We start from the raw sequence: 115,343 nt of genomic DNA, 5'->3' as shown, positions 1-115,343 counted from the left end.
CCGGCGTGCCCGCGGCGATGCTGACGAAGGTGGTCCTGCCGTCGCCGAAGCGCTTGTAGGCGGCGGTGACGTCGCGGATCACCTGCGGCTTGACGGCGATGACGACGAGGTCGGGCTCTGCGTCGGCGGGGATCCCGTTCGCGTCCGCGGCGACACTGCAACCGAGGTGCTCGGCGCGCTTGCGCAATTCGGCATTGGGCTCGACCACGAACACGGCTTGCGGGGCAAGCTTGCCGGATTTCAGCCAGCCCGCAAGCATGGCGTAACCCATATTGCCGCAACCGGCGAGAACAAGCCTGATCGTCATTGAGAGCCCTCCGAGACAAGGGTTCTCCTTAGACGCTAGCGGGCAGACGGGAAAGCCCCTCAAGGGGTGCTGGATCAGGCCAGCCGGTCAAGGTCGCCGGCGCACCGCGATCGGCCGCAGCGACACTTGCCGCAGGCCAAGCGCGCCGAGCACGAAGAACAGCCAGACCGGGTCGCCGCGGTGGAAGAAGAAGCTTTCGAGGAAAGCGTTCAGCGCCGTGAACAGCACCACCATCATGAAGAAGTCACCGAGATAGATGTTCTCCTTGCGCGGCGGGATGCGCATGTAGTCGCGCAGCGGCGCGATCAGGAAAGTGCAGACGGCAACGCACAGCGCCGGGATGCCCATCAGCACCGCAATGTCGAGATAGCCGTCATGGCCATGCACGATGGTCCGGATGTCCCAGGCCCGGTCGAAGGGCTGGTCCTGGCTGAGCAGCAGCGGCGTGCCCCAGAAGCTTTCATAGCCGTAGCCGGTCCAGGGCTTCTTCGCCAGCATCTCGCCGGAGAACTCCCACAGCGTCGTGCGCCCGGTATAGGTGAGGTCGGGGAAATAGATGGCCGCCAGTTCCTTCACCGGCGGGATGAAGACGATGCCTAAGGTGCCGATGGCCGTCGCAATGATCGCCAGTGCAAACAGGACCGGCGTGCCGAACCGCATGCCGATCAGGCCCGGCAGCACGACGATCAGGATCGAGAACGGCACCAGGCCGGCCGTCGTCTTGGATCCGGTGTGCAGCATGAAGATCATCGCCGCGCCGAAGATCGCCACGCCCCAGAATTTCTGGCCGCGCCGGAAGAGATAGAGGCCGGCGAAGCTGAAGCAGGCCATGATTGGTCCGGCAATGTTCTTGTGGGCGAACACACCACGCCACAGGCCGGCATGTTCGGGCTCCTGCGAATCGGCCGTATGCAGGGCCTCATGCGGAAAGACGATGAGGCCGATATAGGACAGGCCGATAACGACGATCGCGCAGAATATGATGACTTTCGAAAAACTGTCGCCGTCGCGCGGCAGCACCAGGACCGTCGCTATCGTCAGAACGCCAAGCAGCGTGAAGAAGGCCGCGCGCATGGCCGAGGACGGGTCGGTCGCGTTGATGACCGAAAGCATGAAAAAGCCGAACATCAGGATCCAGGACGGGCTGAGCAGCGAGCGCACCATCTTGGGGTCGGCGAACGTCAGCAGTGAGAAGATCGAAATGGCGCCGAGCGAACTGAAGCCGAGCTGGTTGACGATGTCGCCGCCGTCGCCGGTCAGTTCCGCGCCTGCCGGCTGAAACGGCCGGAACGACACGATGATGACGGCAAACAACAGCGCGGCAATCGCCGTCGCCACACTGTTGCGGGTGACGATGCCGCCCAGCAGCAGCTCGTCAGTTCTTCTCAGGCTGCCTGTATTGCTCATTGGCGTATCCGAATTCGGCAAGCACGCGGCCGAGCGAGACATAGACGGGGTAAAGCGCCGTCGACAGCGATCCTGTCCGCGCCAATTTGATTGCGCCGCGCACGGGCGAGGCTATCAGCAGCGCCAGGCTTTTTGCAAACACCTTGGCGCCGGCGAATGGCGTGCCGGCGCGCTTCTTCTTTTCGACCAGCGTCGAGATTACACCGTTGCGTAAGGATCGGGCGCGGATCCAGTCAGCCTCGACGCGCCGGGCCGGAACGCCTTCGCGCACCTTTGCCTCGGCGCACCAGCCAAGCACGAAACCTTTCCGCGCAGACCGGCTGAGAAAGTCGGAATCGCCGCCGCCCATGAAGTTGAACCGCAGGTCGAGGAAGGGTGGCCCCATGATGGTGAGCACATTGCGCCCGACCAGAAGGTTGCCCGAGGAATAGAGTGCAGCCACGCGCCCGGTCTGGCGATAGGGCGGCGCAAACACCGGGTGCTCGGCCCATTTGGCGTGAGCAGGATCGGTAAACACCGGCACTTGCGGGCCACCGACAATGTCGGCGCCAAGCGTCTCCGCCGTCCTGCACATGCGCTCCAGCCAGTCCGCGTCGGCGATCTCGTCATCGTCGATGACCAGCAAATGGCGGAAATCCGGAAAATGCAGGATCGCCGTCTGCCAGCCAGCATTGTAGGCACTGCAATTGCCCCGCTCATGCGCGATGATGACCATGCCCTTCATATCGTCGCGTTCGAACAGCGGCACGGCCGCCTGGGCGCCCTCACGCGCCTCGGCCTCGTTTTCGATGACGATGACGGCGAAGCGCCGGCTGGTTTGCTGTGCCTTGAGCGACGCCAGCGTTTCGAGCAGCAGTTGCGGCCGCTTGAAGGTCGGCAGCGTGACGACGGCTTCCATCGTCTCTGCGGCGAGCCCCGGAGAGCGTCCCGCAATCGATACCGAACCGTCCGATGGCAAAGGGATCATCCGCTCCAGCCGCATGTTTTGAATCTGGCTTTCGATAACACCGCGACGATAACGTTTCGTTAATCACCTTTCGCAGCGGCGCCTGCCGGTCCGCGCCTTTCAGCCGTTGCGTTGCGTGATTTAATCAAGGGTTCACCCAGCTTTGCTAGTGGCTGACGCCTGGATAGGTGAGATGCATCTGCTGTTCGCCACATCGATCGTGCCCGACGGCGCTCTCGCTTCGGGCTATGAGATCGCCAATGCTGCGATCATCGCCGCCTTGCGGCGCGCCGGCGTGCGCGTCACCGTCATCGGCTTCATCTGGCCGGGCAAGGCGCCCAGCGACCCCGAAAACACCATCGTGCTCGGCGCCGTCGACGTGCGCACGGAAAGCGCCTCGGCGCGGCAGAAGCTCGCCTGGCTTGGCAAGGCGGTGCTGTCAGGGCTCACCTTCGCTTCCGTGAAGCTGCGCGCGGTTTCCGACAGCGAAGTCCGTGCCGCGATCGAGCGCGCCGGTCCCTTCGACGGCTATGTCCTGAATTCGGTGCAGTTCGCCGGCGCCTTTGAAAAACTGTTCGCCGACCGTCCCTCGATTTTCGTCGCCCACAATGTCGAACATGGTTCGGCCAAAGAGAATGCGGCAGCAGCAAACAGTCGCTTCCAGCGCCTGCTGTTTGCCCGCGAGGCCAGGCTGCTCAAGACCATGGAGGAGCGGCTCTGCCGCCGGGCTCGCTTCGTCTTCACGCTGGCCGAGGAAGACCGCGCCGCACTCGGCGTTGCCAGCGACGACCGCTCGGCGGTGCTGCCGCTGGTGACCACTGCCACGGCGCCAAAGCCGGTCAAGCCGCGCCGCATCGATTGCGACGCGGCGCTGATCGGCACTTGGACCTGGCAGCCGAACCGCATCGGCCTCGACTGGTTCCTGGAAAAAGTCGTGCCGCATCTTCGCCGGAGCTTTCGCATCAGGGTCGCCGGCAACATGCCGTCGGATATCACCTCTGCCCATCCCGGTGTCGAATTTGTCGGCCGCGTGTCCGACGCCCAGAATTTCGTGCGCGGCGCCGCCGTCATTCCACTGATCAGCACCGCGGGCAGCGGCGTTCAGCTCAAGACCATCGAAACCTTCGAGCTCGGCCTGCCGTCGGTCGCCACCAGCCGTTCGCTGCGCGGCATCGATCATCGCCCGGCAAATTGCTTCGTCACCGACGATCCGGCCGCCTTCGCCGGCGCGCTGGAGGCAGCGGCGGCCGATGTCAAGGATGTCGATGGCAGCGCCTTTCACCGCCGGCAGATCAAGGCACTGGATGCCGCCATCAGGCTCGGCCTGGAAAAGCTCGGGTCGGTGGGGGAGGAGGTGTTTGCATGAACATGCACACCGCCCGCGCCGCCTTCGGGCTCGATACGCTGAAGACGATCCTTGGCATTTCGGTCCTTGCCATCGGCTGGGATGACGCGATCGCGCTGCTCGCTCGTCTGATTGCCGAGCGGCGCTTCACCAAGGTCAGTTTTCTCAACGCTCACAACGCCAACATCGCCTCTACCGATCCGGTCTTTGCCGAGGCGCTCGACGATTTCCTCATCCTGCCTGACGGCGTTGGCGTCGATCTGGCGGCAAAGCTGCTCTACGGCGCGCCGTTCCCGGACAATCTCAACGGCACTGATCTCATTCCGGCCTTTCTGCAGGCATCGGCGAGGCCGCTGACCGTCGGGTTGCTTGGCGCCACCCGCGCCAACGCCGAGGCGGCGTCGGTCAGGCTAGCCGCTCTGGCGGTGCAGCACGAATTCGTCGTCATCCATGACGGCTATTTCTCCCCCGCCGAAGAGCAGGCGATCGTCGATCGCATCGAGGCATTGCGGCCCGACGTGCTGCTTGTGGCCATGGGCGTGCCGCGCCAGGAATTGTGGATCGCCCGTCATATCGATGCCCGCCACTGCACGCTGCCGATCGCCGTCGGCGCGCTGCTCGATTTTCTCTCCGGCACGGTGCCGCGGGCGCCTCTGTGGATGCGCCAGCTGAGGCTCGAATGGTTGTTCCGTCTGTGCATCGAGCCCGGCCGGCTGTGGCGCCGCTACGTCGTCGGCAATCCGGTGTTCCTGCTGCGTGTCGTCAGGCAGAAATTCTCGCGTCGGCCCGAGCCCGCCGGAGAGTTGCGGTGAACAGCCGCGTCGTGCCGAGCCCTGCAGCCGAGACCGGTGCCCTGCCGCAAACGCCGACGGCGGCGGTGGTGACCGCCAGCTATGCGCCGGATTTCGAACGCTGCCGCCTGTTGTGCGAGACCCTCGACCGCCAGGTCTCCGGCTTGGCGCATCATTACATTCTGGTCGAGCACCGCGACGTGGCGCTGTTTCGCCAGTTGGAAAACGACCGCCGCAGCGTTGTCGACGAGCGCGACCTGCTGCCGCGCTGGCTGCGTGTGTTCGACGATCCGATGAGCCTCTTTCGCCGTCGCATCTGGCTCAGTTTCAAGACCCAGCCGCTGCGCGGCTGGCATGTGCAGCAGCTGCGCCGCATCGCCATCGCTGCGCATGCTGGAGAAGACGTGCTGGTCTTCTGCGATTCCGACGTCGCCTTCCTCAAGCCATTCGATCTGAGCGCCTTCTGGCGCGACGGCAAGGTGCGGCTGTTCCGGCGCGACGGCGTGCTGTCGAGCGACGGTCACGACGAGCATCGCATCTGGTCGCGCAATGCGGCCTCGGCGATTGGTATCGATGCATCCGAGGTTTCGAACCACGACTATATTTCGACGCTGATCGCCTGGCGCCGTCAGACCGTGACGGCGATGTGCGCCGAGATCGAGAAGGTGCACGCGCGCGGCTGGGTCGAGGTCATCGCTTCAGTGCGCCGGTTCTCCGAATGCATGATCTATGGCCGCTATGTCGACGATGTGCTGGGGGGCGCCGGCCATTTCCACGGCTCGGAGGAATTCTGCCGCGTGCATTGGACCGGGGAGGCGCTGTCGGATGACGAATTCCGCAGCTTCGTCGCCGCCATGGCACCGGGGCAGGTGGCGATCGGCATGCAATCCTTCATCGGCACCGATATCGGCCGCATCCGCCGCCTGATCGGATTGGCTTAGATTGCCTTGGCGGGCTTGCGCAGCGCCGAATAGGTCAGCAGCGCCGAGGCGAGATAGAGCAGCAGGAAGACGACATTGAGCGATACGACAAGCCTGGGCGTGTCGGCAATCGTGGTCAGCACATAGGTCAACAGCACCGCCTTCAGCCCCGCCAGCAGGCCGAGGTTGAGCGCCCTGAGCGCGGTCTGGCCGCGCGCGAACAGCAGCTCGGCCTGGTATTCGACCAAGTTGCGCAGTCCCGGCACGCCGATTGCCAATGCCACCAAGGGCGCCGCCTCGGCGACATTCCGGCCAAGTGCATTGGGGAAGAAATGCAGCACGATGCCGAGTGCGGCCAGCGCCAATGTCGATACCAGGAACACGCCGGCTTCGATACCGCTCTTGACCCGCAGTCGCGACAACAGCTCCGGCGACCGCATCATCTTCTGCACCAGCATCATCGAGAAGGTGCGGATCGGTATTGCCGTCAGGTCGACCAGCCGCATGATGATGGCATAGATGCCGGCCAGATGCGGCCCGCCGATCGCCAGCACGAGCAGCTTGTCGAATTCCGACTGCAGGTAGAACAGCACTTCGGCTCCTGCAACATAGATCGAATCGGCAAGCCGCCTGAGATAGAGCTCGGTGCGCAGCCTCAGCCGCTGGCGTGGATAATAGAAGCCGAAGGCCAGCAGCAGCGAGGCGGCGTTGGCGCCGATGTAGAACAACGACCAGATCCAGACGCTGTGCTGCCCCGACAGCATGAACAGCACGGCGCCCAGCGCACGGAACGCCGTGGTCACGATCGACAGCACCGCGGCGCGGCCGAATTTGCCGAGCCCGTTGTTGACGATCAGCACCACCTCGACCGGCCGCCACAAAAGCGCTTCGGCAAAGGCGATTGCGGCAAAGACGGCCAGAGGCACGGTGCTGGCGAAGAAGATCAGGTAGACGCCCCACGAGGCGGCCGCCAGCAGCGGCAAGGACACGGCGCCAAGCAAAAGGAAGCCGGCGGTGAAGGTGCCGATCAGATTGGGGCGGATGGTGGCTGTGCGGTAAAGCGCCGAGATGAAGCCGAAGGCGAGGATGCGCGACAGCATGACGCCGGCCGCCGAGGCGGTGGCGAACATGCCGAACTCGGCAATCGACAGCGTGTTGGCAAGTGCAATGAAATAGGCGAGCGAGAACACCAGCCGCCCGCCGGCGCCGCTGATCGCTGAAAGATAGTCGCGAACCAGCCCCCGTCTTTCGGCAAGGAAGGTGCCGATGCGGGCGAGTGTCCGCCTTTGCGGTATGTCGCTGGCCTGCGTCATATCGAGGAAAGCCGTAAGCCGGAAAGCTTAACGTGCGGTTCTGACGCCATTTTACAGATCCCGGCAATGCGTGGCGAAGCGAGAAACTTCACTTGCAGACTTCGGAAATTAACCTTTTGTTTCCCATGCCTGTTTAGCGTGACTTAACGATTGGCCGACCGCCGCTCCCGCGCCGTCGAAGGTAAAGTTTCGAGACAATGGTCGACAGGGAAAACCGTGAAGACTGGAGGCGCGAGCGCTCCCTCCTGGCGCTCGGCAAAGCCGTGCGCGGCGATGAGGCGGCGGATGCGTCGGCGGTCTCCATCGGTGACCGGGCCGATCCGTCATGGCGCGAGGATGCCGCCACGCGTCACCGCATAGCCCGCTCGCAACGCGAGGCGCGGTCGAATCCGGCGCCAACGTCACCGCCCGAGCCGCCGCAGTTCCAGGCCGACGGCGAACCCGTTTCGGCCGCCAGCGCGCGTGAGGAGCCTGTTTCCGGCCGGCGTCAGGAGCCTCGCTCCCGCGCGGCCTATGAGCCCCGCTCTTTCCACGAGCAGCAACCGGACCGCGACGACGATGACGGGCAGGAATGGAAGCCGCTGATCGATCCGCTCCAGGTCGTCCGCGGCATTAGTCGTTCCAAGTTGCTGATCGTCTCGACGACGATATTGGGCACAGTGCTCGGCGTCGCCGTCGCCGTTTCGACACCGAAGAAATACGAAGCCACCACACAGATGGTCATCGAGCCAGGCGACCTGAAGCTTTCCGACAACGATCTCACCCAACCGGTCGGGCAGCCCGATGCGGCGCTGGCTGTTGTCGAAACCCGCATCAAGATGGTGACATCCGGCAAGGTCCTCGACAAGGTCGTGGCCGATCTCAATCTCGTCGACGATCCGGAGTTCAACGGACAGGGCTCTGGCGGCCTTGGCGTCCTGTCACTCATTCGCTCGATACTGTCGCGCCAGGATGGCCTTGGCGACGGCGGTGAAGTGCGCCGCCAGGCGCTGGCGGTCGGCAATCTGGCCAAGAGCCTGTCGGTTGAGCGCAGCGGCAAGAGCTTTGTCGTTTCCATCAGCGCCACCACTCAAAGCGCCGACAAATCGGCGGAGATAGCCAATAGGACCAGGGACGTTTTCCAGCAGGAGGCGGCCCAATACCAGTTCGGGATGGCCGGGCGCGCGACGGACCAGCTGACGGCCAAGCTCGATGACCTGCGCAAGAATGTCGAGACGGCGGAGCGCAAGGTCGAGGATTTCAGGGCCACGCATGATCTCGTTGACGCGCAGGGCCATCTGATCAGCGACGACCAGATGCTGAAGCTCAACGAGCAGCTCTCAGTCACCCGGGCCCGCACGCTGGAACTCAATGCCCGGGCGGCGTCGGCGCGTTCGCTGGACGTCAATTCAGTCATCAACGGCACCTTGCCGGAAGAAATCAATTCCAACACGATGAGCGAACTGCGCGCGCAATATGCAGTTTTGAAGCAGGAGGCCGACCGCGCCGCCGTGCGTCTGGGACCGCGTCATCCCGAATACCAAGCGCTCAGTGCCCAGCTCGACGGCTCGCGCGAGCGCATCGCAGGCGAACTGCGCCGCATCGGCTCGTCGCTGCAGGTCGATTTGAAGCGCTCGGTCCAGCTTGAGCAGGATCTCGCTTCCCGCCTGGCTCAGGCAAAGGTCCAGAGCGGCGACGTCAACAGCGATCTGGTCAGCCTGCGCGAACTGGAGCGCGATGCCACCGCCAAACGCTCCGTCTACGAACAGTACCTTCTGCGCGCCAAGGAGACCGGCGAACAGCAAAACATCAACACCACCAACATCAATCTGATGACCCCCGCGCAACCGCCGCTCGAACCCGACGGACCGTCGCGGGCTGTAATAGCGCTGGCCGGCCTGCTGCTCGGGCTTGCTTCGGGCATCGGTGTCGGCGCCATGCGCGGCGCCTTTGCCAGCCTGCGCGGCGCTGCCAATTCGCGTTCGCGCGGCAGAATGGACGAGCGCCGCCCTCCGGTCGAGGACAAGGTCTATCGCGCGCCGCTGCCTGTGGCGCCGCCACCGGCAGCACCTCCGGTGTTGCCGACCGCGGCCGCTCCCGCCCGGAGCCCAGGTCTGTTCGACGGACTGTTCTCGGCGATGCGCAAAGCCGCGCCGGGTAGCGGGACGTCAGGCGAACCCGTCGAGACCTACCGCGCCCAACCAGCCGCCGAATATACAAGGCCGGTACAGGAGCCTGTGGGCTATCGCCAGCCGGACTTCCGGAACGAGGTTCCGCACGCCAATTCCCCTGCGCAGCAGCCTGGCTACGCGCGGCCTCGTCAGCCGGCTGACTATGCCTATTCGCAGGCTCAGCCGATGCCCGCGGCGTCCGGGCCGTGGTCTTCTCCGCAGCCCGCTGGGGCGGCGCCGGAAGACCAGCAGGCGCAAATCGACGATATCCGCGCCAGCCTGCGCGAATTTCGCGAAGCGGTGCGCGAACTCACCGAAAGCCGTTCGCACCGCCGCTATTTCTGAGCAATTCCAGGAAAAGTGTGAAACGGTTTTCCCGGGAAAAGCGCGTAGCGCGCTTTCCCTTGGGAATTGCGTCAAAACAAGAAATAGAGCGGTTCAGCCTTTCCGTGAAAGGATGAGTCGCTCTGAGCCCGTCAGCGCAGAATAAAAGCTGCCGGTTTCGAGTTTACGGCATGTGACGGCGCTTTGACGGGATTGCTTAGGCCAAATTTCGTGACAATGCCGCGCAGCATGGCGCCCAAAAAGCGCTGCCGTCGGGCTTTACCCGAATGGGCGGAACGTTTGGAACAACGACATGCACGAAGCAACGTTCAAGGCGCGCGCCGCGCCTTGGCTGGAATGATGTCGAGGATGGTTCATGGCCGAAGTGATTGACGGAAAGATCGTCGCCGCAGACGTGGTTCAGAAGGTCAAGGCCTTGACCGAGGACCTGGTCGCCAAGGGAAAGGCCCAGCCCGGCTTAGCGGTGGTCATCGTCGGCGAGGATCCGGCAAGCCAGGTCTATGTCGCGTCGAAGTCGCGCACCGCCAAGGAATGCGGCTTTCATTCGCTGCAGCACACACTGCCGGCCGACACGTCCGAAGCGGCACTGCTGAAGATCATCGGCGAACTCAACGCCGATCCGGCCATCAACGGCATTCTGGTGCAGCTGCCGCTTCCCGCCCATATCGATGCCGGCAAGATCATCCAGGCCATCGCACCGCAAAAGGATGTCGACGGCTTTCATTTCATCAATGTCGGCAAGCTCGGCACCGGCGAACTCGAAACAGCCTTCGTGCCCTGCACGCCGGCCGGCTCCATGCTTTTGATCGAACGCGTGCGCGGCAAGGATCTTTCCGGCCTCAACGCGGTCGTCGTCGGCCGCTCCAACATCGTCGGCAAGCCGATGGCAAATCTGTTGCTTGCCGCCAACTGCACCGTCACCATCGCCCACAGCCGCACCAAGGATCTGCCGGCGCTGGCCCGCACAGCCGACATTCTGATTGCCGCCGTCGGCCGGCCCGAAATGATCAAGGGCGACTGGGTCAAGCCGGGCGCCACCGTGATCGATGTCGGGATCAACCGCATTGCCGCACCCGAGAAGGGCGAAGGCAAAACCCGCCTCGTGGGCGATGTAGCCTATGCCGAAGCGGCCAAGGCCGCCGGCGCCATCACCCCCGTGCCGGGCGGTGTCGGACCGATGACCATTGCCATGCTGATGGCCAATACGTTAGCCTCAGCCTACCTTGCGGCCGGCTTGAAGCGGCCTTCCTTCTGACCCAGAAAGCAGCTTCTTTGCCGAACCTTACTATACCCTCTGAACGGCCGGATGATCCCGTTCAAGGGGGCCGGCAATTCGCGTTCCTGCTGGTCGACAAGTTTTCGATGTTTTCGTTGGCAGCGGCGATCGATACCTTCCGCTCGGCCAACCGCCTGCTCGGCCGCGATTTCTATGGTTGGACCACGGTCTCGGCCGACGGCGATCCCGTCATGGCCTCCAATGGCCTGCCGCTCAAGATCGACTATGCCGTCGCCGATTTGCCGCCGGTCGATATCCTATTCGTGTCGGTGGGCCTGTCGGTCGAGTTCCCCGGCAAGAGCAAGGTGCTGGCGGCGCTGCGCAGCTGGGGCCGGCGCGGCAATGCGCTCGGCGCGCTGTCGGTGGGCTCTTATCTCCTCGCCGAAGCCGGTCAGCTCGAAGGCTATCGCTGCACCATCCATTGGGAAAACCGCGCCGGCTTCGTCGAGCGCTTTCCCGACATCAATTGCACCGGCAACGTCTTCGAGATCGACCGCAAGCGCTACACCTGCGCCGGCGGCACCACCTCGATCGACCTGATGCTGGAGATCGTGCGTGGCGACTTCGGCTCGAACCTCGCCAACGGCGTTGCCAACCAGTTCCAGCATGAGCGCATCCGCTCCGCCGGCGACCGCCAGCGCGTCGGGCCGGAGCGCGACCTGACCGGCAAGTCGGAGAAGCTAAGGCGCATCGTCGAACTGATGGCCGACCATCTCGACGAGCCGCTATCAGCCGTGCAGCTTGCTAAATCGGCGGGCCTGTCGGTGCGCCAGGTCGAGCGCTTGTTCCTGCGCCATTTGAGCGTCACGCCCGGTCGTTACTACATGCGGCTCAGGCTTGAGCGGGCGCGCGAACTGCTGCGCCAGACCAACATGCCGATCCTCGACGTGGCCATTGCCACCGGCTTTACCTCGCACTCCTATTTCGCGCAGAGCTATCGGCTGCAGTTCGGCCGTCCGCCTTCCGAAGAGCGGCGCACCACCTACTGATTTCGTGCTACCAGCTCTGCCGGTGCCGATCCTGTTACACTGCAACCGTTAGAAGCATGATCCCAAAAAGTGGGTGCCGGTTTTTGGAAAAGATCGTGCTGCAACAAAGGGTTAGATCATGATGAGATTTCATCCAAATCTCATCATGATCTAGTAACCCGCTCCAGGCTTGTGTCCGGACGCGCTGTCAAATAGCTTCCGGCGCGGATCAGAGGGCGGCCTCAAGGAGATTTCGATGGCGGGACTTTTGCGGAGCGTCGCTGCGGCGCTGCTCCTTTTGTCGATGACTTCGCTCGGCTTTGCCGCCAATAGGGTTATCATCATTCTTGACGCTTCAGGCTCGATGTGGGCCCAGATCGACGGCAAGCCGAAGCTCGAGATCGCGCGCGAATCGCTGAGGACCGTACTGCAGTCGGTCCCGGGCGACGACGAGATCGGCTTAATGGCCTATGGCCACCGCGAAAAGGGCAGCTGCGACGACATCGAGCTGATCGTGCCGCCGCAAGCCGGCTCGGCTAGCGCCATTTCGGCCGCTGCCGACAGCCTGAAATTCCTCGGCAAGACGCCGCTGACCGCAGCCGTCAAGCAGGCGGCCGAAGCTCTGAAATACACCGAGGGCAAGGCGACCGTGGTTCTCATCACCGATGGGCTTGAAACCTGCGAAGGTGACCCGTGCGCGCTGGGCAAGGAACTGGAGGCCTCAGGCGTCGATTTCACCGTCGACGTCGTCGGCTTCGGCCTGACCGCTGACGAGGGCAAGCAGATCGCCTGCCTTGCCGACAACACCGGCGGCAAATATATCCAGGCCTCGGACGAGAAGGCGCTGCAGGAAGCACTGGTCGAAACCGTCGCCGCGCCGGCTCCGGCGCCGGCACCCGAACCCGCTCCGGCGCCTGCCCCTGAACCGGCAAAGCCCGAATTCAATTTCATCCCGAGCGTGGTCATGGCGGAAGGCGGCGATCCGATCACCGACGGCAATGCCTGGGAGGTCTACAAGGCCAAGCCCGATGGCACGCGCGGCGAGGCCGTCACCACCCAGTACAACAACTACGAGGCCAATCTCGAGCCGGGCGACTATGTCGTCGTCGCGCGCGCCGACGAAGCTCGGGCGGAACAGAAGGTCAAGATCCAGGCGGGCCAGGTCTACAAGCCGCTCTTCACCTTGAACGCCGGCACCATGCTCATCCATCCGAAGCCAAGCCAGGGCGCCGAGATCAGTGACGAAGCCCATGTCGACTTCGCCTTCCCGGGCGGCAGCACCACCCACTATGGCGACACCAGGATCATCGTGCCGGCTGGTGAGCAGAAGGTGACGGTTGCGATCGGCAGCGGCTCGGTGACCGAGACCATCCAGCTCGCCGCCGGGCAGACTGTGGAAAAGGACATAGTCGTCGGCGTCGGCCATGCCGCCGTCAACGCCTACTACACCGCAGGCGGCGACAAGGCTGACTCCTCGGGCATCAGCGTCCAGATCGTCAAGGCCAAGAAAAAGATCGACGGCTCGCGTGACGATGTCGCTCACTCCTATGGGCCCGACAGCAAGTTCTGGCTGCCGCCGGACGACTATGTCGCGGTCACCTCGCTTGAGCTCGCAACCGTCGAGCAGCCTTTCAGCGTCAAGGTTGGCGACGTCAAGGACGTCAAGGTGACGCTCGATGCCGGCGTGCTGGTGATGTCGGCGCCGGGCGCCTATTCGATCGAGGTGCTGTCGTCGAAGAAGGATATCCAGGGCAACCGCAAGGCGCTCGGCCTGAACTATGGCGACACCTGGCAGCAGACTATCCCAGCCGGCGACTATGTCGTCCTCCGCCACATGTCCGATCAAGGCCATGACAAGGAAATGCCGGTGACGGTCAAGGCCGGCGAACGGAGCGAGATTACGGTTCAGCCGTAATCGCCATCCATCCCTCACCAAAGGGCGGCCTCAAACCGAGCTCGAGCCGCCCTTTTTACAAAATAGGCAATGATGCCTCAAGCCGTGCCGAAAGCACTGGCGCCGTGGTCGGCGCGGCCGACCAACTGGCGGAAACCAGCGAACAGCTCGCGGCCGAAACCGAACTCGTTGCCGATGAGATCGATGTCGGCCGTGCGGCGCAGCGCGAGCTCGGGCCCCGGCACCAGCACTTCCAGCGTGCCGGCATCGGCGTCGAGCCGGATGATGTCGCCGTCATGGATCCTGGCGATCGGCCCTTCCTCGACCGCTTCCGGCGTTACATGGATCGCCGCCGGCACCTTGCCGGAAGCGCCAGACATGCGCCCGTCCGTGACCAGCGCGACGCGCTGGCCACGATCCTGCAGGATGCCGAGCACGGTGGTCAGCTTGTGCAGTTCCGGCATGCCGTTTGCCTTCGGGCCCTGGAAGCGGATGACGGCGATGAAGTCGCCGGTCAGCGTGCCGGCCTTGAAGGCTTCGTTCAGTCCCTGCTGGCTGTCGAACACCTTGGCCGGCGCCTCGATGACGCGGCGTTCCGGCTTCACGGCGGACGTCTTGATGACGGCGTGGCCGAGATTGCCGGCGAGCACCTTCAGGCCGCCGGTCGGCTGGAAGGCTTTCTTGAACGGCGCCAGCACCTTCTCGTCGCCGCTCTGCAGCGGCGAGGCTTCACGCACGACGCCGCCATCTTCGCCGAGCCGGGCCTCGACCGCATAGGGCCTCAGGCCTTCGCCCCATACCGTCTGCACATCCTCATGCAGGATGCCTTCGTCGAGCAATTCGCGGATCAGGAAGCCAAGCCCGCCGGCGGCGTGGAAATGGTTCACGTCGGCAAGCCCGTTCGGATAGACGCGCGCGAGAAGCGGCACCGCTTCCGACAGGTCGGAAATGTCCTGCCAGGTCAGCGTGATGCCGGCCGCCGCGGCCATGGCGATGAGATGGATGGTGTGGTTGGTAGAGCCGCCGGTGGCGTGCAGGCCGACGACGCCATTGACGAAAGAGCGCTCGTCGATCATGCGGCCGACCGGCGTGTAGGCGTTGCCGAGCGCGGTGATCTCCAGGGCTCGCCTGGTCGCCTCGCGCGTCAGCGCGTCGCGCAGCGGCGTGCCTGGATTGACGAAGGACGCGCCGGGCGTATGCAGGCCCATGATCTCCATCAGCATCTGGTTGGAATTGGCGGTGCCATAGAAGGTGCAGGTGCCCGGCCCGTGATAGGATTTAGACTCCGCTTCGAGCAGTTCTGCGCGTCCGGCCTTGCCCTCGGCATAGAGCTGGCGAACCTTGGCCTTCTCGTCGTTGGGCAGGCCCGTCGTCATCGGCCCGGCCGGCACGAACACCGCCGGCAGATGGCCGAAGGTGAGAGCCGCGATCACAAGCCCCGGTACGATCTTGTCGCAGACGCCGAGATAGACGGCGGCGTCGAACATGTTGTGCGACAGGCCGATCGCCGCGGACATGGCGATCACGTCGCGCGAAAACAGCGAGAGCTCCATGCCGGGCTGTCCCTGGGTCACGCCATCGCACATGGCGGGCACGCCGCCGGCCACTTGCGCGATGCCGCCAACTTCCTTCGCGGCTTCCTTGATCAGCGCCGGGAAGGTTTCGAAGGGCTGATGCGCCGACAGCATGTCATTGTAGGAGGTAATGATGCCGAGGTTCGGCACCTTGTCGGCGCCGAGCGCCAGCTTTTCAGACGGGCTGCAGACGGCAAAGCCATGCGCGAGGTTGCCGCAAGACAGAACCCCCCGGTTGGCGGCGCGGCTGGAGGCCTCGGCGATGCGGCCGAGATAGCGCTCGCGGCCGGCTTTCGAGCGTTGGCGGATGCGTTCCGTGATGGCTTGGATGTCGCGTCTGGCTGTCATGGTCGGTCCTTTCGAGCCCCGGAAGAACGTCCTCCACCGTCTGCCGGGACTGCTTTGCGTGAAATCAGGGTGCCCAGAACACCTCTACCGGGATGGGTGCCGCTTCGAGCACTTTGCGGATGGGCTTTTTCGCACCCGGTCCCATCGCACCGTCGAAGGCGGTGCGCTTGTCCTCGCCTTCTATATGCAGCGCGATGAAGCCGGCGTCGACGATCCGCGCCAGCGGCAGCGTCAACCGGGGTTCGCCGGCGCTTGCCGCGTGAACCGGCAGCACGATCCTTGATGAGGCCGGGTCGAGCAAATCGCCGAGATTCTTGGCGTCGGGAAAGAACGAGGCGGTGTGGCCGTCGCCGCCCATGCCGAGCACGACGACATCGAGGGGCCAGGGCAGAGCCTTCAGCGCCGCATCGTCGGCCGCCGCGGCGGTCTCGATGCTTGCCGCCTCATGGTAGAGCGGCACGAAGTGCGCGGCAGCCGCCTTGTTCTGCAGCAGGTTGGCCGCGACCAGCCCCGCATTCGAGCGCGGCGAGGAGGCCGGCACGAACCGTTCGTCGACCAGCGTCACCGTCACCTTGTTCCAGGCGATCGGAATGGCCGAAAGTGCTGCAAAGAACTTTGCCGGCGTGGTGCCGCCGGAAACGGCAAGCAGGGCCGTGCCGCGCTCGTCGATGGCCTTGGTCAGGCGCGCCGCGACATTGCCGGCAAGGGCTGCCGCCAGATCCTGGCGCCCGGCAAAGCCGTTCCAGTTATAGACGGGCTCGCTCAATTGCTTTCGTGCCATGTCCGCCCGTCGCGTTCGATCAGCGCAATCGAGGCCGAGGGACCCCATGTGCCGGCCGTATAGCCTTGCGCCTCCTGCCTGGCGCTTTCCCAGGCGTTCTGGATCGGGTCGATCCACTTCCATGCCGCCTCGACTTCGTCGCGGCGCATGAACAGCGTCTGGTTGCCGCGGATAACATCCATGATCAGCCGTTCATAGGCGTCCGGCGCGCGACCGTCGAAAGATGTTGCAAAGCTCATGTCGAGCGGGATCTGGCGCAGCCGCATGCCGCCCGGGCCTGGATCCTTGATCATGATGAACTGCTTGACGCCTTCGTCGGGCTGCAGCCGGATCACCAGTTGGTTGGCTGAGATCGGCCCGGCGCTGTCGCCGAAGATCGAATGCGGGATCGGCTTGAACTCGATGACGATTTCCGAAACGCGGGTCGCCAGCCTTTTGCCGGTCCGGAGATAGAACGGCACGCCGGCCCAGCGCCAATTGCCGATCTCGGCCTTGATGGCGACGAAAGTCTCGGTGGAGCTGTCTTTGCCGAGTTCCTCGACATAGCCTTTCACCGCGCCGCCTGCAGAGGCGCCGGCGCGGTATTGGCCGCGCACGGTGTGCTTGGGTGCCTCATTGCCGTTGATGCGCTTCAGCGCCCGCAGCACCTTCAGCTTCTCGTCGCGCACGGCATCGGCATCCATCGACGATGGCGCTTCCATGGCAACCAGGCAGAGCAGCTGCAGCATGTGGTTCTGCACCATGTCGCGCAGCGCGCCGGCCTTGTCGTAGTAGGTGACGCGGTCTTCAAGACCGACGGTCTCGGCCACCGTGATCTGCACATGGTCGATATGGGCAGAATTCCAAAGCGGCTCATAGAGCGCGTTGGCAAAGCGCAGCGCCATCAGATTCTGCACCGTCTCCTTTCCGAGATAGTGGTCGATGCGGAAGATCTGGCTTTCGTGGAAGTCGTCTCCAACCACGTCGTTGAGCTTGCGCGCCGAATCGAGGTCGCGGCCGATCGGCTTCTCCAGCACGATGCGCGAATTCGGCGTGATGAGATTGTGGGCTTTCAGCTGGTGCGAGATGTCGCCGAACAGCGCCGGCGCAACCGCCAGATAGAAAGCGCGAATGCGGTCGCTTTCGCCGATCGCCTTTTTCAGCTTGTCGAAGCCGGCACCCGTCGTCGCGTCGGCCGATACGTAGGACAGCCGGGCAAGAAATGTCTTGAGTTCCTCGGCGTCGATGTCGGCCGGCTTAACATGCTGGGAAATCGCCTGCTTGGCGAAAGCCTGGAATTCCTCGTCGCTCATCTTGGAGCGCGAGGTGCCGATGATGCGGGTCGGCTCGGAAAACTGGTGGTCGCGCTGGCGGTGGTAGAGCGAGGGCAGCAGCTTGCGTTCCGACAGGTCGCCGGTGCCACCGAAAATGATGAAGTCGAAAGGCTCGACGGGAATGATCTGGCTGGTCATGGTCTGTCCGCTTTGACGCCGCTCGCTGTGACGCGGCAGGATATAATCTAATCGATTTAAATTATCCAGTGCCATGGTGTCACATCAAGGACAAATCACTGCATATTGATTCGGTCCAAATGTGCCTTGACACTGGCTGCCACCCGGAGGCCTTTCGTCAAGCGATGGTCCCGGGGCTTTCGCGCCTGCAACATAAAGCGGGAATGTGACGAAAGCTAATGCGTGTCGCCCAGAAGTGCGAAGCGGTTCTGGGAGACAGACACGCATCAAACAAAAAGGAAAATGCGCTTGCGAGGTGGGTCTTCAATGAGCGGAAAAAGCATGCGTCTGGAAAACAAGGTTGCCGTCATCACGGGTGCTGCGTCAGGTTTCGGCGAAGGCATGGCCAGGCGCTTTGCCGAAGAGGGCGCCAAGGTCGTCGTCGCCGACCTCAACGCCAAGGGCGCGAAGCGCGTTGCAGCAGAGATCGGCCAGGCCGCGATCTGGACCCAGACCGACGTTTCGCAGCGTTCCGAATTCGACGAGATGGTCCATGCCGCAGAAAGCGCCTTCGGCCGCATCGATATCATGGTCAACAATGCCGGCTACACCCATCGCAATGGCGACATGCTCGAGGTCGACGAGGCGACCTTCGACCTGATCACTTCAGTCAACATGAAGGCGATCTATCACGCCGCACTTGCCGTGGTGCCGATCATGGAGCGGCAGGGCGGCGGCGTCATCCTGACCACGGCTTCGACCGCCGGTTTGCGGCCGCGTCCGGGGCTCACCTGGTACAATGCCTCGAAGGGCTGGGCGATCACCGCGACCAAGTCGATGGCGGTCGAACTCGCGCCCAAGAACATCCGCGTGAACTGCCTTTGCCCGGTCGCCGGCGAGACCGGCATGCTGGAGAAATTCATGGGCACTGACACGCCCGAGATCCGCGAGAAATTCCGTGCCTCGATACCGCTCGGCCGTCTGTCGACGCCGCTCGATATCGCCAACGCTGCGCTTTGGCTTGCGTCGGACGAAGCCGCCTTCATCACCGGTGTGGCGCTGGAGGTCGACGGCGGCCGCTGCATTTGAGCAATTCGGGAAGTACCTCGCTGTTCGCAATGCATGGCAGGCAGAGCCACATCGGCAAGAGTTCGCATCGGTGCGCCGGCCAGCCGAGGAACGAACAGTTGACGTCGTCACGCCGGACCCCCGTTTGACTTCTCGATCCCCCGAAAGGCATAACGGGATCGTGGATAGTGTTGGCGGGTGATGAAGATCAGGCAGCAGAAAAGTCGCTACGATCTGGGATGGCGGCTGCGGCTTTACCTGGCCACGCGTGCGCGGGCGCGAAGCAAGGCAATTTTCATCGGCATTACCGGAAGCTCCGGCAAGACCACGGCGGGAAGCCTGCTTGGACACATCCTGGCCGGTCATGGTTCGGTCCATACACAGGTTCTGGCCAACACGATGAAACTGTTGGTCTCGACGCTATCCAGGCGAATGGGAAAGGGCGGCAAAACCGACTACGTCGTCTTCGAGGCTGCTGCATTCGGCCCGGATACAATGAAGCCCATGGCCGAATTGCTTCGCCCCAACGTGGCTGTTGTCACAATGGTCCGGCTGGAGCATCGGGCCAGTTTCAAGACTGTGGAAAACGTCGCTCGAGAAAAGAGCGCCCTGGTCGCGGCGCTGGAGCCGGGCGGCTTCGCGATGCTCAATGCCGATGACCCTCTTGTGATGGGCATGGCCTCGGCGAGCGACTGCCGTTCCGTCACATTCGGCACATCGGAGCAGGCGGATTATCGCGTCAGCGATATCGAGGCCGCCTATCCCAAGCCGTTGCGGTTCTCGCTCCACTGGCGCGGCGGTGTGCTCCATATCGAGACGTCGTTCCCCGGCGAGCATTTCTGGCTGCCGACTTCAGCGGCGGTGGCAGCTGCTCTTGAGCTGGGCGTGCCTGCGCAGATGGTCAAGGACAGAACCGCGACGTTCCAGCCTCTGGAAAATCGCGGCCAGGTGCTCGTCCCCGCGGGCGGCCCTCACTTCATCGTGGATGCCGCAAAGGCGCCCTGGCATTCGCTGAGCCTTGCCTTCGACATGATAGCCGGATCGACATTCGGGCGAAAACGCATCGTTCTTGGCCAGCTATCGGATTTTTCCGGCTCGAATAACAGATATGCCCAAGCCTACAGCAGCGCGCGCGAGATTGCAGACCAGGTGATTTATGCCGGCGATCATGCCCATCGCTCCAAGGCGAACCAGGCAGATCGCGACAGCGGCCGCTTCATCGAATTGCGCACGGCCAGGGAAGTGTCGGACTACATCGCCCAAACCGCGCAGCCTGACGAGTTGATCCTGCTCAAGAGCTCGTCCAATCTGCACCTCGAGCGTGTCGCACTTGCCTGGACCCACGACGTCCAGTGCTGGGTTTCGGTATGCGGCAAAACCGAGGGATGCGAGCAATGCGGCCTCTATGAAGTGCCGTTTGAGCAGCACCGTGAGTTTGTGGCGCAGAGAAAATCGAAGCGCCGCAAGCACAGACTGCTGCGGCTCCTCGGTCGCTAGAATCTTTGGCTCAAGCACGCCAGCGCCCGTTTGACTCTGGAACTTGGCACGACGCATATTAGGCTGGGCTAAAAGCTGGCGGGGTGTGAAACTGGAATTGCTGAAAATTCGCAAGGACTTGGGCTGGGCGCTGCGACGGCTGCAGGCGCGCTGGGTGCGGGCGCGTAACAAGGCGACGTTCATCGGCATTACCGGCAGCTCCGGCAAATCCACATCCACCAGCCTGCTTGCACACATACTGGCCGCCCAAGGCAAGGTGCATCTACAGGCCCAGGCCAATACAATGCCTGCGCTCATCCGAACGCTTTACAAGCGCCTGAGGAAGGCCGGCAAAGTCGATTACGTCGTTTTCGAAGCCGGCGCTTCCGACTTCGGCACGATCAGCGCCATGGCGCAGATGCTGAAGCCGAGCGTAGCGGTGGTTACGATGATCCGCCTGGAGCATTTCGGCAAGTTCAGGACTCTGGAAGCTGTGGCGGCAGAGAAGCGGGCGCTGGTCGGGGCACTCCAACCTGATGGACTTGCGGTTCTCAATTGCGATGACCCACTGGTGATCGGTATGGCGTCTGGCGCGAAATGCCGGATTGCGACCTTCGGCCAGTCCGGCGAGGCAGACTACCGCGTGAGTGACGTGCATGCCGCGTATCCGGAATTGCTGCGGTTCACCCTTCATTGGCGCGGTGGCAGCCTGAATATTCAAGCTCCTTTTCCCGGCGAGCAATTCTGGCTGCCGACTGCAGCGGCCATGGCCGCCGCCTTGGAACTTGGCGTCCCGCCAGAGCAAGTCGTAGCGAGAACAGCATCGTTTGCACCACTGCCCAACCGCTCTACGGTGCAAGAGGTATCCGCGGGTCCGAAATTCCTGGTCGATACGGCCAAAGCGCCCTGGCATTCGCTCAACATTGCTCTGGAGATGATTGCAAAGGCCAAGGCCGCTCGCAAGCGCATTGTGCTTGGGCAGATATCCGACTACGCCGGCTCGTCGAGGAAATACGGCAGTGCGTACAAGATCGCTCGCGAAATCGCTGATGAGGTCATCTACACGGGCGGCAATGCGCATCGCTCGCGCGCCAGCCAGGCCGACCGCGACAGCGGCCGGTTCATTGAGCTTCGCAGTCCCAAGGAAGTTTCGGATCACATCAAACAGACGGCAGTCCCAGGAGAACTGATTCTGCTGAAAAGTTCGTCCAACCTTCATCTGGAAAGGATCGCGCTCGCCTGGACGCACGATGTGAAATGCTGGACCCCGCTATGCGGCAGGTCAGAAAGCTGCCAAATGTGCGGCCTCTATGAGGTGCCGTTCGAGGAACACCGGGATTTCCTGGCGAAGCGCAAACTTGCTCGCAGGAGACACCGTTTTAGGTGGTTGCTCGGCGGCTGACCAGATCTGGCGGCTTGTGTCTCAATCCCCGGTCTTGATGTAGCTCTTGTAGATCCAGCCGCGCTTGCCGTTGTAGACGATCTGGCACCATTTCTTGCAACTCATCACCTGCACCGACGACTTGGCGGGCACGGTCCCCATGGCGGCGGCGTTTTTCTGCGGACCGCTGCGCATTGTCACCGCCCTGAGGATGCGTCCGGTGCCGACGGCAGCAGCCACCTTCTGTGGCTTGGCCTTGGCCTGGGTATCGTCCGTTGCGGCGGAAGATTGCTCGTCTGGAAGTTGCGGTTTTGGCATCGGTATGGCGGCGGTCTCGGCGTCGTCGTCATTGGCGGGAGCAGCGACCTTTGACAGCTGCGTCGTGGCGTCGCTCTGCGCCGCCGGTTCTTCGAATGCCGCGGCATCGGACGGTTTGGCGGCAGCCTGCTCGGCAGGCGCCTGATCGGATGGCGTCGCGGCAGGGTCGCTGTTGGATTGCGCCGCAGTCCAGCGCGGATCGTTGGCCGACAGCGGCGGCATGGCAGCCCCACCGGCAGCGACCGTCGATGAAACCGCGTCGCCCTTGCGCGCGGCTTGTGGCGCCGCTACCGCGGTAGCCGTCGCCGCGACCGGGGCAATCTTGGTCGTCTTGACCGGAAAAGTCGGAACGTTCTGCTGTGTGCTGGCGATCGCTTGCCGGTCGTTGGCCGGCAATGCCAGCCAAAGCGCTATGCCCGCCACACCAAGCAGCGCTGCGGTGCCGACCGCGGCGATCACCAGATGCGAATTCGTGCGCACCCCCTGCCAGAAGGAGGGCCGCATGTCATAACCGAATTGCATGGCGAAGCGCCGACGTTCCGGCGCGCCGAAACTGAAGGGCTCGTTCACTCTTGCCACCTCCAAAAGATGAGCCGGTGTTCTTTCGATCGGCGCCGGCAGCCCGGCATTCGATCGGCATCGGTCCCAACAACAAAGCGGGCAGGCCCGCAGAAATCCCCGTTCAATCGCCCAGAACCGGCATCCTTTGCCCTTGATTGTGGCATCAGTGCGCCCTCAGGGGAATTGTGCGCTCTTGTTGAGGATTCTGCAACGTCTCGCTGCGGCAACCAACAGCTCAATAGAATCAGCTCAGTACCAGCCACGGCTGATATGAGATACTTTCCCTATATTCGGTCCCTCAGGGCAAACCAGTTCAGTGCCAAGAACAATAATGGCGTTCTAAATCGCCGGCCGCCGGGAAAAGCCGGGATGTTCAGGTCCTCGATCAGCTTCAGTCTGTCGCGGTTGCCGGCGACGGTCTGGGCATAGAGCTTGCCGAAGAAGTTCGACAGCATCACGCCGTGGCCGGAATAGCCTCCGGCCGAGATCACATTGGGCATCACCTCGCGCACGAACGGTTTCCTGGGCATGGTGATGCCGACATAGCCGCCCCAGCCATGGGTGATCTCGACATCGCTCAGTTCCGGATAAAGCTCGGCTATCTGCCGGCGGATATGGACATGGATGTCCTTCGGATCGTTGACGCCATAGACCTCGCGCCCGCCGAACAGCAGCCTTCCATCCCTGGATTTGCGGAAATAACGCACGACGAAACGCGAATCGTCGACCGCCTCGCCGCCCGGCAGCACTTTCGAATCGACGCCCAGCGGCACCGTCGCGCCGATGAAGGAACCGATGGGCATGATGTGCGCGGCACTCACCGGCTCGAGCGTGCCGCCATAGGCATTTACACCGATCAGGCATTTCTGGGCGGTGATGGTTCCTCTCGAAGTCGTCACCCTGACCTTGCCGCCGCTGGAGGTAACACCGGTCGATAGTGTCTGCTCGAACAGGTGCGCGCCGGCCGCTGCCGCGACCTTTGCCGTGCCGATCACCAGCTTCATCGGGTGGATGTGTCCGGTGCCGGTGTCGCGGGTGCCGCCGAAATAGCGTGTGGAGCCCAGCCGTTCGGCCGTTTCCCTGGCATCCATGAAGGCGATGTGCGGATAATTGAAGCGGCCGGCCATGATCTCGGCATGTGCCTTGTAGTCGTCGAGATAACGCGGCTTGTGCGCCACGGACAACTGGCCCGGCATATAGTCGATGTCGATCTGGTTGACGGCGGCGAATTCGAGCAGGTGCGCTTTCGCCTCTTCAGCAAGGTCGAACAGCGCCTTGGCGCGGGAGAAGCCGTAGTCGGCCTCCATCTCTTCGGCCCAGGCGCGCTGGCCCGTGCCGAGCTGGCCGCCATTGCGCCCTGAAGCGCCGTCGCCGAAGCGATGCGCTTCGATCAGAACGACGTCGGCTCCCGCCTTGGCCAAATGAGCGGCCGCCGACAGCCCTGTGAAGCCACCGCCGACGACGACGACGTCGCAGCTGCGGTCGCCGTCCAGGGCAGGGTACTCAGCGCGTGGTCCGGCTGTGTCTTCGTACCAGGAGCGACCGGGGGAGATAGGTGATTGGTAAGGCATGGGGACACCAGCCAATGGTGAATGGTGAATGGTGAATGGCTGCGAGACGCACGTCGTCTGCGCTCATCCATCCAATATGAAACTACTCAGCATTCACTATTCACCATTCACACGACGAAGTCGCCGCTCACACGTTGAGCAACAGATACTCCCGCTCCCACGGGCTGATCACTTCCATGAAGGTCTCGAACTCCGCCCGCTTGATCGCTGCATAGGTTGCGGCAAAGGACTTGCCCAAAAGGGCGCACAGCTCCTCGTCGCCCTCGAACAGGTCGACGGCTTCGAGCAGGCCGCGCGGCAGGTCGATCTCATCGGCGTTTGCGGTGGTCAGCACCGGAGGCTCGGCCTTGATCTTGTTGGTGATGCCGATCAGCCCGCAGGCAAGTGAGGCCGCCAGCGCCAGATAGGGGTTGGCGTCGGAAGACGGGATGCGGTTTTCGACACGCCGCGCCGCCGGATCCGAGCGCGGCACGCGGAACGCCGTGGTGCGGTTGTCATAGCCCCATTTGTTGTTGACCGGCGCCGAGGCCGACTGCGTCAGCCGGCGGTAGGAATTGACGTAAGGGGCAAACATCACCAGCGCGTTCGGCACATGCTTCTGCATGCCGCCGATAAAATGGAAGAAGTCGTCGGTTTCCGAGCCGTCCTTCGCTGAAAAGATATTCAGCCCGGTCTTCTTGTCGATGATCGACTGGTGGATGTGCATGGCAGAACCTGGCTGGCCCTGGATCGGCTTGGCCATGAAGGTGGCATAGATCTCATGCTTCAGCGCTGCCTCGCGGATGGTACGTTTGAACATGAACACCTGGTCGGCGAGCTCGACCGGATCGCCGTGACGCAGATTGATCTCGAGCTGGCCGGCGCCTTCCTCGTGGATCAGCGTGTCGATCTCCAGGCCCTGGCTTTCGGAGAAATGGTAGATGTCGTCGATCAGTTCGTCGAACTCGTTGACGCCGGCGATCGAATAGCCGGCGCCGCCGCCGATTGCCCGTCCGGAACGTCCGACGGGTGGGGTCAGCGGATAATCCGGGTCGGGGTTCTTGCGCACCAGATAGAATTCGATCTCGGGCGCCACCACCGGCTTCAGCCCGCGCTTGTCATAGGCTGCTACCACGCGCTTCAGGACGTTGCGCGGCGTGAACTCGACCGAACGGCCATCCTGATGGACGAGGTCGCAGATGACGGCGGCCGTCGGGTCTTCTTCCCACGGCACCACGGTCAACGTCGACAGATCCGGCATCAGCTTCAGGTCGCCATCATCCTCCGGATAGTGGAAACCGTTGCCGTCCTCGGGATAGCCGCCCGAAATCGTCGTCATGAACACTGCCGATGGCAGCGCCAGCGAGGTGTTGGAAGTGAATTTCTTCGACGGCATCATCTTGCCGCGCGCGACGCCAGCCTGATCAGGCGTGATGCATTCTATGTCTTCGATGCCGCGCCATTCCAGCCAAGCGCTGACTTCCTTCCAGTTCTTCACGCCGCGTTGATTTTTCACGAAGGCAGGCGTTCGGACGCGTCCTCCGCGGGTCGACGGACGGACTTCCTTTTTCGCAGGCGGCATCATTCACCAGTTTGGGTTGCAATTATCACAGTATAGCTGTTGCCGGTGATGGAAGGGAAGGGGAGCTGCCTGTCTTCGCCTTCCTGGTTGAAAATCGCGCCACGCAGATTAGGGTCAACCTCCCGCAGATCGAGCAGCAGAAGACATCGTATGCCAGGCAAATTGACCACGATCGGCTTCGACGCCGACGATACCCTATGGCAGAACGAACAGTTGTTCCGCCTGACCGAGAAGCATTTCGCAACCCTGCTCGCCGACCATGGCGAGGCCGAGCACATCTCGGCACGGCTGCTGGAGGCCGAGAAGCGCAACCTTGCCGTCTACGGCTTCGGCATCAAGGGCTTTACCTTGTCGATGATCGAGACGGCGATAGAAGTGACCGAGGGCCGTGTGCCGGCCTCGACGATCGCCGAAATCCTTGCCGCCGGCCGCGACATGCTCGGCCATCCTGTCGAGGCGCTGCCGCATGCGCGCGAGACAGTCGAAAAGCTCGCCGGCGCCTACCATCTGGTGCTGATCACCAAGGGCGATCTGTTCGACCAGGAGCGCAAGCTGGCGGCGTCCGGCCTTGGCGACCTGTTCGATGCCGTCGAGATCGTCAGCGACAAGAGCGCCGCCACCTATGCCAGGATCTTTGGCCGTCACGGCAGCCCGCAGACCAGCATGATGGTCGGCAATTCGCTCAAGTCGGACGTGGTGCCGGCCATCGAGGCCGGGAGCTGGGGTGTGTACGTCCCGCACGAACTGACCTGGGTGCTCGAACATGTCGAACCGCCGGTGGCAGCACCGCGCTTCCGCCAGATTGTCGATCTTGGCGAACTGCCGGCTTTGATCGAGAGCATCGGCAAGGAAGGCTGACCGCCCCGCACGCGTTCGGGCGGATTGCGATCAGCCGCGCCCGAGACTGATCAGCCGGTCGACCACCGGCTGCAGCCTTTCGGTGGTGATCGGCTTGGTTACCACCACATCGACCACGCTCGACAGGCCCAGGCTGTCGGGCGTGCCGGTCTTGGTTGAAAGCAGGATCACCTTGGGGAGCGACCGCCCAGATGTCCGCCGCAAGGCGTCGATGGCCGCCATCAGCGCGCGGCAGTCCTCGTTGTCGGGGCCGCCATCGAGAACGACGGCGCCCGGAATGAGGGTTCGCAATGTCTTGGCCGCCATTTCGGGCGACTCGGAGATCGGCTTCAGTCCGGACTTCTCGACGATCTTCGACACCACCACCCGGTTGATCGGCGATTTTCCAACGACCAGCACGTGGGAGAAATCCGTCGATATCTCGGAGTTCGCGTCCCTGCTTGACGAATTCAGATGTTTGGCGGTGTCGGTCTCGCGGTTCACAGGGCACATGGGCGGGGCGGGCACTCGGCGCTGCTTCAATGCAGGGTTGAAATCCGAGAGCCAATTGGCGTGAGATCGCCCGCCATGTCAAGCTGAAATGACGGACCTGCGAAATATAGCCGGAAATATTAAACCCCGGAGACAAGTTCTGTTTTCGAACTGTAGTTAAGTTCACGCTCAAAAGCGAAAGTCACCCGCGCTGAAAACTCGCGGGTGACGTTGAAGTCGGCCAGTGAGCGGCGGGGCCCATAGGTTCCACAAGCACAAAGCTTCCGTAAGGGAAGATCAGCCGTGACTCTTCTGCGTGACGATCACCGGGATCAGCAGGTCGCCCCAATTGCCGTCGCCGCCATGATGCCGGGCCGAGCGCACCAGTTCCACCGAGACGCCGGCCTCGACTGCCTTCATCACCGATTGATTGAGCCTGTGCAGGTCGTTGGCCAGCATGCGGATGGTCGCCTGTTGGTCGACACTCATCGTTGTGGACTGCTCTTCTGCACGTTCCTTGACGCGGCTTATGGATGCCATTTTCTTCTCCCTTGCCCTTCGGGCGTTTCCTCTGTTGGTTATGTCGATCGGTTCATTCCGCTGCCGGCTTGAACTGGACGTGCTCGGTCGATTCATGCATGGCGGTGGTCGACGACTGGCCGCCGCTGATTGCCATCGACACGGCGTCGAAATAGCCGGTGCCGACCTCGCGCTGGTGCTTGGTCGCGGTGTAGCCGTGGACTTCGGCCGCGAACTCGGCTTCCTGCAACTCGGAATAGGCCGCCATCTGCCGCGCCTTGTAGCCGCGGGCCAGCTCGAACATGCCGAAATTGAGCTGGTGGAACCCGGCCAATGTGATGAACTGGAACTTGTAGCCCATGGCGCCGAGCTCGCGCTGGAACTTGGCGATCGTCGCGTCGTCGAGGTTCTTCTTCCAGTTGAACGACGGCGAGCAATTATAGGCGAGCAGCTTGCCCGGATGATGCCTGCGCACGCCTTCGGCGAATTTCTTGGCCTGCGCCAGATCGGGCTTGGATGTTTCGCACCAGATCAGGTCGGCATGCGGCGCATAGGCAACGGCGCGCGCGATGCACGGTTCGATGCCGTTCCTGACCTGGTAGAAGCCTTCAACCGTGCGGCCGGCATCGTAGTCGACGAAAGGCTGGTCGCGCTCGTCAATGTCGGAGGTCAGAAGCTTTGCCGCTTCCGCATCGGTGCGTGCCACGACTAGCGTCGGCGTGCCCATCACGTCGGCCGCCAGACGCGCCGCGTTGAGGTTGCGGATATGCGCGGCGGTCGGGATCAGCACTTTGCCGCCGAGATGGCCGCACTTCTTCTCAGAGGCCAGCTGGTCCTCATAGTGGACGCCGGCAGCGCCCGCCTCGATGAACGCCTTCATGATCTCGAAGGCGTTGAGCGGTCCGCCGAAGCCGGCCTCGGCATCGGCGACGATCGGCGCGAACCAGGTTTCGACCGACAGGCCGTTGCCTTCCGAGGTCTCGATCTGATCGGCGCGCTGCAGCGTGCGGTTGATGCGCTTGACCAGTTCGGGCGCCGCATTGGCGGGATAGAGCGACTGGTCCGGATACATGGCCGACGCGGTGTTGGCGTCGGCGGCGACCTGCCAGCCCGAGAGATAGATTGCCTTCAGCCCGGCACGCACCTGCTGCATCGCCTGGTTGCCCGACATGGCGCCGAGTGCATTGACGAAGTCTTCCTCGTGGATGAGCTTCCACAGCCGGTTGGCGCCCATTTCGGCAAGACTCTGGCGTATCTGGACCGACCCGCGCAGCCGCTTCACATCGTCCGGCGAATAGGCTCGTTCGATGCCGTCGAAGCGGCCTTCGGGCGCGGATGGGACAAGATTGTAAAAATCAGTCATTGGTCACTCCAGATCAATCGATGCCAGTGTCTTGAAACGCCGCGCCCCTGGGATGGTGTGCGTCGTCTGTGTGTGACATCATTTACATTGCGCCGTGACGAGAGCGAGGAAAACCGCCATTTCCGGTAGAAAATAAGAGAAAACCTGTGTTGTGTTTGACTGCTTGCCGCTGTAAATCTGTCATGATTGTAAAAAGATAGTGCGCCGTTCATCGCTCGCAAGTCGTGTAAATTCCTGTCAAGGAAAGCCGGTGGCCGACCAGAAGATATTCGCCGGGCCGCGCATCCGCCGCATCCGCATCGCCAAAGGCCTGACCCAGACGGCGATGGCCGAGGGGCTCGGCATCTCGCCGTCCTATCTCAACCTGATCGAGCGCAACCAGCGGCCGCTGACGGTGCAACTGATCCTGAAGCTGGCCTCTGTCTACAAGGTCGACCCGCATGAATTGCAGGGTGAGGCGAGAGGGTCGATCTCGGCCTTGAAGGAAGTGTTCGGCGACCCGCTGCTTGCCGGTGAGCTGCCGGGCGACCAGGAACTGATCGAACTGGCCGAGGCAGCCCCCAACGCATCGGCTGCGATGATAAAACTGTTTCGCGCTTACCGCGAGCAGGCCGAGCGGCTGTCCGATCTCAACGAGCTTCTGGCGCGCGAGGGCCGCGCCACGGCGCTGTCCGGTGCGCGGCTGCCGATCGACGAAGTGCACGAGATTTTCGAGCGCCGGCCGAACCATTTTGCAGCACTGGAGGAAGAGGCCGAGGCCTTCACCTCGATGCTCGACCCCGGCGACGATCTGTTCGGCGCGCTGAAGGCGTGGCTGAAGCGCGAGTATGGCATCGTCGTCAAGGTTCTGCCGGTCGCCACCATGCCGAACTGGCGCCGCCGTTATGACCGTCATTCGCAGCGTCTTTTTCTATCGGAGCGGCTGTCGCCGTTCGACCAGTTGCGCGAAGTCGCCATGGAGGCCTGCCTGATCCGCATGACGGTCGCGATCGCCGGCGAAATTCAGGCGCTGAAGCTCGGTACGGACGAAGCCCGCCGGCTCGCCCGCTTCGAGTTCGGCCGCTACGCCGCCCATGCCTTGATGATGCCCTATCAGGCCTTTCATGCCGCCGCCGTGCGGGCTCGTTACGACATCGATGTGCTGCGCTCGCGTTTCGGCGTCTCCTTCGAACAGGCGGCGAACCGCCTGACCATGCTGCAGCGTCCTGGCTTGTCCGGAGTGCCGTTCTTCATGCTCGAGGTCGACAATGCCGGCAACCGCTTCCGCAAGGCCGGCGGCCAGGGCTTTCCGCAAAGCCGCTTTGGCGGCGGCTGCCCGAAACTGCCGGTCCATGCCGCTTTCGCTTCGCCTGGCCAGATCCTGGTCGAGGCGGTGGAAATGCCCGACGGCGCCGAGTTCCTCTGCATCGCACGCACGCTCGAGGGGCCGCAGGGTTCGTTCTCCGAGCGCCCGCGCCGCACCGCGCTGCTGTTGGGCTGCGATATCGGCTTTCGCGACGAGATCGTCTATGGCGCCGGGCTGCCGGCAAAGGCCGGACAGGGCGCCGCCACGCCGGTCGGTCCCGCTTGCCGGCTGTGCGAACGCATCGGCTGCCTCGCCCGCGCCGAGCCGCCGGTGACCCGTCCGCTGGGCCTGGACGAGATGGCGACGGGCCTGAGCGCCTTCGATTTCCAGTGATGCTTCTCGGGCAGGAGGTCGCGGAAGACCGCAGCTGTTTGCGCTAAGCAATAGAGCGCGGCCCGAACCATCGCCGAACCAAATATTGATTAAGCATCGGCGCTGCGCTATCGAAGGTGAGCTGCAGGGCAGCCAAGGGGGGACGGCTTATGAACAGGAAAGCTTTGTGGCTTGGCGTGGCGCTTGCCCTTTTGGCGGGGCCTGTTCTGGCAGAAAAATCCTCGGAATTCTTCAAGGACTATCAACAGTATAGTGACGACGGCAAGGCGTTCCTGGACAAGATCGATCCAAAGACCGGCGCGGTCGACCTTCCCGAAGGCATCCATCTCGATCTCAAGGACAAGTTCTATTTTCTGGGCAAGAAGGACGCGACGTCCGTCCTGACCGAGGCCTGGGGCAATCCGGCTGATACCGCGTCCGAAGCAATCGGCATGATCTTCCCGGCCAAGTACGAGCCCATCGCCGGCAACGGTTGGGGCATCGAATTGCGCTATGAAAAGATCGGCCATGTCGATGACGCCGACGCCGCATCCATCGACTACACCGAATTGCTGAGCAGCATGCAGGCGGACACATTGTCGGCCAACGATCAGCGGGTGAAGGACGGCTTTCCCCCGATCAAGCTGATCGGCTGGGCCTCGCCGCCGGTCTATGATTTCGTCCACAAGCGGCTGCACTGGGCCAAGGAACTGCAGTTCGGAGACGATACCGTCCACACGCTCAATTACGACGTCCGTTTCCTCGGCCGGGAAGGCGTCTTCGTGATGAGCTACATCGCTACGGTCGAACAATTGCCGGAGATCAAGCAGAGCCTGGACGAAGTGCTGGGCGTGGCGGACTTCAACACCGGCAAGAAATACACCGATTTTCTGCCAGGCACCGACACGGTCGCCGCGGTTGGCATTGGCGGCCTCATCGCCGGAAAACTCGCGGCAAAGGCCGGCCTGATTGCAGTCGCGCTCATCGCCCTGAAAAAGTTCGGCATTCTGCTGCTGGTACCGTTGGCCGGTCTCTGGCGCTTTATCCGCGGCAACAAGGGCATGTCCTAGAAACGGCGGTGTTTGCCCGTATGGCTGCCGGTTGGCGGTGCGCCAAAGGGAATGCCGGGCTGGGTCACGTCCGGCGGTAGCCTATGCGCTAGGCGAATACGGCACGTTTCTGTCGTCCATTGTGCATCATGCCACCCCGAGATAGCCGACAGTCGCACCCCATGACCGATACCGCATCTTCTCCAATCGCCGCACCGCCGATCGTCTCGCCGCGCGAAGAGCGGGTCGGCTTGCTGCTGGTGTTCCTGTCGGCGCTGATGTGGAGCTTTGGCGGCACCATCGCCCGCTTCATCGACACCGCTGACAGTTGGACGGTGGTGTTCTGGCGCTCGCTGTGGGCGGCTGTGTTCCTGATTTGCTTCATGGCCTGGCGCGACGGCTGGCGCGGCATGTTGCGGCTGTTTCGCGACATGGGCCTGCCCGGCCTTGCCGTGGCCGTCTGTTTCGCCACGGCGTCGACGTGCTTCGTTGTCGCGCTCGCCTACACCACCGTTGCCAATATCCTGTTGATGCAGGCCGGTGTGCCGCTGCTGGCGGCATTGCTTGCCTGGGTGCTGTTTCGCGAACGCGTCGCCGTCGCGACCTGGGTGGCGATCGCCGCCGTCATCGCCGGCGTCGCCATCATGGTGTCGGAATCGCTCGACGGCGCCGTATCGCCCATCGGCGACGGGCTGTCGCTGCTGATCGCCGTCATGTTCTCGATTGCCACCGTCATCACCCGGCGCTTCGCCCATGTGCGCATGACGCCGGCGACGTGCCTCGGCACGATGCTGGCAGCGGCTTTCGCCGCATCGCAAGCCACGCAGTTTGCCACGTCGACCCACGACATGGCTTTCCTGTTTGCCTTCGGCGTTATCAATCTCGGCCTGGGCCTTGCCTTCTTCGCCACCGGCGCGAGGCTGGTTCCGGCGGCGATCGCAGCACTCCTCGGCACGTTCGAGCCGATCATCGGACCGATCTGGGTCTGGCTCGTTCATGGCGAGGTGCCCTCGGTGCGCACCATCATCGGCGGCGCGGTGGTGGTCGCCGCGCTGCTCGTCCATATCGCGCTTGAATTCAAGCGCCAGGCGAGGCCTGCACGGCCGGGGACCACTGGCCTGCCATCCCCTAATTGACCCGCCTTTCCCTTGGTTGAGCCCGTCTTCCCTAATTACGCCCGTCTTTCCCCAATTAGCGAAGCCGCACGCCCCTATTGACCGAGCTTCCCCGCGCGGGCCATTGACAACCTTGCTGCGGCACGGGCAGGCTGGGGCACGGCAACAACAAGACAGGCTTATCTTGCCAAGTGTCCCCGCCGGTCGGACCAAGACCGGACCACAGCGTCGTATCCCTGCCAGCGCCGCGGCGAAAGCCTCTGACGGCGTCACCGCGCCCGCCATGCGGGCACACAGAGCCATCATCTGCCGCTCGTCGAACCGCCCGGACGGCGCTGGCAGTTCATGCTTGTGGCTGCCCGGAAAGCTCAATACTCTGAAGCAAATGCCCAATCGCGCTCGAACAGCGACGACTTGGCGAAGGAACACTCATCAAAGGAGAACAGCATGATCCGCAAAGCGCTCTGGCTTTCGGCAACCTCGGCATTTCTGACGCTTTTCGCCGTTGGCGGCCATGCCGAGAATCGCGTCGTCAACGTCTTCAACTGGTCGGATTACATCGACAGTTCGATCATTGACGACTTCACTAAGGAGACCGGCATCAAGGTCGTCTACGACACCTTCGATTCCAATGAAATCCTCGAAACCAAGCTGCTTGCCGGCGGCAGCGGCTATGACGTCGTCGTGCCCAGCGGCAACTTCCTGGCCCGCCAGATCCAGGCCGGCGTGTTCCAGAAGCTCGACAAGTCGAAGCTGCCCAACATTTCCAACATGTGGGACACGGTTTCGGAGCGCACCGCCAAATACGATCCGGGCAACGAATATTCGATCAACTACATGTGGGGCACGGTCGGCATCGGCTACAACATCAAGAAGGTGAAGGCTGCACTCGGCACCGACAAGATCGACAGCTGGGATGTGTTCTTCAATCCCGACAGCCTGGCCAAGCTGAAGGACTGCGGCGTCTATGTGCTGGACTCGCCGGCCGACATCATCCCGGCGGCGCTCAAATATCTCGGCCTCGATCCGAACAGCACCTCACCTGACGACATCGCCAAGGCCGAGGAGACGTTGCTGAAGGTGCGGCCGTATATCCGCAAATTCCATTCGTCCGAATACATCAACGCGCTCGCCAACGGCGATATCTGTTTGGCGGTCGGCTGGTCGGGTGACGTCTTCCAGGCACGCAACCGCGCGGTCGAGGCCAAGCAAGGCGTCGAGATCGGCTATTCCGTGCCCAAGGAAGGCGCCCAGATGTGGTTCGACCAGATGGCGATTCCCGCCGATGCGCCGCATGCCGCCGAGGCACTCGAATTTCTCAACTACATGATGAAGCCGGAAGTGATCGCCAAGTCGTCCAACTATGTGCTGTACGCCAACGGCAACAAGGCTTCGCAGCAGTTCGTCGACAAGGCGCTGCTGGATGATCCGGCGGTCTATCCGGACGCCGAGACCTTGAAAAAGCTCTATACGGTCCAGCCCTACGATCCCAAGACCCAGCGCCTGATCACGCGCAGCTGGACCAAGATCGTCACCGGCCAGTAAGCAATGCGACATGGTCCCGGCAGTCATCTGCCGGGACCATTCTTCTCTGGGGCAAGAAGCAAAAAAAACAGGACGGAGTGGGACATGAAATCGCTTGGCAGCATCCGCAGGGATTTCGCGCCATGGAACGACCCGAACGCCAAGCCATATATCCAATTCGAGAATGTCACCAAGAAGTTCGGTGACTTCACCGCCGTCAACAATCTGTCGCTGACCATTTTCGAGCGCGAGTTCTTCGCCCTGCTCGGCGCGTCGGGCTGCGGAAAGTCGACGTTGCTGCGGATGCTTGCCGGCTTCGAGGAGCCCACCGCCGGCCGTATCCTTCTCGACGGCCAGGATTTGCGCGGCATCCCGCCCTATCGCCGCCCGGTCAACATGATGTTCCAGTCCTATGCGCTGTTCCCGCATATGACGGTGGAAAAGAACATTGCCTTCGGCCTCAAGCAGGAAGGCATGCCGGGACCGGATATCGAAAAGCGCGTCGCCGAGATGCTGAAGCTGGTCAAGCTCGAGCAGTTCGCCAAGCGCAAGCCGCACCAGCTCTCCGGCGGGCAGCGCCAGCGCGTCGCACTCGCCCGCTCGGTCGCCAAGCGGCCGAAAGTGCTGCTGCTCGACGAACCGCTCGGCGCGCTCGACAAGAAGCTGCGCGAGGAAACGCAGTTCGAGCTGATGGACCTGCAGCAAAATCTCGGGCTCACTTTCGTCGTCGTCACCCACGACCAGGAAGAGGCGATGACCATGGCCGACCGCATCGCCATCATCGACAAGGGCGAGGTGATGCAGGTGGCGACGCCGGCGGAAGTCTATGAAGCCCCCAGTTCGCGCTTCGTTGCCCACTTCGTCGGCAATGTGAACATGTTCGAGGGCAAGGTCGCCGAGCGTGCGGCAAACACCACGCGCATCACCGGCGCGACAGGGGCCCAGATCGTCGTCGAAAACAGCACCGATACAAAGGCCGGTTCCGACATCGTCTTCGCCATCAGGCCGGAGAAGATCAAGGTGTCGTCGACGAAACCGGCCGACGCCGTCAATGCGCTTGAGGGCGAGGTCTACGACGTTGCCTATCTCGGCGACATGACCGTCTACCACATCCGGCTGGATGACGGGCAGATCATCAGGGCAAGCGCGCTCAACGCGGCGCGAGTCACCGAGGACCCGCTGACCTGGAACGACCGCGCCTGGGTCTCCTTCCGGCCGGATGCCGGCGTCGTGCTGACACGGTAGGGGGCGGCCATGTCCAACATTGCACTCACCGACGCCGGTCCATCGGCCGCGGCCAAACCGTTCCTGATGCGGCTCGGTGCCGGCTTTGTCAGCCGGCTCGTCATCATCGTGCCTTATCTCTGGCTGCTGTTCTTCTTCTTCATCCCGTTCATCATCGTCTTCAAGATTTCGCTGTCGCAGTCGGCGATCGCCATGCCGCCCTACACGCCGGCGCTCGATTTCAGGGACGGCATGTCCGGGTTCTTTGTCCGCTTCCGCGAACTCAGCGTCGACAATTATGTCTGGCTAACGCAGGACGCGCTTTACTTCAAAGCCTACGTGACCAGTGTTATCATCGCTGCTGTCTCGACGATCCTGACCTTGCTCGTCGGCTTCCCGATCGCCTACGGCATGGCCCGCGCGCCGGCGACGATCCGTCCGACCTTGCTGATGCTGGTTATCCTGCCGTTCTGGACGTCGTTCCTGATCCGCGTCTATGCCTGGATCGGCATCCTCAAGCCCGAGGGTCTGCTCAATCAGCTGCTGTTGTCGCTGCACATCATCAATCAGCCACTGATCATCCTCAACACTTACACGGCGATCTTCATCGGCATCGTCTATTCCTACCTGCCATTCATGGTGCTGCCGCTCTATTCGTCGCTGGAAAAGATGGATTACTCGCTGATCGAGGCGGCAAAGGATCTCGGCTGCCCGCCGACATCAGCCTTCTGGAAGATCACGTTCCCGCTGTCGCTGCCCGGGGTCATCGCCGGCTGCCTGCTGGTGTTCATTCCAGCGGTTGGCGAGTTCGTCATTCCCGATCTGCTCGGCGGCTCGCAGACGCTGATGATCGGCAAGACCTTGTGGAATGAATTCTTCGCCAACCGTGACTGGCCGGTGTCGTCGGCCGTCGCCGTCATCCTGCTGCTGCTCCTGATCGTGCCGATCATGCTCTTCCAGCAGGCCCAGGCACGCGCCCAGGAGCAGGACAAATGAACGCCACCTGGAGCCGCTTCAACGTCACCTCGGTCGTGCTGGGCTTTGCCTTTCTCTATCTGCCGATCGTGCTGCTCATCGTCTTCTCCTTCAACGAGTCGAAGCTGGTCACCGTCTGGGGCGGCTTCTCGACCAAATGGTATGCCTCGCTGTTCCACAATCAGGGGCTGATGGACGCCACCTGGGTGACCGCGCGTGTGGGTGTCATCTCCGCCACTGTGGCAACCGTGCTCGGCACGCTGGCAGCACTGACCTTGACCCGCTACACCCGCTTCCGCGGCCGCATCCTGTTTTCCGGCATGGTGTTTGCGCCGCTGGTCATGCCGGAAGTCATCACCGGCCTGTCGCTGTTGCTGCTGTTCGTTGCCGTCGGTCTCGACCGTGGCTTCCTGACCGTGACGCTTGCTCACATCACCTTGACCATGTGCTTCGTGGCTGTCGTCGTGCAGTCGCGCCTGGTGTCGTTCGATCGTTCGCTGGAAGAAGCTGCCTTGGACCTCGGCGCAACGCCGGTAAAGACCTTCTTTCAGATCACGCTGCCGGTGATCATGCCGGCCATCGTCTCCGGCTGGATGCTGGCCTTCACCTTGTCGCTTGACGATCTGGTGATCGCCTCCTTCACCTCCGGGCCTGGCGCCACCACGCTGCCGATGAAGATCTACAGCCAGGTGCGTCTCGGCGTGACGCCGGAAATCAACGCCGCCTGCACCATCCTGATCGCCGTCGTGGCGGTAGGCGTCATCATCGCTTCGGTCGCCAACAAGCGGCGTGAGGTGCAGCGCCAGCTCGACGAACAGGCCGCGCAGCGCGGTTGATTGCGTCAAACGAGGGATAGGGCGGTCCCGGTAAGGGTCCGCCTATTCGCCTGAGACGCCGCGGCTGATCGGCGAGATGAACGGCGTGCTCCAGGTGCCGCCGACGAAGAATGACGACTGGTTGGATCCCTGCTGGCCATTGACCGGTGCCGCTGCCGGGTCGGCCTGGGTGACACCCCCCGAAAGCGCCAGCCCGCGTCCGCCGTAAGAGGCGATGCCGGACAGCCAGACCTTGTATTTCGCCGAATTGGCCTCGGCCTTGTCCAGCCTTGCCACACCCTTCGAGATGGTGGCCTTGAGCTCGGCGCCGTCCATCGGCAGTGTCCCGTCCGAGACGTCGTCGAGCGCGAAGAAGCCGCCCTGTTCCGTGTGCTTCAGAAATGCCGGCAAATTGAGCCCGCTCAGCGCGCCCGGCCCGAACGTCGCAGAGACCGAGCCGTCCGCGTTCTCGAAGATCGAGTCCCAGGATTTGCCCGGCCCTTTGAGAATGACCGAGACAGTGCCGGTGCTGGCCGGCACCAGCCGCGTCATTCCGGCCGCGGTGCCGAAAGCGGCGCCGTCAATGTCGGAGGCGAGCAGCCGGATCTCGACCTGCGAGCCCTCCGGTTTGCGGTCGAAACGCAGGCTACTTTGCACGTTGCCGCCAAAGGCCGACGCATCGGAGATATCGAAGACGGCAAGCCCGTTCTTCACCTGCGCCGTAGCGGCGACGTCGGCAAGCTGGATTGCGCCGGCCGAGGCATGTGCCGCTGACAGCCTCAGATCGAGATTGATCCGGTCGGCGAAGCTGGTGTCGATTTCGCCGGGACCGGTCTCGCCGGTCGGCGCCAGCGGCGTGAAGGCCGAAAACAGCGACCTGAGGTCGAGCGTATCGAAGGCGAGTGTGCCTGATATCACCGGCAAGGCGTCGCCGAACGAAAAATCCAGCGCCCCCATTCCCGGGTTGTTGTCGAGCGTCACCGCGGTGTTTTCGAATTTGACGCGGCCGGCGGTCGCCGTGATCTTGCTCGAAATCGAGACCGAACCGATCGCCGTACCAGGAGCAATGCCGGCCTGCGACCATTCCAGCACGCGCCGCAGCGAGGGCGCGGCGAATTTCGCCTGGCCATCGAAATAGGCGTTTTGCGACATGCTGGCCGTGCCGTCGAACGAGAAGCTGGCCGGCGCTGCCTTGAACGAAAACGTGACCGGTGCGGCGCCGCCGGCAAACAGCACCAGCGGCTTGGGCGAGGCGGCATCGACGGTGACGCTCTCGCCGCGCCAGATTCCGGTCGCCGACAAGGTCGCGTTGCTGTTCATCGCTGCCCAGCTCGCCTGGCCGGACAGGCTGGTCAGCAATTCGACGTCCTTGCCGCCGACGGAGGCGACCATACGGCCGTCCCTGAATTCCACGGTGCCGAACGGATCGGCGGGCAGCTTGCTCAGATCCGGCTTCGTCGGATCGGCGTTGACCACGCCGCGCGCCGTGTCGATGGAGCGGGTGATGCGTCCGCCCGTTGGTATGGCGGGCAGGAATATGCCGTTTGCGGCGCGCTGGACCCGGATCGTCGGCCGCACCAGCCGCGCCGTTGAAAACACCACATCGCCCTGCAGCGCCGCCATGGCCGAAAGGTCGACCTCGACCCGTTCGGCCTCGATCACCGGCGGCGCGTCGGTCTCGGTCCACTGCGACAGCGTGACGTCGCTCAATATGGCGCGGAACTTCGGCCACACCTCGATGCGCGGCGAACCGGCGATGGTGACCCTGAATCCGCTCCACGCGCTCATCTCCCAGGCAATGCGATCGCGCACGATCCGGGTCGAGGCAATCAGCGGCAGAGCGGCGACGACCAGCGCGATGACGAGCACGGCAACGCCGATCGCCCATATTCCGCGCCGGATCAAAGGTGATGGCATATTGCCCCGGTTGCTTTTCATTCCGATAAAAATCGCCTGACGGGTGTAACCGCCAGTTGTCACCACGCCTTCCAGTCGTCACTACGACTTAGGGCTGAGGCATTTCAAGTCTTTATGGCCCGGCGATGGCAATTGCGCACACATGGCCGAGTTTAGCGGAACAAAATCTTGCTCTGCCGCACGGTGGTAGGCATAAGCGATGCAGCTTCAGCCTGCTACGAGGCGCGGCGTTTTTGGGACAGCGGCGCTTGTAAAGCTGAGGCTAGTGCATGTCGCCCGGAAGAGTGCAGCGGTTCCGGGACAACGACGTGCATCAAAACAAAAGCATATCTATCTTGCGACGCGACGGGCTTCAAGGAGGATCGATCATGGCTGCCGAAGCACCGCTCTGGACTCCGACGCAAGAGCAGATCGACGCAGCACCACTGACCGCGTTCATGAAGGCAGCAGCGGCCAAAAGCGGCACATCCTTCACCTCCTACGCCGAACTGCACCGCTGGTCGGTCGAGGATCGCGAAGGCTTCTGGAGCCTGCTGTGGGACTTTTGCGGCATTGTCGGCGACAAGGGGACCGATGGGACGGTGCTCGTCGATGGCGACAAGATGCCCGGCGCATCGTTCTTTCCCGAAGCGACACTGAACTTCGCCGAGAACCTGCTGAAGAAGACCGGTTCCGGTGACGCGATCGTCTTTCGCGGCGAGGGCAAGATCGAGCGGCGGCTGTCGTGGAACGAACTGCACCAGCTGACTTCGCGCTTTCAGCAGCTTTTCCTGTCGCTCAAGGTAAAAAAGGGCGACCGCATCGCGGCGATGATGCCCAACATGCCGGAAACCGTCGCCGCCATGCTGGCGGCCGCCTCCATCGGCGCGGTCTGGTCGTCCTGTTCCCCCGATTTCGGCGAGCAGGGCGTGCTCGACCGTTTCGGCCAGATCGAGCCGGTCATATTCATTGCGCCGGACGGCTATTGGTACAATGGCAAGGCAATCGAGGTAGCCGACAAGATCGCTGCCGTTGCGGCGAAGCTCGAAACCGTCCGCAAGGTCCTGATCGTCGACTATCTCGGTACCTCGCGCGATATCGCAGCGATCATCGACAAGGCCGTGGCGCTCGAAGAGGCGCTGTTACCCTTTACCGCCAAAGCGGTCACGTTCGAGCGGCTGCCGTTCGCGCATCCGCTCTACATCCTGTTCTCGTCAGGTACCACCGGCATTCCCAAATGCATCGTCCATTCGGCCGGCGGCACGCTGGTCCAGCATGTCAAGGAACACCGGCTGCATGCCGGACTCATCGAAGGCGACCGCTTCTTCTACTTCACCACCTGCGGCTGGATGATGTGGAACTGGCTGGTGTCGGGCCTGGCCTCGGGCGCCACGCTGCTGCTCTATGACGGCTCGCCCTTCCACCCCGACGGCAATGTGCTGTTCAGCTTCGCAGATGCCGAGAAGATGACCTTTTTCGGCACCTCGGCCAAATTCATCGATTCCGTACGCAAGGCCGGGCTCAAGCCGATCCGCAGCCATGATCTGTCGTCCGTGCGGGCGATTTCCTCCACCGGCTCACCGCTGTCGCCGGAGGACTTCCGCTTCGTCTATGACGGCATCAAGAAGGACGTGCATCTGGCCTCGGTTTCCGGCGGCACCGACATCGTCTCCTGTTTCGTGCTCGGCGTACCGACGCAACCGGTCTGGACCGGCGAGATCCAGGGTCCCGGCCTCGGCCTTGCCGTCGATGTATGGGACGATGACGGCAAGCCGATCCGCGAGCAAAAGGGTGAGCTGGTTTGCACCAAGGCGTTTCCGTCGATGCCGATCGGCTTCTGGAACGATCCTGAGGGCAAGAAATACCAGGCCGCCTATTTCGAGCGCTTCGACAATGTTTGGTGCCACGGCGACTTCGCCGAATGGACCGCGCATGGCGGCATGATCATCCACGGCCGTTCCGACGCGACGCTCAATCCGGGCGGTGTGCGCATCGGCACGGCGGAGATCTACAATCAGGTCGAACAGATGCCGGAGATCCTCGAGGCGCTGTGCATCGGTCAGGATTTCGACAATGACGTCCGCGTCGTGCTGTTCGTGCGGCTGGCCGCCGGCGTGACGCTGGACGAGGATCTGGAAAAGCGCATTCGTTCCAAGATCCGCAGCGGCGCCAGCCCGCGCCACGTGCCGGCAAGGATCGTCGCCGTCAGCGACATTCCGCGCACCAAATCGGGCAAGATCACCGAGCTTGCAGTGCGCGACGTGGTGCATGGCCGCGCCATCAAGAACAAGGAAGCGTTGGCCAATCCAGAGGCGCTGGAGCTGTTCAGGAACCTGCCGCAGCTGGCTGAGTGACGCGGCCGGGATGGTTAACCAGATATGTCGGTCGAATTTACCTAGATTTCATGAGTGGTACACATTCGTAAATTTTTTGGACGGCCGGTAAGGAGTTGTTAAGGCCCGGCGTCGATAGTCGCACGTAACTTGAGGGAGAAATCCCGTTCCTCGTCCCCTGAGGATCAGATTCGCTCAAGCCCCGTTGTGACAGCAAATCCCATTTAAGGCGTCCTGTTGGACGCCTTTTCTTTGTCCGGGCTTCTCGCCCGGGAATGGCCGGCCCTATTCGGCCAGCACCCGCGTCGACGGGAAGGCGACCTCGACCAGCGTCCCTTCGCCCGGCGTCGAGGTGATGGTGAAGCGGGCGCGGTTGGCTTCCACCATCGCCTTGGTCAGCGGCAGGCCGAGACCGGTGCCGTCGCCACGCCCGCGCTTCAGCGCATTGATCTGCTTGAATGGCTTCAGCGCCTGCTCGATCTCGGCATGGCTCATGCCAATGCCGGTATCGCGCACCCGCATGACAACGTCGCCGGAGGTTTCATAGGCGGTCGACACGATCACCTGTCCGCCGGCTTGCGTATAGCGAATGGCGTTGGACAGGATGTTGAGCGCGATCTGGCGTACGCTTCTGAGGTCGGCGACCACTTCGGGCAGTCGCGAGGCGAAGCTGGAGCGAATGATGACACGCTCGCGGTTGGCCTGCGGCTGCATCATCGCCACCGTCTCCGCCAGCGTATCGTTGAGCGACACCGCCTCGTAGTCCATTTCCTGCTGGCCGGCCTCGATCTTCGAAATGTCGAGGAGGTCATTGACGAGATCGAGCACATGGTTGCCCGAGCGGTTGATGTCTCTGAGATAGTCGCGGTAGCGGTCATTGGCTACCGGGCCGAACTTCTCGTCCACCATCAGCTCGGAAAAGCCGATAATGGCGTTGAGCGGCGTGCGGATCTCGTGGCTGATGCGGGCGAGGAAATCGGTCTTCTGCGAGGAGGCGCGCTCGGCCACCGCGCGCGCCTGGGTCAGATCCTCTTCGGCCCGCTTCCACTGCGTGATGTCGCGCACCACGGCGCAGAAGCCGCTGTCATTGGGCAGCCTGCCGATGGTCATGAACAGCGGGATGAAGCGCCCTTGCGCCTCGCGCCCGATCACCTCGCGGCCATCGTTCATCACACTCGCCACGCCGGGCTCGGACAGGCCGTTCAGATAGTCGCGCGCCGCGCGCTGGCTTTCGATGGCAAACAGCGAGGCGAACGGTTTACCGGTGACGTCGTCGCTGTCGAAGCCGAACAGCGCCTCGGCCGGCCGGCTGATCGAGCGGATGTCGCCGTCGCGGCCGATCAACACCACACCATCGGTCGCGGTGTCGATGATGGTGCGCATCTCGGCAATGCGCGCTTTGAGTTCGGAGACATCGGGCTGCGTCTGCTCGTCGGCTGCGAGATGCGCAACCATCGGCGGCTCGTTGTCGCCGGTACGTCGCACCACCAGCATCAGCGCCTTGCCGGCGCGCCACGGCACCGAACGCAAAATGGCTTCGATCGGAAATTCCTGGCCCTCGCGCGTCTTCAGTTTGAGTGTGTGGTCGCTTTCGCCGGCCATTTCTGAATAGGGATCGGCAAACAGCGCGTCGAGCCCGCCGGCGTCGCTCAGGTCCTCAAGCGTGTCATAGCCGGTCAGGCCGAGGAATTCCTCATTGGCGTAATGAAGCTCGTCGCCCGAATGGATGAGCAGCGGCACCGGCAGCTTGCCGAGGATCGACGTGTCAGGGGCCTTGTGTTCATCTCCGGCCGAGAATGCCGAAGGCATGAACCCCTCAAGCTTGAGCGGCGGCACTTTCAGGCGCTGTGGTTCTGCCGGCACTGTGTCCGCATCGCCGGCCTTGTCCCCGTCTTCCACGGCGGAATCGGTCGCCTCGTCGGACGGCGCCCAATCCTCATTGTCCTCGGCATCGCGGAAGTCGGCCGACGTCATGCTGTCGTCTTCACCGGCATTGGCCGGCGTCTCGGCAACAACCGGCTGTGGCTCTGCGGCCTCGACGATCTCTTGGGCTTGCGTATCATCCGGTTCGGAAGCCGGCGCAAGTTCGTCGTTGGACGACGTTGCTTCCGTACTGTCTTCGGTGACGGAGCCTGGTTCGGGATCGGCATAGTCGAGCAGGGAGCGCGACACTGTCGGCGCCTTCGCCTCGCTTGCTTCGCTGTCCGCAAGGCCGTCGTCCGGCTGCTCGCCGTCAAGCCGCGTCAGGTCCTTTTCGTCCTCGGCATCGCTTTCCGGCGGTTCGGCCTCAGCCGTTTCGCTTTCGGGTGCGGCTGCCGATGGTTCAGCCACGGCAGCCGGGCCGGCTTCGTCCGGACTCGAGACCTCGGCGGGTTGTCGGGCTGGCGCGGCTGTTTCAGGCTGGTCCGCCTCGACATGATCCGGCTTGGGCTCATCTGCCTTGGCCTGGTCTGGCGTTACCTGATCCGGATTGGCCGGTTCGGCCTGCTTGGCAGTCTCCGGCTGCTCCGGCGGGGGATTGTCCTTCTTCAGCCGCTCGCCGATTTCGCGGAAAGCGCTGCGCTCCAGCGTCGACAGGCCCCTCTCGCTTGTCGGCTGCTTGTCGTTGGCGGGCTGCCGATGCTCGGCCAGCCGGATGACCTTGTCGGCAAAACGACGTTCCTGCTTCGGCACGATGGTCAGTGCCGGCACTTCGCCCTCGAACGGATCGGCCGCCTTGGGAGCTTCCGCCACGGGCTGTTCCGGGGCCGGCTCGGCTGCTGCCGGTGGCGCGCCATTGGGGACCAGCGCCATGCCGATTGCTTCCGGATCGACCACCGCATCGCCGGCGCGGGCGACGCCGAAACCACGAAAACCTTCGAAGGCGCGGCTGCGGCCATAGACAGGCAGTGCTGCCAGATCGACCGGTATCTTCAGGTCGGAGCCGGCAACCGGCCACAGTACCGAGCGGCCCGACCAGGTGTCGCGCCGTTCAAGCAGGCCCGCGATCTCGCCCGAGGCGTCGAGGCCGAAAATTGTCGCGACGTCCTTGAAGCGGCGGCCGATCACGTCGGCGGCGGCTTTGCCGACAATGTCGCCGAATTCCGGCGACAGCGCGCTGAACTTGCCGTCGGCGTCGGTGCGCCAGACGAAGCGCAGCGGCGGCGCCGAGCGGTCGACCTCACGTTTGGCGGGAGGCGTAGCCGGTGGGGCTGCGTCAGACGGCAGGGCGGGCGCAGCGGCACTGCTGTCCAACTGCGCACTCTCGGCCGGGGAAACAGAGTCCGGCTCGGCCTGCGCCGGGCTGTCCGGCTCGCCCGCCTGCGGCTCTTCGCCGGCATGGAAGTACCAATGATCATGTTGCGCCGGCGCGCTGTCATTCGCCGCCTGCTCGCGGCCGGTCGTCTGCTCGCGATGGTCCGCCTTTGTATCGGTTGACGCCGAAGCATCATGCTCGGTGGCAGCCGGACCTGTCTCCCCGACATCAGGCGCGGCCGCGAGTGGGGCGCCCTGATTCCCGCTTGCGGTGGGGTGGTCAGCCACCGCATCCACCGTTACCGCGTTCTCCGCGGCGGCTTGCGCCGGGCCATCGTCGACCTGCGCTGCAGCAGGTTCGGCATCCAGCTCGCCGACAGGATTTTCCTCACCGAGCTGATCCTCGTCGATGACCACCAGCAGATGCCTGGACTCGGTCAGGCGCGCGAAGCCGGCCGGATAGGACGTGGCGCCGCCGGGGACCAGCCGCTTGACGATGCGGTCGTCCTGGCTCGCCACGTCGGCGACAAGCGCGGCCAGCGTCTCAGGCCGGATGGCGAGCGCGCCAAAGCCATCCGAAGCCGCCTCGACAGTGCCGGCGGCGTCGACAAAGGCGATGAAATGGCCGTCTTCGGTAAAGCCGCTGATGGCGCGGGCCGCAATGTCGGCAGCACTGCGCGAGCCGGCCTGCGCTGCCGGCACCACCAGCATGATGGCGCTTTCGCCGTCCGGCATAGTCACCGCACTGGCCAGGAAGCCGACGGCGCGGCTGGTGATGCCGGTCGCCAGCCGTACCGTAATGGCGCGGTCGCTGCCGATCTGCGGGAAGCCCGCGGTCGCCATGATCTGGCGCCTGGCGATCAGCGGCAGCTGAGCCGAGGCGCCGATGATGGCCTCGATATCGGGATAGCCGAACACCGCAGCGCCCGGGCCGTTGGCCCAGATCACCTGTTCGAGGTCGGCCGACAGAATCGCGATCGCGTCGCCGGCGGCGAAGCGCTGGCGAACCGCATCAAGCACGGCGACATCGAGGAAAGAGTAGTTCTCGGAAGGCATGCGCTTGGCGGACCCTTTCGGTGTAACCTCTTGGCGAACCCCTCTTGGCGAACCTACAAGGCGGGCAATTTGCAGTTAACGCTTTGTTAATAAAAGCCCGCGCGGCGAAGGTCCACAAGCCATGGCGGGAAGCAGGTGGAATCTCTGGCCACTTGGTTAACAGCTCTCGGAATGTCCCTGGATAACCTCTTGGGTGACGCATGGGAAGAAATTTATGGTGCACTGCAACAAAGATGTTGCATCGCACAAAAAAACCGCTATATTGCCATCATACATGAACGAGACGGCTTTTTGTCAAAGCCGCTACCCCGAAAGGATGGAAAATGACCAAGGCCAAGACCGCTGAGACCATCGAAAACGTCGAATTCCCGAGCTTCGACGCTTCCAAGGCAACCGACCAGATCCGCGCTTTCGCCGAAAAGGGCGTCGAGCAGTCGAAGGAAGCCTACTCCAAGCTGAAGACCGGCGCCGAAGAGACCCAGAAAGTCCTGGAATCGACCTTCGAGACTGCCAAGACCGTTTCCAGCGACCTGTCGCTCAAGACCATCGCCGCTCTGCGCGCCAATGCCGAAGCCGGCTTCTCGCATCTCGAGGCCCTCATCGGCGCCAAGTCGCTGTCGGAAGTGGTCGAACTGCAGACCGCCTTCCTGCGCAAGCGCGTCGAGACCACCGTCGAGCAGGCCAAGGACTTCCAGGCTGTTGCTTCGAAGGCTGCCGAAGACGTCTCCAAGCCGGTCAAGACCGCTTTCGAGAAGGCCCTGAAGGACATCAAGGCCGCCTAATAATTGCGCACAACTCTGCGATGCATCAAAACGTCGCATTTCGTCAGACAAATAGGTGTGCGATAGAGTTGTTCAAATGAATACCCGGCGAGTGGAACCTCCTCCCTCTGCTCTCCGGGGTGACCAGCCAGCACCTCCTCCCGCTGGCTCGTAACAGGAAAAGGCCGGCACCTCCTCCCGCCGGCCTTTTTCTTTTGCCGAAGAAACGGGCGTCTGTTGGCAGACCGGCTTTGCCTTATCAAAGGCCTTGAATTAGTCTCTGATAGACCGTATTGGACGCATCGCCGAACGACAGAGCGGATCTCGGAGAATGAATTTTCACCACGATTCTGGCTCAGGCGAACGTGCCGTTGTAGCTCAGATGGTTAGAGCGCCGGATTGTGGATCCGGAGGTCGCTGGTTCGATCCCAGCCAACGGTACCATTAACCTTCCCGATAAGTGTTTGAATCACTGGAAAACTTTGGCGAACGCTTCGTCCTGGTTGCGCTTTGATGCTGGGCGAAAATCCACACGGGGCGCGCGCCCGATACCGCCAAGCGATCAAGCGCGCCGAATCGCTGGGGTTCGTTTATCGGCCGCTTGCCGAGATTCCGGTCGCCGAGCCGCTCGACACGATCCTGCAGAGGGTCGAGCGCACGATCGGAGCACCCGCCACATCACCATCGGTAAGTCAGCGATCTGCGCCTGGGCGGCGGAAACGCCAAACGCTTGCAGTAGCTTAAGGCACAGATACTCGTTCTCGACGCTGTTGGAGAGATCGATGCCGTTCGGCAGCCGGCCGATCTGCGGCTTCAGGAGATGGGTGGTCGCCGCCGTCCCGATGGGTTGAACCAGCCTCCGTCCTTGCTCACGCTCAGCTAAAGCGTGTCACGATTAATTAGCCTCGTATCCGGCAACCTTGAAGAAGTTTCTGCATTCAGCTGGCTCGAACAGGTGGCAGATATCGCCGAGTGCTTGGCAGAGTGCGTCTTGTTCACAAGCGAGGCGAAACGCGGAAATGGCGCGCTGCCTCGCGGTGACCATGCCCCTCATCGACATACGCACAACGCGCTGACGCAACTCAAGCGGTAGCGGCTTGCCCATCGCGGTCTCCTTTCAACCGCAATGAATCACGAAGGCGTCGTAGCGTTTGGTCGGGGATGATGGTTTGAAAAGCCCAGCCGAGTCGATTGGATGCATCGTCCGTTTTTCACAGGATGGACAACGCCTGGGATCAGTTTTACGAGTCAGCCCAACCAGCGGAGATGTTCGCGTCCCCAAATGAACAAGATGGACACCCAAAACAGCAAGGGCGGCGACGAGCGCTCGACCGCCACCAGCCTTCTGCGGCTCGGCATACGGTTGAAACTCTCCCGGCAGACGCGTGGACTGACCTTGAAGGCGCTAGCTGCCGCCGCGAACTGCTCTGAAAGCCTGCTTTCCAAGGTCGAGAACGGCAAGGTCTCGCCCTCGCTTCCCATGCTGCACCGGCTTGTCGAGGTGCTTGGCACTAACATTGGCTGGATGTTCGAGGAATCCGATGGTGAGGAAGGCATCGTCTTTCGGGCTGGATCGCGGCCGTTGATCGCGCTCGATCCGCTTCGGCGCGGCGAAGGCATTTCGCTCGAGCGCGTCATTCCGTATTCGCCCGGCCATCTCCTGCAGTGCAACATCCATCACATCGAGGCGGGAGGTGAGAGCGCCGGCCCGATCCAGCACGCTGGCGAGGAAGTCGGCTACCTCCTGGAAGGTGCGATCGAATTGATGGTCGGCGAAAAGACGTTTCGCCTGTCGGCCGGCGATTCCTTCGTCTTCAATTCCGAACTGCCGCACTGGTACCGCAATGTCGGCGACGAACGCGCCAGCATTTTCTGGGTCAACACGCCGGCGACATTCTGATCGGGCGAGCCCCTCATTTCTCTTCGTTGATGCTAATTCAAGTCACTTGACAAGGAATCAAGTATCTTGAATTATGGCTGTGCGCTCAGGCGCCAGGTGAGCCCGATCAAGGGCCTTTTCCGCAAAACCAAGGGGAACCGGAATGCGTCTTACCAAGATCCTTTCAGGCTGCGCCGCAGCCATCGCCATGACCCTCGCCCTCGGCTCTGCTTCCGCCATGGCCGAGACCTATGCGCTGGTGACCATCAACCAGCAGGCCCTGTTCTTCAACCAGATCAATGACGGCGCAACGGCTGCCGCAAAGGCTGCCGGCGTGGACCTCGTCATCTTCAACGCCAACAATGTACCAAGCGCGCAGAACGACGCCATCGAGAACTACATCACCCAGAAGGTCGACGGCATCATTCTCGTCGCCATCGATGTCAACGGTGTGAAGCCGGCCATCACCGCGGCCAAAGCCGCCGGCATTCCGGTCATCGCCATTGACGCGCAGATCCCAAATGGCGACAACGTCGCCTTCGTCGGCGTTGACAACACCAAGGCAGGCGAGGATATCGGCAAGTTCTACGCCGAATACGTGAAGACTAAGCTGAGCGGCACCGCCAAGATCGGCGTCGTTGGCGCGCTCAATTCGTTTATCCAGAACCAGCGCCTCGACGGCTTCAAGAAGGCTGTCACCGACAGCGGCCAGAAGGTCACCTTCCTCGACACGGTCGACGGCCAGAACGTCCAGGACGTCGCCCTGTCCGCCTCCGAAAACCTGATGACCGCCAATCCTGACATGACGACGCTTTACGCGACCGGCGAGCCGGCTCTGCTCGGCGCGGTTTCCGCCGTCTCCAGCCAGGCCCGTACGGGCGACGTCAAGGTGTTCGGCTGGGACCTGACCAAGTCGGCGGTGCAGGGTCTCGAAGAGGGCTGGGTGGTCGCTGTCGTCCAGCAGGATCCGGCCGGTGAAGGCAAGGCTGCCATCGAAGCTTTCGTCAAGCTCAAGAAGGGCGAGAAGATCGACCCGATCATCAACGTTCCGATCACCATCGTGACCAAGGAAAATGTCGGCCAGTTCAAGGACATGTTCAAGTAGTATCCTCCCCGGACCGCTGGGCTGCGCATTGACCCGAGGGTTGCCTGCGCAGCCCGGCGACCGATTGAACATGTCGCGCCCAGAGAATTGGAACCATGATGAGCGATGGCGAGACCTACCGCGTCAGGATGACCGGTATTTCCAAACGGTACGGCCCTATCCAGACGCTGGACGATGTCTCGCTGAACCTGAAGCCTGGCGAAGTGCTCGGCCTGGTCGGCGACAATGGCGCCGGCAAATCCACCTTGAGCAAGGTGCTGTCCGGTGCGGTCATTCCTGATGCCGGCACCATCGAGATCGATGGCAAGGCGGTGTCTTTCTCGTCGCCGGCCGATGCCCGCGCCGCACGGGTGGAGATGGTCTACCAGGACCTTTCGCTCTGCGACACGGTGGATGTGGCGGGCAATCTCTTCCTCGGCCGCGAACCGCGTCGCCGCGTTCTCGGCGTTCCCTTTCTCGACAACAAGCGCATGCATGGCGAGACGCGCCAGATGCTCGACCGGCTCGGCATCGTCATTGCCGATACCAAGCTCAAGGTCGAAAACCTCTCCGGCGGCCAGCGCCAGTCGATCGCCATCGGCCGCGCCGCTTCTTTCGACCCCTCGGTGCTGATCATGGACGAGCCGACGGCCGCCCTTGCGGTGGCGGAAGTCGAGGCGGTTCTGGAACTCATCCGCGCCGTCAGCGCCCGTGGTGTCAGCGTCATCCTCATCACCCATCGCCTGCAGGACCTGTTCCTGGTCTGCGATCGTATCCAGGTCATGTACGAAGGCCGCAATGTCGCCGAGCGCAAGATCGGCGAGACCAGCATCGAGGAGGTCGTCAACCTGATCGTCGGCCGCAAATTCACCGCGCGCTCGGCCCGCGCAAGCCGCGATGAGGGGGTCCAACCATGAACGTTACCTCCGCCGGTGTTGGCGCCTCGCCCAAACGCGCTCACAACAGCACGTGGAAGAATGTGGCGTTAGCCAATGGCAGCGTCGTCTCGATTGCGCTGTTCTTCATCGTCGTCTGCGTGGTCTTCTCGCTGATCACCGGTTCCTTCCTGACGACGCCCAATCTGCTCAACATCGCGCGCCAGTCGGCGCCGCTGCTGATCGTTGCGGCCGCGATGACCTTCGTCATCACCACCGGCGGCATCGACCTCTCGGTCGGCTCCGTGCTGGCGCTGACGGCAACGCTGTCGGCGGTTTTCCTGCAGGCCGACCTGCCATGGCCTCTGGTCGTCATCGCCATGCTGGCGCTTGGTGCTGCGATCGGCGCCTTGCACGGCTTCTTCATCGCCTACGAGCGGATACCGCCCTTCATCGTCACCCTTGCCGGGCTCTCCGTCATCCGCGGCGTGGCGTTGCTGATCACCGGCGGCTATTCGATCCCGGTCGAACCGACCAGCTTCTTCGTCAACATCGGCAGGGCCTGGTTTCTCGGCGTGCCGGTACCGGCGCTGCTCGCCCTTGTCGTGCTGATCATTGCCTATCTCGCCTTCAACCAGACGCCGTTCGGCCGCTATGTCACCGGCATCGGCGCCAATACAGAGGCCGTGCGCCGAGCCGGTGTCGATACGCGCTTCATGACGCTCTTCGTCTACATCCTGTCGGGCATGGCGGCGGCGGTGGCCGGCATCATCCTCGCCGCCCGGCTCGGTTCCGGCTCGTCGAATGCCGGCCAGGGTTTCGAGCTCGATGTCATCGCCGCCGTGGTGCTTGGCGGCACCAGTCTGTTCGGCGGGCGCGGTACGATCATCGGCACTGTGCTCGGCGCGTTGACCGTCGCGGTCATCGGCAACGGCTTGATCCTTGCGCATATGTCGCCCTTCCTGACGCCGATCGTTACCGGCACGATCATCCTCGTTGCCATCTGGCTGAATTTCCGGCTGTTCAAGGGCGCAACGCGGAGCCGCTGACATGGATCATCTGTTCGACGACAAGCCAAGGGAACGGGCACCGATCGGTGTTCGCTCCGGCACGGTGATGACCGTTACCGGCCCGGTTGCGATTGCCGATATGGGCGTGACGCTGATGCATGAACACATACTGCTCGATGGCGCGACGTCGTGGAAATGCCCTTGCCATCCCGACGAGAAGAAGATCGGCGAGCAGCCGGTCAGCATGGAGATCATCGGCGAGTTGCGGATGAACCCCTACATGAACCGCGACAACGTCTCGCTCGACGACAGCGACCTAGCCCTTTCGGAGTTGGCGAAATACCGGGCGCTCGGCGGCCATACCGTGGTGGATGCGACCAACATTGGCATTGGCCGCGATCCGGTGAAGCTGGCGCGCATCGCCCGCGCCTCTGGATTGCGGATCGTCATGGGGACGGGCTTTTACCTGCAGCACACCCATCCCGTCTGGCTGAAAGCGATGGACGTTGACGACGTCACCGAATTCCTCGTCAATGATGTCGGCGGCGGGTCGGCGCAGCCCGAAATCATTGCCGGCATTATCGGTGAGGTTGGCGTCAGCAAGGATTTTACCGACGAGGAGCGCAAGTCGCTGCGGGCCTCCGCCCGTGCGGCCAAGATGACCGGCGTGCCGCTGACGATTCATCTGCCCGGCTGGGAGCGGCTGGCGCATGATGTGCTTGACGTGGTCGAGGCAGAAGGCGCCGATCTCCGGCATACGGTGCTTTGCCACATGAACCCCAGCCACAACGATCTTGCCTACCAGCAAAGCCTCGCCGCGCGTGGCGCCTTCCTGGAATACGACATGATCGGCATGGATTTCTATTATGCCGACCAGGATGCGCAGTCGCCGTCCGACGAGCAGAATGCGCGGGCGATCCGCTCGCTGATCGATATGGGACTGCTCGACAGGATTCTGCTGTCGCAGGACGTCTTTCTCAAGATCATGCTGACCCGCTTCGGCGGTTTCGGCTACGGCTTCATCCTCAAGCATTTCGTGCCGAGACTGAAACGCCATGGTGTCGAGCAGTCGGCAATCGACACGATGCTCATCGACAATCCAAAGACTGTGTTCGCCGAGGGCCTCTGAGCCGCGGCTCCAAAACAAGATAGGGAGACTACATGTCCAGGAAGAAGGTTCTTCTCGCAGGCGAGTCCTGGGTCTCGACCGCGACCCACATCAAAGGCTTCGATCAGTTTCCCACCGTGACCTATCACACCGGTGCCGATGAGTTGCTGGCCGCGCTGAAGGACAGCCTGTTCGACGTCACCTTCATGCCGGCGCATGAGGCACAGCGGAATTTCCCGCAGACCATGGAAGCGCTTTCGGCCTACGACGCGGTCGTGCTCTCCGATCTTGGAGCCAACACGCTGCTGCTTCACCCCGATACCTGGATCCACTCCAAACCGACGCCGAACCGGCTGCGCCTGTTGCGCGACTATGTCGGCAATGGCGGCGGCCTGTTGATGTTCGGCGGCTATTACAGCTTCCAAGGCATCAATGGCGGCGCGCGCTATCACAAGACGCCGGTTGAGGACGTTTTGCCGGTCATCTGCCTGCCGGTGGACGACCGTGTCGAGGTTCCAGAAGGCTATGCGCCGGTCGTCGTCGGCCCGCAGACCCATCCGATCCTCAAGGGCCTCGGCAAGGATTGGCCGATCCTGCTTGGCTTCAACGAGGTCTCGGTCAAGGACGGCGCGGAAGTTCTCGCCACCGTCTCTTCCGACTACCGTTCGCTGCCGCTGCTGGCGACCGGCAAATATGGCCAAGGCCGCACCGTCGCCTGGACGTCGGATGTCGGCCCGCACTGGCTGCCGCCGGGCTTCATCGCCTGGAATGGCTACAAGACGTTGTTCGAACAGATGCTAGGCTGGGCAACGGCCAGGGATTAGCCATGCGCGTCCATGTCGTCGGTAATGTTTGCGTCGATACAACGTTTCGGTTGGACCGGTTTCCGGCGGCAGGCGAAACGCTGAACGCATCGGAACATGCTGACGGACTTGGCGGCAAGGGTGCGAACCAGGCGCTGGCCGCGGCGCGCACCGGAGCCGATGTTCGCTTCCGTGCCGCGATCGGCAACGATCCCGCCGGAGCCTGGATCACAGAGCAGTTGAGCCGCGATCTCGATGCCAGCCATCTGGCGGTACTGCCACTGCCCAGCGATCGGTCGACGATCATGGTCGATGCGCGCGGCGAAAACCTCATCGTCACCGGAGCCAGTTGCGCCGCCGCGTACAATCCTATGGCCGACAGCGGTTTTACCCGATCGATCGCACGCGGCGATATCGTAGTATTTCAGGGCAATCTGGGTCCGGATATCACGGCCACTTGCCTGAAGGTGGCGCGCGGCGCGGGAGCGATGACGATCTTCAATCCGAGCCCGCTTGCGGCCGACCACACACCGGGCTTGAGCGACGTCAGCGTCGTCATCGCCAACGCGGGCGAAGCGGCGCAACTGACCGGGGCTGGCGACCCTGCCATGGCGGCCCGCGACTTGATCCGTCAGGGCGCCGGCGCTGCCATCGTGACGCTTGGCGCACTCGGCTGCCTGGTCGCCGATGGCGAAGGACGGATCGACCGGATCGCGGCACCCAGCGTGGCCGTGCTAGACACCAGCGGCGCGGGCGACGTCTTTTGCGGTTGCCTCGCTGGTTGCCTTGCGGCCGGCATGGAGCTCCCCGCGGCAGCGCGGATTGCGGTCCGCGCGGCCGCTGTCTCGGTCGGACGCGCCGGCACGCTTGAGTCCTGCCCCGACAGACGGGAAATGAAAGTGCTTATGGAAACGACGGAAGCGAAAACCGCATGACAAATTCCCCTAACTCCAAACCCATTGGCCAGGTCGCGGATGATGTGCTGCAGTCGATCTTCGGCAGGAGCAAGGTGGTGATCGGCGTTGTTCACCTTGCACCCTTGCCGGGTGCGCCGCGCTACGATGGCGAGGCGGTCGAGGCCATATATCAACGCGGCCTCGACGGTGCGAAAGCCTATCTGCATGGCGGTTGCGACGGCGTGATCGTCGAAAACCACGGCGACGTGCCTTTTGCCAAGCCGGATGACATTGGGCCGGAGACTTCAGCCTATATGTCCGTCGTCTCCGACCGCATCCGCCGCGAACTCGGCCGGCCGATCGGCATCAATGTGCTTGCCAATGCCTCCATTCCCGCGCTTTCGATCGCCAGTGCCTCCGGTGCTTCCTTCGTGCGCGTCAATCAATGGGCCAACGCCTATGTCGCCAACGAGGGCTTTATCGAAGGCGAAGCGGCGCGCGCCATGCGTTTCCGCGCTAGGCTTCGAGCCAACGGTATCCGCATCTTCGCCGACGCGCATGTCAAGCATGGCGCCCACGCGATCGTCGGCGACCGGCCGATCGAGGAGCAGGTCAAGGACCTCGTGTTCTTCGATGCCGACGCGGTGATCGCCACCGGCCAGCGCACTGGCCACGCCGCCGACCTCAGCTACATCAGGATGATCAAGGACGCCGCCGGACTGCCGATGCTTGTCGGCAGCGGGGTGACACCCGACAACGCCAACGATATCTTGGACATCGTCGACGGCGTCATTGTCGCCAGCTCGCTGAAACATGATGGAGTGTGGTGGAATCAGGTCGATCCGCAACGGGTGAAGGCCTTCATCCGCGGCCTCAAGCGGTGACTTTAGTGCCGGAGATCGACGGCGAGCGGCTGCTGGGCCGGCTCGATGCCTTCGCCCGGATCGGCGCGACGCCAGCCGGTGGCGTAAACCGACAGGCGTTCAGCATCGAGGATCGCGGCGCCCGGCGCCTGTTGGCGGAATTGGCGCTCGCGCGCGGCTTCGCGGTTTTCCAGGACGCCATGGCAAACCTTTTCATCCGCCGCGAGGGCACGGATGCCACCCTGCCGCCGCTGCTTATCGGCAGCCACCTCGACAGCCAGCCGACCGGCGGGCGCTTCGATGGAGCGCTCGGTACGCTTTCCGCCTTCGAGGCGCTCGAAGCGCTGGAGGACGCGAGGGCCGAGACTCGGATGCCGATCGAGGTCGTCGCCTGGGCCAATGAAGAGGGCAGCCGGTTTACGCCGGGTGTCATGGGCTCCATGGCCTTCACCGGAGCCGACATTTGCGCATGGCGGTCCATAGTCGGCAGCGACGGTGCGTCCCTCGCAGAGGAGGTCGGGGCAACGATCTCCGCCTTGCCAGAGGCAACCCTTCGCCCCCTCGGCATGCCGATATCCGGCTACATCGAGCTGCATATCGAACAGGGACCATCGCTGGAAAAGGAGCGGTTGCCGATCGGTATCGTCACAGCCGTGCAAGGTACGCGCTGGCTGGAGGTCTGCATTGAGGGCGCCGCCGGTCACGCCGGCACAACCGGCCTCCCCTACCGTAGGGATCCGATGGTCGCGGCCGTTGCCGCGATTCACAGGCTCCAGACGACGATCATGCCGTTCGACAGCAGGGCAAGGCTGACGGTGGGCCGGGTGACCGCCCAGCCGGGATCGATCAACGCCATACCGCAGTCTGTGGTCTTCGCCGTCGATATCAGGCATCCGCGGGTAGAGCGGCTCGATGCCATCGAAGCAGAACTGCGCCAGGGGTGCGCGGCGGAGGCAGAAGCTCAGCATTGCACGGTAACGATCAGTCGGTCGTTCGACATGCCGGGGGCGGCATTCTCTCCCGATATGGTCAAAACCGTCGAGGAGGCCGCCAATAGCCTAAAGCTGCCGCACAAACAGATGATCTCGGGTGCATTCCATGACGCGCTGTTCCTCGCCCGGGTGGCGCCTGCCGTGANCCGGGATCGATCAACGCCATACCGCAGTCTGTGGTCTTCGCCGTCGATATCAGGCATCCGCGGGTAGAGCGGCTCGATGCCATCGAAGCAGAACTGCGCCAGGTGTGCGCGGCGGAGGCAGAAGCTCAGCATTGCACGGTAACGATCAGTCGGTCGTTCGACATGCCGGGGCGGCATTCTCTGCCGATATGGTCAAAACCGTCGAGGAGGCCGCCAATACCCTACAGCTGCCGCACAAACAGATGATCTCGGGTGCATTCCATGACGCGCTGTTCCTCGCCCGGGTGGCGCCTGCCGTGATGATCTTTGTGCCGTGCCGTGACGGGCTGAGCCACAACGAGGCGGAATATGTGGAGCCTGCCCACGCGGTTACCGGCGCGCGGGTTCTGCTTCAAGCGGCCACCGTCGCCGCCTCTTAGGCAGCGACGGTGGCACAGGCGTGCTGGCGTGAAGAGGCAACCCGTGGGACTTCCTGGTGCCCGTCCGTCATTTCGTGACGTCGGCGAGCTGCAACGGGTGGTCAAGGCCGCCGAGCTGCGGCGGATTGATCGCGGACTTACGATCGGCCCACATTCAACACCTGACCCAGCAGAAAAGCCCACCAGATTCCTGGGCCGTCATTGACGCCGTGGGTGATATAGGCGGTGACGAATCTGCTAGGCTATCGCCTCGGCCACCGGCAGGAAATCCCCACGCCCGCCATAGAGCTTGCCCGTGTCGATCGCGAGCAACTGGCGCCGTCCAGCCGTCCAGCGCTGCTGGACGTTGTCGCACTCGAGGCGTCCACAAGGATGCGTGTGTCCCAACTGTCGCTGCGGCTAATCCTAAAGCCAATGTCGCGCACCATGGAAAGAGACAATCCCGATTGGGCACCCAGAAACTGGTGATGCCGCCGGCAAGGGAAGCCGCTTCGTAGTATTGCGCGACGGCGACGCCAGGCATCATGGCAACGAACCTTATTGCCCAAAGGCATCGGCGCTTTCAAAAATGTCGATAGATGACTGCGAGCCGTTTTGATCCTTCCCGGCCATCGCCAGATGGACGTTGCTACCGCACATTAGCAGAACCGGATTTTTCTCGCCAAAGGCGAAAAATCGAAACGTCGTTCCTTATCTCTATAGATTTTGTCGAATATCGTCTGCCCCGGTTTGGAAATGACCGATGCGCATGCAGGGTCTGGGAGATTGATGAGTTGGCAAGGCTATCGGTTCTCGGAATATCCGGCGGCGTAAGCACGCCATCGCGCACAACCGCGGTGGTGAACGCGCTGGTCAAGGACGTGGCGCTGCGCGTCCCGGCAGACACGGGCCTGATCGAAATCACCGAGGCGGCGCCTTCGCTTTTCGTCGGGCTGTCCCGTGGCGCCCTCGGCGCGTCCGGCGAAGCAATCATCCAGCGCGTCGAGAAGGCCGATCTGCTCGTGGTCGGAACGCCTGTCTATCGGGCTTCCTACACCGGCGCCCTCAAGCACCTGTTCGACCTCGTCGACTATCGCGCGCTCGCCGGCAAGACCGTGCTTCTCGCGGCGACAGGCGGAAGTCCATACCATGGCCTGGTTCTCGAACATCAGTTGCGGCCATTATTCGGCTTTTTCGGCGCCGTCACCGTACCGACCGGCGTCTATGGGGCGCCCGACGATTTCATCGGCGCCGAAATCGTCGGCGAGGCGATACGCGAACGCATTTCACGGGCCGCATCCGAAGCGGTTTCACTGCTCAATTCCAACCATACAAATGCCGCCGCCGCAGCGCGCGTCGGCTGAGCCAACCAAAAGGGAACAACGACATGACGTCTCATTCCGACGGCCTGAAATTCGCCTACTGGGTTCCGAACGTCTCCGGCGGCCTGGTCATCTCCAACATCGAGCAGCGGACCGGTTGGGACATCGACTATAACCGCAAGCTCGCCCAGATCGCAGAGGCCAACGGCTTCGACTACGCACTGAGCCAGATCCGCTTCACCGCCGGCTACGGCGCCGACAACCAGCACGAATCCGTGTCGTTCAGCCACGCACTGCTGGCCGCCACCACGACGCTGAAAGTGATTGCCGCCGTCTTGCCCGGTCCATGGAACCCGGCGCTGGCGGCCAAGCAGATCGCCACCATCAACCACCTGACCAATGGCCGCGTGGCCGTCAATGTTGTCAGCGGCTGGTTCCGTGGCGAGTTCGCCGCCATCGGCGAGCTGTGGCTCGACCACGACGAGCGCTACCGCCGCTCGGAGGAGTTCATCCGCGCGTTGCGCGGCATCTGGACCGAGGACAATTTCACGCTGAAGGGCGACTTCTATCGCTTCACCAACTACTCGATGAAGCCGAAGCCGATCGATCCGCAGCCCGAGATCTTCCAGGGCGGCTCGTCGCGCGCCGCGCGTGACATGGCTTCGCGGGTGTCCGACTGGTATTTCACCAACGGCAACACGCCCGAAGAGATCAGGAAGCAGGTCGACGATATCAAGGCCAAGGCGAAGGCGAATGGCCACAAGGTGAAGATCGGCGTCAACGCCTTTGCCATTGCTCGCGAAACCGAGGCGGAAGCACGCGCCGTGCTGGACGAGATCGTCGCCAAGGCCAATCCCGAAGCGGTGCAGGGCTTTGCCGACCAGGTCAAGAATGCCGGCAAGGCCTCGCCGGAAGGCGAGGGCAACTGGGCGAAGTCGTCCCTCGAGGATCTCGTGCAGTACAATGACGGCTTCCGCAGCAATCTCATCGGCACGCCGGAACAGATCGCCGAACGCATCCTCAAGCTGAAGGATGCCGGCGCCGATCTGATCCTGCTCGGCTTCCTGCATTTCCAGGAAGAGGTCGAGTTCTTCGGCAAGCGCATCATCCCGCTGGTGCGCGAACTGGAAGCGGCGCGTGACAGGGAGCTTGTCGCCGCCGAATAGGCCAGGGCGCGGCCTGCGGGCCGCGCACTCCTTGAAAATCAGGAACGTGTCATGATTGGTGCTTCGCTGGGAGCCGCCGCATACGAGCGTGCGCCCGAAATCCCCGGCATTCTTGCTGGCGCTGGTCCACTCACGGACACGCGCCCGGCGCGCCTGTCGGCAAAGGTCGATGCGATCCTGACTCTGAGCGGGATTGGCATTTCGTTCGGCGGCGTCACGGCGCTGAGCGATGTCGATCTCGAGGTCAAGAGCGGCGAAATCCGCGCCGTGATCGGCCCCAACGGCGCAGGCAAATCCTCGCTGATCAACATCATCAGCGGCCTCTATCACGCCGACCACGGCAAGATCGCGATCGCCGGCCAGTCATTCTCCCGTGTGCCCGCGAACCGTCTGGCACGTCTGGGCGTCGCGCGCACCTTCCAGAACCTGGCGCTCTTTCCCGGGCTTTCCGTGCACGACAACATCGCGTCGGGCCGCGTCCACACCAGGCGCGCCAGTTTTGTCGAACATATTGCCGGCCTGCCACGCGCCAGGCGCGAAGACGCTGCGATTGCCGCAAAGGTCGACCAGACAATCGCCTTCCTGCATCTGGAAACGGTCGCCGATCAGCTGGTCGCGACGCTGCCCTACGGCTTGCAGAAGCGGGTCGAACTGGCGCGAGCGCTGGTTGCCGAGCCGAAGATCCTGCTGCTCGACGAACCGATGGCGGGCATGACGGCGACCGAGAAAGCCGAGATGGCCGGGTTCGTGCGCGCCGCGCGCGACCGGCATGGCGTCACCATCATCCTGATCGAGCACGACATCGGGGTCGTCATGGGCCTATCCGACCGCGTCGCCGTGCTCGATTACGGCCGCAAGATCGCCGACGGCACGCCGGCCGAAGTGCGCGCCGATCCGGACGTGATCCGGGCCTATCTCGGCACCGCCGAGGGCGAGGATGGCGAGGGCATCTGATGAGCTACTATGATTTTCTCTTCGTTGTCGAAGTGCTGGTCGGCGGCCTGTTGTCGGGAGTCATGTATTCGCTCGTCGCCATCGGCTTCGTGCTGATCTACAAGACGTCGGGTGTGCTGAACTTCGCGCAAGGGTCGATGGTGCTGTTTGCGGCACTCACCTTTGTCAGCCTGGTCGAACGCGGCATCCCGTTTGCGCTTGCGCTGCTGATCACCTTCGCAGTCATGGTCGCGCTGGGTTTCACCATCGAGCGTACCGTGCTCAGGCCGCTGGTCAACCGCTCGCCGATGACGCTGTTCATGGCCACGCTTGGCCTGTCCTACATCATCGAGGGTGCAGCCCAGCTGATCTGGGGAACGCAGGTGCACGGGCTCGATCTCGGCATCGACGACACGCCTTTCGAGGTCGGCGGCATCCTCATCTCGTCCTTCGATCTGCTCGCGGCCGGCATTGCCGCGGCGATGGTGGCCGGCTTGAGCGCATTCTTCTACTGGACGCGGATCGGGCTGGCTTTTCGCGCCGTCGCCGACGATCAGTTCGCGGCACTTGCCGTCGGGCTGCGGCTGCCGCGGATCTGGGGAACGGTGTGGACGGCTGCAGGCTTCGTGGCGCTGGTCGCGGGACTGCTGTGGGGCGCACGCCTCGGCGTCCAGTTCTCGCTATCGCTGATCGTGTTGAAGGCGCTGCCGGTGCTGGTGCTTGGCGGCTTCGATTCCATCCTTGGCGCCATCGTCGGCGGCCTCGTCATCGGCGCCAGCGAAAAGCTCGCTGAGGTCTATCTCGGACCCTTCGTCGGCGGCGGCATCGAAGGCTGGTTCGCCTATGCGCTGGCGCTGGTTGTCCTACTGGTGCGCCCCTCCGGCCTGTTTGGCCAGAAAACCGTCGAAAGGGTCTGACCGATGGCCGTGCAAGCGCTCGATGCCGCAAGGGCTCCAATCGACTGGCTGAGCTTCGCCCGGAAATTAGCTTTGCCGGCCGTGGCGATCGTCGTCGTCTACGGCCTGGTCCCGGCCTTTGCGTCGAGCTATCTGGTCGAGGCGATCCTGCTGCCGTTCCTTGCGCTCAGCCTGGCGGCAGTCGGCCTCAACCTCTTGACCGGATATTGCGGCCAGCTTTCGCTTGGCTCCTCCGCTTTCATGGCGGTAGGCGCCTTCGCCGCATACAATTTCAACCTGCGGGTGGAAGGACTGCCGCTGGCGGCGACCATGATCCTGGCCGGAATTTCGGCCGCCGGCATCGGCGTCATCTTCGGATTGCCGAGCCTGCGCCTGCGCGGCTTCTATCTCGCTGTCTCGACGCTCGCCGCTCAGTTCTTCGTGCAGTGGGCGCTGACCAAGTTCGGCTGGTTCTCCAACGACAATCCGTCCGGGGTGATTTCCGCGCCGCACCTTGCCGTCGCCGGGTTTTCGCTCGACGGTGCCGCCGGACGCTATTTACTTTCCGTCACCACCGTCGCCTTGCTGACGGCACTGGTCTGGCGGCTGGTCAACAGCGCCACCGGCCGCAATTTCATCGCGGTGCGCGACAACGAAACCGCCGCGCGCGTCATCGGCGTGCCGGTGCTGCGGACCAAGCTGCTGGCGTTCGCCATTTCGTCCTTCATCATCGGCGTCGCCGGCGTGCTGTGGGCCTTCACCTATCTGCGCACGGTCGAGCCGGCCGGCTTCAATCTCGACCGCTCGTTCCAGATCCTGTTCATCATCATCATCGGCGGGCTGGCTTCGATACGCGGTGCGTTTCTGGGCGCCGCATTCATCGTCGTCTTCCCGCTCGTTCTGTCTCGGCTCGGCGCCTTCGTGTTTGGCGGCCTGTTCGATTCTGGTGTGCTCGACATGAGCCAGCGCATCGTGCTTGGCGCCCTCATCATCATATTCCTCATCGCGGAACCGAACGGGCTGTCGGCCCTCGTCGACCGCCTGAAACGACGGATCGGCTCAAGGTCCAGCTGAGCGCCGCTCGACATTCTCTCACGGACCCAAAACCTCAGGAGACGCAACTCATGACCTTCTTCAGTCACCTCAAGAAAGCGGCGATCGCCACCGCTTTCGTGCTCGGCGCGACAGCCGTGCATGCCGACGAACAATATTTCCCGCTGCAGAGCTACCGCGTTGGCCCATATGCCGCCGGCGGCACCGGCTTCTTTGGCGGCTTCATCGACTATCTCAACCTGATCAACATCCGCGACGGCGGCGTCAATGGCGTCAAGCTGACCTGGAGCGAGGGCGAAACCCAGTACGAAGTCGAGAAGGGCGTCGAGGTCTACGAACGGTTGAAGAGCAATCCCGGCATCGCCGCCTGGAACCCGCTCTCGGTCGGCATCGCCTACGCCATGATCGACCGCATCACCGACGACAAGGTGCCGCTTATCACCATCAATCACGGCCGCACCGACACCACCGACGGCCGGGTATTCCCTTACGTCTTCCCGCTGCTGCTCAACCCCTACAGCGAAACATCGGGCATCGTGAACTACATCGCCTCCAAGGAAGGCGGCCTCGACAAGCTCAAGGGCAAGAAGATCGTCGTGCTCTATCACGGCTCGCCCTACGGCAAGGAGACGATCCCGATATATGAGCTGCTGTCGCAGAAATACGGTTTCGAACTGTCGCAGATCGAGGTCCCGCACCCCGGCAACGAGCAGCAGGCACAGTGGCTGACGATCCGTCGCGATCGTCCCGACTATGTCGTGCTGCGCGGCTGGGGCGTGATGAACCCGGTTGCGCTGAAGACCGCGCAGAAGACCGGCTTCCCGGCCGATCACATCGTCGGCAATGTCTGGTCCAACTCTGAAGAGGACGTCATCCCCGCCGGCGACGCCGCCAAGGGCTACACCGCCATCACCACCCAGGCGTCTGGCGCCGACTACCCGGTCGTCAAGGAGATCGTCAAGACGGTCTACGACGCCGGCAAGGGCAATCTCGAGGACAAGAGCCGCATCGGCTCGGTCTACCACAATCTCGGCATCGTCAACGGCATCCTCAATGTCGAAGCCATCCGCATCGCGCAGGCCAAATTCGGCAATCGCACGCTGACCGGCGATGAGGTCCGCTGGGGCTTCGAACACCTCAAGCTCGACCCGGCGCGCGTCGAGGCGCTCGGTGCCAAGGACCTGTTCCACTCGATCAACGTCTCCTGGGACAATCACGAAGGTGATGGCTACGTGACCTTCCAGCAGTGGGACGGCAAGAAGTGGAACGTCGTGTCCGACTGGATCGCGCCGGACTGGAAGCTGCTGCGCCCGATCATCGAGAAGTCGTCCGAGGCCTATGCCAAGGAAAAGGGCCTCAAGATCCGCACGGCCGAAGACGCCGATGCGGTGGTCAGCAACTGAGTTTGAAGAGCTCACGGCCGGCCCGCGGGCCGGCCGTGCCATCCATCTTCGCAGCGGAGTTATCGATGTCCAGCCCGGAAAATCCGATCCTGTCGGTCAGCCGCGTCGAGGCCGTCTACAATGGCGCCATCGCCGCTTTGCATGGCGTTGACCTCTCGGTCGGCAAGGGCGAGATCGTTGCGCTGCTCGGCTCAAATGGCGCCGGCAAGACGACGTTGTTGCGAGCCGCATCCAATCTTCTGCCGGCAGAGCGCGGCGCCGTTACCGCCGGCCGGATCATTTTCGATGGCCAGGATGTTTCAAGGGCAAGCCCCTCGCACCTTGTCCGCAAGGGCCTGGTCCAGGTTCTCGAGGGCCGGCACTGTTTCCGCTCGCTGACGGTCGAGGAGAACCTTCTGACCGGTGCGCTCGGGCGTTCATCCTCGCGCCTTGGCGTGAAGGCCGACCTTGAGCGTGTCTACGCGCTGTTTCCGAGGCTTCTCGAGAAACGGCGCACGCGGTCCGGCCTCACCTCCGGCGGCGAGCAGCAGATGACGGCGATCGGTCGCGGGCTGATGTCGCGGCCGAAACTCTTCGTGCTCGACGAGCCTTCGATGGGGCTCGCGCCGCTGATCGTCGACGAGATTTTCAGCGCTTTGAAGCGGCTCAATCGGGACGAGAGTCTTTCGATCCTTGTCGCCGAGCAGAATTCGGCGGTGGCGCTGAAATATGCCGACCGCGCCACCGTGCTCGAAAACGGAAAAAGCGTGCTGGAAGGGTCGGCTGCCGACCTGCGCCAGCGCGACGACATCAAGACCTATTATCTCGGCGGCGCGCCGCTCCCATTGCAACACTTTCCCCAGGAGACAGCAGCATGACCATCCAATCCAAGCAGCCGTCCGACGCGCGCGTCGCCGTGCCTCCGGTCGAGCGCCCCTCGGCCAAGGCGCATATCATCAAGACCGATGCCGAGGCGATCGCCATCGCCGAAAAACTTGCCATTGAATTCACCAGGGAAGCCTCGAAGCGGGATCGCGAGCGCATCTGGCCGAAGGAAGAGCTGGATGCATTTTCGCAGAGCGGCTTGTGGTCGATCAATGTGCCGAAGGCCTATGGCGGGCCGGAGGTTTCCTATGTGACGCTGTCGAAGGTGATCACCATCATCTCGGCGGCTGATCCCTCGCTTGGCCAGATTCCGCAAAACCATCTCGGCGTGGTCGCCGCCATCCGCACGGTTTCGGACGAGGCGCAGAAAAGGCTGCTCTTCGCCGAGGCACTGTCCGGCACGCGCTTTGGCAACGCGTTTTCCGAGTTCGGCTCCAAGCGTGCCGCCGACTTCGAGACCAAGTTCGTCGATGCCGGTGACCATGTCGTGGTCAACGGCCAGAAATTCTATTCAAGCGGCGCCCTGCTCGCCCATCTGGTGCCAATTGTGGCGCTCGATGACGAGGGGCGCGCCTGGTATGCCATCGCCGATCGCGGCGCGCCCGGACTGACCGTCATCGATGACTGGTCGAGCTTCGGCCAGAAGACGACGCTCTCCGGCACGGTCCTGCTCGACAATGTGAAGGTGGCGAAGACGCATCTCGTCCCCGGCTACAAGGGGTACGACAAACCGACAGCCGACGGACCCATCTTCCAGATCATCCAGGCGGCGGTCGATCTCGGCATCGCCAAGGCGGCGATCGACGAGACGGTCAGCTTCGTGCGTACCAGGTCGCGCGCGTGGATCGACAGCGGCGTCGATCATGCCTGGCAGGATCCCTATACGATCCAGGCGATCGGCGACCTTCGCCTGCGCGCCAATGCGGCCGAGGCTATTCTGGAAAAGGCCGGCCTTGCGGTCGACCGCGCCGTGGCCGATCCTAACGCGAAGACGGTCGCGGAAGCGCAGATCGCGGTCGCCGAATCCAAGATCCTCACCACCGAGATCGCCATAAACGCCACCAACAAACTGTTCGAACTTGCCGGCACGCGATCCACGCTGGCCGAGCACAATCTCGACCGCCACTGGCGCAATGCCCGCACCCACACGCTGCACGATCCGGTGCGCTGGAAATACGCGATCCTGGGGAACTATTACCTGAACGAGGTGAACCCGCCGCTCCACGCCTGGAGCTGAGCGGGAACGCCGTAAAGTCACAAAGGACTATTCATGAGCGCTGCCACCCCCTCCAGGATTAAGGTCCTGTGGTTTCTCCCGACGCATGGCGACAGCCGCTATCTCGGCACCTCCGAGGGCGGCAGGGCGGTCGATCTGCCCTATCTCACCCAGGTCGCCAAGGCCGCCGACGCCATCGGCTATTATGGCGCGCTGCTGCCGACCGGGCGCAGTTGCGAAGACAGCTGGGTGGTGGCGTCGGCGCTGGCGCCGCTGACGCAGCGGTTGCGCTTCCTCGTCGCCGTGCGGCCGGGTCTGCAATCGCCGACGCTCGCCGCGCGCATGACCTCGACACTCGACCGCATCTCCGGCGGGCGCCTACTGATCAACGTGGTCACGGGCGGCGATCCGGTCGAGAACAAGGGCGATGGCATATTCCTCAGCCATGACGAGCGTTATGAGGTGACGCGGGAATTTCTCGACATCTACAAGGCCGTGCTCAGCGGCGAAACCGTAGCCTTCGAAGGCAAGCATTTCCACATCGAAGATGGCAGGTTGCTGTTCCCGCCGGTGCAGACGCCGCACCCGCCGCTCTATTTCGGCGGCTCGTCGGACGCGGCCAATGCGGTCGCCGCCGAGCAGATCGACAAATACCTCACCTGGGGCGAGCCGCCGGCGGACGTCGCCGCCAAGGTCGAGCATGTGCGCGGCCTTGCCGAAAAGGCCGGCCGCGAAGTGAGCTTCGGCATCCGATTGCATGTCATCGTTCGCGAGACCAATGACGAGGCCTGGGCCGATGCCGATCGGCTGATCAGCCGCCTCGACGACAAGACGATCGCCGAGGCACAGAAGGTTTTTGCCCGCATGGATTCGGTTGGCCAGTCGCGCATGAGCCGGTTGCATGGCGGCAGCCGCGACAAGCTCGAAATCAGCCCGAACCTTTGGGCCGGCGTTGGCCTCGTGCGCGGCGGCGCCGGCACTGCCTTGGTCGGTGACGCGGCGACCGTGGCAGAACGGATCGACGAATACCGAAGGATTGGCATCGATACCTTCATCCTGTCCGGCTATCCGCATCTGGAGGAAGCCTATCGCTTCGGCGAACTGGTGCTGCCGCTGCTGCCGCTCGATCACGAAATCTCGACCCGGCCGACGACGGTGAACATGGGCCCGTTCGGCGAAACGGTGGCCGGAGATCATCGACCATCGGCGCTGCGCGCGAGCCAGTCTTGAGCGCTTCCCGCAGGGCTGGGAAACTGACGGTCGCCATCATTGGCGGCGGCTTTTCCGGCGCCGCAACCGCGTTTCACCTGGCGCGGCTGCTGCCCGCCGATGCAGCCAATATCGTGGTCGTCGAACCGCGCGAGGCGCTCGGCTATGGTCTGGCCTATTCGACGGCCGATCCCTCGCACCGCATCAACGTGCGGGCGTCCAGGATGACGCTGATCTCAGGTGAGGAGGGCCATTTTTCCGACTGGCTGGAGCAGACCGGCGCTATTCTGGACGATACGCAGGCCATCGCCGCCAGCGGCGCGATTTACCCGCAGCGTCGGGTCTTCGGCCGCTATGTCGAATCCCACCTGCAGCCCTTCCTGCAAAGCAAGGCGATCCGCCATGTCAGGGCCGAAGTTGCTTGGGTCGAGCGCAGTGGCGAGGGCTACCGGCTTGTCCTGTCCGATGGCGCAACGCTTTCCGCCGATGCTGTGGTGATCGCGGCGACGCATCCATTGCCGGCCCTCCCGGCGCCGCTGCGCAGCGTGGCCTCAGTCGCCGGATTGGTGGCCAATCCCTACGACCTCGAACGGCTGCAGGCGATCGGCCGCGACGACCGTGTTCTCATTGTTGGCACCGGTCTGACCTCGGCCGACGTCATTGCAGCCCTCGACCGTAGAGGTCATCGCGGCCGCATCACGGCACTGTCGCGCCATGGCTATCGCTCGCATGTGCAGGCCGCCATGCAGGGCGACCCGATAGGCGACTTCACCAGCCTGCCTTTACGCAGCGCCACGGTGCTGCTCAGGCGCATCCGGGCCACGATCGCGGCAGCGACGCGACAGGGCGAAGCCTGGTATCCGGTCCTCGACGCTGTCCGGCGTCAGGGGCAGTTGATCTGGCAGGCCTTGCCGCTCGCCGAGCAGCGCCGCGTGGTGCGCCATCTTCGCGCACTCTGGGACGTGCATCGTTTCCGCATCGCGCCACAGGTAGCAGTCGTGCTGGATCGCCGCCTTGACGAGGGGACGCTCGCTTATCGCGCCGGATCGATTGTCGAGGCCGAAGAGGCCGACGGACGTATCCGCGTCACGCAGCGGTCAAGGCGCCGACACGACCTCATCGTCGAGACGTTCGACAGCGTGATCGTGACGACCGGGCCGGCGCATACGGACATTCTTCGCACCAACACGGCGATTGCCGCCCTTGGACATCTGGGCCTGGTCCGTCTTGACCCAACCGGCCTTGGTCTCGGCACCGACAGCCACGGCCGCGCGGTCGGTAAGTCAGGTCACCCGGCCGACAATATTTTCATCAGCGGACCGCTGGCGCGCGGCAGCGTCGGCGAGCTGATGGGCATCCCTGAAGTCACCGCCCATGCCGAGAGCATCGCCACCGAAATTCACCAATGGTTGGGTTACCAGACGGCGTTGCGTCGCAGGGCGTCGTGAAGGTGCAAACACGATGAGGCTATCCAGATGACACTAACCGAACGCATTCTGCCGGATGAAACCCGGATCCCCCTGAAATTTGCGATGCGACACCTGGCCGGAGCCGTGTCCGTGGTCACCGCAGGCATCGGCGACGAGCGGACGGGCGCAACAATTACCACCGCCCATTCCTTGCCGGTCGAACCGGAGGTGATGGTCGTCAGCATCAACCTGAGCTCGTCGACATGGGCAGCCATCAGCCGGCATGGGCACTTCTGCGTGAATGTGCTACGCGCCGACCAGATCGCGATTGCCGACCGTTTTGCCGGCCGAGGCGGCCTCAAGGGGCAGGCGCGCTACGAGGGTGCACGCTGGTCCACCCTTGCAAGCGGCGCACTGGCACTCGAAGGTGCGCTTGCCGCGGTAGACTGCACGGTCGAGGACACCATCATTCGTCACAGCCATGCGCTGATCCTCGGCACCGTCCGACATGTGGTGAGCGGAGAGCCTGGCCCGGCGTTGATCTATCATCGCGGCGCCTTTCTGACAGCCATGCAAATCTCGGAAAAGTGACGCTCGCGATGCTTGGCCTTCTGGCATACCAGAACCGCGAATGATCCGCGGCGCGGTAGACGTAATTCAAACAACGGATGCCTTGAACCTCCGCAGATCGCCGACTGCACCAACGATTAAGAGGCTTGCTGATCGGAATCGTCGCAGGTCCTTCCTGGGCATTACTATCCGCGCCGATAAGCGGACGTAAAATGGAGGACACGCCACGAACGGCTTGCGTCACCCCCCGAGGCAGTTTGCGGGCGCCGACCGGGCGGGCGGGTTGTATGATGCCCGGCGTGTTGGCCGGTTTAGAATGGAAGCTTGATTTCGCCCACCGAGAGAGGCCTACCGGCCGCTATGAGCGCCGCAACCGTCTCTCTGTCCTGTTGCCGGCGCTTCACGAGGCCGTTCAGCACCCTGTCGAGAGATATCGCCCCGGCGCCGGCTACGGCCAGGACGAACATGCCGCCCGCTATGGCGAGATCCTTTTCGAGATGCAGCAATTCGTTCTGGTTGGCGAAATTGGCGTGGAACAAAGCTGCCGTTGCCAAACAGAACAGTCCGAGCGCCACCGCGCCCAGACGCGTCAGCAGACCAAGGCCGACCGAAAAGCCAGCTCACAGCTGCAGCGCTATGGTGGCTATTAAAAGCGGCAGGCTGACGCCGAGCGCCGTCATCGCCTTGGCTGCACCGGCGAAATGCGTCGCCAGCTCCAGGCCTTCATGCACGAAGAGCAATGAGAGCAGCAGGCGACCCGTCAGCAGGGTCAAGTCGGTGAGATGTGGTTTCCAGGCGGTTTGTGTCGTTGTCACGATGGGCTCCATGGGAAAGGAGCAGGCGCCTTGCAGCGCCTGCCTGGTTTTACTTGGTCACCTTGGTGTCGATGGCCTGGTGGAGGTCTTCGAGTTCTTCACAGCCGGCGGGACACAGCTTCTGCAGCGACGCCAACTGCTCGTTGGCCTTGGCCATGTCGCCGGTCTCTACATAGAGTTCGCCCAGATATTCGCGGGCGCCCTTGTGGTCGGGCTTCAGCTCGAGCGCCTTGTTGTAGTAGGTCAGCGCGGTGGTGAAATCGCCGGTCTTGCGCAACGTGAAGCCGAGCAGGTTGTAGACGTCGGCCTGCTGGTTGTCCTGCGCGAGATCACGCAGATCGGCCAGCGCGCCCTTGTAGTCCTTGACGGCGATCTTGGCCTGGACGGCGGTGAGGTCGGGTGCATCGGTGCCCTCGATGTCGTCGACCGCATAGGCCGGCATGATAGTGGCCACGGGAACGATGGTCAGCACGGCAATGGCGCCAAGCAGGCCAAACAGGGCGTGCTTGCCCAGATAGGATTGTTTCATCATCTTTCTCGCTTGGGTTGGGAGCTCGCGCTCAAATCTGAACTGGGGTGAAACCATAGGCATTGCCGTCTTTCACGAAGACGCCGGCGCCGGGGAACGGGAAGTGCGAACCCGAAACACGGATTTTGTCGGCGATCACCCGGTCGATGATCTTGTGGCGGGTGGCGACAGCGGTCGGCCCGTCCTGGTCGTAACTGCCCTGCCACTCCGGATGCGGCGCCAGAAGGGCGGGCACATACATGGTGTCGGCCGAGATCATCAGCTGTTCCTTGCCGGAGTTGGCGAGGTAGACCGAATGTCCCGGCGTGTGGCCGGGCGCAGCGATGATCTGGATGCCGGGTGCGACTTCGGCGCCGTCATTGACCAGCTTCCAGTTCTTCCATTTCGGAAAATTTTCGGCGATGCGCTTGCCCGCCGGCTTGCGGCCTTCCGGCAGCTTGGCCAGCCGGCTGGGGTCGGTCCACCAATCGTATTCCGTGGCGTTGACGATCAGCTCGGCATTGGGGAACACCGGTGCATCGGTCCCCTTTTCCATCAGGCCCCAGACATGGTCGGGGTGGAAATGCGAGATCATGATGGTGTCGATCGTCTTATAGTCGATGCCGGCGGCGGCCATGTTGGCCGGCAGATGGGTGGCATTGGTCTGCCATTGGCCGACGCCCGATCCGGCATCCATCATGATCAGCCTGCCGTTCATCTTGAGGACGATGACGGTGAGCGGGATGGGCATGAAGTCTGTCGTCAGGCCGGCCTTGGCAAGCGCTGCCTTGGTGTCCTCGACGGAAACATCCTTGATGAAGGCCGGGTCGTGCGGCTTGCGCCAGATGCCGTCATAGATGGCGGTGACCTCGATATCACCGACCTTGTATTTGTAGAAGCCGACGGTCGGCTCGACCGACGTTTCGGCGAAGGCGGGACGGGTGAATTCCAGCTTGCCGGCCAGACCGAAGGCGGTCGCGGCGAGCGTGGTTCCAAGCAACGTGCGACGTGTCATCATGAACATAGGTGATCTCCTGCAGCCTTATGGGGTGATGATGGAGAGCCAAAGGTTTGGCTCTCCATCGTGAGTGGTAAGAGAAGATGTTCGGAAGGGTGCCTTCAGCGGCCCCAGATGCCGTCGTTGTTGTGCCTGGTGATGATGTCCTGAACCGACCCCTGGCGCGGCCCGGTCGTCACCATGGTGTCGACGCCGGCTTGGCGCGGGGAGGTGGACATGGAAGCAGTGGCATTGGTGTCAACGGTAGCGACCGGCTGATTGGAGTTGTTGCCGCCATGGTCGCTGCCGGCAAAGGCAGCGGTTGAGGCAAGCAGCATGGCAGCCACGCTGAGAGCGAGCTTGGTCATTTCGGTAGATCCTTTTTTCGTTTCTTGGGTGCGTGCCGGGAAATTGGCCCCGCTAACAACAAGACCCATCAGGACATCCCTTTATTCCCGGGCGGCGCGAAATTCTTTTGAGATTTCCCGAAAACAGGGGCCGGCGTCCGCCCCGAACTGGAGCCGACGCTGCACGAGGACGCGTTCGACGTCGGCGCCATGCTGCTGCCGTGGTCTGTCACCCGGGCAGGAACGTCACGGCTAGCGCAGGTCGGCCACTCGATATCGGTTGGAGTGCCGACGGTCGGTTATCAGCCGGGGACGACCGCGGCGCGGAAGCGCGCCACGAAGTCGTCGAGCTCCGGCCGCTCCATGTCGGAAATCGCCCAGTATGAGAAGGCGCCATCGCTCCAATGCACAAGCGAAAAACCGCCCTCCGAGAGATCGACCGGGTCGGTAACCACCCCGGCATTTTGCGGCTCGGCCACAAGGGTGATCAGATGTTCGCGGTGGCGATAGACCAGCGCTGGCACCGCCCGGCCGCCGATGACCTCGACCCTGCCACCGATGAGTGCAAATCCGTCCTTGGCCATGTCCGGCGCCGGCGGCGAAAGGCCGAGCCTTGCATCGAGCCATGGCTTTACCGTGTGCCGGTCCGACGAGACGACATCGACAGGGCTGGTCGCCAGCAGGCTGCGTTGGTGGCCGCTGGCTACCCCTGCGGCAAAGCTGTCGGCTACGCTAAGCTGCATCGCCCATTGCGTCGCGCCGCTGGCCAGAACAGCGCTGATCATGATCGAGGCCGCCATGGTGCGCCAGTCGAATGATCCGAAGTTGCGCGCCGACCACCACGTTCGAGCGGACTTCGCCCGTATCGGCGCTCTGGGCCGCAGCACCTCGACGCTGCCGGATGCTGCCATGGCTGCAATGCGCGCGCTGAACTCGTCGCTCACCTGGGGCTTCGGAAGCCTGGCCACAGCCCCTTGCAAGACCATGATGCGGGCATGTTCGGCCGCCAGCTTGGGATCGGCCGCGATGCGCCGCTCGACAGCCATGGCCGCGGCGGCGTCAAGCTCGCCATCTATCAGCGCGTGCAGCATCAGGTTCATGCCTGCGGCGTCCTCGGGCAATCCATCGTTGTGCGCACTCATTGCGCCCTCCCAAGGTCAGAGATCAGCAGGCCACGCGCCCGCGCCAGCCGCGACATCACCGTGCCAATCGGCACGCCCAGCATGGCTGCGATATCGCGGTAGGCGAGGCCATTCACGTCGCGCAGCACGAGCGTTTCTCGAAAGGGTTGCGGCAGGGCGGCGATCGCCGCCTCCAGGGCCGCCACGTCTGTCTTGGCGATCAGGCTCGCCTCCGGGCTTTCGCTCTCACTCAGATCGACTGCGTGAGCGGCGCTCACCTCGTCGAGATCACCGAGGTCGCCCACCGAGACGATGCTGCGCGGGCGATTGCGCGCCAGCCATGTGTAACACGAGTTGCGAACGATGGTGAGCAGCCAGGCACGTGCATTGCCGCCGGCATAGCTTGCGATGTTGGCGTGTGCCTTCATGCAGGCGTCCTGCACGACATCCTCGGCGTCGGTGGCATTGCCGGTCAGCCAGCGGGCCAGCGAAAGCGCGTCGGCGAGATGGGGCATTACCACTTCGCCGAAGCGGTCGGCTCGCGCATTGCTGCTCAGCATCGGTACACCGTCACATGCGCCTCGCCTTGAGTGCTCATGGGGCGAGAATGGTTCTGCGTTGCGATCGAACCCAGAGGAAACATCCCGGGTCGCCAACTGCGTTGAATGTGAGGGCAAACGTCGCATCGGTGTCAATCACGCACTGGACCGCAAACATGCATCCAGATGGATGCTTCTCGAGCACAAGCATTGCCGAATTCACGACCCATTTCGCATGCGCGGCACCTGAGCTTTCCCGATCCCGACCGCGGCAGCACCTTCGGCAGACAGGTGAGCCAGCCGGCCGCAGGCGGCCGACCTATCGCCTTCCAGAGGTCCTGGAACGCGTCGACCGATACCGTCGTGCTCGGCAATATGTGGGTTTGCAGTGCGGCGTCCCTTCAAGGTCAATCAGCAGCTCATGCATGGAGGACCAGGGCAAGCGGCTTTTTATTCCCGGACAGCGTGATTCTTTCTCGGCAATGTGATTGGTCCGGGCGCCCTGGTTTTGGCATTGCGTTTGATGAAACTACTCGATCGTCCAGTGTCAATCCCAGTCCTGCAGCAGAACCAGCTTATTCGTGAGATGCACTACTGGCTGCTGATAGGTCGCCACGGTGCAGGCATCCACGCGCTCGGGAATCACCGACAGCCATGCAAGCCGCATCGCGCCGGCCGTCGCGCTTATCACCCGCGAGGGATGTTCGAAACAGCTTTGGCAAGAGCCAGATCGCGGCCTAGGTCACGAGCTTAGACTGCCTCCAACCTTGGTGGGGTGGTGCCGACTCCGTGATTGAGAGCGGCATGGAACGGCTGAAACGTTTTTGCGCGGGATTGTAGCAACAACGTGTCGAATTTGGTAACTGCTCGTACGCGAGCCGCTCGCCCCTGGTACTGGGCAAGCGATCTGCACCGGGCAAAAGGGGCAGGGGCTTGAGTACACAGGTTGCGGCGACGGCCAACTGTACGATCCGGAATTCGGGCCATGGGATGGATTCCTTGGTTTGGGAATGGGACTGCTCGCTCGCACCCTTGCCCTCGTCACGACGGTGCTAAGGCTGCGGCGGCAGTTAACGTTTCGACCTACTAGGCCTTCATACACGAGGAGCCATTGCGTCGCGCCGGTGGCCAGGAGGTTCGTGGACACGCCAAGCTGCGTGGGTAGTAAGATACTCGATGCCATCACTACGCGGGACTGACGGGTTGAGTGTTCCCGGACTGAAGTTTTTGGACAGGTGGGTTGCCGAGCAATTCCCCATTGCGGCGCCAGACGATCCGATCGCCGCCAGCGACTTGGCAGATCAATTGATGAAAGCGCCGAGAAGCGGCATCGTAGCGCCGGCTTCAACCGCGTGTGGTTATGTACCATGAAGTAGCAGAAAATGTGTTACGCGTTGCGATACCTATTGTGATACAAATTGCCCACCGTTACGAATACAATCCTGTAGAGCCGAAGCCGATCCAGCCAACGGTACCATCGAATTTCCCGCTAAAGTCTTGATTGCCGATCCCGGCGATCCACGGGAGACCAAGACCTGTATGGCGCTGTCGGCAGGGCAGGAAGACCCTGACTGCACACACACCGCGGTGCAGATACCCGCGCCGCATCTAAGGTTTCATTTTACTCCAGCGGTTCGTCGGTCGGCCGAGGCGTCGTGCCTGCCTGACGAGGACGGCCGGCATTGCGATTTGCAACGCGGCTGTCGAGTGGCGATCTGGACGCTTCCTGGGCGCCAGCGGTCTTGGGCGCCGTCGGCTTGGCGCCGGAATCGCTGTCTTCAGCATCGCGACGGGGATGTGGCAGGCCGGCGGCCTCAGGCGATCTGACCGAAGGTGTGGCGGCCGGGTTTGTCGATGCGGGTTTGTCCTTGGCCATTTTCAACTCTCGCCTTTTCAGCATGCAGACGGCCGGACAACAAAGTCGGGCCATTGGACAGAACGGTCAGCCGTGCGGGCGCATCACGACTTTGATGCAGCCGTCCTCCTTGTCGCGGAAGGTTTTGTAAAGTGCGGGCCCGGCCTTGGGGCCAGCCCGATGGGTGATCACGAATGACGGGTCGATATCGCCGTTCCGAACTTTCTGCAGCGATGTCGCGTTCATCCTGGATCGTCGGATCGGCCACCTGTTCGCAACGTATGTCGCCTTTGCCGTGCCATGTGAGGGCCTCCATGTGCTGTTCCTTGACGACAAGCTCTGCGAGCCCGAACTTGGCTTGATGTGAAATGTTCCCGCTTCGAACGAGCATCCTGCCTCAACCCTTGGCGGCCGAGCCGGGTTCGGCCATGCCGCAATGCTGCTCGTCAGGGTGCCGGCCGGCGTGCCATGCGCCGCTGCAACCTGCAGCTTGTTTTTCCAGCCGCTGATCGCCTGCTGCCACCACCGCATCCCTGATCGCTTCGCAGGGCAGAGGTTTGGCGCAAGCGCAGGATCTGCTATCGCGCCAGAATCGCGGCGACAACGAACACGACGGCGGCAACGACGACAAGCGCGACAATGGCCAGCACCGGGCCGTTTTTACTCGGGGCCGGGGCGCGCTCGTCGTCCGGCCGCCGCATCGCATTGGCGAAGCTTGCTTGATTAGCGAAAGCCGGCGTGCCCGTCGCTGCGGGAACCGGCACGGCGCAGGTGTCTGCTGCTTCGGCATCGGTTTCCATAGGCGCCGCCGCCGGGTCGAATCCCGGCGTCTTGTCCTCTGTCACCCCAGACTGAATATCGCCTCTGTCTTCGGCCGGGTTACGTTCGACGTTCATGATGATGCTCCTGCCGCTGGCCCGGGCTTCCCCAACCGCGAGCGGATCAGGATGTTCCATCGGGCGGAATCGCCAACAACGAGGAGCAAATTCAGATAGCCTTCAAACAGATGTCCCTGGTGGCAACGCGAGCCTTGCAACCGGTCAGCACCGGATTGGTGGTCTCGTTGTAGTCGGCCATGGTCGGCAACGCGGCAGATTCGGCAAAGTTCCAGTCTGGCTCGCAATGCCCGCTTACGCACACCGCCGCTCGTTGACCTTGAGCTGGCTCGTTCCAGCCACTCCAACCCAAATTGCCAGTCCGGCTCCCGGCGGCGCGCTGTTTGGATTCCGTGGGAACATCAACAGCGCCAGCGAGTTCGGTATGTGCAGCGAGTTCCCTGTTCGCCGCATGGCCAACATCCGGAGCTCTTGACTGCCCGCGTCTTCGCTCCTGGAGCGCGGGCCACTCCTCTTAGCCCAAGGTTGCGATCATGAGCAGAAACATTCCGGAAAAGCGGGCCAGGCAGGGTGGCTTGGGGCGACCGGTCCTTGGCGTGCTCTTGGCAGGCCTTGTCTTGGCGCTCGTTGCCTGGGGGATCGCTGAAATCTATGGCGAGCAGGCTAAGACACCGGCGACACAGCAAAACAGCCGGGTTCCATCGCCAGATACTTACAGCCCAAATCCTGGCCAAACGGACCCTGCAAACTCCAAGGCCGATGATGTGAATGGCGAACCGGTGGACCGAAATCCCAAGCTCGACAAGGATCCCACGCCGCGATCAAGCACTGGCGGGGATCAGCCAGGAACGCCGCCAGCTCAACCTGCTTCGCCATAGCGTTCGCACTAGTTGATAAACACAATTCAAACAGATGCGGAAATGTGGAGCGGCGATTTCAGCCAATTTCAAGAGCCGGGTCTGTCAATAATCGCCGGCGCTCTCTGATAGCTGGGGAGCCACAAAACCTCCGCTGATTCTTACCGCTTGCTGGATGGCACTGGCGGCTCCAGACCGACTGCGCGCTGTGTCACGCCGGCAGACCTTTGCACCTCTGGGCGCTTTTGAACTTGCAAGTCGATGGAATCGGGCAAGCTGGGTGTAGATGATGCAGTCGTCATCTTATCGAGGTGCGGCAGCAACACCATCTTTGCGTAGCGTGGAGGAACCAGATGGCCTCCGAAAACAGCGAATATCCCGCACACGAATAAAGCGAGAAGCAGGGCCGTAAGCACATCTGTGAAAATCTCGACAAATCTCATGTGCTCGCTCCGCGCGTAAGGATCCCGCCGCGCTCTCGACAGTAAGAGCGGCGGGATCCTCAACCGGCGATGAAGGGACTTTGATCGACGGTCTTCTCCTAATGTGGCTTCCGGTTGCGTGTTCCCTGGTTCGGACCTTATCCACCGACTATGGGACTAAGGTCCCGAACCTAAATGGAACCAATGGGGAAGAGCGGAATCCATGTGCCTTTAAGAGGCTCCAACCAGAGGGCACGACGGCTGATCGTCAGCCTCCCGCCAGAGACAGTCCACGGGCGCGCTCGCGCAGCAACGCAAGCAGTTCGTCGCGCCGTGGCTCCGGCGTGTCGACGGGTAACACCAAACACAAGGTCCTTTTGATGACTCCGTGGCCGTCACGGATCGGGGCCGCCATGCACCAGGTGAAACGGTCGGCCAGGGCTGTGGTCTCGCTGAAACCCTGCCGGTGGGCCAAGGCAACATCGGCAAAGAATTCGGCTGGTGCAATGATGCGGCCGTCGGGAAGCTTGTAGTCGCCAGATGGGATGAAGTCCCTCAACTCTTGCTCGTTCATATGGCCAAGGAGCAGCCGCCCGGATGCCGTCCATGGGATCGGCACCTCGACCCCGACATCGCTTGAGATCCGGAACGGGCCCGGCGAATCTCGGCAGTCAAGAACGACGTATTTGTTGCCACGCAGGCCGCATAGCTGGACCGTCTCGCCTGTCTCGGCGGCCAACTTATCCAAGGTCTCGATGATGCGACGGTAATGGGCGTTGTGATGTGAGTAGGCCCAGCCGAACAGATGCATGGCGCGTCCGAAATAGACGTAACCTTCACCGCCGACGTTTTCGAGCATTTCGGCGTCGAGCAGGCTGTTGACGATCTCGTAGGTGGTCGAACGCGGCGCGCCGATCATCTTGGCGATGTCGCCGACGCGCATTGGCGCGCGGTGCCGCAGCAAAGCCTCGAGCAGCATGATGACGCGGTCAATGCCGCGTCGTCGTTCGCCATTGCGCGGCTCCGCGCCGGCTTCCTTCCCGATCGCATCGTTAGTGCCGTCGCTCATGACCATCCGCCAAAATCATTTCGGTTCTCGTCTCAAGGCCCTTGAAAGATGTCAAGGCTCGGTCTAGCATCCAATTTGTCCGATATACAGACACGTTGTCTGAAATACCAGACAAATTAACGAGCCTGACGCAGAGAAATCCCGAGGGGACACACGGTTTCCAGGACCCGGCGACCGACGGGTTTCCTCGCCCTTGTTCTGCACGTCGAGGCCACAACCTCTGAAGGGAACAGTCATGATGAAATCACCGTTTTTCGCATCCGCCAGCGCGCTTTGCCTCGGTCTCGTGCTGAGCTTTGGCGCCGGCTCGGCAGCCAATGCCGCCGCCAACTGCATCAAGGGCGACCGCAAGGCGCCGTACACGATCGGCTGGGCCAACATCTATTCCGTGCCGACCTGGATGAAGCAGACCCAGGGCACGATCGAAGCCGAAGTCGAGAGCCTGAAGAAGCAGGGACTGGTTGACAAGCTCGTCGTCACCGACGCTCAGGGCGATGCCAACGTCCAGATCCAGCAGATCCAGTCGATGATCGATTCCGATGTCGACGCCATCATCCTGATCGCCGGTTCGTCGACCGCACCTGCACGCGTTCTGGCCGATGCCTGCGCCAAGGGCATCGCCATCATCAACTTCGACAGCCTCGTCGATACCGACAAGGTCACCGCCAAGGTCAATACCGATTCTTCGCAGTGGGGCGACCAGGCGGCCAAGTTCCTGATCGACGCTATCGGCGGCAAGGGCAAGATTCTCATCCTCAACGGCCCGGCCGGGGTTTCGGTCAGCGATGACAGGCGCAAAGGCGCCGACGCTGAGCTCAAGGCCCATCCCGACGTGACGGTGCTTGCCGAGACCAACACGCCCTACAACGTCGCGCCGGCACAGGAAGCCGTCACCAGCCTCCTCTTCGCCAACCCCGAGATCGACGGCATCCTGTCGCTCGGCGGCGCTCTGTCGGCAGGCGCCGTGCTGGCCCTCGACAAGCAGGGCCGTGAACAGGTGCCGATCACCGGTGAGAACGCCCGGCAGTTTTTGGAACTCTGGAAAGAAAAGGGCTTGAAGAGCTGGGCGACGATGCAGCCGAACTGGCTCGGCGCCTTCGCCACCTACACTGCCGTCCAGGCGCTGGAAGGCAAGGATGTCCCGGCTTTCGTCAAGATTCCGCTGCCGGTAATCGACAATTCCAACATCGACGAATACCTCGCCCGGGCCAAGGACTTCCCGGCTGACGGCTACATCTTTTCTCCTTACGATGAGGAGCTGTTCAAGAAGCTGCTGGCTCAGAAATAAGCCTGAAGGGTTGTAGCGTTGACAACCATGGCTCCGCTGCTCGCGGCGCGGGGTGTGTCGAAGTCCTTCTTCGGCAACCCCGTCCTGCGCGACGTTTCAATCGCTCTCCAGCCGGGCCGCGTGCATGCGCTGCTCGGCGAGAACGGCGCCGGAAAGTCGACCTTGATCAACCTTTTGTCCGGCGCCTTGAGACCGGATGGCGGGACGATCGAGGTCGATGGACGCGCGGTCTCACGCATGACGCCGGCTGTTGCGCGGCAGGCCGGCATCGCCGTCGTCCAGCAGGAACTCAGCCTGACGGCCAGTCTTTCCATCGCCGAAAATATTGGTCTCGGCGCCTATCCCAAACGGTTCGGCCTGATTGACTACCGCGAACTCGCTGCGCGGGCGAGGACCGCATGCGAACTTGTCGGGCTGCACGAGCCGCTGTCGACGCCGGTCGGGCATCTGTCGCTCGGCCGCCGCCAAATGGTGGAGATCGCCAAGGCGCTCTACCGCCGGCCGCGCGTGCTCATTCTCGACGAACCGACATCGTCGCTATCGGCAACCGAAACCAAAATTCTCACCGATCTGCTGCAGCGGTTGCGCGGCGAAGGCATCGCCATTCTCTACATCTCGCACCGACTGAACGAAGTCATGGCGCTGTGCCAGCACGTCACCGTTCTGAAGGACGGCACCTGCACGGCCGACCGCACCCTGGAAGGCACCGACGCCGCCGGGTTGGTTCGGCTGATGGTCGGCCGCGATCCCGGTGATCTTTTTCCGCAATGGCAGCCTTCCAGTTTGCCTGCCGACGCTATCTCTGTCCGAAATCTTTCGGCCGGCCTGATGCGCGACGTCGATCTGGATATCAAAACGGGCGAAGTGCTTGGCATTGGCGGCCTGGTCGGGCAAGGGCAGGAAGATCTGCTGCTCGGTCTCTACGGCGCCATTCCGGCACGGACGGCGTCGGCGACCGTCAACGGCGCCTCCGGCCTGCCCGGCGGCGTGCCGAAAGCCAACGCGCTGGGGCTGGCCTATGTGCCCGCGGATCGCAAGCGCGAGGGCCTGCACCTGATCCATCCCATCATCACCAACATGATGCTGCCCGCCTTTGCCAGGCTGCCGGCGCTGAAGCTGCGCAGCCGCCGCGCAGAGGGCGAGACGGCCAAAAGCCTTGCCGCCCAACTCGGCATCAAGGGTCACCTCGGCCGGGCGGCGCAGGCTCTATCGGGCGGCAACCAGCAGAAGGTGGCGCTGGCGAAATGGATGCCGCACGACCCGCTGGTGCTTCTGCTCAACGATCCGACGCGCGGCGTCGACGTCGAAACAAAACGTGAGATCTACATGATGCTTCGCAATTTCGCCGCCGCCGGCAAGGCGGTCGTGCTGCTCAGTTCCGACACGCCCGAACTCGTGCACCTTTGCGACCGTGTAGCCATCGTCCGCGAAGGCCGCATCGTCGCCATGCTGGCGCGTAGGGCGCTGAGCGAGGAAGCCATCGTCTCCGCCGCGATGGGCGCCGAACAGCGGAAGGTTGCGGCATGAACGGATCTTCCTCCGCCCGGCTGACCGATGCGCTCTACTGGCCGGTGCAGCTGCGTCGCAATGTCGGCGTGCGCAGCCTGTTTGTCGTCGTCCTGGTGTTTCTCATCGCCTATGGCGTCCTCTTTCCGGGTCTGTTCACGGCGTCCGGCTTCGCCAAATTCACGCAGAGCTGGTTTCCATTGGCTCTGGTCGCGATGGCGCAGGCGATCCTGATGCTCACCGGCGGCATCAGCCTAGCCATCGGCGCGACGGTCAGCTTGGGCGCGGTCATCGCCGCGACGACGATGGCCGGGCCGCTGGGCGTCGCCGGGGGCACTGCCGCAGTGGCGCTGACGGGCCTCGGCATCGGGGCGGCGACCGGCTTCATCGTGGTACGGCTTCGCCTGCCGGCGATCGTGGTGACGCTTGCCGGGTCGTTCATCATCGGCGGCGCCGCACTGCTGATCCTGCCGCGGCCCGGCGGCGCAATCCCGGCGTGGCTGTCCGACCTGCTTGCCGGCAACACACCGGCGGCATTCGTGCTGCTGGTGGTCATCATTCTCCTGTGGAAGCTCTATCTCGCCACGCCGCTTGGCTTGAGCCTCTATGCCGCCGGCGAGAATCCGGTCGGCGCCTATCGCTCCGGCGTGCCGGTCGACGGCGCGCGCATTGCGGCCTATGCGATCAGCGGTCTGCTCTCCACTGGCGCCGGCTTGTTCGTCGCCGCACAGACCGGTTCGGGCGACCCGGTCATCGGCGCCGCCTTTACCCTGAACTCGATTGCCGCTGCGGTGCTCGGCGGCATCGGCTTCCTCGGCGGCCAGGGCACGATGCGCGGCGCGCTTGCCGGCAGCCTGCTGCTCAGCCTGATGATCAGCGTCATGTTCTTCCTCGGCTTCACGCCGGTCGCACAATATGTGGCCCAGGGCCTGATCATCATCGGCGCGGTCGCCATCCCGCAATTCCGCAAGGCACAGCAATGACAGCATGGAATGACAGCGCGGGCGGCAAACGCGCCCTGACGGTCCTGCGCAGCCGGCCGTTTCTCACCGTTGCCATCGTTGCCGCGGTCTGGATCGTGGCGAGCTTCGTTTCGCGCGGCTTCGGCGCTTATGGCCATCTGCGCTATCTGGTGGAGCTCGGCGCCGTCATCGGCCTGGTTGCCGCGGGCCAGACTTTTGTGGTGATCGCCGGCGGCATCGACCTTTCCGTCGCGGCCATCGTCACGGTCAGCGCCGTCAGCCTGCCGCTGCTGTCGTGGCAGGTGGATCCGACCGGCATCACCGCCATTCTTGCCGTTCTGGTGCTGACCACGGCAATCGGCCTGGTCAACGGGCTCGGCGTCGCTTTGCTGCGCGTCCACCCGATGATCATGACATTGGCCATGGCGACATTCTTGCAGGGTCTGTTGATCATCATCGCCGGCGGCAGCGCCGTGACCGCCGAGAACCCGCTGGTCCACTGGCTCGGCAATGGCCGGCCGGCCGGCATTCCCGCTGGCGTATTGTTGTGGGTGGTCGTCTCGGTGATCGTGCTGACCACGATGCATGCGACATCGCTCGGCGCCCGGATTTTCGCCATGGGCGCCAACCCACTTGCCGCGGCATTGTCCGGTGTTCCGGTCACGTCCACGACGCTTGCGGTCTACGGCATCAGCGGCTTCTGCTCGGGACTTGCCGGCGTGCTCGTGTTGGGCATGAACGGACAGGGCTATGTCGGCATCGGCGATCCCTATCTGCTCGCCTCGATTGCCGCTGTGGTCCTCGGAGGCACCTCGATCCTCGGCGGGCTTGGCACCTATGCCGGCACCATCCCCGGCGCCATCCTGCTGGTCACCATCACCGCGCTGATCACCGTCGTCAACGCATCGCCCGGCTGGCGCAGCATCCTGTTCGGCTCGCTGATCCTCGGCCTGCTGCTGCTCTCAGGCCGGGAGCAGGCGCGCCGATGACACATCGTCGAGCCGATAGATGCGCCTTGCGTTGCCGAAGAACAGCGCCGTCTGCTCGTCGGCGGAAAAGTCCGCTGTGATGGTTTTGAAGCCGTCATATATGTCATCGAACGAGGCATGCAGGCCGGCGACCGGAAAGTCGCTGCCGAACATGGCGCGACCGGTGCCGAAACAATCGATGCAATGCAGGACGACGGGCTTCAGGCTGTCGAGCGTCCAGTCATGATCGTAGGCGACCAGATCCGATATTTTGATGGCGACGTTGTCGCATTGCGACAGAAGCCGCAGCCCGTCGCGCCATCTCTGCATGCCGTCGGCGTCGCGGTCGATCGGACTGCCGCAATGGTTGAGCACGAATTGCTGATCGGGGAAGGCAGCCGCAAGGCGAGCCGCGCCGGCGAGCTGGCGCGGAAACACCATCAGGTCGAAGGCCAGCCGATGCTGGCCAAGCAAGGCAAGCCCGGCGCGCCAGGCCGGATCGTCCATGATGCCGTCACGGGCCGCAAAACGGCGGGCAGGGTCGGGATCCCAGCTCAATATGTCGCGCACGCCGGCGACACGCTCGAACGCGGCTTGCGCTTCGATCAGCGCAGGCGCCTGGCGATCGGCGAGCGGCACGTGAACGACATAGCGGGCGGCGACGCCGCGCGATTTGTCGAGTGCTTCAAGCCAGCGCGTTTCTCCGATGCAGTCGCCACTCGCCCAGCCGGCTTCGACATGGAGGGTGGCGACGACATTATGCCCTATGGCATCGCGCGCATAATCCCCGGGCAGATAGTTCCGCCGCAAGGGGCCAAGCTCGCCCAGGCCGCCGCGCTCGCCGGCCGTGGCGCCGAGCCAGGGATGCCGTCCCAGGCTGAGATCCCAAAGATGATGATGGGCGTCGATGATCGGTCCGGCGTAAGGTTCTGGCACGTATCTCACTCAGGCTGTGACCGGCGATCGATTCTGGCTTCGTTCTGCGACGGTGAAAGGGTTAGCATCGGATGACTGAAAACTCACCGGTTCCAGCCCTTTCGGTGCACGAAAATTTTCAGCTCGACGACCGCATCCGCGGCGTGCCTCCCGGCACAACCGGGCTTGACAGCAGCCTTGTCGCGGCCGAGCACTGGCATCCCGCCGATGGACGCATGGCGCTTCCGGTGCTGACCCTCGACGAGGCGGCCTTCTCCGCCAATCGCGACCTGTTCCTGCGCTATGCGCGCGAACACAATGTTGAGATCGCTCCGCATGCCAAGACGCCGATGGCGCCCGACCTTGCCCGGTCGCTGGTCGAGGCCGGCGCATGGGGCACGACGGTCGCCGACATCAGGCAAGCGACAGTGATGCTGAAGGCCGGCTTGACACGGCTGATCATCGCCAATGAGGTTGGCGGAGCCGGCGGCGCCAACCGGCTGGCCGTGCTTGCTGGTGCCTGGCCGGATGCCGAGCTCTATGTCTTTGCCGACTCGGTCGACGCCGTGAACGCGCTTTCCGAGGCTTGGCGCGCCAATGCGGCACTGCCGCCTTTGCATGTGCTGGTCGAACTTGGTGCGGGCAGGGCGGGCGCCCGCACCACCGCGCAAGCCGAGGCCATCGCCGATGCGATCACGGCTGCCGGCGGGCGGCTGCTGATCGCCGGCGTTACGACCTATGAAGGGGCGGCGGCGCAACCCGAGCCCGGTCGCACCGATGAGGTGATATCCGGCCTGCTGGCAATGACCGCCGACATGTTCCTGCGGCTGCGTGCCCGCGTCGGCGGCGACGCACCGATGATCGTCACAGCCGGCGGCTCCGCCTTCTTCGACAGAGTGGTTGAAGCACTTTCGCCGGTGGTTTTCAGCGACGGCAACGCAACGCTGGTGCTGCGCAGTGGCGCCATCTTCTTCCACGACCACGGCACCTATGACCGTTCGCTCGGCGCCCTCGATGCCCGCAAGGGTTTTGCCATAGGCGGCATCAGCGCTTCGGCGCGGCATTCCTTTCGCCCTGCGCTACGCCTGTGGGCCGAAGTGCTGTCGCGGCCTGAGCCCGGCCTCGTCATCTGCGGCATGGGGATGCGCGACGTGTCGTTCGACCAGGGATTTCCAACGCTGCTCACGGTCTTCCGCGCCGGGAAGCCGTCGCCGATGCCCATCGCGCGCGCCGAGGTGGTCAAGCTCAACGACCAGCATGCCTTCCTGTCGATTGCGCCGAGCGACGACATCGCCGTCGGCGACGTCATCGAATTCGGCATCTCGCACCCCTGCACCTGCCTCGACCGTTATCGTGTGATCTTCGGGGTCGACGCGACCGGCCACGTCCGCCACGCTTTCCCCACCTGGTTCGGCTGACCAGATCCCCGAAAAAGAGAACCTCGAAAGGATCCGATATGATCAAGTATTTTCAGTCCGGCTCGCGCATGTCGCAGGCAGTCGTCTATGGCGGCCTCGTTCACATAGCCGGCCAGGTGGCCAACGATCGCAAGGCCGGCATCGAAGGCCAGACCAGCGACGTGCTTGCCAAAGTCGAGGCGCTGCTGGTCGAGGCCGGCAGCAGCAAGTCGAAGTTGGTGGCGGTCAACATCTTCCTGCCGCAGATCGGTGATTTCGAGGCCATGAACAGCATCTACGATGCCTGGATCGATCCTGCCCGCCTGCCGGCGCGGGCCTGCGTCGAGGCGCGGCTTGCCGACCCTGATCTGCGCATCGAAATCACCGCGGTCGCGGCGGTCTGACCATGCACACCGGCCTCGCCCACACGCTCGATTTCGACCGCGACGGCAAGACGCTCAGCCATCTAAGCATTCCGTTCTCGATCGATCGCTCGCCCTACTTTCAGGTCAAGGTGCCGATCTGCCTCATCCGCAATGGCGACGGCCCGTCACTGCTTTTGATGGCCGGCAATCACGGCGACGAATACGAGGGCGAGCTGTCGCTGGCAAAACTGGCGCGCCGGCTCGATCCGAAGCGGATCAAGGGCCGCATCACCATCATGCCGATGGCCAACGCCCCTGCGGTGATGGCCTCCAAGCGCTGCTCGCCACTCGACGGCGGCAATCTCAACCGGGCCTTTCCCGGCGACCCCTCGGGAACGCCGACAAGCCGGCTCGCCAATTTCCTTGAGACGGAGCTGTTCCCCCGTCACGACGTCGTCTTCGATATCCATTCGGGCGGCACGTCGATGGAGCATCTGCCGACCGCGCTGGTCGAACGCAACGCCGATCCCGAGCGCCACCGGCGCGGCGTCGAGCTGATGCGCACGCTCGGCATGCCCTACGGCTTTATCGCTGACAACGGCCAGGCCTCGCCAACCTCGATGGGCGCAGCGCGCCGCGCCGGCGCCGTCGGCGTCAGCGGTGAGTTCGGCGGCGGTGGCACCGCAACGGTCGATTCGATGGCGATCACGGCCCGCGCACTCGACCGTCTGATGATAGCAATGGGTGTGGTCGGCGCGCCGGTTCTTGGCGCTGGCGAAAAGCCTTCGGCGCCGACAAGGCTGCTGTCCCTGTCCAGGCACAGCCAGGGCCTCTATGCCACCCGCCGCGGCTGGTTCGAGCCCGCCGCCAGGCTCGGCGACAGTGTCACTTCAGGACAATTGGCCGGCTGGTACCACGATCTCGAGCGGCTCGATCTTGCCGAGGAGGCCCTACATTTCGCCGAAAGCGGCTTGGTGCTGTCGCGCCGGCTGCACACGATGTGTGAGGCGGGCGACTGCCTAATGCAAGTCGCAGAGCCGGTCGACGGCTGAGCCAAAGGCAGAGGATATTCCATGCAGCAACTGTCCATGTGGACCTATCCCTGGGACATCCAGGATCTCGGCCTGGAGACGGTCGAACGTGATCTTGTCGGGCGCGCCGGGCTCAACATGATCAGCCTGGCGACATCCTATCATGCCGGGCGCTTCCTGCAGCCGCGCAGTCCGCGCCGCAAGGCCTATTTCCCTGAGGACGGCACCATCTATTTCAAGCCGACCGCTGCGCGCTGGGGAAGTCTAGCCATCCAACCCAAGGTGGCTGACGTGATCACCGAGGGCGGCGACGTGCTCGGTCAGCTCATCCGCCGTCGCGACGCGGGCGGGCTAGGCGTTTCGTGCTGGACGGTCTGCCTGCACAACACCCGCCTGGGCATGCTGCATCCGCAGGCCGTCACCCGCAACGCCTTCGGCGATGCCAACTACTACAATCTCTGCCCGTCCCATCCCGATGCGCGCGCCTATGTCCGCGCGCTGATCGCCGACATCTCGCACAGCTATCGGCCGGACCGGATAGAACTTGAAAGCCCGTCCTTCATGGGCTTTGCCCATGAATACCATCACGAGAAGGACGGTGTCGGGCTGACGCCGGAAGACGATTTTCTTTTGTCTCTGTGCTTCTGTCCGTCCTGCGTCGCCCGTGCGGCAAAAGCCGGCATCGATGCCGAGGCGGCGCGCAAGCTCACCAGGCAGTGGATCGTCGAGACCTGCGAGCGTGCGGTGCCTGAGCGGCGCTTTCCCGATTTCCCCGCCTGCGGCCTCGACGCCTTTGCGCCGTGGCCGGAGTTCCATGCCTATCTCTTGTGGCGATTCGAGCCAGTGACCAGCCTGGTCGCCGAACTGCGCGAGGTAGCCGATCCCACGACGCGGGTCGTCATTATCGATCTGAAAGACGGCTGGCTTGGCGGTTGCGATCTGGCAGCGCTGGGCAAGGTCTGCGACGGGGCGATCCTGTGCGCCTACGACATGCAGGCCGGCGATGTCGCCAGCCTGATGGCGGCCGGCCGTGCGGCACTGGGCGCGGACAAATTCCTCGGCGCCGGCTACCGGCTGTTCTATCCGGAAATGGCCCGCCCCGACATCCTCGCGGCCAAGGTGAAGCCGGCGCTGGCGCCCGGTGTGGACGGCGTCAATTTCTACAATTACGGCCTCATTCCAGCCGCGCGGCTCGACTGGATCCGCGCTGTTCGGCAGTCTTGAGCCAGCCGGCCAATGCTCGTGGCCACGAGGCGTTGAGGCCGGATTCGGGCGCGAGCGCTGCCGGGTTAATCAAATCAGCGAAACCTGAAGCCATCCATGGTGTAATCCGGGTAGGCGTCCATCGTGTCGAACAGGTCGAACAGGTCAGGTGTGTCCGCCAATATTCCTGACAGAACCAGCACCGTGGCCACGCCGGCAGCAAGTCCGCCGGCGATGTCGTGTTCGACGCTGTCGCCGACGCAGACCACAGTGCTGCGGTCTGGATTGCCTGCCACCGCTAGCGCAGCGCCGAATATAGTGGGGTAAGGCTTGCCGATACGCGTGACGCTACCACCGAGGTCCTCGTAGAGATCCGCCAGCCGGCCGGCGCCGAAGCGCGGCCCCACTGCCGTCAGCATGATCTTGTCAGGGTTGGTGCAGAAGCATGGCACCTGCCGCACCGCAGCCGGCGCAAGAAGCCGGCGATAGTGCTCAAGATCGTAGCGGTCGCCCTCGCTGGCCGAAATCAGCACCAGCCCGGCATCGTCACCGTCCTTAGTCAATGCGAACGGCAGACCTTCGATCGCCGAGCGGTCATCGTCGCGGCTTATCAACAGGCATTTCGTGTTTGGAAGTAGCCTTCCGGATATCCCCATGTCGTGGAAGAACTCCCACGCGACCTCGCCGGAAGAAACAAAATGGTCCCAGCTTCCCGGTTCGAAGCCGAGCTTTAGCAGCCGGCTCTCGTTGGGCCCCGCCCGCTTGCCGGAGTTCGAGATCAGCACAATGGTCTTGCCGGCGCGCTTCAGCGTCGATAGTGCTTCCACCGCCCCTGGATAGGGGCTGGCGCCGTCATGCAGCACGCCGAACTGATCGAGCAGGAAAACATCATAGCGCTCGGCCAGGTGACTGATTCCGTTGAGGTGTTCGACTGTTTTCGCGCTCATAGAAGCCCCGCCAGGCTTGCGCCCATCAGCGCCAGCCGCGCCGTGCCGGCGGCGGCTTCGTGCGAAAGCGCCGGCAGGAAATCAACACCAAGTCTGCGCTGCCGGATCGCCGTCCAGGCGGCATTCGCCGCACCGCCGCCGACGCTTCTGACCGACGTCAGCCGCGGCGCGCCGAGCTCTGCGAGCCTGTCATAGCCGAGCGCCTCGATCGCGGCGATACCCTCCAACATGGCTTTCAGATAGTCGGCGTCCTCCACCGGTCGCGGCACAAGACGCGGCGGCAGTGCTGGATCGGCGATCGGAAAGCGTTCGCCTGCAGTGGCAAGAGGATAGTAGTCGAGGCCGGTCTCGGTCATCGGGTCGATCGCCATGCTCAGCTCGACGATGCGCGCCAGAGGGAAATGCTGTGTCAGCACCTTGCCGCCGGAGTTCGATGCGCCGCCCGCCAGCCAGACATCTCCAAGCCGATGGCTGTAGATGCCGAAGCGTGGCGCCGAGATAGGCCGGTCGGACAGGATCTTGACGGTCAACGACGACCCCAGCGCGGTGACGCCGTCGCCTATTGCCGCGGCACCTGTCGCCAGGAACGAGGCGCAGCCATCGGTCGTTCCGGCGACGACGGCGATTTCGCGCGGTAAGCCGAACATATCCGCGGCATCCGCGGTGAGCTTGCCGACGACATCGCCCGGCCTGGCGATACCGGGCAGCAACTCCATGCGCATTTCGGTGGCCGCAATCCAGTCCGGCCAGCAGCGGGCCGTGATGTCGTAACCGGTTTTCAAGGCATTGTTCTCGTCGCTGACATCGAAGCGACCGGAGAATTGTCCCGCGATCCAGTCCGCCTGATGCAGCACCGCGGCAACACCGGGCGTGCGCTGGAACCAGAGCGCCTTGGCGAGACCGGACGTCGCCCCAAGTGCGGCACTGGTCGCTGGGGCTTCGCGAGCGATCGCGACCAGAATGGCGTTGTCGGCGACCGTATCGTTGTACATCAGCGGCTCGGCCAGCGGCCGCCCGGCGCCGTCGACCGGCAGCAACGTACCTGAAGTGCCGTCAACAGCGATCGACCGGACCGCTGTTCGGTCGATGCCCGAAAGCAGTTCCGCCAGCGCTGCGCCGACCGCTGACCACCACACTGCAGGGTCGCGGGCATTCCGGCCAAACAACTCGAGCGAAACGGCGGAACGCGCGGCAATGGAAAAATCCGGACGCATGGCGACCGCGCGCGCGCCGGACGTGCCGATGTCGATGCCTATGGCAAGCGGCGTGTCAGCGGCTGGCGGCATTGAGTTTCTGGCGATACTTCTCGGCGTCCCAGTTGACCAGTTCATCGTTCTCGGCGGCGGTGAGGTAGTTCAGCCGCGCTGCAATGTCGATGCGTGCCGTCACGTCGGCAAGGCAGCGTTGCATGGCGTCGGCGCCCGCACTGGCATCGCCGCGCATCAGCACGCCCAGCCCGGGAAACAGGATCGCCACGGGCTTTGTACCGCACCGCTCGATGACGCGCGGCACATCCTCACCGGGCTTTGCCACCACCGACCCCCGACCCAGAAAGATGACGTGATCGGGGTAGAGGCTGCCCCCGGACGCCATGCGGCGGCTTTCGGGATCGATGGCGACCGCGTGCGCCTCGATTTCCGCCGGCAGCCTGTAACCGGTTTTCCCGGCCAGCGCCGCCAATCCCGCAACATCCGGTTCCGCCACTTGGCGCGCCGGCCGCGCCAGAAGCAGCGTGACGCGGCGCAGCAGCACTTCGGCCTCGGCGACGGTATCGGCCGCGACGACCAGTCCGTGATTGGCAAGGATCAGCACGTCGACCCCAGCCCGAAGCCGCTCGGCAATACCCTGGGCAAGCGGCAGGCCTGGCCGGAAATAAGGAACATACGCCCATTTGAGACCATCAAGGCGTCTGGCGGCTTCCACCTCGCAATCGGCCTGTACCGCCAGCGAAATGGTCTCGACGCAATGGACATGCAGGACGACGCGCTGCGGCATCAAAGCGTGAACGGTGGTTTCAATCGAAGGGCGCAGGCGCCGGGCGTTGAGCGTCTCGATGGCGAAGATCTGCGGCTGGTCGGCGGCGCTGTCGCGCTGTTCGACAGCCCTGAGCAGCGGCGCCATCGCCACCGGGACCATGATGTCTTCGGAGAGCGCATCCTTCAGCCATGTGCCGGAAGCCTTGATCCACAGCGTGTCGCCGGCTTTCAGCGAGGTGTTGCCGCCGGCGGCCTGGGTCAGGTTTGGATTGCGCCCGATGCTGGCCGAAAGCGCCCGCAAGGCAGCCATTTCCTGCGCATCCGCATAGGTCGCCATGGCGCATTTCCTCTATCAGCTCCGCCAGCATCGCAGCTTCGGATACCCGTCGTGGGATGTTGATGTGTATCGCAGATGCGAGCGACTTACGTCAATAGTGATCTAATGTCATCAAAGGTTCTTGCAATCGGAAAGATGTTGAGTAAGTTGCGTCAAATGCCGTGGCAAAAACGGCTCCTGGGAGGAAAAACGATTGAGCGACTCCGGCCGCCAGCGTCAGATCGTCGAGTTGCTGCGGGATCGTCCCTTCGCGTCGGTGCGCGAACTGCAGGAGCAGCTCGGCGTGTCGGCGGCGACGGTGCGGCGCGACATCGACAAGATCGACGAGGCCGGTGAAGCACGGAAGGTCTATGGCGGCATCTCGGCGCTCGACGGCGCTTCACAGGCGGGTGTTGCCTATGCCAGACCCTATGACGAGAACCGCGACCTCGCGGTCGAGGCCAAGCGGCAGATCGCCGCTCTCGCGGCCACGATGGTGCGCGACGGCGATGCGGTCATCGTGCATGGCGGTTCGACCTGCTTCCACCTCGGGGTCAAGCTGGCTGAGCGCAGCATCCGTCTCTATACCAATTCGATGCCGCTCGCAGCCTATCTGAGCGACCACGGCCATTGCAGCCTGACCGTTGCCGGCGGCGATCTGCATCGTGAGCCGGGCATCATCCATTCACCGACCCAGGCGGAGCCGTTCTACGCATCGAAGTTCTTTCTCGGCGCCCAAGGCCTTGGCCAGGAGGGCGTGCTGGAATCGCACCCGCTGCTGGTCCGCTCCATCGCCGATCTCAGCCTGTGTGCCGACCAGATCGTGGTGCTGGCCGACAGCCGCAAACTGTCGATCCACGCCCGTAACATCGCGCTGCCCTTGTCGCGCATCGGCACGCTGGTGACCGATGACGGCCTGTCCGACGTTGACGCGCGCATGCTGGAAGACGCGGGCGTCATGGTGCGCATCGCTTCGGCTTCGGGAGCCATCCAGTGAAGATGGCCGTCCTCGATTTCGGCAAGACCAATTCGAAGCTGTTCGTCTTCGCTCAGGACGGGCGCATCGTCGACGAGCGCCGGACCCGGCCGAACTGGATGCGCAAAGATGGCTTCAGCGTGCTTGATGAGGCAGCACTTCACAATTGGGCGGTTCGCGCCGTAAGCGAGGCCACCGACGTCCATGGCGTGGAGGGCGTGATGGTGTCGGGCCATGGCTGCACCTTTGCCCTGGTCGACGAGGCGGCGCTGACGCATCCGATACTCGACTACGAGCAAGAGCCGCCGGCTGATATTGCCGCGCAAATAGATCGCCTCGTTCCGGATTTCACCGAGACCTTCTCGCCGCGATTGCCGCTCGGCTTCAACTACGGTCGCCACATGCTGTGGCTACAGGCGGTGCAACCCGGTGCATTCACTGCCGCGAAATCGATCCTCGGCTATCCACAATACTGGAGCTGGCGGTTTGGCGGCCGGGCGGTCTCGGAAGTGTCCTATCTCGGCTGCCACTCGCATTTATGGGCGCCGCGCAAGCGCGACTTCAGTTCGCTGGTCGATATTGAGGGCTGGCGCGACCGGATGCCCGCTTTCGAGCGGGCGGGCTCGGTTGTCGGCGAGCAACGCCTCGGCGACACGAAGCGGCGGATCGCCATCCACAATGGTGTCCATGACAGCAATGCCGCGCTCCATGCCTATCGCCGGCAGGAGCTTGGCCCGGTCACCGTCGTCTCGACCGGCACCTGGGTCGTCGTGCTTAATCCGGATTGCCTGCTCGACGCGCTCGATGGCCAGCGCGACATGCTGGTCAATGTCGATATCGACGGCGGCCCTGTGCCGACCATCCGCTTCATGGGCGGGCGCGAATTCGCCACGATCAGCGACGGCTGGCAAGGCGCGATCGCGCCGGCGGCAGTGCAGCGGGTGATCAACGCCGGCAGCATGGCGCTGCCGAGCTTCGCGCCGGGCGGACCAATGCCCGGCCGCGCCGGCAAATTGGTCGGCCGCATGCCAAGCGCCGAGGAACGCGCAGCCGTGGCGCTGCTCTACGTCGCGCTGATGGTCGACCTCTGCCTCGACCAGATCCATTCGGACAACACCGTGATCGTCGATGGCGGACTGAACGCTGGCGGCCTGCTCGCCGGGCTAGTGGCGCAACTGCGTCCCAGCCAGGCCTTCCTGCAAGGGGCCACACTGGAGGGCAGCGCCACCGGGGCGGCGGCGCTGGCCTTCGAGACCGTCGGCCGCGAATTTGCCGCGGAAGTGCCGGAGCCCGTGCGTGCCGCAAGCTTCACCGGACTTGCCCGATATCGCGACACATGGCGTGGCCTCATCGGCGAGCAGGGCATCCCCCGCGCGGCAGCGGGAGGCGCACGGTGATCGTCGCTGCTCAGGCCGAAGTCACGCGCCGGCCAGTGCTGGAAATGCGGCACATCTCGAAGACGTTCGGGCCAGTCCGCGCCTTGCAGGACGTGTCGCTGACCGTCCATGCGGGCGAAGTCCATGCGCTGATGGGTGAAAACGGTGCCGGCAAGTCGACTTTGATGAAGGTGCTGTCCGGCGCCTATCGGCCTGATGCCGGCGGCGAGATACTGATTGACGGCGTGCCGGTCGCCACCGGCGACCCGATCAAGGCGCGGGCTCACGGCATTGCGGTTATCTACCAGGAACTGTCGCTGGCGCCCAACCTGACGGTCGCGCAGAACATCTTCCTCGGCAATGAGCCGAGGCGTTTCGGCATCGTCGACCGCGACCAATGCTACCGGCGCAGCAATGAGATCATCAAGCGTCTCGGCGTGTCCTTCTCCGCACGGGCTCAGGTTTCCAGCCTGTCGCTCGGCGAGCGTCAGCTGGTCGAAATCGCCCGCGCGCTTTCGACCAGCGCGCGCATCATCGTCATGGACGAGCCAACCACCTCGCTGACCTCGCGCGAGACCGACCGTCTCTTCGAGGTCATCGCGACGCTGAAGTCGCAAGGCATCGCCATCATCTACATCAGCCACCGCATGGAAGAGGTCTACCAGTTGGCCGACCGTGTCAGCGTGCTGCGCGACAGCGGCTATGTCGGCACACTCGAGCGTGCCGAGCTGAACGCCTCGCGCCTCGTCTCGATGATGGTTGGCCGCGACCTGTCCGCTTTTTACAGGAAGGATCATCGCCCGCCGGACAACAAGCGCGCGGTCGCCTTGTCGGTGCGCGGCATGGCGGACGGCAATCTCCTGAAGAACTGCTCCTTCGAACTGTACAAGGGCGAGGTGCTGGCTCTGGCTGGCCTTGTCGGCTCGGGCCGCACCGAACTCGCGCGACTGATCTTCGGTGCCGACAGACGCATCGCCGGCACGCTGGAACTCGACGGCAAGCCCGTAACCATCGGCTCGCCAAGCGAGGCACTGAATGCCGGCATCGCCTATCTCACCGAAGACCGCAAGGAGCTCGGCCTCTTTCTCGACATGTCGATCTCCGACAACATCAGCATGGGCGTGCTGGCCAGGGATGCGCGGCCCGGCGGCTTGCGCGATTTCAAAGCCGCCGAGAGACGTGCTGCCACTGCCGTTTCGGATCTCTCCATCCGCACCAGGTCGGTACAGGCCAATGCCGGTTCGCTGTCGGGCGGCAACCAGCAGAAAGTGTTGCTTGCCCGCCTGCTCGAGACCGAGCCGCAAGTGGTCATCCTGGATGAACCGACGCGCGGCGTCGATGTCGGAGCGAAGTCGGAAATCTACCGGCTGATCGACAATCTCGCCAAAAAGGGCATCGCCATCCTGATGATCTCCAGCGAACTGCCGGAGGTGATCGGCGTTGCCGACCGCGTGCTGGTAATGCGCGACGGCACGATTGCCGGCGAGGTTACGGCGTCCAAAGACCAGCCGCTGCGCCAGGAAGCAATCATGGAACTTGCAACGGGAGCGGCCAAGGGATGACCGACAAGGCGACCGAGATCAGTGGCCAGGTTGTCGGCAGGAGCCGGCGGTTGCGCACCGCCTTCGCCGCCCTTGGCATGCTGCCGATCCTGATCCTGCTGGCGGTCGGCTTCCAGTTGATGAACGCGCGCTTCTTCACCCAGACCAATTTGCTGATCGTCATGCAGCAATCGTCGATCAACATCGTGCTGGCAGCGGGCATGACCTTCGTCATCCTGACCGGCGGGATCGACCTGTCCGTCGGCTCGATACTTGCCGCCTCGGCGATGGTGGCGGTGATGGTGTCGCTGGTGCCCGATTGGGGACTGCTGGGCGTGCCGGCGGCCATTCTCGTCGGCCTCGGCTTCGGCGTCATCAACGGGCTGCTGATCGCCTATATCAGACTGCCGCCCTTCATCGTCACGCTGGGGTCGCTGACCGCTGTGCGCGGCGTCGCCCGCCTGCTCGGCCAGGACACCACGGTGTTCAACTCGGACCTGCCGTTCGACTTCATCGGCAACGGTTCGCTGTTCGGCATTCCGTGGCTGGTCATCATCGCCTTGTCGATCGTGGTGCTGTCCTGGCTGGTGCTCAAGCGCACCGTGCTCGGCACCTGGATCTATGCCGTTGGCGGCAATGCCGAAGCGGCGCGGCTGACCGGCATCAAGGTGCCGCTGGTGCTGCTCTTTGTCTATGGCGTTTCCGGCCTGCTGGCCGGCCTTGGCGGCGCCATGTCAGCGGCCCGGCTCTATGCGGCCAACGGGCTGCAGCTTGGGCAGTCTTACGAACTCGACGCCATTGCCGCGGTCATTCTCGGCGGCACCAGCTTCGTCGGCGGCGTCGGCTCGATCTGGGGTACGCTGATCGGTGGCCTGATCATAGCGGTGCTATCCAACGGGCTCATCTTGGCCGGTGTCTCGGACATCTGGCAGTACATCATCAAGGGATTGGTCATCATCGTGGCAGTCGCCCTCGACCGCTACAGGCTCCAGGCAGGAGCGAGAACGTGATTGACCTTGGTCGCCGGCGTAAACGACCGGTTTGTGTAACGCACCGTGAGAGGCGCGGGGCAATTGGAGGAAAGCAATGAAGACCATCGCTAAACTGCTCTGCGGCGTCGCACTCGCGGCCGCCGCCATCGCGCCCGCATCGGCCAAGGACCTCAACAAGGTCGGCATCTCGGTCGGCCTGCTCGGCAACCCCTTCTTCGTCGCCACCATCAAGGGCATCGAGGACGCAGCCAAGAAGATCAACCCAAAGGTCGAGGTAACCTCAGTGTCGGCCGACTACGACCTCAACAAGCAGGTCTCTCAGGTCGATTCCTTCATCGCCGCCGGGGTCGACGTGATCATGCTCAATGCGGTCGATGCCAAGGCGATCGGCCCGGCGGTGAAGAAGGCGCAAGCAGCGGGCATCGTCGTTGCCGCCTTCGACGTCTCGGCGCCAGGCGCCGACGTCACCGTGATGACCAACAACGTCAAGGCCGGCGAAGAGGCCTGCCAGTATCTGGTCGACCACACCGGCGGCAAGGGCGACTACGTTATCCTCAACGGCCCGGCGTCGTCGTCGATCCTGGAGCGGGTGAAGGGCTGCAAAGACGTCCTTGCAAAACACCCCGACATCAAGATCCTCTCCGACGACCAGAATGCCGAAGGCTCGCGCGACGGCGGCCTGAAGGTCTTCCAGTCGCTGCTCACCCGCTTCGACAAGATCGATGCGGTGTTTGCCATCAACGATCCGACGGCGATCGGCGCCCAGCTTGCGGCCAAGCAGCTCAATCGCTCGGAGTTCATCTTCACCGCAGTGGATGGCGCTCCCGATATCGAGAAGGAACTCGCTTCCGGCACCTCGATGATCAAGGCCTCGGCTTCGCAGGATCCCTACGTGATGGCTGGCCAGTCGCTGACGATGGCGGCTGAGCTGCTTGCCGGCAAGAAGCCGGCGGAGCCGACCGTGCTGCTCGACCCGAAGCTGATCACGGCCGAGAACCTGAAAGACTACAAGGGCTGGACCGCAGCCCGCTAAGCCTCCCAAGGCCGATGCGGCCGGGGCAACCCGGCCGCAACTCAATTCCAGAAACGGGAGACGATCATGTCGCGCATCGGTATTCATTCCTTCGTCTGGTCGGCGAGTTCGGCGCAAGGCGACCTCGAACGGACGCTGGCCAACACCAAGGAGGCCGGTTTCGACCTGATCGAGTTCTCCTATCTTGACCCCGCCAATGTCGACGTTGGCGGGCTGGCCAGGCGCATCGCCGACCTCAAGCTTGGCGTGGCGATCAGCATCGGCCTGCCGGCCGACGGCGACATTTCGAGTGCCGACAAGGCGGTTGCCGCGCGCGGCGTCGAGATCCTCAACGAGACGATCGCGCTCACCCGCGATCTCGGCGGCCAGAAGATTGGCGGCATCCTCAGTACCAGCCACGGCTTGCAGACGCAGGCGCCGACGCGCGATCAGTGGAACCGCAGCGCGGGTACACTTGCGAAGGTTGCGGAGACGGCCAAGGCCGCCGGCGTCACGCTCAATCTGGAGATCGTCAATCGCTTCGAAAGCAATCTTCTCAACACCGCTTCACAAGGCCTGGCCTTCATCGCGGACACCGGCTCCGACAACATCTTCCTGCATCTCGATACCTTCCACATGAACATCGAGGAGGCCGATGTCGGACTGGCTATCCGCCATGCCGCTGACAAGATCGGTTATGTCCATATCGGCGAGAGCCATCGCGGTTTCCTCGGCACCGGCAATATCGACTTTGCCGCCATCTTCGATGCGCTGACCGCGATCGGCTATAGGGACGACCTCAGCTTTGAATCCTTCTCGTCGAAGATCGTCGACGAGAACCTGTCACGGAAGACGGCGATCTGGCGCAATCTGTGGTCCGACAATATGGAATTGGCCCGGCATGCGCGCGCCTTCATCTCAATCGGTCTGGAGACGGCGCAGCGAAAGGCAGAGCTTGTTGCATCGAGACATCGTCCTTAGCAGGAGCGCGCTGCCAAAGCGCCAATGTTGTCGTTCATCCGGCCCGCGCCTTACGTGCAAGGAATCGACGTCGGAGGCGCTGAGTGTGGCGGAGGCAGTCGAGCGGGGTGACGCTGACGAGAGCTTTCTGATTTTGGCCCACGAAACGCAATAAATCAACATCTTCATACGCCCTCCGGGGCCATCCGATCTCCATACTGGACGGGGATGACGTTTGACACAGCGCGGCGGAAAGAAGCAGGATGGCTGATAGAGTCGACATCGCATAATGATGTCACTATATAGCGGCGGCTTCGACCGTGTAGCTGTGGCGGTGTACCACGAAGCAGCAGAAAATGTGTTACGCGTTGTGATCCCTATTGTGATACAAATCGGCCGTCGACAGCAGGAAAAGATCGTAAGAACAATAGCATAGAGCCGAAGCCGATCCCGGCCAACGTACCACTCTATCAAACAATCAGAACGTGCTCATTGAACCCTTCCCTTCATTCGGCTCTTCGGACCTCCGACAAGATCAACTTGCCGGGCGAAGCCGACTCGGTTCGAATGGCAGCATGCATCCTTTACCGGGTGCGGACGTTTACGGTTACCAACCGGCATAGCCGCCAGGGAAAAGCAGTATGAGTGAACATGCGATCGAGTTCTTGCGCGGATGGATCGGTGAAAAGGTCCACTGCCAGCACTCGCCGGTAAAGATCGAGAAGCAGGCCGAGACCCTCGCCAAGGAGTGCGCGGCCAAGGCCGCTGAGGTCGGCATTCCGCTGGAAGATATCCAGGAAGAAGTCGGCGACATCCAGGAACTGATCGCATCGCGGCTCGAAGAGGCGGCCGAGGCCGACCAGAGCAACGCGGCCAAGCCGTGACGCAACAGGCCCGCCAGGCCTTGTCCTCTATCCAAATCGATCTTTCAGCCAGGCCTTCGGCAGCGCCGGCACGAAATTGCCGTCGCGTCCGCTCATATCCTCATTGGCGACCATTGCATTGAGGATCGCCTCCTCTACGCCTTGCGCCACCGCATCGAAGAACGGATCGATATCGACGTCCGGGATGTAAGCGGCGTTTGCGGTTCGTCCCGACGGTGCAAGTGCTGCTTGCGGATTGGCGGTGGTGAAGGCCAGAAAAATGTCGCCCGAACTGTGGTAGCCGAAGCCGCCTGTCATGGCGATGCCGAGCGGCACGCGCTTTGCCAGCCGCTTCATCTGGTGCGGCAGAAATGGCGCATCGGTGGCGACGATGGCGATGATCGAGCCCTTTTCGGCACGCGGCGTGCCTTCGCGCATCGCCGGCTCTACCAGATCGGGCCCGACGCGGGCGCCGCGCAGTGTGAAATTGCGCCGCTTGCCGAAATTCGCCTGCACGAATACGCCGACCGTATGCCTGATGCCCTGCCACTCGACGATGCGCGATGCCGTGCCCGAGCCGGCCTTGAAGCCAAAGGCAATCATGCCGGTGCCGCCGCCGACACTGCCTTCCTCGATCGCTCCACCGGCGGCACCGTCGAGCGCGGCTTCGACATCTTCGAAGCCGACGTGATGACCGTTGATGTCGTTGAGGAAACCATCATAGGTCTCCGCCGCAACCGGCAGGCCCCAGCCGCTGTCGAGCGCCGCCGGCAGCACGCGTTGCATCCAGCGCAGCGTGCCGTCGCGGGTAACGCCGCAGGAATGCGTGTTGGTGATGGTGACCGGCAGGTTGAAGGCGCCGACTTCCTCGATAATGTGCGACCCCGTCAACTCGCCATTGCCGTTCTGGCTGAAGACACCGGCAAACACCGGCGTGGCGAGCTCAGCCGACGGCCGCGGCAGGATGGCGGTGACGCCGGTGCGCACCGGCCCCGTGCCAACCTCGAGCAGACCCTCGCCGGAAATCAGCGTCGCATAGCCGACCGATACGCCGGGCACATCGGTGATGGCGTTGAAGCCGCCCGGCGTGCCCTCGAAGGTAATGCCGAAAGCACGCGCGCGCGGCTTGCCCGCCGGCGTTTGAAGATGCGGGTCATGTCCGGTCATGCGGTCCTCTAAAAAAGCGAGCCCTGATTGCCCGGCTCTTTCGGTTTGCTGGCCGTCGGCTTTGCGGCGGGTTTGCTGGCGGGCGGCGTGGCCGCTGGTTTGGCAACGGCCTGCACCCGCTCGGCGTCGCCGGTCGCGACTGCATTTACGATGCCGTCGGCGAACTCCAGCTGCAGGCCAGCGCCCGGCGCCACATCAACTGCCAGTTTGATCACCGCGCCGCCGGCATCCTTGACCAGCGCGAAGCCGCGGGCCAGCACAGCCTTGTGCGACAGCGTTGCCATCAGCCTCTCGGATTGGACGATGCGGCCGCGCAGTCGCTCCAGCCTGAGCAGTACCGCTTGCGTGCCTCGTCTCGTCAAAGCTGTCAGAAGATCCCTCTGCACGGTTTGCCGCCGTGCCGTTGGCTCGATCGTAATGCGGCCTTGCAGCAAAGCCAGTTGCTGCCTGTGCCGTTGCAGGGATGCTTTCGCACATTTTGGCAACTGATCCGCCGCACGATTCAACTCCGCGCGCCGGGCTCTCGCCAATGCGCGCAGCGCCCCCTGGGCGCGCAAAAGGTTGCGGTCGTTGGTGCGTCGCGCCTCGGCAATTCGCCGCGACAGCGTTGCCGGAGTGAGCTTCACGGCGAAGAACCGAGCTTGCTTTCTTTCGGTGGAGACCATCAGCCCCCGGCTAAGCCGGCTGGCCGCCTCGTCCAGCCGCCGTCGCGGCAGCGCCAGCAACTGGTCGGGCGAGGGCAGCGCGCGGGCGGCCGCACGCGAGGCCTGCCGCTTGCGTTCGAAATTGCGCAAGGTGGCTGCTTTGAGCCGTGCGCCAAGACTGGCTAGTGTCGCTTCGAGGTCCGCTTTCACCGGCACCGCGATCTCCGCCGCACCTGTCGGCGTGGGTGCCCGCATGTCGGCGACGAGATCGATCAAGGTCCAGTCGGTCTCGTGCCCGACGGCCGAAATCACCGGGATGCGCGAGGCGGCGACGGCGCGCGCCAGTCCTTCATCGTTGAACCCCCAGAGGTCCTCGAGGCTGCCGCCGCCGCGCGCCACGATCAGAAGGTCGGGCGGCACGATCGCTCCATCCCAGGCCAGCGCGTTGAAGCCGTTGACGGCCGCCGTCACTTCCGCCCCCGCCGTCTCGCCCTGCACTCTTACCGGCCAGACCAGCACATGCAGCGGAAAGCGGTCCTTGATGCGATGGATGATGTCACGGATCACCGATCCGGTCGGCGAGGTGACGACGCCGATGGTGCGCGGCATGAACGGCAGCCGCCGCTTGCGGCCGGCATCGAAAAGTCCTTCGGCCTGCAGTCGCCGCTTGCGCTCTTCCAAAAGCGCCATCAGCGCCCCGGCGCCGGCGGGTTCTAGATTGTCGATGACGATCTGGTAGTTGGATTTGCCGGGATAGGTGGTGAGTTTGCCGGTGGCGATCACCTCCATCCCCTCTTCGGGACGGAATTTCAGCCGGCTCATCGTGCCTTTCCAGACCACGGCATCGAGCCGCGCGCGGTCGTCCTTCAGGGTGAAATAGGCATGGCCGGAAGAGTGCGGCCCGCGATAGCCGGAAATTTCGCCGCGCACCCGCACATGGCCGAAGACATCCTCGACCGTGCGCTTCAGCGCGCCGGAAATCTCGCTCACCGTGTATTCGGTGGCATTGGTTCGTGATTCGGATTCTGCGTCGCTCATCGGCCGATTGAGCGGCTGTTGTCGCTCCGCGTCAAGATTCCATAACTTGATCTTAAGCCTGTCCTGATTGACTCTGGGCCAAGGAGGACGCATGAGCGCCCGCAGACAACGCAGCCCGTTGACGTTCCAGGTCACCCTGACGGTGCTGACGCTTGCCGTTTTTGCACTGGCCATCGTTGTCGGCTTCGGCCTTTACGCCACCATGCAGGCCGACCGGGTCTCGCTCGAGCGGCAGAAGGTTTTCCTGGCCAACGGCCTGCAGGACCAGATCGCCGCGGTAAAGCGCGAGCAGGAAAGCGTCGCCGTCTGGGATGATTCCGTTATCAACGCCAAGGCCGGCAACCAGACCTGGATGGCAGAGAATCTCAGCGTCTGGATGTCCTCGTATTACGGCCACAACCGGGTCTATGTGCTGGACGACGCCAACCGGCCGGTCCACGCCATGCGCGAAGGGAAGGTCGTGTCGCCTGCCGTCTTTGGCGAGGACGAACCCGCTTTGCGGCCGACAATCGCCAGGTTGCGCCAGATGATGAGCAAGGACGCAAGCCAGGCCGGCGCAAAATTCGTTGCCGACGATCTGGTCTCGCTTGGCGGTCAGCCTGCCATACTCAGCGTCATGCCTCTGGTGCCGAGTTCGGATCGCGTCACCCAGGCATCCGGCAGCGAATATCTGCATGTCTCCATAGAGTTCATCAACGACGCGGTGATCGGCAAGATCGCGCAGAAATATCTTCTGGCGGGGGCGCATCTCCTGCCGATGGCTCAGCCGCTTGGCTCGGCTGCCATTCCGCTTATCGACAAACAGGGTGTCATCCTCGGCTATATTGCCTGGGACCAGGAACGGCCCGGCCTGACGCTGGTGGGCAAGGCCAGCCCGGCCCTGGCTCTGGCCGCGCTGGTTGCGGCGAGCGTGCTCGCCTTTCTGCTCCGGCGTCTGCGCCGTGCGTCATCGGCGCTGCAGACCAGCCAGGCCCAGGCGCAATATCTCGCCTTTCACGACACGCTCACCGGCCTGCCCAACCGGGCACTGTTCGAGGACAGGCTGCGGCGTGCCTTGCTTACCTCCGGCAATGAAAGCAAGGTCGCGCTGCTTTATCTCGATCTAGATCGCTTCAAGCATGTCAACGACACGCTTGGTCACCCGGCAGGCGACGAACTCGTGCGCCAGACGGCGGCCAGGCTTCACCATGCTGTTCGCGACGTCGACACGGTGGCAAGGCTGGGTGGCGACGAATTCGCGGTAATCCTGATCGATGTCCGCGACGTCAGGAACGCAGAGGATATTTCCGAGAGGGTGCTGCAGAAACTGCAGGAGCCGTTCAAACTGATGGACGATCAGGTCTTTATCAGCGCCAGCATCGGCATAGCCTTGTCGACAGGCCCTGATGCCGATGCAGACGATCTGCTGCGCAAGGCCGACATCGCGCTCTACGAAGCCAAGAAGAACGGCCGTGGCCGCTACCAGGTCTTCGCCGGCGACATGGACGACCTTTTGCTGCGCAAGCGCAAGGTCGAGAGCGAGCTGCGCAGCGCGCTGAATGGCGGCACCGGTATCAAGCTCGCCTACCAGCCGGTCTTTGCCAGCGATGGCAAGACCATTGTCGGCGCCGAGGCGCTGATCCGCTGGGCGCATGAGGTCCATGGCGCACTGCCGGCGGCGCAGTTCATCGCCATCGCCGAGGAACGCGGCATGATCGGGCAGCTCGGCGCATGGGCCCTGCTGGAAGCCTGCCGCTTCGCCGTGAAGACCAAACTGCCGTGGCTCGCCGTCAATGTCTCGCCGCTGCAATTGCGCGACGCCGGCTTTGCCGAAGAGGTTGCCTCGATCCTCGCCGAAACGGGACTGGCGCCGAAGCGCCTGCAGCTCGAGATCACCGAAAACGTTCTCCTGGAAAACAACGACACCACCAGAGCGGCTCTGGCAGCCTTGCGCCAGTCCGGCGTCGGCATTGTGCTCGACGATTTCGGCACCGGCTATTCGTCGCTGAGCTATCTGCGCCGCCATGCCATCGACAAGCTCAAGATCGACCGCTCCTTCGTGCGGCTTCTCGACGGCGACGGCAATTCGGGCGCCATCGTCAAGGCGCTGATCGATCTCGCCGGCGCGCTCAAGGTCGAGGTCACCGCCGAGGGCGTAGAGACCGAGGTGCAAAAGGCGCTGCTGGTCGCCATGGGCTGCCAGCAGCTGCAGGGCTACCTCTTGTCGCCGCCGCTGGAGCCGGCGCAATTGGTGGCGCTACCCGGCCTGTCGTCGGCCAACGCAACGACGGAGGCGGCAGCGTCGGCCTGATTGTTCCTACCAGCCAGGCAGGATCTGGTTCGGCTTGCTCCGCTTCATCTTGGCGAAGGCGAGCGAGGCAAAATCGAAGCTTCCCGTTTCTTCGCCGAGCGGCACGGAAATATTGTCGAGGCTTTCCGAGATGTGCCGGGCCAGCGCGTCGACGATTTCGGGCCGCGAGGTCTGGCCGCGCATGATGCCGATGCGGCAGTCGGGCAGGGCGCCAAAACCGTCGGCTTCGCCCAGCACCCGCATGCCGGGCCGCAGCGCGCATTCCGGCAGCACCGAGATCGCCAGCCCCGACAGCACCGCGGCGGTGATGACGGTCGCCGAGAAGCTGGTGAACAGGATGCGATAGTCGCGGCTTTGCCGGTCGAGCACATCGACGGCGGCGCGCCGCCAGATGCAGTTCGGCCGGCCGAAGGCCATCGGCAGCACTTCCTGTTCGTGCGTGGCATGGTTGGCCGAGGTCACCCATAGCAGCGGCTCGCGCCGCACCACTTCCGACTGGCCGCGCGTGTCGTTGTGCGTCACCAGCGCAAGATCGAGATTGCCGCGCTTGATATGCTCGACCAAGCCTGGTGTCGGCTCGCAGATGACGGTCAGCTCGACGCGTGGGTTGGAGCGCGTGAAGCGCGCCATGATCTCGGGCAGGAACCGGTCGGCATAGTCGTCGGGGGTGCCGATTCGGATGGTGCCTTCGAGCCGCTGGTCATCGAAGGCGGCCAGCGTTTCGCGGTTGAGATAGAGCAGGCGGCGCGCGTAGGAGAGCAGCTTGTCGCCTTCCTCGGTCAGCCTGTTGGTGCGGCCGTCCTTTTCGAACAGCGGCTTGCCGATCCGCTCTTCCAGCCGGCGCATCTGCATCGACACCGCCGATTGCGTGCGCAGCACTTCCTCGGCCGCGCGGGTAAAGCTGCCGGTATCGGCAATCGAGATGAAGGTCTGCAACTGGTCGAGATCGAGTGGCGCTTTCATCGGTCCAATCCATCACTAGCGTTGATGCTAAAGATTAGAAACATTCGTTGGATTAATCAATCGGTGCGTGGCAAATTCACATTGTCCACATGAAAGCATGTGAATCGAGACCGGAACGGCCGCTGTCCCCAGCGCCGATCGCCTGGTCTTGTCCAGTTCGAGTCTGAAGGAGACCGACATGACCACGTTTGATTTCGCCACCGAGACCTCGCGCATCACCTCGCGTCCGGCCGTTGCGACGCGCGTGGCCAACACCCTTCTCAATGCCTACCAGGCCTGGAAAAATCGCCGGGCCTTCTATCGCCTCGGCGAGATGTCGGACGCCGAACTCGCCGATATCGGCCTGACGCGCGCGGACCTCCATGTCGCCATCGATGTGCCGTTCGGCGCCGATCCGACCGTGAAGCTGCGTGCGATTGCGAGCGATCGTGCCGATACGATCGAAGATCTCGCCCGCCAGATAGCGTGATATCGGGCGCATTGTTTCGGTTGCCGTGAACCTTTCTCAGGCTCGCCGCGACCAACGAGTATAGCAGGCTCCCCACTCCCTGCCGGTTCCCCGCCGGCCAGCCTGCACACTGGCCCGGTCCTCCTCCAGGACCGGGCTTTTTCTTTTAAAGCTCCGTCGTCATCGTGCGGTCTGCGCCGCGTCGCTTCGTTCCTTGCTCCGAAGCCGCGAAGGTCAGCGCCCAACTACCGCCAACTACCGCCGGTCCATGTCCCGCTTGAACTGGTCGAAGATCGTTTCCACGCCCTTCTGATAGTCGTCGCGCTGCTGGGCGCCGGTCTCGAACATCTTGCCGAAAATATCGTCGAACGGATTGCGTGGCCTGCCGCTCGGATTGGCCTGCGGTTGCGGCGCCTGGCGCTCCTGCGGTGCCTGTCGCGGCTGGGGTGCTTGCGGCTGCTGCGGCGCCGGCTGCCCACCGGGCAGGCCGAAGCCGCCACCACCGCCTTGCCGCATCATCTCTTCAAAAATCTTGCCCAGCGGGTTGTCGCCGTAAGGGCTCTGCGTCTGTTGCGGCTGTGCTGGTTGCTGCGGCCGGCCCGGCGGTTGCTGTGCCGCGCCACCGCCGAACATGTCCTGCAGCACTTTGCCGAGCGGATTGTCGCCATAGGGGTTGGGCGCCTGTTGCGGCTGGCTTTGCGGCTGTTGGGCGCCGCCGCCGAACATGTCCTGCAGCACTTTGCCCAGCGGGTTCTCACCGTAAGGATTGGGTGCTGGCGGCGCAGGCTGTGCCCCGCCGCCCGCCTGCCGCATCATCTGTTCGATGATCTCGCCGAGCGGATTGCTGCCGCCGCCGAAGCCACCGGCGGCCTGCATCTGACCCCCGGTCAACTGGTTTGTCGTCTGCTTGAACAATCCGCCCATCACCATCGAAGCGATGGCCGGCAGCATCTGCTGCAGGATCTGCTGGCTGACGCCGGTCGCCTGCGCGGCCTGGCTGGCCACCGCGCGCGACAGCTCCTTCGAGCCGAACAGATGACCCAGAATGCCATTGCCCTCATTGACGCCTTGCGGTGAGAAAGCCCTGGTCGCGTCCTCGAAATATTTCGCGTGCTGGCCGCTCGCCATCGCCGTCATGAAGGCGCCTAGCCCATAGGGATCGGCGGTGTTGCGTTGCAACCCTTGCGAGAAGGCCGGCAGCAGAGCCGCGACAGCCGCCTGCGTCTGCTGCATGGAAAGCCCGTACTGCTGGGCAAGCGCCTGCATGCCGTTGCCGTTCTGCGCCTGCGCCAATATGTCGAACAAGGTAGGCATCGGTTTCTCCTCCCGGAAATCCTCCAGGGAGAACCTAGTTCGTTTCGATGTTCGATTGAAGCGGCTTTTGCCGCTGCTCAAGGCGCGACGCTAATACGCATATTCCATGAACACCGGCTCGATCGAGCCGCCCCAGCGCGTGTGGTAGGCCGACAGCATTTCCTCGGCACTGGTGGTACCGCGCGCCACGACTTCGTCCAGCGTGTTGAGGAACGAAGTCTCGTCATAGCCGTCGCGGTTCTTCCTGCCGCGATTTTTCAGCCCAAGGCGCGAAATGGTCATTACATCGCGGCCGATCTCACGCAGCGTCGTGTTGCGGAACGGCGCGGAAATGCCTTGTTCCGGCACCGCATTGCGCATCGCCAGCGTTTCTTCATAGGTCCAGCTCGAAGTCAGCGCCTCGGCGGCGTCGAGCGCGGCCTCGTCATAGAGCAGCCCGACCCAGAAGGCCGGCAGCGCGCAGATGCGGCGCCACGGCCCGCCATCGGCGCCGCGCATTTCGAGGAAGCGCTTCAGCCTGACGTCAGGGAACAGGGTCGACAGATGGTTCGCCCAGTCGCCCATGGTGGGCAGTCCGTCCGGTACTTCATTGCGGGCAACGCCGGCCATGAACTGGCGGAAGGTGATGTGCGTCATGTCGTGATAGTGGCCGTCGCGGATGACGAAATACATCGGCACGTCGAGCGCCCATTCGACATAGTCGGCAAAGCCGAACTCGGGCGAGAAGCAGAATTCGAGCAGGCCCGAGCGCTGGTTGTCGGTGTCGCGCCAGATGTCGCCGCGCCAGCTCTGCAGTCCGTTCGGCCGGCTGTCGGTGAAGGGCGAGTTGGCAAACAGCGCCGTCGACAGTGGCTGCAGCTTCAGCGACACCTGCATCTTGCGGCGCATGTCGGCTTCGCTTTCGAAGTCGAGGTTCACCTGGATGGTGCAGGTGCGATACATCATGTCGAGACCCTTGGTGCCGACCTTGGGCATGTAGCGGGTCATGATTTCGTAGCGCGATTTCGGCATTTTCGGCGTCTCGGCCAGCGACCATTTCGCGCTGCCGCCGAGGCCGAGAAAGCGGATGCCCATCGGCTCGGCGATCTCGCGTACCTGCGCCAGATGCGCATTGCCCTCGCGACAGGTCTGGTGGATCGTTTCCAGCGGCGCGCCCGACAGCTCGAACTGGCCGCCCGGCTCGAGCGAGATCGCGCCCTGGCCGGTCGGCTCGACCAGGCCGATGATGCGGCCGTCATCGATGATCGGGTCCCAGCCGAGCTTTTGCTGCATGCCTTCGAGGATGGCGCGGATGCCGCGCTCGCCGCCATAAGGCACCGGCGCGTTGCCGTCGACATAGAAGGGGAACTTCTCGTGCTCGGTCCCGATGCGCCACTTGTCGCGCGGCTTGTTGCCTTCGGCCAGATGCTCGACCAGTTCGTCGATGTCTTCGATTGGCCGGAAATCGGTTGTGTCGCGCGCCATGGGGCCCCCTCTGCGGCTCTCGGAGCCCGCCGGCGCTAAATGGACGAAATGTCAGCAGCCGATCAAGCGAAAAATCCTGAGCCACAGGTCAACAGGAATTGATCTTTACGCTTCTTACCAGTCTCCGACCGTCGCCTGCATCACCGCAAGCGCCGCTACAGCTGCTGTGTCAGCGCGCAGGATGCGCGGTCCGAGCGGGATGGCAGTGACGAAGGGGAGCGCCCGCAGCATCTTGCGTTCGTCATCGGAAAAGCCGCCTTCCGGCCCGACCAGCAGCGCCAGCTTCCTCTCAGGTATTGCCTGTAATGCCGGCAGCGGGTTGTTGGTCGAGGCATCCTCGTCGCAGAAGATAAGCCGGCGTTCCTTGTCCCAGCCGGAGAGCAGGCGCTCGAATTTCTCGGCCTCGCGCACTTCCGGCACCGCCAGTATGCCGCATTGCTCGGCCGCCTCGACGACATTGGCGCGCAGCCGGTCGATGGAGGGTTTTGCCACTTGCGTGTGCTGGGTGATCACCGGCTGCAGGATGCCGGCCCCCATCTCGACCGCCTTCTGCACGAGATAGTCGAGCCGGCCCTGTTTCAGCGGCGCGAAGCAATAGATCAGGTCAGGCAGGGGCGGTTGCGGTCTCTGCGAGGCCAGCACCTTCAGCCGCACCGCCCTTTTCGACCTGGTGGCAATCGCCGCCGACCACTCGCCGTCGCGGCCGTTGAAGACCAGGATCTCGGCGCCTTCGCCGAGCCGCAGCACATGCATGAGATAATGGCTCTGCTGCTGGCCGGCATCGAATTCGATGCCCGCCGCGAGGTCGTCCGGCACGAACAGCCGCTGCATCTTGTAATTGGCGCGCATCGCCGAGGAATGGGCGAGGCGGTGCCTGGCGTCAAGTCTCGGCGGAACGATGCCACACCGGTTCAAAACCGTGCCGCAGCACCGAAACGGTCGTGGCCGGTGTGAGCAGGCGCAGCGACCGGCCGGCAAGGCTGTCGAAGGCCGCCGCATCGCCATAGCCTGCGAACGACCAGGGCAGCGCGTTGCCGCCGCGCAGCGCATAGGCCGAGCCGCCATCCGCGATCATCGCTCCGTCCGGCAATTCGGCAAGCTCTCCCATGGTGACATCAGGTGGCTTGCCGCCGGAAGCCAGCCGCTCCTTGTGCAGCCGCTTGTCCACCATTGGCGCGCGCGGTTCGTTTACACCGAAGACTTTGCCGAAACGCCCGACAAAATCCGTGGCTCGCTCACGCCGGCAATAGAAACAGGGACGGTGCCCGGCGGCCAGCGCCGTCACCTCGTCGAGGAAGAACAACTCGGTCCAGCCGGCCCTGCCGCCCGGCCTGTTCCTGCCCATCGGCTCGCGCCGCACATTGCGGAATTGGCAGACGCAGATGATCCAGGCCGGCAAGGCCCAACGCTTTTTCAGCAGCGTCTTGGTCTCAGGATCGTGGATGATGCCGCGATTGCCGGTGAACAGGCCGCGCTCGGATATGGCATGGATGGCGCCGAACGGATCGACCCGGTTCTGCAGTGGCATAGCTCTCTCCCGAATATGCATCTTGGCTGCAATACGGGCGACATGATATCGCTCGTCGCGTCATTTCATGTCAGCAGGGTTTTGCGATGCGGGTGCTGGTGGTCCAGAACTACGACAACACCGGCCTTGGCCAGGTTGGTGCCGCGCTCGCCGAAGCCGGCGCCGATCTCGACCTGCGCCGGCCTTACAAGGGCGATGCGCTGCCGGACGACGCGACCGGACACGATGCCATGGTGATGCTTGGCGGCGGTCAGAATGCGCTGGCCGACGATGACTACCCGTATTTCCCGGCGCTGCTCGAACTGACCCGCGATTTCGCCGCCAAGGATCGCTCGGTTCTCGGTATCTGCCTGGGCAGCCAGTTGGTTGCCCGCACTTTCGGCGGTGAGAACCAGATCGGCGCCGCCTCGGAATTCGGCTGGCACAAGGTATCGCTGACGCCGGACGCCAGAACCGATCCGGTGCTTGGCGCACTTCCCCAGGATTTCCCCATCTTCGAATGGCACGACGACACTTTCGCGCTGCCGTCAAATGCGGTGCGGCTTGCCGGCAGCGAAATTGCTGAGAACCAGGCGTTCCGTATCGGCCGCGCCGTCTACGGCTTCCAGTTCCATTTCGAGGCCGACCGGCCGATTGTGAGGGACTGGAGCGCATCCTTCGCGCCGCTGATTGCCGATCGCCATCCCGACTGGCACGATCGCCTCGACAGCGAAATGGCTCTCAACGGCCCCGAGGCTGATGCCGCGGGCTTGGCCATTGCCCGCGCCTGGGTGGCGACGATCTGAACCCAGCCAACGCGCGGCCGTTGCATAATTGGCACGCGGCGGGGAATCTGCCGGGGACAACTTCTTTCGTCCTTGGTTTGTGGCCGAACGCCATCCTACAAGGCGCGCGCTATGCATCGGCAATGCAACCGCGATGAACCTTCTGTGTGATCCGCGCGACACACCGCCGATACAGAATCGACCTACAAGCGCGAAATCGTCGAAACTTTGAGACGAATTCTCGGTTTCAACCCATTGGTAACCGCCTCGTGCCCAGATGCAGGAAGCTCAACTAGAGATGACGTCCGTGAAAGCAGCGCTTCTGTCCTTTGTCATGCTGTCTGCCATCGTTTTGTGCGGTCTCGGCATTTATTCCGCCGATGCGGCCAACAACCATCAGGCCGTCGACGGCTACGGCGTCACCGCCGCGCTTCGCTAAAACGCTTTTCCCTGCACAGTCAGGATACGCTTGTCCGCGCCGTCCACGGCGAGCGCGCTGAGCATGCCTGACTGCCAGGCGAGCGTGTCGACATTGACGCGGTTCGGCATCACCTCCGCCTCCGGCACCGGTGTGTGGCCGTGTACGATCACCTTCGGGTAAAGCCCTGGATGGTTGTGGAAGACGTCGCGTATCCAGACCAGATCCTGCGGGCTCTGGCTCTCCAGCGGCACGTCAGGCCTGACGCCAGCATGGCAGAAGAAGAAATCACCTGATATCAGTGACAATTGCAGCGACCGCAGGAAGTCGACATGGGCTTGCGGTACAGCATTGACCAGTGCCTGATGTCCCCGCCGTAACGCCTCGGCCTTGCCGAACCAGCTTGCGTGTCCCGCTAGGTCGACGCCATAGGATTGTGCCGTCTGCACGCCGCCATAGCGGATGAACAGCCCTTCCGGGTCAGGCTCGTCGAGAAAATCGAGGAAGCCGATATCGTGGTTGCCGGCGAGCATCAGATGCCGTGGATTGCGTTTCTGTGCCTCGATCAGGAAGTCTATGACGCCCTTGGACTCTGGTCCGCGGTCAACATAGTCGCCGAGGTGGATGACGCGCCAATCGCTGGTCGGCTTGTATTCGAGTTCGCTCTCGATGCGGCGATGCATGGCGGCGAGCAGATCGAGCCGGCCATGCACGTCGCCGATCGCATAGAGGCGCATGCCATCGGGCGCGCGCGCGTCGAGGTAGTGGATGCCGGTCTCGATCAAGGCGGCTTCGTCTCCGTGATCCAGCGAGGCTAGGGTCTAATCGGTGAACAAGACCCTATCGCCGCAACTGGTCCTTGCCCATCTCGGTCACCAGCCGTTTGCCGCACAGTGCCAGCGTGATGTCCATCTCCTTGCGGATGATGTCCAGCGCCAGGGTCACGCCTTGCTTGCCCATGGCGCCCAACCCGTACAGGAACGGGCGGCCGATATAGGTGCCCTTGGCGCCGAGGCAAAGCGCCTTCAGCACGTCCTGGCCCGAGCGGATGCCGCCGTCCATATGCACCTCGATCCTGTCGCCGACGGCATCGGCGATCTCTTCCAGCGCCATGATTGACGACGATGCGCCGTCGAGCTGGCGCCCGCCATGGTTGGAAACGATGATGGCGTCGGCGCCGGTCTCGACCGCCATCAGCGCGTCCTCCTTGTCGAGAATGCCTTTCAGGATCAGCTTGCCGCCCCAACGTTCCTTGATCCAGGCGACATCCTTCCACGACAGATGCGGGTCGAACTGCTCCGTCGTCCACGATGCCAGCGAAGCGACGTCGCCGACGCCCTTGGCATGGCCGACAATGTTGCGGAAGGTGCGGCGCTTGGTGCCGGCAATGCCCATCAGCCAGCGTGGCCGCATGGCGATGTTGGCAATGTTGGCCAGCGTCATCTTGGGCGGCGCCGACAGCCCGTTGCGGACATCCTTGTGGCGCTGCCCCAAGATCTGCAGGTCGAGCGTCAACACCAGCGCCGAGCATTTTGCAGCCTTCGCCCTGTCGATCAGGTCGAGCACGAAATCCTTGTCGCGAAGCACGTAGAGCTGGAACCAGAACGGCTTCTTGGTCACCGACGCGACATCCTCGATCGAGCAGATGCTCATCGTCGACAGCGTGAACGGCACGCCGAATTCCTCTGCCGCCTGCGCGGCCAGCATCTCGCCATCGGCATGCTGCATGCCGGTCATTCCAGTTGGGGCAAGCGCCACCGGCATCGCCACTTTCTCGCCGATCATGGTCGATTCCAGCGAGCGGTTGCTCATGTCGACCAGTACGCGCTGACGGAATTTTATCTTCTGGAAGTCCTCTTCGTTGGCGCGGTAGGTGCTTTCGGTCCAGGCGCCGGAATCGGCATAGTCGAAGAACATCTTCGGCACCCGCCGGCGCGCCAGGTCCTTGAGATCGGCAATGGTGAGGATGTCGCTCATGGTGGTTCCTCGTTAGCCAGTCGTCTTGAAGCCGTCGTCGGCGTCGGAGCGCTGCTTAAGCCTGAGCCGCGACACGCGCTGCCAGTCGCCGCTGCGTTCGGCCTCGAGCATCGAGCGCTCGACATAGGAGATATGGTCCATCGCCGCTTGGCGGGCAGCTGAGGGATCGCCGGCCTTCACGGCTTTGTAGATCGCGCCGTGCTGGGCCAGCAGCGCCTCGCGCGCTCCGGGCACGCTGAACACCAGAAGCCGGTTCTGGAACACGCCTTCAGACAGCAGCCGGTAGCAGGAGCGCAGCGTGTGCAAGAGGATGATGTTGTGCGCGCATTCGCACACAGCATGGTGGAACTCGACGTCGATTTCCGCCTCGTCGTCGAAATCGCCGGTGCGGTGCGCCTCGTCCATGCGCGCCACGATGCGGTCGAGCAGCGCAATGTCGTCCGCTGTCGCGCGCCGCGCCGCATATTCGGCCGCAACACCTTCGATCTCGCGGCGGTATTCCAGATAGTCGGTCACCGCCTTGCGGTGCATCGAGATGAGGTCGGTCACCGGCTTGGTGAACAACTGGCCGATGACGTCGGCGACATGGGTGCCGCCGCCGGCCTTGGTGATCAGCAGCCCGCGCCCTTCCAGCGCCTTCAGCGCATCGCGCAGGATCGGCCGCGACACGTCGAACTGGCGCGCCAGCTCGCGCTCGCCCGGCAGCCGGTCGCCGGTGCGCAGCACGCCTTCAAGGATCAGGCTTTCGATCTGCTGCACCACCTCGTCGGCGGTGCGCGAATGCTCGATCCTGGAGAAAATATCGCTCAACGGGGGCCTGGGAAATTGAACCGGCGTCGCGCAAGATAAAGCCAGCGTCGCCAACTGGTCAAATTATTTATCCAATTTGCCCAATCGGGTCGGTCTGCGCGTCGCGCCGGCAGGACCTACGATGCTAGACTTTGGTGTTTACGCGCCTCATGGATTGCCTTTAGAGGACGCCATCACACGAAGGGTCGAGAACAGGGGGACCACCGTGTCGGACGAGACGTCCAACCTCGAATTCCAGCCGCGCGCCCAGGGCAGCGTGATGGGCTTTCCCGCGCATGAGGGACGGCCCGGCGCGATCGGCGAGGTCCATGCCCGGCCGCATCCGCTGATCGAGAAGCCGCGCGTGCTTGTGCAACTCGCCTTCATGACCGAGGGCGGCTCCAGCGTCGACATGGCCGTGCTCTCCGAACTGTCGCGGCGCCTCGGCATCGCGGCGCCCGACCGTCATGCCCGCCACCACGCCATGAAGTGGGGCAAGGGTACGCTGCGCTGGGAGCGGCATACGGAATTCTCGACCTATCTTTGGGAAGGGCCGCTTGCCGAAAGCGGCAGGGCGCAGGAGGATTCTCCTTTCGGCAACGGGTTCTCGCCGCCGGGAACGGTGATCTCAGGCATAAGGCTGGAGATCCGCAAATGGACGCCGGCAAGCGAGAAGCTGATTGCGGCCTTCGACCCGACGAGCCTCTGCTATTCGCTGGTCGAGCGCGGCAATGCGGCCATCGTCACCGATTTCCGCCAGGACGGCGACGGCCTGACCCGCATCCTGGTGCTTGATCGCGGCCTGACGCCGGCGCGGACCGGCGCGCTGTCGCAGCGGCTGATCGACGTCGAGACGTATCGCACGCTTGCCATGCTCGGCCTGCCGCTGGCGCTGACGCTGTCGGGCCGCGCCCGCCGCATTGAGGACCGGCTGGCGCAGACCACGCTGGAAATGAAGGTCGCTGAAACCCGCGACAGCCAGACGCTGCTCGCCGACCTGACCGAGCTTGCCGCTGAACTCGAGGCTGATGCCGCCTCCAGCCTCTATCGCTTCGGCGCCAGCCGCGCCTATGACGGCATCGTTGTCGAGCGGCTGGAAGCGCTGGACGAAGAAGCCGTGCCCGGCTACGACACTTGGGGCGGCTTCCTGCAGCGGCGGGTGGCACCCGCCATGCGCACCTGCCGTTCGGTCGAGGAGCGCCAGGCCAACCTGTCGCGCAAACTAACCCGCGCCACCACGCTGCTGCGCACCTGGGTCGATGTCGAGGTCGAGAAGCAGAACCGCGATCTGCTGGCGTCGATGAACAACCGTGCCCGGCTGCAACTGCGGCTGCAGCAGACGGTGGAAGGCCTGTCGGTGGCGGCAGTGTCCTACTATGTCGTCGGCCTGATCTCCTATCTCGCCAAGGGCGCCTCGATCTTCGGCCATGCCTTTGCACCGGAAGTCGTCACGGCCGTCGCGGTGCCGGTCGCCATCCTGCTGGTCTGGTGGGGCGTGCGGCGAGTCAGGCGGATGCACTCCGAGCCGGCGAAACATCCGGGGGAGTAGGAGCGCACTTTACCATCCCCCTTGTGGGGAGGGTCGATCCGCATAGCGGATCGGGGTGAGGGTGCTCGTAAAGAGCTTTCGTCGCGCGGACCCCCACCCCGCTCACTGCGTTCGCGACCCTCCCCACAAGGGCATAGGCGCTAAGATAGGTATTGCCTTGCGGAATCGGGTGTGATTCTACACTGCGATGACACACGAATCGCTTGTTGATGACGGCTGGGCCGAGACGATTGAGCTTCTGGGCGGCGAAGAGTTGATCGCAGGAAGTGCCCGCGAGACGAAGGCGTTCCTGCGCCCGCGCGGCGTCAGGTCGGCGAGCGACCTGTTGCGCCTGACACTGGCTTACTGCCTTGG

General features: G+C 63.3%; 100 protein-coding genes, 1 tRNA gene and 3 pseudogenes (1 of these 104 running past the window's edge). 64 read left to right on the top strand and 40 right to left on the bottom strand.

Annotated elements, in window-relative coordinates; genetic code table 11:
* The 3 genes from proC to X757_RS137900 form a co-directional block, all read right to left on the bottom strand.
* Positions 1-307 carry the start of a pyrroline-5-carboxylate reductase gene (gene proC, locus X757_RS137890; RefSeq protein ID WP_023727777.1) on the bottom strand. It extends 509 nt beyond the left edge of the window, so only the first 307 of its 816 coding nucleotides appear in the window; it begins with the start codon at positions 305-307; the stop codon falls past the left edge of the window.
* A gap of 87 nt (positions 308-394) precedes the next feature.
* Positions 395-1,714, bottom strand: coding sequence for an O-antigen ligase (locus tag X757_RS137895; protein ID WP_023727776.1), 1,320 nt, complete (start codon positions 1,712-1,714; stop codon positions 395-397).
* A complete protein-coding gene (locus X757_RS137900; RefSeq protein ID WP_023727775.1) occupies positions 1,683-2,681 on the bottom strand; it encodes a glycosyltransferase family 2 protein in 999 nt (332 codons plus the stop codon). Before X757_RS137900 ends, X757_RS137895 begins: the two co-directional genes overlap by 32 nt.
* A 172-nt stretch (positions 2,682-2,853) precedes the next feature.
* On the opposite strand from X757_RS137900, the gene X757_RS137905 reads away from it, so the two are divergent.
* The 3 genes from X757_RS137905 to X757_RS137915 are packed head-to-tail and all read left to right on the top strand — an operon-like array spanning position 2,854 to position 5,737.
* Positions 2,854-4,026 (top strand): glycosyltransferase family 4 protein, encoded by a 1,173-nt coding sequence (locus tag X757_RS137905; RefSeq protein ID WP_023669297.1) that lies wholly within the window; start codon positions 2,854-2,856, stop codon positions 4,024-4,026.
* Positions 4,023-4,817: a WecB/TagA/CpsF family glycosyltransferase gene (locus X757_RS137910; RefSeq protein ID WP_023669298.1), complete on the top strand. Its 795-nt coding sequence runs from the start codon at positions 4,023-4,025 to the stop codon at positions 4,815-4,817. Before X757_RS137905 ends, X757_RS137910 begins: the two co-directional genes overlap by 4 nt.
* Positions 4,814-5,737: a DUF6492 family protein gene (locus X757_RS137915; RefSeq protein ID WP_023727774.1), complete on the top strand. Its 924-nt coding sequence runs from the start codon at positions 4,814-4,816 to the stop codon at positions 5,735-5,737. Before X757_RS137910 ends, X757_RS137915 begins: the two co-directional genes overlap by 4 nt.
* Here the strand turns inward: X757_RS137915 and X757_RS137920 are convergent.
* The gene (locus tag X757_RS137920) at positions 5,734-7,029 is read right to left on the bottom strand and encodes a lipopolysaccharide biosynthesis protein (protein WP_023727773.1); all 1,296 of its coding nucleotides are present in this window, start codon (positions 7,027-7,029) and stop codon (positions 5,734-5,736) included. The genes X757_RS137915 and X757_RS137920 overlap by 4 nt on opposite strands.
* 197 nt (positions 7,030-7,226) lie before the next feature.
* On the opposite strand from X757_RS137920, the gene X757_RS137925 reads away from it, so the two are divergent.
* The 4 genes from X757_RS137925 (at position 7,227) to X757_RS137940 (ending at position 13,683) form a co-directional block, all read left to right on the top strand.
* Positions 7,227-9,524, top strand: a complete 2,298-nt coding sequence (locus tag X757_RS137925) for a GumC family protein (RefSeq protein WP_023727772.1) — start codon at positions 7,227-7,229, stop codon at positions 9,522-9,524.
* A gap of 355 nt (positions 9,525-9,879) precedes the next feature.
* Positions 9,880-10,779, top strand: coding sequence for a bifunctional methylenetetrahydrofolate dehydrogenase/methenyltetrahydrofolate cyclohydrolase FolD (gene folD, locus X757_RS137930; protein ID WP_023681888.1), 900 nt, complete (start codon positions 9,880-9,882; stop codon positions 10,777-10,779).
* Positions 10,780-10,796: 17 nt separating this feature from the next.
* Positions 10,797-11,789 (top strand): GlxA family transcriptional regulator, encoded by a 993-nt coding sequence (locus tag X757_RS137935; RefSeq protein ID WP_032905230.1) that lies wholly within the window; start codon positions 10,797-10,799, stop codon positions 11,787-11,789.
* Between the two features lie 235 nt (positions 11,790-12,024).
* Entirely contained in the window at positions 12,025-13,683 is a 1,659-nt protein-coding gene (locus tag X757_RS137940) for a VWA domain-containing protein (protein WP_023727771.1), read from the top strand.
* A gap of 77 nt (positions 13,684-13,760) precedes the next feature.
* On the opposite strand, the gene edd is transcribed toward X757_RS137940, so the two are convergent.
* From edd to zwf, 3 genes are all read right to left on the bottom strand, one after another.
* A complete protein-coding gene (edd, locus tag X757_RS137945; protein ID WP_023727770.1) occupies positions 13,761-15,584 on the bottom strand; it encodes a phosphogluconate dehydratase in 1,824 nt (607 codons plus the stop codon).
* 64 nt (positions 15,585-15,648) lie between these two features.
* Positions 15,649-16,365, bottom strand: a complete 717-nt coding sequence (gene pgl, locus X757_RS137950; protein WP_023727769.1) for a 6-phosphogluconolactonase — start codon at positions 16,363-16,365, stop codon at positions 15,649-15,651.
* Positions 16,347-17,816 carry a glucose-6-phosphate dehydrogenase gene (zwf, locus tag X757_RS137955; RefSeq protein ID WP_023669307.1) on the bottom strand — a complete coding sequence of 490 codons (1,470 nt, stop codon included), beginning with the start codon at positions 17,814-17,816 and terminating at the stop codon, positions 16,347-16,349. The genes pgl and zwf overlap by 19 nt, the downstream gene beginning before the upstream one ends.
* Before the next feature lie 321 nt (positions 17,817-18,137).
* Between zwf and X757_RS137960 the strand changes: the two genes are divergently transcribed.
* The 3 genes from X757_RS137960 (at position 18,138) to X757_RS137970 (ending at position 21,741) form a co-directional block, all read left to right on the top strand.
* A complete protein-coding gene (locus tag X757_RS137960; RefSeq protein ID WP_031205266.1) occupies positions 18,138-18,884 on the top strand; it encodes an SDR family oxidoreductase in 747 nt (248 codons plus the stop codon).
* Between the two features lie 180 nt (positions 18,885-19,064).
* Positions 19,065-20,360, top strand: a complete 1,296-nt coding sequence (locus X757_RS137965; RefSeq protein ID WP_023727767.1) for a Mur ligase family protein — start codon at positions 19,065-19,067, stop codon at positions 20,358-20,360.
* Between the two features lie 85 nt (positions 20,361-20,445).
* A complete protein-coding gene (locus X757_RS137970) occupies positions 20,446-21,741 on the top strand; it encodes a Mur ligase family protein (RefSeq protein WP_031251654.1) in 1,296 nt (431 codons plus the stop codon).
* Between the two features lie 21 nt (positions 21,742-21,762).
* On the opposite strand, the gene X757_RS137975 is transcribed toward X757_RS137970, so the two are convergent.
* From X757_RS137975 to X757_RS137985, 3 genes are all read right to left on the bottom strand, one after another.
* Positions 21,763-22,608 (bottom strand): SH3 domain-containing protein, encoded by an 846-nt coding sequence (locus X757_RS137975; protein WP_023727765.1) that lies wholly within the window; start codon positions 22,606-22,608, stop codon positions 21,763-21,765.
* A 275-nt stretch (positions 22,609-22,883) separates the two neighbouring features.
* On the bottom strand, positions 22,884-24,170 hold the full coding sequence (locus X757_RS137980) for an FAD-binding oxidoreductase (protein WP_023727764.1): 1,287 nt from the start codon (positions 24,168-24,170) through the stop codon (positions 22,884-22,886).
* Positions 24,171-24,297: 127 nt separating this feature from the next.
* Entirely contained in the window at positions 24,298-25,734 is a 1,437-nt protein-coding gene (locus tag X757_RS137985; protein ID WP_023669313.1) for a glutamine synthetase family protein, read from the bottom strand.
* 147 nt (positions 25,735-25,881) lie between these two features.
* Between X757_RS137985 and X757_RS137990 the strand changes: the two genes are divergently transcribed.
* Complete coding sequence (locus X757_RS137990; RefSeq protein WP_023727763.1) at positions 25,882-26,589, top strand: HAD family hydrolase; 708 nt, start codon at positions 25,882-25,884, stop codon at positions 26,587-26,589.
* Positions 26,590-26,619: 30 nt separating this feature from the next.
* Here X757_RS137990 and X757_RS137995 read toward each other — a convergent pair whose 3' ends face one another.
* From X757_RS137995 to aceA, 3 genes are all read right to left on the bottom strand, one after another.
* Positions 26,620-27,081: a response regulator gene (locus X757_RS137995; RefSeq protein WP_023669317.1), complete on the bottom strand. Its 462-nt coding sequence runs from the start codon at positions 27,079-27,081 to the stop codon at positions 26,620-26,622.
* Positions 27,082-27,357: 276 nt separating this feature from the next.
* A complete protein-coding gene (locus X757_RS138000; RefSeq protein ID WP_023669318.1) occupies positions 27,358-27,600 on the bottom strand; it encodes a hypothetical protein in 243 nt (80 codons plus the stop codon).
* 52 nt (positions 27,601-27,652) lie between these two features.
* Positions 27,653-28,942, bottom strand: a complete 1,290-nt coding sequence (gene aceA / locus X757_RS138005) for an isocitrate lyase (protein ID WP_023727762.1) — start codon at positions 28,940-28,942, stop codon at positions 27,653-27,655.
* Between the two features lie 250 nt (positions 28,943-29,192).
* Here aceA and X757_RS138010 point away from each other — a divergent pair, with 250 nt between their 5' ends.
* From X757_RS138010 to X757_RS138040, 7 genes are all read left to right on the top strand, one after another.
* Positions 29,193-30,620: a short-chain fatty acyl-CoA regulator family protein gene (locus X757_RS138010; RefSeq protein ID WP_023727761.1), complete on the top strand. Its 1,428-nt coding sequence runs from the start codon at positions 29,193-29,195 to the stop codon at positions 30,618-30,620.
* A gap of 149 nt (positions 30,621-30,769) precedes the next feature.
* Positions 30,770-31,669 carry a DUF2167 domain-containing protein gene (locus X757_RS138015; RefSeq protein ID WP_031251652.1) on the top strand — a complete coding sequence of 300 codons (900 nt, stop codon included), beginning with the start codon at positions 30,770-30,772 and terminating at the stop codon, positions 31,667-31,669.
* Positions 31,670-31,830: 161 nt separating this feature from the next.
* Entirely contained in the window at positions 31,831-32,784 is a 954-nt protein-coding gene (locus X757_RS138020) for a DMT family transporter (RefSeq protein WP_023727759.1), read from the top strand.
* A 426-nt stretch (positions 32,785-33,210) separates the two neighbouring features.
* Positions 33,211-34,308 (top strand): polyamine ABC transporter substrate-binding protein, encoded by a 1,098-nt coding sequence (locus X757_RS138025; protein WP_023711775.1) that lies wholly within the window; start codon positions 33,211-33,213, stop codon positions 34,306-34,308.
* 84 nt (positions 34,309-34,392) lie between these two features.
* Positions 34,393-35,532 carry an ABC transporter ATP-binding protein gene (locus X757_RS138030; RefSeq protein WP_023727758.1) on the top strand — a complete coding sequence of 380 codons (1,140 nt, stop codon included), beginning with the start codon at positions 34,393-34,395 and terminating at the stop codon, positions 35,530-35,532.
* Positions 35,533-35,541: 9 nt separating this feature from the next.
* The gene (locus X757_RS138035; RefSeq protein ID WP_027049422.1) at positions 35,542-36,507 is read left to right on the top strand and encodes an ABC transporter permease subunit; all 966 of its coding nucleotides are present in this window, start codon (positions 35,542-35,544) and stop codon (positions 36,505-36,507) included.
* Complete coding sequence (locus X757_RS138040; RefSeq protein ID WP_023669326.1) at positions 36,504-37,322, top strand: ABC transporter permease; 819 nt, start codon at positions 36,504-36,506, stop codon at positions 37,320-37,322. Before X757_RS138035 ends, X757_RS138040 begins: the two co-directional genes overlap by 4 nt.
* A gap of 42 nt (positions 37,323-37,364) precedes the next feature.
* On the opposite strand, the gene X757_RS138045 is transcribed toward X757_RS138040, so the two are convergent.
* Positions 37,365-39,218 (bottom strand): AsmA-like C-terminal region-containing protein, encoded by a 1,854-nt coding sequence (locus X757_RS138045; protein ID WP_023681868.1) that lies wholly within the window; start codon positions 39,216-39,218, stop codon positions 37,365-37,367.
* A gap of 368 nt (positions 39,219-39,586) precedes the next feature.
* Between X757_RS138045 and X757_RS138050 the strand changes: the two genes are divergently transcribed.
* On the top strand, positions 39,587-41,551 hold the full coding sequence (locus X757_RS138050) for an acetoacetate--CoA ligase (protein ID WP_023727756.1): 1,965 nt from the start codon (positions 39,587-39,589) through the stop codon (positions 41,549-41,551).
* A 264-nt stretch (positions 41,552-41,815) separates the two neighbouring features.
* On the opposite strand, the gene X757_RS138055 is transcribed toward X757_RS138050, so the two are convergent.
* The gene (locus X757_RS138055) at positions 41,816-45,820 is read right to left on the bottom strand and encodes a PAS domain S-box protein (protein ID WP_023727755.1); all 4,005 of its coding nucleotides are present in this window, start codon (positions 45,818-45,820) and stop codon (positions 41,816-41,818) included.
* A 323-nt stretch (positions 45,821-46,143) separates the two neighbouring features.
* Between X757_RS138055 and X757_RS138060 the strand changes: the two genes are divergently transcribed.
* A complete protein-coding gene (locus X757_RS138060) occupies positions 46,144-46,602 on the top strand; it encodes a phasin (RefSeq protein ID WP_023669330.1) in 459 nt (152 codons plus the stop codon).
* Between the two features lie 346 nt (positions 46,603-46,948).
* Positions 46,949-47,025: transfer RNA gene (locus X757_RS138065), tRNA-His, on the top strand.
* A gap of 451 nt (positions 47,026-47,476) precedes the next feature.
* Here X757_RS138065 and X757_RS138070 read toward each other — a convergent pair.
* Positions 47,477-47,686, bottom strand: a complete 210-nt coding sequence (locus X757_RS138070; RefSeq protein ID WP_023701801.1) for a hypothetical protein — start codon at positions 47,684-47,686, stop codon at positions 47,477-47,479.
* A 177-nt stretch (positions 47,687-47,863) separates the two neighbouring features.
* Between X757_RS138070 and X757_RS138075 the strand changes: the two genes are divergently transcribed.
* The 22 genes and pseudogenes from X757_RS138075 to X757_RS138170 all read left to right on the top strand — a co-directional run bounded on the left by X757_RS138075 (position 47,864) and on the right by X757_RS138170 (position 68,697).
* A complete protein-coding gene (locus X757_RS138075; protein ID WP_023672469.1) occupies positions 47,864-48,481 on the top strand; it encodes a cupin domain-containing protein in 618 nt (205 codons plus the stop codon).
* A 142-nt stretch (positions 48,482-48,623) separates the two neighbouring features.
* On the top strand, positions 48,624-49,565 hold the full coding sequence (locus X757_RS138080) for a substrate-binding domain-containing protein (RefSeq protein ID WP_023701800.1): 942 nt from the start codon (positions 48,624-48,626) through the stop codon (positions 49,563-49,565).
* A gap of 95 nt (positions 49,566-49,660) precedes the next feature.
* Entirely contained in the window at positions 49,661-50,461 is an 801-nt protein-coding gene (locus X757_RS138085; protein ID WP_023713118.1) for an ATP-binding cassette domain-containing protein, read from the top strand.
* Positions 50,458-51,468, top strand: a complete 1,011-nt coding sequence (locus X757_RS138090; RefSeq protein ID WP_023727753.1) for an ABC transporter permease — start codon at positions 50,458-50,460, stop codon at positions 51,466-51,468. The genes X757_RS138085 and X757_RS138090 overlap by 4 nt, the downstream gene beginning before the upstream one ends.
* Position 51,469: 1 nt before the next feature.
* Positions 51,470-52,558 (top strand): phosphotriesterase, encoded by a 1,089-nt coding sequence (locus X757_RS138095; RefSeq protein ID WP_023727752.1) that lies wholly within the window; start codon positions 51,470-51,472, stop codon positions 52,556-52,558.
* Positions 52,559-52,590: 32 nt separating this feature from the next.
* The gene (locus X757_RS138100; protein WP_023727751.1) at positions 52,591-53,361 is read left to right on the top strand and encodes a glutamine amidotransferase; all 771 of its coding nucleotides are present in this window, start codon (positions 52,591-52,593) and stop codon (positions 53,359-53,361) included.
* Positions 53,362-53,363: 2 nt separating this feature from the next.
* Positions 53,364-54,275, top strand: a complete 912-nt coding sequence (locus X757_RS138105) for a ribokinase (RefSeq protein ID WP_023727750.1) — start codon at positions 53,364-53,366, stop codon at positions 54,273-54,275.
* Positions 54,272-55,120: a BtpA/SgcQ family protein gene (locus X757_RS138110; RefSeq protein ID WP_023727749.1), complete on the top strand. Its 849-nt coding sequence runs from the start codon at positions 54,272-54,274 to the stop codon at positions 55,118-55,120. Before X757_RS138105 ends, X757_RS138110 begins: the two co-directional genes overlap by 4 nt.
* The gene (locus X757_RS138115; RefSeq protein ID WP_050593985.1) at positions 55,117-56,304 is read left to right on the top strand and encodes a Zn-dependent hydrolase; all 1,188 of its coding nucleotides are present in this window, start codon (positions 55,117-55,119) and stop codon (positions 56,302-56,304) included. The genes X757_RS138110 and X757_RS138115 overlap by 4 nt, the downstream gene beginning before the upstream one ends.
* A gap of 175 nt (positions 56,305-56,479) precedes the next feature.
* Positions 56,480-56,656: pseudogene (locus tag X757_RS1000000169850) on the top strand (M20/M25/M40 family metallo-hydrolase); the annotation flags it as partial.
* A 225-nt stretch (positions 56,657-56,881) separates the two neighbouring features.
* Positions 56,882-57,124 carry a hypothetical protein gene (locus tag X757_RS1000000168245; RefSeq protein ID WP_156933493.1) on the top strand — a complete coding sequence of 81 codons (243 nt, stop codon included), beginning with the start codon at positions 56,882-56,884 and terminating at the stop codon, positions 57,122-57,124.
* A gap of 305 nt (positions 57,125-57,429) precedes the next feature.
* A complete protein-coding gene (gene msuE, locus X757_RS138120) occupies positions 57,430-57,999 on the top strand; it encodes an FMN reductase (RefSeq protein WP_023727746.1) in 570 nt (189 codons plus the stop codon).
* Between the two features lie 23 nt (positions 58,000-58,022).
* A complete protein-coding gene (gene sfnG, locus X757_RS138125; RefSeq protein WP_023701791.1) occupies positions 58,023-59,123 on the top strand; it encodes a dimethylsulfone monooxygenase SfnG in 1,101 nt (366 codons plus the stop codon).
* 51 nt (positions 59,124-59,174) lie between these two features.
* Positions 59,175-60,077, top strand: a complete 903-nt coding sequence (locus tag X757_RS138130; protein ID WP_031251647.1) for an ABC transporter ATP-binding protein — start codon at positions 59,175-59,177, stop codon at positions 60,075-60,077.
* Positions 60,077-60,973, top strand: a complete 897-nt coding sequence (locus tag X757_RS138135) for a branched-chain amino acid ABC transporter permease (protein WP_023727744.1) — start codon at positions 60,077-60,079, stop codon at positions 60,971-60,973. The genes X757_RS138130 and X757_RS138135 overlap by 1 nt, the downstream gene beginning before the upstream one ends.
* Before the next feature lie 3 nt (positions 60,974-60,976).
* Positions 60,977-62,026: a branched-chain amino acid ABC transporter permease gene (locus X757_RS138140; RefSeq protein ID WP_023727743.1), complete on the top strand. Its 1,050-nt coding sequence runs from the start codon at positions 60,977-60,979 to the stop codon at positions 62,024-62,026.
* Between the two features lie 50 nt (positions 62,027-62,076).
* Positions 62,077-63,408: an ABC transporter substrate-binding protein gene (locus X757_RS138145; protein WP_023701787.1), complete on the top strand. Its 1,332-nt coding sequence runs from the start codon at positions 62,077-62,079 to the stop codon at positions 63,406-63,408.
* Positions 63,409-63,473: 65 nt separating this feature from the next.
* Positions 63,474-64,265 (top strand): ABC transporter ATP-binding protein, encoded by a 792-nt coding sequence (locus tag X757_RS138150; protein ID WP_031251645.1) that lies wholly within the window; start codon positions 63,474-63,476, stop codon positions 64,263-64,265.
* A complete protein-coding gene (locus X757_RS138155) occupies positions 64,262-65,509 on the top strand; it encodes an SfnB family sulfur acquisition oxidoreductase (protein WP_023701785.1) in 1,248 nt (415 codons plus the stop codon). The genes X757_RS138150 and X757_RS138155 overlap by 4 nt, the downstream gene beginning before the upstream one ends.
* Positions 65,510-65,542: 33 nt before the next feature.
* A complete protein-coding gene (gene ssuD / locus X757_RS138160) occupies positions 65,543-66,718 on the top strand; it encodes an FMNH2-dependent alkanesulfonate monooxygenase (RefSeq protein ID WP_023701784.1) in 1,176 nt (391 codons plus the stop codon).
* Complete coding sequence (locus X757_RS138165) at positions 66,715-68,145, top strand: FAD/NAD(P)-binding protein (protein ID WP_023727741.1); 1,431 nt, start codon at positions 66,715-66,717, stop codon at positions 68,143-68,145. Before ssuD ends, X757_RS138165 begins: the two co-directional genes overlap by 4 nt.
* A gap of 27 nt (positions 68,146-68,172) precedes the next feature.
* The gene (locus X757_RS138170; protein ID WP_050593984.1) at positions 68,173-68,697 is read left to right on the top strand and encodes a flavin reductase family protein; all 525 of its coding nucleotides are present in this window, start codon (positions 68,173-68,175) and stop codon (positions 68,695-68,697) included.
* A gap of 290 nt (positions 68,698-68,987) precedes the next feature.
* Here the strand turns inward: X757_RS138170 and X757_RS01000000165385 are convergent.
* The 6 genes and pseudogenes from X757_RS01000000165385 to X757_RS138195 form a co-directional block, all read right to left on the bottom strand.
* Positions 68,988-69,503 (bottom strand): annotated as a pseudogene (locus X757_RS01000000165385) (DoxX family protein).
* Positions 69,504-69,540: 37 nt separating this feature from the next.
* Positions 69,541-70,020: a M48 family metallopeptidase gene (locus tag X757_RS138175; protein WP_023727739.1), complete on the bottom strand. Its 480-nt coding sequence runs from the start codon at positions 70,018-70,020 to the stop codon at positions 69,541-69,543.
* A gap of 31 nt (positions 70,021-70,051) precedes the next feature.
* Positions 70,052-71,023, bottom strand: a complete 972-nt coding sequence (locus tag X757_RS138180; protein ID WP_023727738.1) for an MBL fold metallo-hydrolase — start codon at positions 71,021-71,023, stop codon at positions 70,052-70,054.
* A gap of 95 nt (positions 71,024-71,118) precedes the next feature.
* The gene (locus tag X757_RS138185) at positions 71,119-71,364 is read right to left on the bottom strand and encodes a DUF680 domain-containing protein (protein WP_023727737.1); all 246 of its coding nucleotides are present in this window, start codon (positions 71,362-71,364) and stop codon (positions 71,119-71,121) included.
* Positions 71,365-71,645: 281 nt separating this feature from the next.
* Positions 71,646-72,485, bottom strand: a complete 840-nt coding sequence (locus X757_RS138190; RefSeq protein ID WP_023727736.1) for an anti-sigma factor — start codon at positions 72,483-72,485, stop codon at positions 71,646-71,648.
* On the bottom strand, positions 72,482-72,979 hold the full coding sequence (locus tag X757_RS138195) for a sigma-70 family RNA polymerase sigma factor (protein WP_245261438.1): 498 nt from the start codon (positions 72,977-72,979) through the stop codon (positions 72,482-72,484). The genes X757_RS138190 and X757_RS138195 overlap by 4 nt, the downstream gene beginning before the upstream one ends.
* A gap of 547 nt (positions 72,980-73,526) precedes the next feature.
* Between X757_RS138195 and X757_RS1000000169215 the strand changes: the two genes are divergently transcribed.
* Positions 73,527-73,757, top strand: a complete 231-nt coding sequence (locus X757_RS1000000169215) for a hypothetical protein (RefSeq protein WP_373432864.1) — start codon at positions 73,527-73,529, stop codon at positions 73,755-73,757.
* Positions 73,758-74,624: 867 nt separating this feature from the next.
* Here the strand turns inward: X757_RS1000000169215 and X757_RS1000000169845 are convergent.
* The 4 genes and pseudogenes from X757_RS1000000169845 to X757_RS138215 all read right to left on the bottom strand — a co-directional run bounded on the left by X757_RS1000000169845 (position 74,625) and on the right by X757_RS138215 (position 78,042).
* Positions 74,625-74,879 (bottom strand): hypothetical protein, encoded by a 255-nt coding sequence (locus X757_RS1000000169845; protein WP_023727734.1) that lies wholly within the window; start codon positions 74,877-74,879, stop codon positions 74,625-74,627.
* A gap of 66 nt (positions 74,880-74,945) precedes the next feature.
* Positions 74,946-75,074: pseudogene (locus tag X757_RS1000000169210) on the bottom strand (glutathione-dependent formaldehyde dehydrogenase); the annotation flags it as partial.
* A 362-nt stretch (positions 75,075-75,436) separates the two neighbouring features.
* Positions 75,437-75,754, bottom strand: a complete 318-nt coding sequence (locus X757_RS138205; RefSeq protein ID WP_031195897.1) for a hypothetical protein — start codon at positions 75,752-75,754, stop codon at positions 75,437-75,439.
* Positions 75,755-77,241: 1,487 nt separating this feature from the next.
* Complete coding sequence (locus tag X757_RS138215) at positions 77,242-78,042, bottom strand: IclR family transcriptional regulator (protein WP_023670582.1); 801 nt, start codon at positions 78,040-78,042, stop codon at positions 77,242-77,244.
* 235 nt (positions 78,043-78,277) lie between these two features.
* Between X757_RS138215 and X757_RS138220 the strand changes: the two genes are divergently transcribed.
* From X757_RS138220 to X757_RS138235, 4 genes are read left to right on the top strand one after another with little or no spacing between them, the layout of a single operon-like run.
* A complete protein-coding gene (locus tag X757_RS138220) occupies positions 78,278-79,330 on the top strand; it encodes an ABC transporter substrate-binding protein (protein ID WP_031209427.1) in 1,053 nt (350 codons plus the stop codon).
* Positions 79,331-79,357: 27 nt separating this feature from the next.
* Positions 79,358-80,857, top strand: coding sequence for a sugar ABC transporter ATP-binding protein (locus X757_RS138225; protein ID WP_198024433.1), 1,500 nt, complete (start codon positions 79,358-79,360; stop codon positions 80,855-80,857).
* Positions 80,854-81,819 carry an ABC transporter permease gene (locus X757_RS138230; protein WP_023727731.1) on the top strand — a complete coding sequence of 322 codons (966 nt, stop codon included), beginning with the start codon at positions 80,854-80,856 and terminating at the stop codon, positions 81,817-81,819. The genes X757_RS138225 and X757_RS138230 overlap by 4 nt, the downstream gene beginning before the upstream one ends.
* Complete coding sequence (locus X757_RS138235) at positions 81,816-82,787, top strand: ABC transporter permease (RefSeq protein ID WP_023748645.1); 972 nt, start codon at positions 81,816-81,818, stop codon at positions 82,785-82,787. The genes X757_RS138230 and X757_RS138235 overlap by 4 nt, the downstream gene beginning before the upstream one ends.
* On the opposite strand, the gene X757_RS138240 is transcribed toward X757_RS138235, so the two are convergent.
* Positions 82,761-83,702 (bottom strand): amidohydrolase, encoded by a 942-nt coding sequence (locus X757_RS138240; protein WP_023701281.1) that lies wholly within the window; start codon positions 83,700-83,702, stop codon positions 82,761-82,763. The genes X757_RS138235 and X757_RS138240 overlap by 27 nt on opposite strands.
* A 71-nt stretch (positions 83,703-83,773) precedes the next feature.
* Between X757_RS138240 and X757_RS138245 the strand changes: the two genes are divergently transcribed.
* Genes X757_RS138245 through X757_RS138260 form a run of 4 tightly spaced genes read left to right on the top strand, consistent with a single transcriptional unit; the run spans position 83,774 to position 87,698 of the window.
* Complete coding sequence (locus X757_RS138245; protein WP_031251639.1) at positions 83,774-85,099, top strand: alanine racemase; 1,326 nt, start codon at positions 83,774-83,776, stop codon at positions 85,097-85,099.
* A gap of 38 nt (positions 85,100-85,137) precedes the next feature.
* Complete coding sequence (locus tag X757_RS138250; RefSeq protein ID WP_023670576.1) at positions 85,138-85,482, top strand: RidA family protein; 345 nt, start codon at positions 85,138-85,140, stop codon at positions 85,480-85,482.
* Between the two features lie 2 nt (positions 85,483-85,484).
* On the top strand, positions 85,485-86,495 hold the full coding sequence (locus X757_RS138255) for a succinylglutamate desuccinylase/aspartoacylase family protein (protein ID WP_023727729.1): 1,011 nt from the start codon (positions 85,485-85,487) through the stop codon (positions 86,493-86,495).
* 21 nt (positions 86,496-86,516) lie between these two features.
* Positions 86,517-87,698, top strand: a complete 1,182-nt coding sequence (locus X757_RS138260) for a hypothetical protein (protein ID WP_031251638.1) — start codon at positions 86,517-86,519, stop codon at positions 87,696-87,698.
* A 74-nt stretch (positions 87,699-87,772) separates the two neighbouring features.
* Here the strand turns inward: X757_RS138260 and X757_RS138265 are convergent, their stop codons facing one another.
* Genes X757_RS138265 through X757_RS138275 form a run of 3 tightly spaced genes read right to left on the bottom strand, consistent with a single transcriptional unit; the run spans position 87,773 to position 90,937 of the window.
* On the bottom strand, positions 87,773-88,624 hold the full coding sequence (locus X757_RS138265) for a TIGR01459 family HAD-type hydrolase (RefSeq protein WP_023727727.1): 852 nt from the start codon (positions 88,622-88,624) through the stop codon (positions 87,773-87,775).
* Positions 88,621-89,910: an FGGY-family carbohydrate kinase gene (locus tag X757_RS138270; protein WP_031193245.1), complete on the bottom strand. Its 1,290-nt coding sequence runs from the start codon at positions 89,908-89,910 to the stop codon at positions 88,621-88,623. The genes X757_RS138265 and X757_RS138270 overlap by 4 nt, the downstream gene beginning before the upstream one ends.
* Entirely contained in the window at positions 89,894-90,937 is a 1,044-nt protein-coding gene (locus X757_RS138275; protein WP_023727725.1) for a class II aldolase/adducin family protein, read from the bottom strand. The genes X757_RS138270 and X757_RS138275 overlap by 17 nt, the downstream gene beginning before the upstream one ends.
* Positions 90,938-91,130: 193 nt before the next feature.
* Here X757_RS138275 and X757_RS138280 point away from each other — a divergent pair, with 193 nt between their 5' ends.
* From X757_RS138280 to X757_RS138310, 7 genes are all read left to right on the top strand, one after another.
* Complete coding sequence (locus tag X757_RS138280) at positions 91,131-91,913, top strand: DeoR/GlpR family DNA-binding transcription regulator (RefSeq protein WP_023701285.1); 783 nt, start codon at positions 91,131-91,133, stop codon at positions 91,911-91,913.
* Positions 91,910-93,289 (top strand): FGGY-family carbohydrate kinase, encoded by a 1,380-nt coding sequence (locus X757_RS138285; protein ID WP_023704481.1) that lies wholly within the window; start codon positions 91,910-91,912, stop codon positions 93,287-93,289. The genes X757_RS138280 and X757_RS138285 overlap by 4 nt, the downstream gene beginning before the upstream one ends.
* 44 nt (positions 93,290-93,333) lie before the next feature.
* Positions 93,334-94,830: a sugar ABC transporter ATP-binding protein gene (locus tag X757_RS138290; RefSeq protein WP_050588083.1), complete on the top strand. Its 1,497-nt coding sequence runs from the start codon at positions 93,334-93,336 to the stop codon at positions 94,828-94,830.
* Entirely contained in the window at positions 94,827-95,819 is a 993-nt protein-coding gene (locus X757_RS138295) for a ribose ABC transporter permease (protein WP_023701287.1), read from the top strand. Before X757_RS138290 ends, X757_RS138295 begins: the two co-directional genes overlap by 4 nt.
* Before the next feature lie 76 nt (positions 95,820-95,895).
* Positions 95,896-96,834 (top strand): ABC transporter substrate-binding protein, encoded by a 939-nt coding sequence (locus X757_RS138300; protein ID WP_023670567.1) that lies wholly within the window; start codon positions 95,896-95,898, stop codon positions 96,832-96,834.
* Positions 96,835-96,900: 66 nt separating this feature from the next.
* Positions 96,901-97,794, top strand: coding sequence for a sugar phosphate isomerase/epimerase (locus X757_RS138305; RefSeq protein ID WP_023707957.1), 894 nt, complete (start codon positions 96,901-96,903; stop codon positions 97,792-97,794).
* 620 nt (positions 97,795-98,414) lie between these two features.
* On the top strand, positions 98,415-98,657 hold the full coding sequence (locus X757_RS138310; protein WP_023670565.1) for a DUF768 domain-containing protein: 243 nt from the start codon (positions 98,415-98,417) through the stop codon (positions 98,655-98,657).
* A 27-nt stretch (positions 98,658-98,684) separates the two neighbouring features.
* Here X757_RS138310 and X757_RS138315 read toward each other — a convergent pair whose 3' ends face one another.
* Positions 98,685-99,803, bottom strand: a complete 1,119-nt coding sequence (locus X757_RS138315; protein ID WP_023727723.1) for a P1 family peptidase — start codon at positions 99,801-99,803, stop codon at positions 98,685-98,687.
* Positions 99,804-99,811: 8 nt separating this feature from the next.
* Positions 99,812-101,485 carry an exodeoxyribonuclease VII large subunit gene (gene xseA / locus X757_RS138320; RefSeq protein ID WP_023727722.1) on the bottom strand — a complete coding sequence of 558 codons (1,674 nt, stop codon included), beginning with the start codon at positions 101,483-101,485 and terminating at the stop codon, positions 99,812-99,814.
* A gap of 91 nt (positions 101,486-101,576) precedes the next feature.
* On the opposite strand from xseA, the gene X757_RS138325 reads away from it, so the two are divergent.
* Positions 101,577-103,775, top strand: a complete 2,199-nt coding sequence (locus X757_RS138325; protein ID WP_023827913.1) for an EAL domain-containing protein — start codon at positions 101,577-101,579, stop codon at positions 103,773-103,775.
* A 6-nt stretch (positions 103,776-103,781) separates the two neighbouring features.
* Here the strand turns inward: X757_RS138325 and X757_RS138330 are convergent, their stop codons facing one another.
* Positions 103,782-104,738 carry a LysR substrate-binding domain-containing protein gene (locus X757_RS138330; RefSeq protein WP_023670561.1) on the bottom strand — a complete coding sequence of 319 codons (957 nt, stop codon included), beginning with the start codon at positions 104,736-104,738 and terminating at the stop codon, positions 103,782-103,784.
* A 178-nt stretch (positions 104,739-104,916) separates the two neighbouring features.
* On the opposite strand from X757_RS138330, the gene X757_RS138335 reads away from it, so the two are divergent.
* Positions 104,917-105,207, top strand: coding sequence for a DUF1127 domain-containing protein (locus tag X757_RS138335; protein WP_023670560.1), 291 nt, complete (start codon positions 104,917-104,919; stop codon positions 105,205-105,207).
* Positions 105,208-105,441: 234 nt separating this feature from the next.
* Here X757_RS138335 and X757_RS138340 read toward each other — a convergent pair whose 3' ends face one another.
* From X757_RS138340 to X757_RS138355, 4 genes are all read right to left on the bottom strand, one after another.
* Positions 105,442-106,500 carry a DUF937 domain-containing protein gene (locus X757_RS138340; protein WP_023727720.1) on the bottom strand — a complete coding sequence of 353 codons (1,059 nt, stop codon included), beginning with the start codon at positions 106,498-106,500 and terminating at the stop codon, positions 105,442-105,444.
* A gap of 90 nt (positions 106,501-106,590) precedes the next feature.
* Positions 106,591-107,964, bottom strand: a complete 1,374-nt coding sequence (locus X757_RS138345; RefSeq protein ID WP_023727719.1) for a glutamate--cysteine ligase — start codon at positions 107,962-107,964, stop codon at positions 106,591-106,593.
* Between the two features lie 114 nt (positions 107,965-108,078).
* On the bottom strand, positions 108,079-108,813 hold the full coding sequence (locus X757_RS138350; protein ID WP_023704473.1) for a 16S rRNA (uracil(1498)-N(3))-methyltransferase: 735 nt from the start codon (positions 108,811-108,813) through the stop codon (positions 108,079-108,081).
* 31 nt (positions 108,814-108,844) lie between these two features.
* Entirely contained in the window at positions 108,845-109,492 is a 648-nt protein-coding gene (locus X757_RS138355; RefSeq protein ID WP_023692351.1) for a hypothetical protein, read from the bottom strand.
* 86 nt (positions 109,493-109,578) lie between these two features.
* On the opposite strand from X757_RS138355, the gene X757_RS138360 reads away from it, so the two are divergent.
* A complete protein-coding gene (locus X757_RS138360) occupies positions 109,579-110,277 on the top strand; it encodes a type 1 glutamine amidotransferase (RefSeq protein ID WP_023727718.1) in 699 nt (232 codons plus the stop codon).
* 277 nt (positions 110,278-110,554) lie between these two features.
* Positions 110,555-110,695 (top strand): hypothetical protein, encoded by a 141-nt coding sequence (locus X757_RS1000000167270; protein ID WP_006206855.1) that lies wholly within the window; start codon positions 110,555-110,557, stop codon positions 110,693-110,695.
* On the opposite strand, the gene X757_RS138365 is transcribed toward X757_RS1000000167270, so the two are convergent.
* Genes X757_RS138365 through X757_RS138375 form a run of 3 tightly spaced genes read right to left on the bottom strand, consistent with a single transcriptional unit; the run spans position 110,692 to position 113,461 of the window.
* A complete protein-coding gene (locus tag X757_RS138365; protein WP_023727717.1) occupies positions 110,692-111,459 on the bottom strand; it encodes a metallophosphoesterase family protein in 768 nt (255 codons plus the stop codon). The two genes, X757_RS1000000167270 and X757_RS138365, sit on opposite strands and share 4 nt — an antisense overlap.
* A 55-nt stretch (positions 111,460-111,514) precedes the next feature.
* Positions 111,515-112,651, bottom strand: a complete 1,137-nt coding sequence (locus X757_RS138370; RefSeq protein ID WP_023727716.1) for an alpha-hydroxy acid oxidase — start codon at positions 112,649-112,651, stop codon at positions 111,515-111,517.
* A gap of 12 nt (positions 112,652-112,663) precedes the next feature.
* Positions 112,664-113,461: an FCD domain-containing protein gene (locus tag X757_RS138375; RefSeq protein WP_023692349.1), complete on the bottom strand. Its 798-nt coding sequence runs from the start codon at positions 113,459-113,461 to the stop codon at positions 112,664-112,666.
* A 205-nt stretch (positions 113,462-113,666) separates the two neighbouring features.
* Between X757_RS138375 and X757_RS138380 the strand changes: the two genes are divergently transcribed.
* Positions 113,667-114,989 (top strand): DUF3422 family protein, encoded by a 1,323-nt coding sequence (locus X757_RS138380; protein WP_023727715.1) that lies wholly within the window; start codon positions 113,667-113,669, stop codon positions 114,987-114,989.
* The last annotated feature ends 354 nt before the right edge of the window (positions 114,990-115,343 follow it).

Origin of the sequence: Mesorhizobium sp. LSHC412B00 (assembly GCF_000503035.1) — a bacterium.
Taxonomy (GTDB): domain Bacteria; phylum Pseudomonadota; class Alphaproteobacteria; order Rhizobiales; family Rhizobiaceae; genus Mesorhizobium.
This window is presented reverse-complemented; position numbering and strand designations above follow the sequence as displayed.

Excerpts from the sequence above, each read along its gene's own strand:
- X757_RS138340 (WP_023727720.1), bottom strand. The coding sequence starts at position 106,500 with ATGCCTACCTTGTTCGACATATTGGCGCAGGCGCAGAACGGCAACGGC.
- X757_RS138030 (WP_023727758.1), top strand. The coding sequence starts at position 34,393 with ATGAAATCGCTTGGCAGCATCCGCAGGGATTTCGCGCCATGGAACGAC.
- X757_RS137920 (WP_023727773.1), bottom strand. The coding sequence starts at position 7,029 with ATGACGCAGGCCAGCGACATACCGCAAAGGCGGACACTCGCCCGCATC.
- X757_RS138175 (WP_023727739.1), bottom strand. The coding sequence starts at position 70,020 with ATGAAACAATCCTATCTGGGCAAGCACGCCCTGTTTGGCCTGCTTGGC.
- folD (WP_023681888.1), top strand. The coding sequence starts at position 9,880 with ATGGCCGAAGTGATTGACGGAAAGATCGTCGCCGCAGACGTGGTTCAG.
- X757_RS137980 (WP_023727764.1), bottom strand. The coding sequence starts at position 24,170 with ATGCCTTACCAATCACCTATCTCCCCCGGTCGCTCCTGGTACGAAGAC.
- X757_RS138220 (WP_031209427.1), top strand. The coding sequence starts at position 78,278 with ATGATGAAATCACCGTTTTTCGCATCCGCCAGCGCGCTTTGCCTCGGT.
- X757_RS138305 (WP_023707957.1), top strand. The coding sequence starts at position 96,901 with ATGTCGCGCATCGGTATTCATTCCTTCGTCTGGTCGGCGAGTTCGGCG.
- X757_RS138060 (WP_023669330.1), top strand. The coding sequence starts at position 46,144 with ATGACCAAGGCCAAGACCGCTGAGACCATCGAAAACGTCGAATTCCCG.
- X757_RS138145 (WP_023701787.1), top strand. The coding sequence starts at position 62,077 with ATGACCTTCTTCAGTCACCTCAAGAAAGCGGCGATCGCCACCGCTTTC.
- X757_RS138325 (WP_023827913.1), top strand. The coding sequence starts at position 101,577 with ATGAGCGCCCGCAGACAACGCAGCCCGTTGACGTTCCAGGTCACCCTG.
- X757_RS138310 (WP_023670565.1), top strand. The coding sequence starts at position 98,415 with ATGAGTGAACATGCGATCGAGTTCTTGCGCGGATGGATCGGTGAAAAG.
- X757_RS138350 (WP_023704473.1), bottom strand. The coding sequence starts at position 108,813 with ATGCGCGCCAATTACAAGATGCAGCGGCTGTTCGTGCCGGACGACCTC.
- X757_RS138230 (WP_023727731.1), top strand. The coding sequence starts at position 80,854 with ATGAACGGATCTTCCTCCGCCCGGCTGACCGATGCGCTCTACTGGCCG.
- X757_RS138330 (WP_023670561.1), bottom strand. The coding sequence starts at position 104,738 with ATGAAAGCGCCACTCGATCTCGACCAGTTGCAGACCTTCATCTCGATT.
- X757_RS138260 (WP_031251638.1), top strand. The coding sequence starts at position 86,517 with ATGCAGCAACTGTCCATGTGGACCTATCCCTGGGACATCCAGGATCTC.
- X757_RS138095 (WP_023727752.1), top strand. The coding sequence starts at position 51,470 with ATGGATCATCTGTTCGACGACAAGCCAAGGGAACGGGCACCGATCGGT.
- X757_RS138040 (WP_023669326.1), top strand. The coding sequence starts at position 36,504 with ATGAACGCCACCTGGAGCCGCTTCAACGTCACCTCGGTCGTGCTGGGC.
- X757_RS137900 (WP_023727775.1), bottom strand. The coding sequence starts at position 2,681 with ATGATCCCTTTGCCATCGGACGGTTCGGTATCGATTGCGGGACGCTCT.
- X757_RS138185 (WP_023727737.1), bottom strand. The coding sequence starts at position 71,364 with ATGACCAAGCTCGCTCTCAGCGTGGCTGCCATGCTGCTTGCCTCAACC.
- X757_RS138225 (WP_198024433.1), top strand. The coding sequence starts at position 79,358 with ATGGCTCCGCTGCTCGCGGCGCGGGGTGTGTCGAAGTCCTTCTTCGGC.
- X757_RS138170 (WP_050593984.1), top strand. The coding sequence starts at position 68,173 with ATGACACTAACCGAACGCATTCTGCCGGATGAAACCCGGATCCCCCTG.
- X757_RS138135 (WP_023727744.1), top strand. The coding sequence starts at position 60,077 with ATGAGCTACTATGATTTTCTCTTCGTTGTCGAAGTGCTGGTCGGCGGC.
- X757_RS138355 (WP_023692351.1), bottom strand. The coding sequence starts at position 109,492 with ATGCCACTGCAGAACCGGGTCGATCCGTTCGGCGCCATCCATGCCATA.
- X757_RS138315 (WP_023727723.1), bottom strand. The coding sequence starts at position 99,803 with ATGACCGGACATGACCCGCATCTTCAAACGCCGGCGGGCAAGCCGCGC.
- X757_RS138290 (WP_050588083.1), top strand. The coding sequence starts at position 93,334 with ATGCGGCACATCTCGAAGACGTTCGGGCCAGTCCGCGCCTTGCAGGAC.
- X757_RS138025 (WP_023711775.1), top strand. The coding sequence starts at position 33,211 with ATGATCCGCAAAGCGCTCTGGCTTTCGGCAACCTCGGCATTTCTGACG.
- X757_RS138335 (WP_023670560.1), top strand. The coding sequence starts at position 104,917 with ATGACCACGTTTGATTTCGCCACCGAGACCTCGCGCATCACCTCGCGT.
- sfnG (WP_023701791.1), top strand. The coding sequence starts at position 58,023 with ATGACGTCTCATTCCGACGGCCTGAAATTCGCCTACTGGGTTCCGAAC.
- X757_RS138000 (WP_023669318.1), bottom strand. The coding sequence starts at position 27,600 with ATGGCATCCATAAGCCGCGTCAAGGAACGTGCAGAAGAGCAGTCCACA.
- X757_RS137925 (WP_023727772.1), top strand. The coding sequence starts at position 7,227 with ATGGTCGACAGGGAAAACCGTGAAGACTGGAGGCGCGAGCGCTCCCTC.
- X757_RS138245 (WP_031251639.1), top strand. The coding sequence starts at position 83,774 with ATGACTGAAAACTCACCGGTTCCAGCCCTTTCGGTGCACGAAAATTTT.
- X757_RS138110 (WP_023727749.1), top strand. The coding sequence starts at position 54,272 with ATGACAAATTCCCCTAACTCCAAACCCATTGGCCAGGTCGCGGATGAT.
- X757_RS138295 (WP_023701287.1), top strand. The coding sequence starts at position 94,827 with ATGACCGACAAGGCGACCGAGATCAGTGGCCAGGTTGTCGGCAGGAGC.
- X757_RS138085 (WP_023713118.1), top strand. The coding sequence starts at position 49,661 with ATGATGAGCGATGGCGAGACCTACCGCGTCAGGATGACCGGTATTTCC.
- X757_RS138180 (WP_023727738.1), bottom strand. The coding sequence starts at position 71,023 with ATGTTCATGATGACACGTCGCACGTTGCTTGGAACCACGCTCGCCGCG.
- X757_RS137990 (WP_023727763.1), top strand. The coding sequence starts at position 25,882 with ATGCCAGGCAAATTGACCACGATCGGCTTCGACGCCGACGATACCCTA.
- X757_RS138275 (WP_023727725.1), bottom strand. The coding sequence starts at position 90,937 with ATGGCGACCTATGCGGATGCGCAGGAAATGGCTGCCTTGCGGGCGCTT.
- pgl (WP_023727769.1), bottom strand. The coding sequence starts at position 16,365 with ATGGCACGAAAGCAATTGAGCGAGCCCGTCTATAACTGGAACGGCTTT.
- X757_RS1000000169215 (WP_373432864.1), top strand. The coding sequence starts at position 73,527 with ATGAAACTACTCGATCGTCCAGTGTCAATCCCAGTCCTGCAGCAGAAC.
- X757_RS138345 (WP_023727719.1), bottom strand. The coding sequence starts at position 107,964 with ATGGCGCGCGACACAACCGATTTCCGGCCAATCGAAGACATCGACGAA.
- X757_RS138155 (WP_023701785.1), top strand. The coding sequence starts at position 64,262 with ATGACCATCCAATCCAAGCAGCCGTCCGACGCGCGCGTCGCCGTGCCT.
- X757_RS137940 (WP_023727771.1), top strand. The coding sequence starts at position 12,025 with ATGGCGGGACTTTTGCGGAGCGTCGCTGCGGCGCTGCTCCTTTTGTCG.
- X757_RS138255 (WP_023727729.1), top strand. The coding sequence starts at position 85,485 with ATGCACACCGGCCTCGCCCACACGCTCGATTTCGACCGCGACGGCAAG.
- X757_RS137905 (WP_023669297.1), top strand. The coding sequence starts at position 2,854 with ATGCATCTGCTGTTCGCCACATCGATCGTGCCCGACGGCGCTCTCGCT.
- ssuD (WP_023701784.1), top strand. The coding sequence starts at position 65,543 with ATGAGCGCTGCCACCCCCTCCAGGATTAAGGTCCTGTGGTTTCTCCCG.
- X757_RS138205 (WP_031195897.1), bottom strand. The coding sequence starts at position 75,754 with ATGAACGTCGAACGTAACCCGGCCGAAGACAGAGGCGATATTCAGTCT.
- X757_RS138090 (WP_023727753.1), top strand. The coding sequence starts at position 50,458 with ATGAACGTTACCTCCGCCGGTGTTGGCGCCTCGCCCAAACGCGCTCAC.
- X757_RS138130 (WP_031251647.1), top strand. The coding sequence starts at position 59,175 with ATGATTGGTGCTTCGCTGGGAGCCGCCGCATACGAGCGTGCGCCCGAA.
- X757_RS138045 (WP_023681868.1), bottom strand. The coding sequence starts at position 39,218 with ATGCCATCACCTTTGATCCGGCGCGGAATATGGGCGATCGGCGTTGCC.
- X757_RS138360 (WP_023727718.1), top strand. The coding sequence starts at position 109,579 with ATGCGGGTGCTGGTGGTCCAGAACTACGACAACACCGGCCTTGGCCAG.
- X757_RS138020 (WP_023727759.1), top strand. The coding sequence starts at position 31,831 with ATGACCGATACCGCATCTTCTCCAATCGCCGCACCGCCGATCGTCTCG.
- X757_RS138055 (WP_023727755.1), bottom strand. The coding sequence starts at position 45,820 with ATGCCTTCCGAGAACTACTCTTTCCTCGATGTCGCCGTGCTTGATGCG.
- X757_RS138035 (WP_027049422.1), top strand. The coding sequence starts at position 35,542 with ATGTCCAACATTGCACTCACCGACGCCGGTCCATCGGCCGCGGCCAAA.
- X757_RS138250 (WP_023670576.1), top strand. The coding sequence starts at position 85,138 with ATGATCAAGTATTTTCAGTCCGGCTCGCGCATGTCGCAGGCAGTCGTC.
- xseA (WP_023727722.1), bottom strand. The coding sequence starts at position 101,485 with ATGAGCGACGCAGAATCCGAATCACGAACCAATGCCACCGAATACACG.
- X757_RS138265 (WP_023727727.1), bottom strand. The coding sequence starts at position 88,624 with ATGAGCGCGAAAACAGTCGAACACCTCAACGGAATCAGTCACCTGGCC.
- X757_RS138300 (WP_023670567.1), top strand. The coding sequence starts at position 95,896 with ATGAAGACCATCGCTAAACTGCTCTGCGGCGTCGCACTCGCGGCCGCC.
- X757_RS137960 (WP_031205266.1), top strand. The coding sequence starts at position 18,138 with ATGCGTCTGGAAAACAAGGTTGCCGTCATCACGGGTGCTGCGTCAGGT.
- X757_RS137985 (WP_023669313.1), bottom strand. The coding sequence starts at position 25,734 with ATGATGCCGCCTGCGAAAAAGGAAGTCCGTCCGTCGACCCGCGGAGGA.
- X757_RS138270 (WP_031193245.1), bottom strand. The coding sequence starts at position 89,910 with ATGCCGCCAGCCGCTGACACGCCGCTTGCCATAGGCATCGACATCGGC.
- aceA (WP_023727762.1), bottom strand. The coding sequence starts at position 28,942 with ATGACTGATTTTTACAATCTTGTCCCATCCGCGCCCGAAGGCCGCTTC.
- X757_RS1000000167270 (WP_006206855.1), top strand. The coding sequence starts at position 110,555 with ATGACGTCCGTGAAAGCAGCGCTTCTGTCCTTTGTCATGCTGTCTGCC.
- X757_RS137895 (WP_023727776.1), bottom strand. The coding sequence starts at position 1,714 with ATGAGCAATACAGGCAGCCTGAGAAGAACTGACGAGCTGCTGCTGGGC.
- edd (WP_023727770.1), bottom strand. The coding sequence starts at position 15,584 with ATGACAGCCAGACGCGACATCCAAGCCATCACGGAACGCATCCGCCAA.
- X757_RS137995 (WP_023669317.1), bottom strand. The coding sequence starts at position 27,081 with ATGTGCCCTGTGAACCGCGAGACCGACACCGCCAAACATCTGAATTCG.
- X757_RS138100 (WP_023727751.1), top strand. The coding sequence starts at position 52,591 with ATGTCCAGGAAGAAGGTTCTTCTCGCAGGCGAGTCCTGGGTCTCGACC.
- X757_RS138105 (WP_023727750.1), top strand. The coding sequence starts at position 53,364 with ATGCGCGTCCATGTCGTCGGTAATGTTTGCGTCGATACAACGTTTCGG.
- zwf (WP_023669307.1), bottom strand. The coding sequence starts at position 17,816 with ATGACCAGCCAGATCATTCCCGTCGAGCCTTTCGACTTCATCATTTTC.
- X757_RS138050 (WP_023727756.1), top strand. The coding sequence starts at position 39,587 with ATGGCTGCCGAAGCACCGCTCTGGACTCCGACGCAAGAGCAGATCGAC.
- X757_RS138190 (WP_023727736.1), bottom strand. The coding sequence starts at position 72,485 with ATGAGTGCGCACAACGATGGATTGCCCGAGGACGCCGCAGGCATGAAC.
- X757_RS138235 (WP_023748645.1), top strand. The coding sequence starts at position 81,816 with ATGACAGCATGGAATGACAGCGCGGGCGGCAAACGCGCCCTGACGGTC.
- X757_RS138150 (WP_031251645.1), top strand. The coding sequence starts at position 63,474 with ATGTCCAGCCCGGAAAATCCGATCCTGTCGGTCAGCCGCGTCGAGGCC.
- X757_RS138195 (WP_245261438.1), bottom strand. The coding sequence starts at position 72,979 with ATGCCCCATCTCGCCGACGCGCTTTCGCTGGCCCGCTGGCTGACCGGC.
- X757_RS138080 (WP_023701800.1), top strand. The coding sequence starts at position 48,624 with ATGCGTCTTACCAAGATCCTTTCAGGCTGCGCCGCAGCCATCGCCATG.
- X757_RS1000000169845 (WP_023727734.1), bottom strand. The coding sequence starts at position 74,879 with ATGGCCAAGGACAAACCCGCATCGACAAACCCGGCCGCCACACCTTCG.
- X757_RS137965 (WP_023727767.1), top strand. The coding sequence starts at position 19,065 with ATGAAGATCAGGCAGCAGAAAAGTCGCTACGATCTGGGATGGCGGCTG.
- X757_RS138070 (WP_023701801.1), bottom strand. The coding sequence starts at position 47,686 with ATGGGCAAGCCGCTACCGCTTGAGTTGCGTCAGCGCGTTGTGCGTATG.
- X757_RS138370 (WP_023727716.1), bottom strand. The coding sequence starts at position 112,651 with ATGAGCGACATCCTCACCATTGCCGATCTCAAGGACCTGGCGCGCCGG.
- X757_RS138015 (WP_031251652.1), top strand. The coding sequence starts at position 30,770 with ATGAACAGGAAAGCTTTGTGGCTTGGCGTGGCGCTTGCCCTTTTGGCG.
- X757_RS138075 (WP_023672469.1), top strand. The coding sequence starts at position 47,864 with ATGAACAAGATGGACACCCAAAACAGCAAGGGCGGCGACGAGCGCTCG.
- X757_RS138140 (WP_023727743.1), top strand. The coding sequence starts at position 60,977 with ATGGCCGTGCAAGCGCTCGATGCCGCAAGGGCTCCAATCGACTGGCTG.
- X757_RS138215 (WP_023670582.1), bottom strand. The coding sequence starts at position 78,042 with ATGAGCGACGGCACTAACGATGCGATCGGGAAGGAAGCCGGCGCGGAG.
- X757_RS137910 (WP_023669298.1), top strand. The coding sequence starts at position 4,023 with ATGAACATGCACACCGCCCGCGCCGCCTTCGGGCTCGATACGCTGAAG.